At 55.6% G+C, this 113,537-nt stretch carries 112 protein-coding genes, 1 tRNA gene and 1 pseudogene (2 of these 114 only partly in view); 60 read left to right on the forward strand and 54 right to left on the reverse strand.

Annotation, left to right across the window (positions count from 1 at the left end; all coding sequences use genetic code 11):
• Nucleotides 1–638, forward strand: partial view of a flagellar hook-length control protein FliK gene (locus L1065_RS08050; protein ID WP_237094947.1) — the 3' portion only. Its footprint begins 931 nt before the window's first position; only the last 638 of its 1,569 coding nucleotides appear in the window; its start codon lies beyond the left edge, outside the window; its stop codon occupies nt 636–638.
• A gap of 10 nt (nt 639–648) precedes the next feature.
• Complete coding sequence (locus tag L1065_RS08055; RefSeq protein ID WP_237094948.1) at nt 649–1,401, forward strand: flagellar hook capping FlgD N-terminal domain-containing protein; 753 nt, start codon at nt 649–651, stop codon at nt 1,399–1,401.
• Here L1065_RS08055 and ubiB read toward each other — a convergent pair.
• Both ubiB and ubiE read right to left on the reverse strand, forming a co-directional pair.
• Nucleotides 1,305–2,843: a 2-polyprenylphenol 6-hydroxylase gene (gene ubiB / locus L1065_RS08060; protein ID WP_237094949.1), complete on the reverse strand. Its 1,539-nt coding sequence runs from the start codon at nt 2,841–2,843 to the stop codon at nt 1,305–1,307. The two genes, L1065_RS08055 and ubiB, sit on opposite strands and share 97 nt — an antisense overlap.
• A gap of 3 nt (nt 2,844–2,846) precedes the next feature.
• Nucleotides 2,847–3,599 (reverse strand): bifunctional demethylmenaquinone methyltransferase/2-methoxy-6-polyprenyl-1,4-benzoquinol methylase UbiE, encoded by a 753-nt coding sequence (gene ubiE, locus L1065_RS08065; protein ID WP_237094950.1) that lies wholly within the window; start codon nt 3,597–3,599, stop codon nt 2,847–2,849.
• A 91-nt stretch (nt 3,600–3,690) separates the two neighbouring features.
• Here ubiE and mutM point away from each other — a divergent pair, with 91 nt between their 5' ends.
• The 10 genes and pseudogenes from mutM (at nt 3,691) to L1065_RS08115 (ending at nt 15,402) form a co-directional block, all read left to right on the forward strand.
• Complete coding sequence (mutM, locus tag L1065_RS08070; protein ID WP_237094951.1) at nt 3,691–4,542, forward strand: bifunctional DNA-formamidopyrimidine glycosylase/DNA-(apurinic or apyrimidinic site) lyase; 852 nt, start codon at nt 3,691–3,693, stop codon at nt 4,540–4,542.
• Nucleotides 4,543–4,609: 67 nt separating this feature from the next.
• Nucleotides 4,610–5,386 carry an enoyl-CoA hydratase-related protein gene (locus L1065_RS08075; protein WP_237094952.1) on the forward strand — a complete coding sequence of 259 codons (777 nt, stop codon included), beginning with the start codon at nt 4,610–4,612 and terminating at the stop codon, nt 5,384–5,386.
• Nucleotides 5,387–5,550: 164 nt separating this feature from the next.
• Nucleotides 5,551–5,814 (forward strand): 30S ribosomal protein S20, encoded by a 264-nt coding sequence (gene rpsT / locus L1065_RS08080; RefSeq protein WP_237094953.1) that lies wholly within the window; start codon nt 5,551–5,553, stop codon nt 5,812–5,814.
• A 515-nt stretch (nt 5,815–6,329) separates the two neighbouring features.
• Nucleotides 6,330–7,700 (forward strand): chromosomal replication initiator protein DnaA, encoded by a 1,371-nt coding sequence (dnaA, locus tag L1065_RS08085; RefSeq protein WP_237094954.1) that lies wholly within the window; start codon nt 6,330–6,332, stop codon nt 7,698–7,700.
• Between the two features lie 102 nt (nt 7,701–7,802).
• Entirely contained in the window at nt 7,803–8,921 is a 1,119-nt protein-coding gene (dnaN, locus tag L1065_RS08090; protein WP_237094955.1) for a DNA polymerase III subunit beta, read from the forward strand.
• The gene (recF, locus tag L1065_RS08095; protein WP_237094956.1) at nt 8,918–10,009 is read left to right on the forward strand and encodes a DNA replication/repair protein RecF; all 1,092 of its coding nucleotides are present in this window, start codon (nt 8,918–8,920) and stop codon (nt 10,007–10,009) included. Before dnaN ends, recF begins: the two co-directional genes overlap by 4 nt.
• 64 nt (nt 10,010–10,073) lie before the next feature.
• Nucleotides 10,074–10,490: pseudogene (locus L1065_RS08100) on the forward strand (VOC family protein).
• Nucleotides 10,487–11,107 carry a LysE family transporter gene (locus L1065_RS08105; RefSeq protein WP_237094957.1) on the forward strand — a complete coding sequence of 207 codons (621 nt, stop codon included), beginning with the start codon at nt 10,487–10,489 and terminating at the stop codon, nt 11,105–11,107. The pseudogene L1065_RS08100 and the gene L1065_RS08105 overlap by 4 nt, the downstream one beginning before the upstream one ends.
• Nucleotides 11,108–11,184: 77 nt before the next feature.
• Nucleotides 11,185–13,599, forward strand: a complete 2,415-nt coding sequence (gene gyrB, locus L1065_RS08110) for a DNA topoisomerase (ATP-hydrolyzing) subunit B (RefSeq protein ID WP_237094958.1) — start codon at nt 11,185–11,187, stop codon at nt 13,597–13,599.
• 60 nt (nt 13,600–13,659) lie between these two features.
• On the forward strand, nt 13,660–15,402 hold the full coding sequence (locus L1065_RS08115; protein ID WP_237094959.1) for an SARP family transcriptional regulator: 1,743 nt from the start codon (nt 13,660–13,662) through the stop codon (nt 15,400–15,402).
• On the opposite strand, the gene L1065_RS08120 is transcribed toward L1065_RS08115, so the two are convergent.
• Nucleotides 15,389–16,303, reverse strand: a complete 915-nt coding sequence (locus L1065_RS08120; RefSeq protein ID WP_237094960.1) for a rhodanese-related sulfurtransferase — start codon at nt 16,301–16,303, stop codon at nt 15,389–15,391. The genes L1065_RS08115 and L1065_RS08120 overlap by 14 nt on opposite strands.
• A 103-nt stretch (nt 16,304–16,406) precedes the next feature.
• On the opposite strand from L1065_RS08120, the gene pncA reads away from it, so the two are divergent.
• Complete coding sequence (gene pncA, locus L1065_RS08125) at nt 16,407–17,012, forward strand: bifunctional nicotinamidase/pyrazinamidase (RefSeq protein WP_237094961.1); 606 nt, start codon at nt 16,407–16,409, stop codon at nt 17,010–17,012.
• A complete protein-coding gene (gene pncB / locus L1065_RS08130) occupies nt 17,005–18,297 on the forward strand; it encodes a nicotinate phosphoribosyltransferase (protein ID WP_237094962.1) in 1,293 nt (430 codons plus the stop codon). Before pncA ends, pncB begins: the two co-directional genes overlap by 8 nt.
• Here the strand turns inward: pncB and L1065_RS08135 are convergent.
• From L1065_RS08135 to L1065_RS08150, 4 genes are read right to left on the reverse strand one after another with little or no spacing between them, the layout of a single operon-like run.
• Nucleotides 18,294–19,175 carry a phosphotransferase enzyme family protein gene (locus L1065_RS08135; protein WP_237094963.1) on the reverse strand — a complete coding sequence of 294 codons (882 nt, stop codon included), beginning with the start codon at nt 19,173–19,175 and terminating at the stop codon, nt 18,294–18,296. The genes pncB and L1065_RS08135 overlap by 4 nt on opposite strands.
• Entirely contained in the window at nt 19,163–20,410 is a 1,248-nt protein-coding gene (locus L1065_RS08140) for an aspartate aminotransferase family protein (RefSeq protein WP_237094964.1), read from the reverse strand. Before L1065_RS08140 ends, L1065_RS08135 begins: the two co-directional genes overlap by 13 nt.
• Nucleotides 20,407–20,826, reverse strand: coding sequence for an alternative ribosome rescue aminoacyl-tRNA hydrolase ArfB (gene arfB, locus L1065_RS08145; RefSeq protein ID WP_237094965.1), 420 nt, complete (start codon nt 20,824–20,826; stop codon nt 20,407–20,409). The genes L1065_RS08140 and arfB overlap by 4 nt, the downstream gene beginning before the upstream one ends.
• Before the next feature lie 57 nt (nt 20,827–20,883).
• Nucleotides 20,884–21,198, reverse strand: a complete 315-nt coding sequence (locus L1065_RS08150) for a hypothetical protein (protein WP_237094966.1) — start codon at nt 21,196–21,198, stop codon at nt 20,884–20,886.
• Nucleotides 21,199–21,307: 109 nt separating this feature from the next.
• Between L1065_RS08150 and L1065_RS08155 the strand changes: the two genes are divergently transcribed.
• Nucleotides 21,308–21,664, forward strand: a complete 357-nt coding sequence (locus tag L1065_RS08155; protein ID WP_237094967.1) for a RidA family protein — start codon at nt 21,308–21,310, stop codon at nt 21,662–21,664.
• Nucleotides 21,665–21,893: 229 nt separating this feature from the next.
• Here the strand turns inward: L1065_RS08155 and L1065_RS08160 are convergent, their stop codons facing one another.
• The 4 genes from L1065_RS08160 to L1065_RS08175 all read right to left on the reverse strand — a co-directional run bounded on the left by L1065_RS08160 (nt 21,894) and on the right by L1065_RS08175 (nt 25,537).
• Entirely contained in the window at nt 21,894–22,529 is a 636-nt protein-coding gene (locus L1065_RS08160; protein WP_237094968.1) for a queuosine precursor transporter, read from the reverse strand.
• Nucleotides 22,530–22,666: 137 nt separating this feature from the next.
• Complete coding sequence (gene mepA / locus L1065_RS08165) at nt 22,667–23,584, reverse strand: penicillin-insensitive murein endopeptidase (protein ID WP_237094969.1); 918 nt, start codon at nt 23,582–23,584, stop codon at nt 22,667–22,669.
• The gene (locus L1065_RS08170; protein WP_237094970.1) at nt 23,569–24,948 is read right to left on the reverse strand and encodes an MFS transporter; all 1,380 of its coding nucleotides are present in this window, start codon (nt 24,946–24,948) and stop codon (nt 23,569–23,571) included. Before L1065_RS08170 ends, mepA begins: the two co-directional genes overlap by 16 nt.
• A gap of 70 nt (nt 24,949–25,018) precedes the next feature.
• Nucleotides 25,019–25,537, reverse strand: a complete 519-nt coding sequence (locus tag L1065_RS08175) for an acyl-CoA thioesterase (RefSeq protein ID WP_370641153.1) — start codon at nt 25,535–25,537, stop codon at nt 25,019–25,021.
• A 146-nt stretch (nt 25,538–25,683) separates the two neighbouring features.
• On the opposite strand from L1065_RS08175, the gene L1065_RS08180 reads away from it, so the two are divergent.
• Genes L1065_RS08180 through L1065_RS08190 form a run of 3 tightly spaced genes read left to right on the forward strand, consistent with a single transcriptional unit; the run spans nt 25,684 to nt 27,990 of the window.
• Complete coding sequence (locus L1065_RS08180; RefSeq protein WP_237094972.1) at nt 25,684–25,971, forward strand: YggT family protein; 288 nt, start codon at nt 25,684–25,686, stop codon at nt 25,969–25,971.
• Nucleotides 25,968–26,888 carry a bifunctional enoyl-CoA hydratase/phosphate acetyltransferase gene (locus L1065_RS08185; RefSeq protein WP_237094973.1) on the forward strand — a complete coding sequence of 307 codons (921 nt, stop codon included), beginning with the start codon at nt 25,968–25,970 and terminating at the stop codon, nt 26,886–26,888. The genes L1065_RS08180 and L1065_RS08185 overlap by 4 nt, the downstream gene beginning before the upstream one ends.
• Nucleotides 26,863–27,990 carry an acetate/propionate family kinase gene (locus tag L1065_RS08190; protein WP_237094974.1) on the forward strand — a complete coding sequence of 376 codons (1,128 nt, stop codon included), beginning with the start codon at nt 26,863–26,865 and terminating at the stop codon, nt 27,988–27,990. The genes L1065_RS08185 and L1065_RS08190 overlap by 26 nt, the downstream gene beginning before the upstream one ends.
• Here the strand turns inward: L1065_RS08190 and L1065_RS08195 are convergent.
• The 4 genes from L1065_RS08195 to L1065_RS08210 form a co-directional block, all read right to left on the reverse strand.
• Entirely contained in the window at nt 27,987–28,751 is a 765-nt protein-coding gene (locus L1065_RS08195) for an FkbM family methyltransferase (protein ID WP_237094975.1), read from the reverse strand. The genes L1065_RS08190 and L1065_RS08195 overlap by 4 nt on opposite strands.
• A complete protein-coding gene (locus tag L1065_RS08200; protein WP_255766338.1) occupies nt 28,752–29,150 on the reverse strand; it encodes a DUF6165 family protein in 399 nt (132 codons plus the stop codon). It lies immediately after the preceding gene.
• Nucleotides 29,151–29,153: 3 nt separating this feature from the next.
• Complete coding sequence (locus L1065_RS08205) at nt 29,154–30,518, reverse strand: tetratricopeptide repeat protein (protein WP_237094977.1); 1,365 nt, start codon at nt 30,516–30,518, stop codon at nt 29,154–29,156.
• A gap of 439 nt (nt 30,519–30,957) precedes the next feature.
• The gene (locus tag L1065_RS08210) at nt 30,958–32,835 is read right to left on the reverse strand and encodes a nucleoside-diphosphate sugar epimerase/dehydratase (protein ID WP_237094978.1); all 1,878 of its coding nucleotides are present in this window, start codon (nt 32,833–32,835) and stop codon (nt 30,958–30,960) included.
• 260 nt (nt 32,836–33,095) lie between these two features.
• Here L1065_RS08210 and recQ point away from each other — a divergent pair, with 260 nt between their 5' ends.
• On the forward strand, nt 33,096–35,132 hold the full coding sequence (gene recQ / locus L1065_RS08215; protein WP_237094979.1) for a DNA helicase RecQ: 2,037 nt from the start codon (nt 33,096–33,098) through the stop codon (nt 35,130–35,132).
• A gap of 64 nt (nt 35,133–35,196) precedes the next feature.
• Nucleotides 35,197–35,970 carry a peroxide stress protein YaaA gene (gene yaaA / locus L1065_RS08220; RefSeq protein WP_237094980.1) on the forward strand — a complete coding sequence of 258 codons (774 nt, stop codon included), beginning with the start codon at nt 35,197–35,199 and terminating at the stop codon, nt 35,968–35,970.
• Between the two features lie 3 nt (nt 35,971–35,973).
• Here the strand turns inward: yaaA and L1065_RS08225 are convergent, their stop codons facing one another.
• Nucleotides 35,974–38,133, reverse strand: a complete 2,160-nt coding sequence (locus tag L1065_RS08225; RefSeq protein ID WP_237094981.1) for an ATP-binding protein — start codon at nt 38,131–38,133, stop codon at nt 35,974–35,976.
• A gap of 75 nt (nt 38,134–38,208) precedes the next feature.
• Nucleotides 38,209–39,387, reverse strand: a complete 1,179-nt coding sequence (locus tag L1065_RS08230; protein WP_237094982.1) for an acetyl-CoA C-acyltransferase family protein — start codon at nt 39,385–39,387, stop codon at nt 38,209–38,211.
• Between the two features lie 88 nt (nt 39,388–39,475).
• Between L1065_RS08230 and L1065_RS08235 the strand changes: the two genes are divergently transcribed.
• Nucleotides 39,476–39,685, forward strand: coding sequence for a hypothetical protein (locus tag L1065_RS08235; protein ID WP_237094983.1), 210 nt, complete (start codon nt 39,476–39,478; stop codon nt 39,683–39,685).
• A gap of 15 nt (nt 39,686–39,700) precedes the next feature.
• On the opposite strand, the gene serA is transcribed toward L1065_RS08235, so the two are convergent.
• From serA to L1065_RS08250, 3 genes are all read right to left on the reverse strand, one after another.
• On the reverse strand, nt 39,701–41,299 hold the full coding sequence (gene serA, locus L1065_RS08240) for a phosphoglycerate dehydrogenase (RefSeq protein WP_237094984.1): 1,599 nt from the start codon (nt 41,297–41,299) through the stop codon (nt 39,701–39,703).
• A 120-nt stretch (nt 41,300–41,419) separates the two neighbouring features.
• The gene (locus tag L1065_RS08245) at nt 41,420–42,559 is read right to left on the reverse strand and encodes a phosphoserine transaminase (protein WP_237094985.1); all 1,140 of its coding nucleotides are present in this window, start codon (nt 42,557–42,559) and stop codon (nt 41,420–41,422) included.
• Between the two features lie 150 nt (nt 42,560–42,709).
• Nucleotides 42,710–42,967 carry a DUF6525 family protein gene (locus L1065_RS08250; protein ID WP_237094986.1) on the reverse strand — a complete coding sequence of 86 codons (258 nt, stop codon included), beginning with the start codon at nt 42,965–42,967 and terminating at the stop codon, nt 42,710–42,712.
• Nucleotides 42,968–43,089: 122 nt separating this feature from the next.
• Here L1065_RS08250 and serB point away from each other — a divergent pair, with 122 nt between their 5' ends.
• The 8 genes from serB to L1065_RS08290 all read left to right on the forward strand — a co-directional run bounded on the left by serB (nt 43,090) and on the right by L1065_RS08290 (nt 50,641).
• Complete coding sequence (gene serB, locus L1065_RS08255; RefSeq protein ID WP_237094987.1) at nt 43,090–43,950, forward strand: phosphoserine phosphatase SerB; 861 nt, start codon at nt 43,090–43,092, stop codon at nt 43,948–43,950.
• On the forward strand, nt 43,943–44,701 hold the full coding sequence (locus tag L1065_RS08260; protein ID WP_237094988.1) for a TSUP family transporter: 759 nt from the start codon (nt 43,943–43,945) through the stop codon (nt 44,699–44,701). Before serB ends, L1065_RS08260 begins: the two co-directional genes overlap by 8 nt.
• A gap of 11 nt (nt 44,702–44,712) precedes the next feature.
• Nucleotides 44,713–46,215, forward strand: a complete 1,503-nt coding sequence (gpmI, locus tag L1065_RS08265) for a 2,3-bisphosphoglycerate-independent phosphoglycerate mutase (protein ID WP_237094989.1) — start codon at nt 44,713–44,715, stop codon at nt 46,213–46,215.
• Nucleotides 46,216–46,218: 3 nt separating this feature from the next.
• A complete protein-coding gene (locus tag L1065_RS08270) occupies nt 46,219–47,331 on the forward strand; it encodes a peptidoglycan DD-metalloendopeptidase family protein (protein ID WP_237094990.1) in 1,113 nt (370 codons plus the stop codon).
• A gap of 37 nt (nt 47,332–47,368) precedes the next feature.
• Nucleotides 47,369–48,700, forward strand: a complete 1,332-nt coding sequence (locus tag L1065_RS08275) for a S41 family peptidase (RefSeq protein ID WP_237094991.1) — start codon at nt 47,369–47,371, stop codon at nt 48,698–48,700.
• Nucleotides 48,701–48,778: 78 nt separating this feature from the next.
• Nucleotides 48,779–49,261, forward strand: a complete 483-nt coding sequence (locus tag L1065_RS08280) for an RNA pyrophosphohydrolase (protein WP_237095188.1) — start codon at nt 48,779–48,781, stop codon at nt 49,259–49,261.
• Nucleotides 49,258–49,749 (forward strand): hypothetical protein, encoded by a 492-nt coding sequence (locus L1065_RS08285; protein ID WP_237094992.1) that lies wholly within the window; start codon nt 49,258–49,260, stop codon nt 49,747–49,749. Before L1065_RS08280 ends, L1065_RS08285 begins: the two co-directional genes overlap by 4 nt.
• Before the next feature lie 40 nt (nt 49,750–49,789).
• Entirely contained in the window at nt 49,790–50,641 is an 852-nt protein-coding gene (locus tag L1065_RS08290; protein WP_237094993.1) for a bifunctional 2-polyprenyl-6-hydroxyphenol methylase/3-demethylubiquinol 3-O-methyltransferase UbiG, read from the forward strand.
• Here L1065_RS08290 and L1065_RS08295 read toward each other — a convergent pair.
• The 3 genes from L1065_RS08295 to dapE form a co-directional block, all read right to left on the reverse strand.
• Entirely contained in the window at nt 50,638–52,017 is a 1,380-nt protein-coding gene (locus tag L1065_RS08295) for a lytic murein transglycosylase (protein WP_370641154.1), read from the reverse strand. The two genes, L1065_RS08290 and L1065_RS08295, sit on opposite strands and share 4 nt — an antisense overlap.
• Before the next feature lie 92 nt (nt 52,018–52,109).
• A complete protein-coding gene (gene rnr / locus L1065_RS08300; RefSeq protein WP_237094994.1) occupies nt 52,110–54,377 on the reverse strand; it encodes a ribonuclease R in 2,268 nt (755 codons plus the stop codon).
• Nucleotides 54,374–55,519 carry a succinyl-diaminopimelate desuccinylase gene (dapE, locus tag L1065_RS08305; RefSeq protein ID WP_237094995.1) on the reverse strand — a complete coding sequence of 382 codons (1,146 nt, stop codon included), beginning with the start codon at nt 55,517–55,519 and terminating at the stop codon, nt 54,374–54,376. The genes rnr and dapE overlap by 4 nt, the downstream gene beginning before the upstream one ends.
• A gap of 255 nt (nt 55,520–55,774) precedes the next feature.
• On the opposite strand from dapE, the gene L1065_RS08310 reads away from it, so the two are divergent.
• Complete coding sequence (locus L1065_RS08310; protein WP_237094996.1) at nt 55,775–57,373, forward strand: Hint domain-containing protein; 1,599 nt, start codon at nt 55,775–55,777, stop codon at nt 57,371–57,373.
• 3 nt (nt 57,374–57,376) lie between these two features.
• Nucleotides 57,377–58,456, forward strand: coding sequence for a transporter substrate-binding domain-containing protein (locus L1065_RS08315; RefSeq protein ID WP_237094997.1), 1,080 nt, complete (start codon nt 57,377–57,379; stop codon nt 58,454–58,456).
• Here the strand turns inward: L1065_RS08315 and L1065_RS08320 are convergent.
• Both L1065_RS08320 and dapD read right to left on the reverse strand, forming a co-directional pair.
• A complete protein-coding gene (locus L1065_RS08320; protein ID WP_237094998.1) occupies nt 58,453–58,794 on the reverse strand; it encodes a hypothetical protein in 342 nt (113 codons plus the stop codon). The two genes, L1065_RS08315 and L1065_RS08320, sit on opposite strands and share 4 nt — an antisense overlap.
• On the reverse strand, nt 58,787–59,614 hold the full coding sequence (gene dapD / locus L1065_RS08325; protein ID WP_237094999.1) for a 2,3,4,5-tetrahydropyridine-2,6-dicarboxylate N-succinyltransferase: 828 nt from the start codon (nt 59,612–59,614) through the stop codon (nt 58,787–58,789). Before dapD ends, L1065_RS08320 begins: the two co-directional genes overlap by 8 nt.
• Nucleotides 59,615–59,709: 95 nt before the next feature.
• On the opposite strand from dapD, the gene L1065_RS08330 reads away from it, so the two are divergent.
• On the forward strand, nt 59,710–60,546 hold the full coding sequence (locus L1065_RS08330; protein ID WP_237095000.1) for a TIGR00730 family Rossman fold protein: 837 nt from the start codon (nt 59,710–59,712) through the stop codon (nt 60,544–60,546).
• 2 nt (nt 60,547–60,548) lie between these two features.
• On the opposite strand, the gene L1065_RS08335 is transcribed toward L1065_RS08330, so the two are convergent.
• Complete coding sequence (locus L1065_RS08335) at nt 60,549–60,755, reverse strand: hypothetical protein (RefSeq protein WP_237095001.1); 207 nt, start codon at nt 60,753–60,755, stop codon at nt 60,549–60,551.
• Between the two features lie 238 nt (nt 60,756–60,993).
• Between L1065_RS08335 and L1065_RS08340 the strand changes: the two genes are divergently transcribed.
• The 3 genes from L1065_RS08340 to L1065_RS08350 all read left to right on the forward strand — a co-directional run bounded on the left by L1065_RS08340 (nt 60,994) and on the right by L1065_RS08350 (nt 64,077).
• Complete coding sequence (locus tag L1065_RS08340; RefSeq protein ID WP_237095002.1) at nt 60,994–63,102, forward strand: YjbH domain-containing protein; 2,109 nt, start codon at nt 60,994–60,996, stop codon at nt 63,100–63,102.
• Nucleotides 63,103–63,104: 2 nt separating this feature from the next.
• Nucleotides 63,105–63,773: a YjbF family lipoprotein gene (locus L1065_RS08345; RefSeq protein WP_237095003.1), complete on the forward strand. Its 669-nt coding sequence runs from the start codon at nt 63,105–63,107 to the stop codon at nt 63,771–63,773.
• 73 nt (nt 63,774–63,846) lie between these two features.
• Nucleotides 63,847–64,077, forward strand: a complete 231-nt coding sequence (locus L1065_RS08350) for a hypothetical protein (protein WP_237095004.1) — start codon at nt 63,847–63,849, stop codon at nt 64,075–64,077.
• A 47-nt stretch (nt 64,078–64,124) separates the two neighbouring features.
• Here the strand turns inward: L1065_RS08350 and L1065_RS08355 are convergent, their stop codons facing one another.
• Nucleotides 64,125–65,144, reverse strand: a complete 1,020-nt coding sequence (locus tag L1065_RS08355; protein ID WP_237095005.1) for a LacI family DNA-binding transcriptional regulator — start codon at nt 65,142–65,144, stop codon at nt 64,125–64,127.
• 102 nt (nt 65,145–65,246) lie between these two features.
• Between L1065_RS08355 and L1065_RS08360 the strand changes: the two genes are divergently transcribed.
• Nucleotides 65,247–65,323 (forward strand) — tRNA-Arg (locus L1065_RS08360).
• 22 nt (nt 65,324–65,345) lie between these two features.
• Here L1065_RS08360 and L1065_RS08365 read toward each other — a convergent pair.
• Both L1065_RS08365 and L1065_RS08370 read right to left on the reverse strand, forming a co-directional pair.
• Nucleotides 65,346–66,050: a hypothetical protein gene (locus L1065_RS08365; RefSeq protein ID WP_237095006.1), complete on the reverse strand. Its 705-nt coding sequence runs from the start codon at nt 66,048–66,050 to the stop codon at nt 65,346–65,348.
• Nucleotides 66,022–66,300: a hypothetical protein gene (locus L1065_RS08370; RefSeq protein WP_237095007.1), complete on the reverse strand. Its 279-nt coding sequence runs from the start codon at nt 66,298–66,300 to the stop codon at nt 66,022–66,024. Before L1065_RS08370 ends, L1065_RS08365 begins: the two co-directional genes overlap by 29 nt.
• A 158-nt stretch (nt 66,301–66,458) precedes the next feature.
• Here L1065_RS08370 and L1065_RS08375 point away from each other — a divergent pair, with 158 nt between their 5' ends.
• The 4 genes from L1065_RS08375 to L1065_RS08390 all read left to right on the forward strand — a co-directional run bounded on the left by L1065_RS08375 (nt 66,459) and on the right by L1065_RS08390 (nt 69,916).
• Nucleotides 66,459–66,872 carry a hypothetical protein gene (locus L1065_RS08375; RefSeq protein ID WP_237095008.1) on the forward strand — a complete coding sequence of 138 codons (414 nt, stop codon included), beginning with the start codon at nt 66,459–66,461 and terminating at the stop codon, nt 66,870–66,872.
• Nucleotides 66,873–66,967: 95 nt separating this feature from the next.
• Nucleotides 66,968–67,579: a ribonuclease HII gene (locus L1065_RS08380; protein ID WP_237095009.1), complete on the forward strand. Its 612-nt coding sequence runs from the start codon at nt 66,968–66,970 to the stop codon at nt 67,577–67,579.
• Between the two features lie 111 nt (nt 67,580–67,690).
• The gene (locus tag L1065_RS08385; protein WP_237095010.1) at nt 67,691–68,797 is read left to right on the forward strand and encodes a site-specific DNA-methyltransferase; all 1,107 of its coding nucleotides are present in this window, start codon (nt 67,691–67,693) and stop codon (nt 68,795–68,797) included.
• A gap of 153 nt (nt 68,798–68,950) precedes the next feature.
• Nucleotides 68,951–69,916 carry an acyltransferase gene (locus L1065_RS08390; protein WP_237095011.1) on the forward strand — a complete coding sequence of 322 codons (966 nt, stop codon included), beginning with the start codon at nt 68,951–68,953 and terminating at the stop codon, nt 69,914–69,916.
• On the opposite strand, the gene L1065_RS08395 is transcribed toward L1065_RS08390, so the two are convergent.
• Both L1065_RS08395 and mutY read right to left on the reverse strand, forming a co-directional pair.
• Nucleotides 69,913–71,061: an alkane 1-monooxygenase gene (locus L1065_RS08395; protein WP_370641155.1), complete on the reverse strand. Its 1,149-nt coding sequence runs from the start codon at nt 71,059–71,061 to the stop codon at nt 69,913–69,915. The genes L1065_RS08390 and L1065_RS08395 overlap by 4 nt on opposite strands.
• Before the next feature lie 40 nt (nt 71,062–71,101).
• Nucleotides 71,102–72,151: an A/G-specific adenine glycosylase gene (mutY, locus tag L1065_RS08400; RefSeq protein WP_237095012.1), complete on the reverse strand. Its 1,050-nt coding sequence runs from the start codon at nt 72,149–72,151 to the stop codon at nt 71,102–71,104.
• Between the two features lie 94 nt (nt 72,152–72,245).
• On the opposite strand from mutY, the gene L1065_RS08405 reads away from it, so the two are divergent.
• Entirely contained in the window at nt 72,246–72,749 is a 504-nt protein-coding gene (locus tag L1065_RS08405; protein ID WP_237095013.1) for a DUF721 domain-containing protein, read from the forward strand.
• A gap of 13 nt (nt 72,750–72,762) precedes the next feature.
• On the forward strand, nt 72,763–73,416 hold the full coding sequence (locus L1065_RS08410; protein ID WP_237095014.1) for a DsbA family protein: 654 nt from the start codon (nt 72,763–72,765) through the stop codon (nt 73,414–73,416).
• Here L1065_RS08410 and lpxK read toward each other — a convergent pair.
• From lpxK to L1065_RS08440, 6 genes are all read right to left on the reverse strand, one after another.
• Nucleotides 73,413–74,402 (reverse strand): tetraacyldisaccharide 4'-kinase, encoded by a 990-nt coding sequence (gene lpxK, locus L1065_RS08415; protein ID WP_237095015.1) that lies wholly within the window; start codon nt 74,400–74,402, stop codon nt 73,413–73,415. The two genes, L1065_RS08410 and lpxK, sit on opposite strands and share 4 nt — an antisense overlap.
• A complete protein-coding gene (locus L1065_RS08420; RefSeq protein WP_237095016.1) occupies nt 74,402–75,583 on the reverse strand; it encodes a glycosyltransferase N-terminal domain-containing protein in 1,182 nt (393 codons plus the stop codon). Before L1065_RS08420 ends, lpxK begins: the two co-directional genes overlap by 1 nt.
• 6 nt (nt 75,584–75,589) lie before the next feature.
• The gene (locus L1065_RS08425; RefSeq protein WP_237095017.1) at nt 75,590–75,832 is read right to left on the reverse strand and encodes a DUF4170 domain-containing protein; all 243 of its coding nucleotides are present in this window, start codon (nt 75,830–75,832) and stop codon (nt 75,590–75,592) included.
• A gap of 71 nt (nt 75,833–75,903) precedes the next feature.
• A complete protein-coding gene (locus L1065_RS08430) occupies nt 75,904–76,677 on the reverse strand; it encodes a 3'(2'),5'-bisphosphate nucleotidase CysQ (protein ID WP_237095018.1) in 774 nt (257 codons plus the stop codon).
• A complete protein-coding gene (locus L1065_RS08435; protein WP_237095019.1) occupies nt 76,664–78,007 on the reverse strand; it encodes a TldD/PmbA family protein in 1,344 nt (447 codons plus the stop codon). The genes L1065_RS08430 and L1065_RS08435 overlap by 14 nt, the downstream gene beginning before the upstream one ends.
• Before the next feature lie 61 nt (nt 78,008–78,068).
• Complete coding sequence (locus tag L1065_RS08440; RefSeq protein ID WP_237095020.1) at nt 78,069–79,490, reverse strand: DUF2125 domain-containing protein; 1,422 nt, start codon at nt 79,488–79,490, stop codon at nt 78,069–78,071.
• A 92-nt stretch (nt 79,491–79,582) separates the two neighbouring features.
• Here L1065_RS08440 and L1065_RS08445 point away from each other — a divergent pair, with 92 nt between their 5' ends.
• Both L1065_RS08445 and L1065_RS08450 read left to right on the forward strand, forming a co-directional pair.
• Nucleotides 79,583–80,332, forward strand: coding sequence for an SDR family oxidoreductase (locus L1065_RS08445; RefSeq protein WP_237095021.1), 750 nt, complete (start codon nt 79,583–79,585; stop codon nt 80,330–80,332).
• The gene (locus tag L1065_RS08450; RefSeq protein WP_237095022.1) at nt 80,329–80,934 is read left to right on the forward strand and encodes an enoyl-CoA hydratase/isomerase family protein; all 606 of its coding nucleotides are present in this window, start codon (nt 80,329–80,331) and stop codon (nt 80,932–80,934) included. The genes L1065_RS08445 and L1065_RS08450 overlap by 4 nt, the downstream gene beginning before the upstream one ends.
• 10 nt (nt 80,935–80,944) lie before the next feature.
• Here the strand turns inward: L1065_RS08450 and L1065_RS08455 are convergent, their stop codons facing one another.
• Nucleotides 80,945–81,241, reverse strand: a complete 297-nt coding sequence (locus L1065_RS08455) for an HNH endonuclease (RefSeq protein ID WP_237095023.1) — start codon at nt 81,239–81,241, stop codon at nt 80,945–80,947.
• A 69-nt stretch (nt 81,242–81,310) separates the two neighbouring features.
• On the opposite strand from L1065_RS08455, the gene L1065_RS08460 reads away from it, so the two are divergent.
• Together L1065_RS08460 and L1065_RS08465 are read left to right on the forward strand one after the other, a co-directional pair.
• A complete protein-coding gene (locus L1065_RS08460) occupies nt 81,311–82,642 on the forward strand; it encodes a mechanosensitive ion channel family protein (protein WP_237095024.1) in 1,332 nt (443 codons plus the stop codon).
• Nucleotides 82,639–83,808, forward strand: coding sequence for a TIGR03862 family flavoprotein (locus L1065_RS08465; protein WP_237095025.1), 1,170 nt, complete (start codon nt 82,639–82,641; stop codon nt 83,806–83,808). The genes L1065_RS08460 and L1065_RS08465 overlap by 4 nt, the downstream gene beginning before the upstream one ends.
• Here L1065_RS08465 and L1065_RS08470 read toward each other — a convergent pair.
• The 5 genes from L1065_RS08470 to L1065_RS08490 all read right to left on the reverse strand — a co-directional run bounded on the left by L1065_RS08470 (nt 83,777) and on the right by L1065_RS08490 (nt 88,925).
• Nucleotides 83,777–84,379, reverse strand: a complete 603-nt coding sequence (locus tag L1065_RS08470) for a glutathione S-transferase family protein (protein WP_237095026.1) — start codon at nt 84,377–84,379, stop codon at nt 83,777–83,779. The genes L1065_RS08465 and L1065_RS08470 overlap by 32 nt on opposite strands.
• 2 nt (nt 84,380–84,381) lie before the next feature.
• Nucleotides 84,382–85,377 carry a DNA polymerase III subunit delta gene (holA, locus tag L1065_RS08475; protein ID WP_237095027.1) on the reverse strand — a complete coding sequence of 332 codons (996 nt, stop codon included), beginning with the start codon at nt 85,375–85,377 and terminating at the stop codon, nt 84,382–84,384.
• Nucleotides 85,374–85,844, reverse strand: a complete 471-nt coding sequence (gene lptE / locus L1065_RS08480) for an LPS assembly lipoprotein LptE (RefSeq protein ID WP_237095028.1) — start codon at nt 85,842–85,844, stop codon at nt 85,374–85,376. Before lptE ends, holA begins: the two co-directional genes overlap by 4 nt.
• Nucleotides 85,831–88,374: a leucine--tRNA ligase gene (leuS, locus tag L1065_RS08485; RefSeq protein WP_237095029.1), complete on the reverse strand. Its 2,544-nt coding sequence runs from the start codon at nt 88,372–88,374 to the stop codon at nt 85,831–85,833. The genes lptE and leuS overlap by 14 nt, the downstream gene beginning before the upstream one ends.
• Before the next feature lie 77 nt (nt 88,375–88,451).
• Nucleotides 88,452–88,925: a DUF3576 domain-containing protein gene (locus L1065_RS08490; protein WP_237095030.1), complete on the reverse strand. Its 474-nt coding sequence runs from the start codon at nt 88,923–88,925 to the stop codon at nt 88,452–88,454.
• Nucleotides 88,926–89,230: 305 nt separating this feature from the next.
• Here L1065_RS08490 and L1065_RS08495 point away from each other — a divergent pair, with 305 nt between their 5' ends.
• The 3 genes from L1065_RS08495 to L1065_RS08505 all read left to right on the forward strand — a co-directional run bounded on the left by L1065_RS08495 (nt 89,231) and on the right by L1065_RS08505 (nt 92,443).
• The gene (locus L1065_RS08495; protein WP_237095031.1) at nt 89,231–90,208 is read left to right on the forward strand and encodes a porin; all 978 of its coding nucleotides are present in this window, start codon (nt 89,231–89,233) and stop codon (nt 90,206–90,208) included.
• A 116-nt stretch (nt 90,209–90,324) separates the two neighbouring features.
• Nucleotides 90,325–91,803 carry a sulfotransferase gene (locus L1065_RS15770; RefSeq protein WP_237095032.1) on the forward strand — a complete coding sequence of 493 codons (1,479 nt, stop codon included), beginning with the start codon at nt 90,325–90,327 and terminating at the stop codon, nt 91,801–91,803.
• Entirely contained in the window at nt 91,790–92,443 is a 654-nt protein-coding gene (locus L1065_RS08505; protein WP_237095033.1) for a YggS family pyridoxal phosphate-dependent enzyme, read from the forward strand. Before L1065_RS15770 ends, L1065_RS08505 begins: the two co-directional genes overlap by 14 nt.
• On the opposite strand, the gene L1065_RS08510 is transcribed toward L1065_RS08505, so the two are convergent.
• Together L1065_RS08510 and ribA are read right to left on the reverse strand one after the other, a co-directional pair.
• The gene (locus tag L1065_RS08510; protein ID WP_237095034.1) at nt 92,440–92,943 is read right to left on the reverse strand and encodes a L,D-transpeptidase; all 504 of its coding nucleotides are present in this window, start codon (nt 92,941–92,943) and stop codon (nt 92,440–92,442) included. The two genes, L1065_RS08505 and L1065_RS08510, sit on opposite strands and share 4 nt — an antisense overlap.
• Nucleotides 92,943–94,016 (reverse strand): GTP cyclohydrolase II, encoded by a 1,074-nt coding sequence (ribA, locus tag L1065_RS08515; RefSeq protein ID WP_237095035.1) that lies wholly within the window; start codon nt 94,014–94,016, stop codon nt 92,943–92,945. Before ribA ends, L1065_RS08510 begins: the two co-directional genes overlap by 1 nt.
• A gap of 152 nt (nt 94,017–94,168) precedes the next feature.
• Here ribA and L1065_RS08520 point away from each other — a divergent pair, with 152 nt between their 5' ends.
• On the forward strand, nt 94,169–94,855 hold the full coding sequence (locus L1065_RS08520) for a response regulator transcription factor (RefSeq protein WP_237095036.1): 687 nt from the start codon (nt 94,169–94,171) through the stop codon (nt 94,853–94,855).
• A gap of 386 nt (nt 94,856–95,241) precedes the next feature.
• Nucleotides 95,242–95,376: a hypothetical protein gene (locus L1065_RS15835; protein ID WP_255766360.1), complete on the forward strand. Its 135-nt coding sequence runs from the start codon at nt 95,242–95,244 to the stop codon at nt 95,374–95,376.
• Here L1065_RS15835 and L1065_RS08525 read toward each other — a convergent pair.
• The 3 genes from L1065_RS08525 to L1065_RS08535 all read right to left on the reverse strand — a co-directional run bounded on the left by L1065_RS08525 (nt 95,373) and on the right by L1065_RS08535 (nt 98,387).
• Complete coding sequence (locus L1065_RS08525; protein ID WP_370641161.1) at nt 95,373–96,134, reverse strand: ATP-binding cassette domain-containing protein; 762 nt, start codon at nt 96,132–96,134, stop codon at nt 95,373–95,375. The two genes, L1065_RS15835 and L1065_RS08525, sit on opposite strands and share 4 nt — an antisense overlap.
• Nucleotides 96,135–96,163: 29 nt before the next feature.
• Nucleotides 96,164–97,249 (reverse strand): ABC transporter permease, encoded by a 1,086-nt coding sequence (locus tag L1065_RS08530; protein WP_237095038.1) that lies wholly within the window; start codon nt 97,247–97,249, stop codon nt 96,164–96,166.
• Nucleotides 97,250–97,367: 118 nt separating this feature from the next.
• The gene (locus L1065_RS08535) at nt 97,368–98,387 is read right to left on the reverse strand and encodes a sugar ABC transporter substrate-binding protein (RefSeq protein WP_237095039.1); all 1,020 of its coding nucleotides are present in this window, start codon (nt 98,385–98,387) and stop codon (nt 97,368–97,370) included.
• A 174-nt stretch (nt 98,388–98,561) separates the two neighbouring features.
• Here L1065_RS08535 and L1065_RS08540 point away from each other — a divergent pair, with 174 nt between their 5' ends.
• A complete protein-coding gene (locus L1065_RS08540) occupies nt 98,562–99,758 on the forward strand; it encodes an ROK family transcriptional regulator (RefSeq protein WP_237095040.1) in 1,197 nt (398 codons plus the stop codon).
• An 8-nt stretch (nt 99,759–99,766) separates the two neighbouring features.
• On the opposite strand, the gene tcuA is transcribed toward L1065_RS08540, so the two are convergent.
• Nucleotides 99,767–101,233: an FAD-dependent tricarballylate dehydrogenase TcuA gene (tcuA, locus tag L1065_RS08545; protein ID WP_237095041.1), complete on the reverse strand. Its 1,467-nt coding sequence runs from the start codon at nt 101,231–101,233 to the stop codon at nt 99,767–99,769.
• A 65-nt stretch (nt 101,234–101,298) separates the two neighbouring features.
• On the opposite strand from tcuA, the gene L1065_RS08550 reads away from it, so the two are divergent.
• Together L1065_RS08550 and L1065_RS08555 are read left to right on the forward strand one after the other, a co-directional pair.
• Nucleotides 101,299–101,946: a GntR family transcriptional regulator gene (locus tag L1065_RS08550; protein WP_237095042.1), complete on the forward strand. Its 648-nt coding sequence runs from the start codon at nt 101,299–101,301 to the stop codon at nt 101,944–101,946.
• Entirely contained in the window at nt 101,943–102,971 is a 1,029-nt protein-coding gene (locus L1065_RS08555) for an AbrB family transcriptional regulator (RefSeq protein ID WP_237095043.1), read from the forward strand. Before L1065_RS08550 ends, L1065_RS08555 begins: the two co-directional genes overlap by 4 nt.
• On the opposite strand, the gene L1065_RS08560 is transcribed toward L1065_RS08555, so the two are convergent.
• The 4 genes from L1065_RS08560 to L1065_RS08575 all read right to left on the reverse strand — a co-directional run bounded on the left by L1065_RS08560 (nt 102,949) and on the right by L1065_RS08575 (nt 108,195).
• Entirely contained in the window at nt 102,949–103,917 is a 969-nt protein-coding gene (locus tag L1065_RS08560; protein WP_237095044.1) for a D-2-hydroxyacid dehydrogenase family protein, read from the reverse strand. The two genes, L1065_RS08555 and L1065_RS08560, sit on opposite strands and share 23 nt — an antisense overlap.
• Entirely contained in the window at nt 103,914–105,005 is a 1,092-nt protein-coding gene (locus L1065_RS08565; RefSeq protein ID WP_237095045.1) for a 4-oxalomesaconate tautomerase, read from the reverse strand. The genes L1065_RS08560 and L1065_RS08565 overlap by 4 nt, the downstream gene beginning before the upstream one ends.
• On the reverse strand, nt 105,002–107,029 hold the full coding sequence (locus L1065_RS08570; RefSeq protein WP_237095046.1) for a tripartite tricarboxylate transporter permease: 2,028 nt from the start codon (nt 107,027–107,029) through the stop codon (nt 105,002–105,004). The genes L1065_RS08565 and L1065_RS08570 overlap by 4 nt, the downstream gene beginning before the upstream one ends.
• 74 nt (nt 107,030–107,103) lie before the next feature.
• Entirely contained in the window at nt 107,104–108,195 is a 1,092-nt protein-coding gene (locus tag L1065_RS08575; RefSeq protein ID WP_237095047.1) for a tricarboxylate transporter, read from the reverse strand.
• Between the two features lie 136 nt (nt 108,196–108,331).
• Here L1065_RS08575 and L1065_RS08580 point away from each other — a divergent pair, with 136 nt between their 5' ends.
• The 6 genes from L1065_RS08580 to L1065_RS08605 all read left to right on the forward strand — a co-directional run bounded on the left by L1065_RS08580 (nt 108,332) and on the right by L1065_RS08605 (nt 113,096).
• A complete protein-coding gene (locus L1065_RS08580; protein WP_237095048.1) occupies nt 108,332–109,000 on the forward strand; it encodes a response regulator in 669 nt (222 codons plus the stop codon).
• Nucleotides 108,997–110,355: a sensor histidine kinase gene (locus tag L1065_RS08585; RefSeq protein ID WP_237095049.1), complete on the forward strand. Its 1,359-nt coding sequence runs from the start codon at nt 108,997–108,999 to the stop codon at nt 110,353–110,355. The genes L1065_RS08580 and L1065_RS08585 overlap by 4 nt, the downstream gene beginning before the upstream one ends.
• 129 nt (nt 110,356–110,484) lie before the next feature.
• Complete coding sequence (locus tag L1065_RS08590; protein WP_237095050.1) at nt 110,485–111,273, forward strand: exodeoxyribonuclease III; 789 nt, start codon at nt 110,485–110,487, stop codon at nt 111,271–111,273.
• Nucleotides 111,274–111,328: 55 nt separating this feature from the next.
• Nucleotides 111,329–112,240 (forward strand): thioredoxin, encoded by a 912-nt coding sequence (trxA, locus tag L1065_RS08595; RefSeq protein WP_237095051.1) that lies wholly within the window; start codon nt 111,329–111,331, stop codon nt 112,238–112,240.
• A 26-nt stretch (nt 112,241–112,266) separates the two neighbouring features.
• Nucleotides 112,267–112,905 (forward strand): LON peptidase substrate-binding domain-containing protein, encoded by a 639-nt coding sequence (locus tag L1065_RS08600; RefSeq protein ID WP_237095052.1) that lies wholly within the window; start codon nt 112,267–112,269, stop codon nt 112,903–112,905.
• Nucleotides 112,902–113,096 (forward strand): Trm112 family protein, encoded by a 195-nt coding sequence (locus L1065_RS08605; RefSeq protein ID WP_237095053.1) that lies wholly within the window; start codon nt 112,902–112,904, stop codon nt 113,094–113,096. The genes L1065_RS08600 and L1065_RS08605 overlap by 4 nt, the downstream gene beginning before the upstream one ends.
• Here the strand turns inward: L1065_RS08605 and L1065_RS08610 are convergent.
• Nucleotides 113,093–113,537, reverse strand: the 3' end of a protein-coding gene (locus tag L1065_RS08610; protein ID WP_237095054.1) for an FAD-dependent oxidoreductase. It continues 815 nt past the right edge of the window; only the last 445 of its 1,260 coding nucleotides appear in the window; its start codon lies off the right edge, out of view; it ends in the stop codon at nt 113,093–113,095. The two genes, L1065_RS08605 and L1065_RS08610, sit on opposite strands and share 4 nt — an antisense overlap.

The raw sequence follows: 113,537 nt of genomic DNA on the forward strand, positions 1-113,537 counted from the left end.
ATCCAGATAGCGTTCCCCTGCGAAAATCGGATGGCGGGGCGGCTGTCGCGTTGCAGCCCCCGACCGTTCCCAAAATGACCGCGCCAAACAAGAATGCCATGCCATTTGACGTTCCACAGCCCATTCATTCCCAAACGCCAATCGAATTTCCGCAGACCGATGTGGATCATTTACCGCTTGCCGCTGAAAGATCGGTCCTGATGACAGCTGCGCCAGTGGCTTTGGATGCGCCCGTCACAACGATGCCCGCCAACGCGCCCCGTCAGGTCGCACAGCAGCTGGCCGAAGCGTTCAATCTCAACGCAACGGGCATGACTGAACTGACGCTAAATCCAGAAGAGCTTGGCCGCGTGCGCATCACCTTTTCAGGTGGCGATGCGGGGATGGTCGTGATGCTGCAATCGGAGCGTCCGGAAACCCAAGACATGCTGCGCCGTAACGTCGACCTTTTGATGCAGGAGTTCGAAAACGCAGGCTATGAAACGCTGAATTTCGCATTTGGCCAAAACGGCGCAAACAATGGCGAGCAAGAGCAGGCGTCGTCCCAAGATGTATCAGATGAGCCTGTTTTGGACGGCCCGCCTGAAAAACAGATGCCACGCACAACTGCCCAATCTGGAATCGACATTCGTCTTTAGGAGATTTGATATGACAGTCACCCCCGTTCAAACGATCACCCCGCAATATGGCTCTGGAACCACCAATCAGGGTGTCATCAACTCCGACTTTGATATGTTTTTGAAAATGCTCACCACGCAGGTTGAAAACCAAGATCCGCTCGACCCGGTAAAGTCAGAGGACTATGCCGCACAGCTGGCGCAATTTTCCGCGGTTGAGCAGCAGACCAAAACCAATGACTTGCTTGAAGGGCTGAACGGCCAATTTGCCTTGCTTGGCATGGGGCAACTGGCGGGATGGGTCGGTATGGAAGCGCGGGTTGCCGCGCCTGTTGAATTTGACGGCACGCCCATCACCATTGCGCCCAATCCGGTAGCCATTGCGGACAAAGCGTTTCTGATTGTACGGGATGAAGAGGGCACAGAGGTTGACCGCCGTGAAATCCCCGTCTCGGCCGACCCTTTCAATTGGGACGGCATGTCCAGCGATGGGGATAGCCTGCCAAACGGGGTCTACGCCTTTAGCATTGAAAGCCAGAACAACGGCGAAGTTCTGGATACAATCCCTGCCGAAGTTTATGTGCCAATCACCGAGGCCCGCAGCCAAGGGGGCAGCACCTATCTTGTGATCAAAGGCGGCGCCTTAATTGATAGCGCTGCAATCACTGCCATTCGGGAGCCTGTGGATTACAGCAGCGCAGAAATCCAGAATATCGCTGACGCAGATCCTGCCCCAACGAATGTCCAAAGCAGGACAGATTTAAATGTCCACGGCGTCTGGTGATCTTGTTCTGCGCCCCGATTGGCCTGCGCGATCAAAAGGCTTTCTGTCATCTGCGGAAGGCGAGGACCAAAGCGTGCTAAAACGCGGGCTGTTTTCAGCAGGTCTTTGGCAAGCGCTTTGGGGCCGATGCTTTCCTTGATGTAGTCTTCCACGACAGGCTGCGCGACTTCCCAAATGTTAATCTTGGGGTTCAGGGTGCGGGCCACCCCTTCGACCACGACCATTGTGCGTTGCAGCAAAATCAATTCGGTTCGCGTTTCCATGCCAAAGCGTTCAGTCACTTCGAACAGGTAGCTTAACAAACGACCCATCGAGATACGCGACGCATCCATGCCAAAAATCGGTTCGCCCACCGCACGCAGGGCACGCGCGAATTCGTCAATATCGCGATCGGCGGGCACGTATCCTGCTTCGAAGTGCACCTCCGCGACGCGGCGATAGTCCTTGCGGATAAACCCGAATAAAATTTCGGCATAGACACGGCGCGTATACTCATCAATGCGCCCCATGATCCCGAAATCATAGGCCACAATTTCGCCCTTGGCGTTAATCTTGAGATTGCCTTGGTGCATATCTGCGTGAAAATAACCGTCTCGCAAAGCATGTTGCAAAAACAACTCAAGCACACGTTCGCCCAAAGCAACACGGTCGTGACCTGCGGCATCAATCGCCGTGACATCGCCTGCAGGGATGCCATCAACCCACTCAAGCGTCATCACGCGTTTGGCCGACAGCTCCCAATTCACTGCGGGGACGGTGAAGCCTTTGTCCTCTTTCGTGGTATTTGCGAATTCGCCAGCCGCACTGCTTTCAAGGCGGAAATCCAGCTCGCCGTTCACAACGCCTTCGAAATGTTCAATCACATCCAAGGGCCGCAAGCGGCGCGAATTGGGCGAGAAAATCTCGACCATGTTGGCGGCAAAGTAAAAGGCATCAATATCCTTGCCAAACCGCTTTTCGATGCCCGGGCGCAGCACTTTCACAGCAACCTCCTGGCCCGTCTCGGCCAGCCGCGCCTTATGCACTTGCGCGATCGATGCCGCCGCAACCGGTTCCGAGAATTCAGAGAATACCGTCTCGATCGGGCGCTCGAGTTCTTCCTCGACCATCGTTTTCGCTTCTTGAATGGAAAACGGGGGCAGTTTGTCTTGCAGCACGCGCAGTTGGATCGCCAATTCGTCGCCAACCACATCGGGACGCGTAGAAAGAACCTGACCGAATTTGATGTAGGCAGGCCCCAAGGCAACAAGCGCGCGCACCGCTGATGGCATCGAAGGATCGCCTTTCAGGCCAAGCCATTTGAACGGCCAGCCCAACACCCGCGCAACAATGCGCAGGGGCACAGGCGCATCAAAGGCGTCCAAAACCACTTTCATCCCGCCCGTGCGTTCCAAAGTGGCACCCATACGGATCAGGCGAATAATGTTATGAGGTCCACGCATATCCTAGATTTTCCAGCCAGAGTGCATCGCCGCGATACCCATTGTCATGTTTCGGTAACTTGCGTTTTCAAAACCAGCCTGCCGCACCATTCCCAAAAAGGTCTCCTGATCGGGGAATTGGCGTATGGACTCAACAAGGTACTGATAGCTCTCGCTGTCATTGGCAATCAATTTGCCCATGCGCGGGATGACGTTGAATGAATAAAGATCATACGCCTTTTGCATCAGGTCATTCGGTATCTGGCTAAACTCCAGCACCAAAAGGCGCCCGCCGGGTTTGAGAACGCGGTAGGCTTCGTTCAACGCCTCTTGCGGGCGGGTTACATTCCGTATGCCAAAGCTGATCGTGTAGACATCAAAAGTGTTGTCCGCAAAGGGCAGGGCCATGGCATCGCCAACAATCCAATCCAGCTGATCCGCCATGTTGTCGGCCTCGGCGCGTTTGCGGCCCTCGACCAGCATGCTTTCGGTGATGTCCAAGACGGTTGCATGCCCATATCCAGCACGACCCAGAAACTTGAAACTGATATCGCCTGTGCCGCCCGCAACATCCAACAGTTTTTGGCCAGCACGCGGGGCAAGCCAATCCATCATCGCTTCTTTCCAGATGCGGTGGATGCCGACGCTCATCACGTCGTTCATCACATCGTATTTGCTTGCGACCGACGTAAAGACACCCTGAACCTTCCCTGCCTTTTCGGCTTCAGGCACGGTATCAAATCCGAAATGGGTGGTTTTTTGGGTCTCGTTCGCCATGAGGTCTTGCTTTCTTTGGATCGGCCACTCTTCTTATAGGCTGCGCGGCGGTGGTGACAACGCCTGCGACCCATCACAGAGGTGAGGCACAATGCCCGAATTGCCAGAGGTAGAGACGGTTCGCCGCGGTTTAGTTCCCGCAATGGAAGGCCAGGTGATCGCAAGAGCGCAGATCAACCGCCCCGACCTGCGCTGGAAGCTGCCCGAAAACATGGGCGCGCGGCTGACGGGTAAGCGCGTGACAGCTTTGCGGCGGCGGTCGAAATACATCCTTGCCGATCTGGACAGCGGCGAAAGCCTCATCATCCATCTGGGCATGTCAGGCCGTATGCTGATCAGCGGTCAAAAGGTGGGAGAGTTTCATCACCCGCACCCGACCCCCGAAAAACACGATCACATCGTTCTGGATATGGATGGTGGTGCCCGCGTCACCTTTAATGATGCGCGACGCTTCGGGCACATGGATCTGGGGCGGACAGATGATTTGGAAAACCATTGGCTGATCCGTACCATCGGGCCTGAACCTTTTGGCAATGCGTTTAGCGAATCTTACCTGATTGAAGCGATCAAGAATCGCCAATCGCCCATCAAAACAGTCCTTCTTGATCAAAAAATAGTCGCTGGCCTGGGCAATATTTACGTGTGCGAGGTGTTACACCGTGCGGGAATTTCGCCCAAACGCAAGGCCGCCAACCTGTCGTCCAAGCGCATCGCCAGCCTTGTTCCGATCATCCGTGATGTGCTGTCCGAGGCGATTGAAGCGGGCGGGTCATCACTGCGCGATTACCGCCAAGCCGATGGAGAACTTGGATATTTTCAGCATACCTTCCGTGCATACGGCCAAGAGGGTAACCCCTGCGTCACCCCTGAATGTGGCGGAACCATCGGGCGCATCGTGCAATCTGGCCGCTCCACTTTCTTCTGTGGTCAATGCCAAAGATAGCTTGATTGCTGTGAAATCTGTGGCTAGCCCTTAGCGCCTAACGCAAACAAACAAGCGAGCCTTCCACATGGCCTACGAGACGATCATCGTCGAAATCGAAGATCACATCGCCCTGATCAAATTGAACAGGCCCGATGCCTTGAACGCGCTGAACAGCCAGTTGTTGTCCGAATTGGCCAGTGCCGTGCGCGACGCTGACAAAAATGACAAGGTCCGTTGCATCGTGCTGACTGGATCCGAGAAGGCCTTTGCGGCGGGCGCAGACATTAGCGAGATGGCTGAAAAGTCGTTTGTTGAAATGTATACGCAAAATTTCTTTGCCGATGAGGCCGACCAATTCCTGCGCGTCCGCAAGCCTGTGATCGCGGCCGTGGCGGGCTATTGCCTAGGTGGTGGATGTGAGTTGGCGATGATGTGCGATTTCATCATTGCGGCAGATACCGCCAAATTCGGCCAGCCCGAAATCAATCTGGGCGTTGTTGCAGGGATCGGTGGAACACAGCGTTTGACCCGTTTGGTCGGACGGTCCAAATCGATGGATATGCATCTCACAGGACGGTTCATGGACGCCGAAGAAGCGCTATCATCGTCGCTCGTCAGCCGCGTGGTGCCTGCCAAAAAACTGATGGACGAGGCGATGGGCGCGGCCGCAAAGATCGCTGAGAAAAGCCAACTTGCCGCAATGGCCGTCAAAGAAGCTGTAAATGCAGCCGACGAGATGAATTTGTCGTCAGGCGTTGCGATGGAACGGCGCTTGTTCCAATCGCTTTTTGCCACCGAAGATCAGTCCGAAGGCATGGCCGCTTTTCTGGAGAAACGCGAGCCACAGTTCCGCGACAAGTAGATCCAAAAGAATCGCTTCCCTTTTGGGCAAGGCTTGCCTAAAAGGCGCGTCAGACATGCGCGTGATGCCCGCTTATTGGCAAGAGGACCGACGAGTAAATCGGTTAGACCCTTTGGGTGTCACGTTTACAATTTAATAAGACACCCGAAGTAAGGACCTCATTCATGGCAAACTCACCACAGGCTAAAAAACGCGCCCGTCAGAACGAACGCCGTCTGGCTGTTAACAAAGCCCGTCGTTCGCGTATCCGCACCCAACTGCGCAAAGTCGAAGAAGCGATTGCTTCGGGCGACAAGGAAGCCGCGACAGCAGCACTGCGTGTTGCACAGCCAGAACTCATGCGCGGCGTGACCAAAGGTGTGTATCATAAAAACACAGCATCGCGGAAAATCTCGCGTTTGAATGCACGGGTCAAAGCAATCGGCTAATTTTGCGCCGCTTATGATCTCGATCAAAAAGCCGTCCAAATGGGGCGGCTTTTTTCGTTTTGCGTTGATGCCAAAGCATAATTTCTGCCGCGACATTTCCCCCCAAAATCAGGCTCATAGATTCTTTTCAAGAATCCGACTGTCAAGCCACTAAGATATGTTGAACGGCCAGGTCTTTGGGGGCAATTTACTCAAGCGATTCATGTCTGGGGGGACAGCGGAGACGAATAAAACGCAGCCAGAAGTCCTTTGAAAAAAGGGTTTCGATCGATACTTCGCAATGAGGAGTACTTCGATCTGGTTGTTGAACACGTCTTGTGAAGCGGATGTCTATATCCGTAGGTGCAGCCACTGCGCCACACGTTCCGCTCTTCGATTTACGCAATGCCTGAGCGCGAAATCATTCGATTTCGCGAGCAGCGCAACTGTGTCTTTCGGTCCCCAATCCTAATGTGATTTCGCCGGTGTTTGGGGGCAGGCACTGTAATTGCATGGTTAAGTTGAAAGGTGGGACAATGACGAACGACACATGGTGCAAAGTGCAGGGGCAACTGGTGAAAGCCATTGGCCAAAACAATTTCAAGACGTGGATCGAACCGCTTGAATTTGTCTCCTGCGATTCAGGCATTGTGGTCTTTAATGTCCCGACAAACTTCATGGGCAACTATGTGTCGCAAAATTTTGCGGACGACATCTTGCACTACATAAACGCCGAAGGTGTGCCGGCAGCGCGTCTTGATTTCAAACTTGTGGCTGCATCGGCCATCAAGTCGGTGGCCAATACGTCCCAAGCGCCAGCCCCGTCGACAACACCAAAACCCGTCGTCGACGTGTCCGACGACATCATGATGGAATCGCCGCTTCAAAAAGATTTTACCTTCGATAATTTTGTCGTCGGCAAACCAAATGAACTTGCCCATGCCGCCGCGCGGCGCGTGGCCGAGGGTGGCCATGTCACCTTTAATCCGCTGTTTCTCTATGGTGGGGTTGGCTTGGGCAAAACCCACCTGATGCACGCCATCGCCCATGAGTTGAAAGACAAACGGCCCGATCTGAAGGTGCTCTATCTGTCGGCGGATAAATTTATGTATCGCTTTATTCAGGCGATCCGCGGCCGCAAAACGATGGATTTCAAATCGACCTTCCGCAATGTCGACATTTTGATGATTGACGATGTGCAATTCATTGCGGGCAAGGAAAGCACGCAAGAAGAGTTCTTTCACACGTTCAACGCCCTGATTGGCGCGAACAAGCAAATCATTATTTCGGGCGATCGCGCCCCAGGTGAGATCAAGGATATGGAAGAACGCATCCGCTCGCGTTTGCAATCTGGCCTGATCGTTGATTTGCACCCAACCAACTTCGAATTGCGACTTGGGATTTTGCAGACCAAAGCAGAGTTGCACGCCGACACCTATCCCGGGATCGAGATGCAGGACGGTATCTTGGAATTCCTTGCGCACCGTATTTCCAAAAACGTGCGTGTTCTGGAAGGTGCGCTGACCCGCCTGTTTGCCTTTGCGCATCTTGTCGGACGCGAGATCACGATGGATCTGGCACAAGACTGTCTGTCCGATATTCTGCGCGAAAGCGACCGCAAGGTCAGCATTGATGAAATCCAGCGCCTTGTGTGCGAACACTTCAACATTCGCCATTCTGATCTGATCGGCCCGCGCCGCATGCGCAGCCTTGCCCGCCCGCGCCAGATTGCGATGTATCTGGCCAAGGAAATGACCAGCCGATCCCTGCCAGAGATCGGTCGTAAATTTGGGGGGCGCGACCACACAACCGTCATGCACGGCGTCAAGACGATCAAAGACTTGGCGCAAACGGACAGTGGTATATCCGAAGACCTCGAATTGCTGCGCCGCACCCTCGAAGCTTAAGCCTGAAACGCGCGAATTTGTCTTGCCCGCGCCCCTATATGGGGTAGTCTGTCCATCCCAAAGGGAATACACCTTGGGCAACGGACGGTGAGGGATACCAAGATGAAACTCAGCATTGAACGGGCAGCTTTGCTCAAAGCAGTCAGCCAAGCGCAATCGGTTGTCGAGCGTCGCAATACGATCCCGATCCTTGCCAATGTGCTGATCGAAGCCGAAGGCAACAGCGTATCTTTCCGCGCCACCGATCTGGACATCGAAGTTGTCGATAAAACCAATGCGATGGTGGAGCGCGCAGGCGCAACCACCGTATCAGCCGTGACCTTGCACGAGATCGTTCGCAAGCTGCCCGATGGGGCGATGGTCACTTTGACGGACGATGCTGCGTCTGGGCGTCTGACCGTGGAAGCAGGCCGGTCGAATTTCAATTTGGCCACACTGCCCAAAGAAGATTTTCCTGTGATGGCGACATCAGAATACCAGTCGAATTTTTCGGCGCCGTCACCTGTGTTGCGCCGTCTCTTTGACAAGTCCAAATTCGCCATCAGCACCGAAGAAACCCGTTACTATCTCAACGGTGTCTATATGCATGTCTCCGACAGTGACGGCGGCAAGGTGCTGCGCTGTGTGGCCACCGATGGTCACCGTCTTGCGCGTATTGATGCGGATTTGCCCGAGGGCGCGGCTGATCTGCCAGGTGTGATTGTCCCGCGCAAAACCGTGAATGAGCTTCGCAAGTTGCTTGATGATGACGAGGTGCAAATCGCAGTCTCCGTTTCGGAAACCAAAGTCCGCTTTGCCACGCCAGACATCACGCTGACATCCAAAGTCATTGATGGCACCTTCCCCGACTACACCCGCGTGATCCCCCAAGGGAACACGCGCAAGATGGAGGTGGATGCCGCTGATTTTGCCAAGGCGGTAGACCGCGTTGCAACGGTATCGTCCGAACGCAGCCGCGCAGTGAAGCTGCAGCTTGATGAAGACCGTCTTGTCTTGTCAGTGAACGCACCTGACAGCGGTGCCGCCGAAGAAGAATTGGCTGTGGCCTATGGCGATGAGCGTTTGGAAATTGGCTTTAACGCAAAATATCTGTTGGAAATTGCCAGCCAGGTGGACCGCGAAAATGCAGTGTTCCTGTTTAACTCTGCCGGCGATCCCACGTTGATGCGTGAAGGCAACGATCAGTCGGCAGTCTATGTCGTCATGCCGATGCGCGTGTGAGTGGGCTACACCTCACAAACCTGACCCTGTCTCACTTCCGCTCGCACAAGCGTGCGGTGATTGATTGCGACCATCGACCCATCGCAATTCATGGGCCCAATGGGGCAGGCAAGACGAACCTCATCGAAGCGGTAAGCCTTTTTTCACCCGGGCGCGGGCTGCGCCGTGCAAGTGCCGAGGCGATGACCCGCAGGCCCGAAGCGGTGGGTTGGAAAATCACAGGGCTTTTGCAATCGCTGCACCAAACCCATGAGATTGAAACCTGGTCCAAAGAGCATACGGCGCGACAAGTTAAAATTGATGGCAAAGCAGCCAGCCAAGTTGCGCTCGGACGTATTGCGCGGGTTCTGTGGCTGATCCCATCGATGGATCGCCTATGGATCGAAGGGGCCGATGGCCGCCGCCGGTTTCTTGACCGTATGACCCTTTCGTTCGAGCCGTCCCATGCCGACGCGGTGTTGGCATATGAAAAGGCCATGCGCGAACGTAACAGACTTCTCAAGGATATGGTGCGCGATGCGCATTGGTATGCGGTGCTTGAACGCCAAATGGCGGAAAACGGCATGGCAATCATCCGCAATCGCGCGGCAACGGTCGCCGAACTTGCGGCCGCGCAGCACGCGTCGCAAACGGCTTTTCCCACCGCAACGCTTTCGATGATTGATGCCGACGATATCTCGTTTCAGACGCAAGAGGATTTGTTAACCGCTTTGCAGGAAAGCCGGCCCAATGACCTGCGGGCAGGACGCACATTGATAGGTCCGCATAGATCAGACCTTGCCGCTGTTTACGCGGCCAAAGACGTGCCTGCCAAAGACTGTTCTACGGGCGAACAGAAGGCGCTTTTGATTTCGCTCATCCTTGCCAATGCGCGTGCCTTGATCGCTGATTTCGGCGCGCCGCCGATATTGCTGCTGGATGAGGTTGCTGCCCATCTGGACGCCGAACGCCGCGCCGCCCTTTATGACGAGATTTCGGCCCTTGGTGCGCAGGCATGGATGACAGGCACCGAACCGCAGCTTTTTGACAGTCTTGGTGACCGCGCGATTTACCTGCATGTTGGCGACGAAGGCGTTCAAAGTGTCTGACGCATTGCCATACCGTGAGCAGACGCATTGCCATACCCTAATTTGACCTGTTTTGAGGCCTCTTATGACACCCAATCGCATCACACTCATTTCACTTGGCGTCACCGATCTGGCACGGTCACGGGCATTCTACGAAGCCCTTGGATGGCAGTTGGAAGAGGCGACAGATGACGTTGCATTCTACGATCTCGGGGGCTCAAAATTTGGCCTTTATCACTTGCACAAACTTGCCGAAGATTTGGGGAAACCGGTTGATGATTTGGGCCGCGGCGCAATGAATCTATGCCAGAATTATCCTTCAGAAAATGAGGTTGATCAGGCCTTTCAAGCCGCGATTGATGCTGGTGCGACTGCGGTCAAAAGCCCCGAAAAGATCTTTTGGGGTGGATACTCGGGCACATAGTCGGACCCCGATGGCCACATCTGGGAAATTACCTTTAACCCGTTCTGGCCATTGGATAAAAATGGAAAAATAGCGTGACGATATCTGCCTATGAGGCGTTGCTTTACGCAGGCGCTATCGCTGTTTTGTTTCTCACGCCTGGTCCTGTTTGGGTGGCGCTGATTGCGCGTGCTTTGTCGGGTGGTTTCAATTCTGCATGGCCGCTCGCATTTGGGGTTGCGATTGGCGATGTCCTTTGGCCAATCATAGCTGTTTTGGGGGTTAGCTATCTGGTCGCGCAGTTTGAGGATGCGATGCTGATCATGCGCTACGTTGCTTGCGTGATCTTTCTGTTTATGGGGTTCGTGCTGATCAAAAACGCCGACAAAACGCTTGGATCCGATAGCCGCCTGACCCGCCCCGGGATGCTTGCTGGTTTTCTTGCTGGCTTGGCCGTCATCATCGGCAATCCCAAAGCCATATTGTTCTACATGGGCGTCCTCCCCGGCTTTTTTGACCTGACCCAAATCACCATTTGGGATGTCATTTTGATCTGCGCGATTTCCTTTGTGATCCCTTTTTTGGGCAACCTTTGTCTTGGGGTGTTTGTAGGGCGGATTCGCGTGTTTTTGAGCTCCAAGGCGGGCGTGCGAAGGCTTAATATTTCAAGCGGCTGTTTGTTGATCCTTGTCGGCTTGGTCATTCCATTCACCTAACGCAAAATATGGGGCAATCGCGTGACAAGGGGCGCTAAACCTCGTATAAATCGGTGAAAATAAGAGGTCCCGAACAGATGTCAGACACACCCGATACGCCCGAGGAATATGGCGCGGATTCTATCAAGGTTCTCAAAGGCTTAGAGGCTGTCCGCAAGCGGCCTGGCATGTACATCGGGGATACCGATGACGGCTCTGGTTTGCATCATATGGTCTATGAGGTTGTGGACAACGGTATCGACGAGGCATTGGCCGGTCATGCGGACTATGTGAACGTCACGATCCATGCGGATTCCTCGATTTCCGTCAAAGACAACGGGCGCGGTATTCCCGTTGGTATGCACGAGGAAGAAGGCGTCTCGGCCGCTGAAGTCATCATGACCCAACTGCACGCAGGCGGTAAATTTGACAGCAATTCCTACAAGGTTTCGGGTGGTCTGCACGGTGTTGGTGTTTCGGTTGTCAACGCGCTGTCAGATTGGTTGGAATTACGTGTTTGGCGCGACGGATCAGAACACATCGCGCGGTTTGAACGCGGCGATACGGTCAAACATCTTGAACGCCTTGGCCCGTCTGATGAGACAGGCACAGAAGTCCGCTTTCTGGCGTCCACAGATACGTTCAGCAACCTTGAATACAGCTTTGAAACACTCGAAAAACGCCTTCGGGAACTGGCCTTTCTGAACAGTGGTGTCCGCATCATTTTGAAAGATGAACGCCCCGCCGAGACGCTGGAAACAACCCTGTTTTACGAGGGCGGTGTGAACGAGTTTGTCAAATACCTCGACCGTTCGAAATCGTCGGTCATGCCTGAGCCGATTTATGTCAAAGGCGAAAAAGACGATATCGGGGTTGAGGTCGCGATGTGGTGGAACGACAGCTATCACGAGAATGTCCTGCCATTTACAAACAACATTCCGCAACGTGACGGCGGCACCCATATGGCGGGTTTTCGTGCGGCACTGACCCGCACGATCAATAACTATGCCCAGTCCAGCGGCATTGCGAAAAAGGAAAAGGTGAATTTCACAGGCGATGATGCACGCGAAGGGTTGACCTGTGTGCTGTCGGTGAAAGTTCCCGACCCTAAGTTTTCCAGCCAGACCAAAGATAAACTTGTCAGCTCAGAAGTGCGCCCTGCCGTGGAAAGCCTTGTAGGTGAAAAGCTGTCCGAATGGTTTGAAGAAAACCCCAATGAAGCCAAGATCGTGGTCGGCAAGATCATTGAGGCGGCTTTGGCACGTGAGGCAGCACGCAAAGCACGCGAACTTACCCGACGCAAAACAGCGATGGATGTGAACTTCCTTGCGGGCAAGTTGAAGGATTGTTCAGAGAAAGACCCTTCGAAAACCGAAGTCTTTCTGGTGGAGGGTGATTCAGCTGGTGGATCGGCTCAGACGGGGCGTGACCGTCAAACCCAAGCCATTTTGCCACTGAAAGGTAAAATTCTGAATGTTGAGCGCGCGCGGTTCGACCGCATGCTTGGAAGTCAGGAGATTGGCAATCTGGTTATGGCGCTTGGCACCGGGATTGGCCGGGACGAGTTTAACATCGACAAGCTGCGCTACCACAAGATCGTTATTATGACGGACGCCGATGTGGATGGTGCGCATATTCGGACGCTGCTGCTGACGTTCTTCTTCCGCCAGATGCCGGAATTGATCGAAAAAGGATATCTCTATATCGCGCAGCCGCCTCTTTACAAAGTCGCGCGTGGCAAGTCCGAAGTTTACCTTAAAGACCAAGCTGCGATGGATGACTATTTGATTGAACAGGGTGTCGAAGGTGCTGTCCTGCGGCTTGAAACGGGTGAAGAAATCGTGGGTCAAGACCTGCGCCGTGTCGTCGAAGAAGCCCGTCAGATGAAGCGCGTTCTGGATGCCTTCCCCACGCATTACCCACGTCATATTCTGGAGCAGGCCGCCATCGCTGGCGCCTTTGTTCCGGGTGTTCTGGACGCGGATTTGCAAGGCACCGCTGATCTGGTTGCCACCCGTCTTGATCTGATTGCGTTGGAATACGAGCGCGGTTGGAAAGGTCGCCCGACCCAAGACAAGGGTATGCGCCTGACCCGCATTTTGCGCGGTGTAGAAGAAGCGCGTACGTTGGATGGACCCATGCTGCGCAGTGGCGAAGCGCGTAAAACTGGTAGCTTCACAGAAAGCCTGCAAGAGACTTACGCACGTCCCGCAACCTTGCACCGTAAAGATCGCCAGCAACCCATCTTTGGGCCGCTTGATCTTTTGGCAGCTATTTTGGAAGAGGGTGAAAAGGGGCTTTCGCTGCAACGCTACAAAGGCCTGGGTGAGATGAACCCTGATCAGCTTTGGGAAACGACGCTGGACCCCGATGCGCGCACCTTGCTTCAGGTGAAAATCGAGGATTTAGCCGAAGCCGATGATATGTTCACAAAGCTGATGGGCGATGTTGTCGAACCGCGGCGCGAATTTATTCAAACCAATGCGCTGAGTGTGGAAAATCTCGACTTCTAACACCTGACAAGTCTTTGGCATTCGGCGATCACCGCGTTATCATTGCCCATGACTGCGGGTTTGAAAAATACGCTTCCGGGTGATCCGCCTCTGATCAAGCTGTTCCTGTTCGGGCCAGTGACTGTGATTGGGGAAGATGGTCAGGACCTGACGCCTAAGTCAAAAAAGGCGCGTGCGATCCTTGCCATGCTTGCACTTGCACCCCGCGGGGTACGCTCGCGTGTTTGGCTACGACATCAGCTTTGGAGCATCAAAAACGAGGATCAGGCCGCAAACAGCTTGCGTCAGTCGTTGTCTGAAATTCGCCGCGCTTTGGGGCCCGTCGAAAAACGGTGCATGCAGGCCGATAAAAATACAGTCGCATTGAACCTGTCGATTATTGATGTCGATTACATGCGTGCTCGAAAAGCAGATGGGGATCTTGATCGGAGCGTTTACGCGCCCGAGCAACTTTTGGAAGATCTGGATATCGCAGATGCAGAGTTTGAAGCCTGGCTGCGCAATGAACGTGATGTTTGGGCCGCGCGCCTGAACACGACATCTCTCAGCCTTCGGCTACAGCCAAGGGTCGCCGACAAAGACACGTCTTTGGTTGCCAAGCCTGCGACCTATGGTGTGGGCGAACAGACCAAAATTGCTATTTTACCGTCTATGTTGATGGGTGAAACACGTTTTACCGAACGGCTTATGCCACAGGCCCACGGGTATCTGCGCAAGGGTCTTGATGATATTGGTGACTTTCGCTGCATCGAACCCCAGGGCACCCAGACTGACCACTGGTCACACACGCCCAAGGACTGGATTGCCGTGCTGCCAGTCGATGTTCCTGTCGCGTTTCAGTTTCGCGGTTTCCAAACCACTGACCAGATCCACATGGCGTTGCAAATGCAACATATCCCTTCAGGGCGCATGATTTGGTCACTTCAAGCCGAGCCTGTGTCTATCGCATCTTCGTATCAAGAGCGGGCGGTTCATGGCCTCATTTCGGCAGGTCTTGATGCGACGCAGTCCCACCTTTTGACTGAACTTCCCCAGTTACGGGACGCAAATATTTGCACCAACGCGCTGGCCACGATGATGCGTTTGTCCGCGCCTGATATTGATAAGGCCGAGACGATCCTGACCGATGGTTTAGCCACCAAGCCTACGGCCCAGATCCATTCGCTCATGGCCTTTTTGCTGACCTTCCGCATCGGGCAAAGGTTTCAATTTGAGGATGCCGCGTTGATTGATCGTGCGCAGGACCACACAAGTCAGGCCCTTAAAACCAGTGCTGAAAATGCGCTGGTCCAAACCCTTACGGCCCATGTGCATAGCTATCTTTTCGGGGAATATGATTTTGCCGCGGGCTTGTTTGAAAAGGCGCTGCGCCGAAACCCGACGCAGGTTCTTGCATGGGATCTTTATTCCATGCTGCACGCCTACGCTGGCCAACCAAGCAAAGCCCTGGCGATGGCAAATTGGGCGTGTCACCTTGGGGCGCAAAGTCCGAACCGGTATTATTTTGAAACAACACGCGCGATTACGGCGTGTTTTTCAGGCCAGCACGAAACTGCGTTGAAGGCTGGTGAATTCGCCCTTACCGAACGGCCAGAGTTTAACTCAATCCTCAGAGTTCTTGTGTCGAGTTCAGCTCATCTTGGACGCATCGAATTGGCGCATTCCTACTTACAAAGGCTGCGTCAGGTTGAACCGGACTTCACCATCGAGGCGCTGCGCGAGGCGGGGTATCCGGGTCTCGAAACAGATGGCGGAAAGCACTTCGTTGAAGGATTGTTGAAGGCGGGCGTTAAACCGTCTTAGTCGCGCCGATGTGCGCTTCCCCACGTTCTTTCGCCAAGTTGATCTGTTTTTGCCGCTCGCGGAAACGCGCTTTGTCTGCATCAGATGTGTGATCGATACACTGATGACAGGATACGCCCGTTTCAAATTCCTTGCGGTTCAGGTCTTGGGGTTCAAGTGGCTTACGGCAGGCATGGCACAACGTGTGCGGCCCAACTTCCAGCCCATGTTCAACTGATACACGGTTGTCGAAAACAAAGCATGCCCCGTCCCAAGTGCTCTCCTCTTTCGGCACGTCTTCTAGATATTTCAGGATACCGCCTTTGAGGTGATAAACATCCTCTACCCCCTGACCGATCAGGAAATTTGTGGACTTTTCGCAGCGAATGCCACCTGTGCAAAACATGGCGATCTTTTTATTGTGAAAGCGATCCTTGTTATTTTCCCACCACTCAGGAAATTCCCCAAAGGTCGTTGTTTCGGGGTCTATCGCGCCGCGAAACGTGCCAATGGCAACCTCATAATCATTTCGTGTATCAATGACCGCAACGTCATCGGACAAGATCAGATCGTTCCAGTCTTTTGGGTCCACATAGTGTCCAACGCGCGCCTTGGGGTCGACATCAGGCTGGCCCATTGTGACGATTTCTTTTTTCAGGCGCACTTTCATTCGGCCAAAAGGTGGTTCGGACGATTGGCTTTCTTTCCATTCAAGATCAGCACATCCTGGCAGGCATTTCAGGTGGTCCAGCAATGTATCGATGCCTGCGCGTGATCCTGCAACTGTCCCGTTTATGCCTTCGGCCGCCAACAAAAGGGTGCCAGTAATCCCGTGGTCCGCGCACAGCTTTTGCAAGGGCTCACGCAAAGCGGCGTGATCGGGAAAGCGGGTGAAGTGATAAAGAGCGGCAATTGTATACATGGCCGCGGATTTAAGCGCCTATCGGATGCCACGCAAGCGCAGCATTGACGCGGGCCACGGTGGGCCTTACGCAAATGCGAAGTTTTCAAGGAAGGGCCACCCCATGTTTCCCGCTTCTCACGCATTGCTTGTGATTGATGTGCAAAATGATTTTTGTCCCGGCGGTGCGTTGGCGGTGCCGGACGGCGATCAAATCATCGGAGGAATTAACGCTCTGATGGATGAATTTCCAAGTGTAATCCTGACGCAAGACTGGCATCCTGCGGGCCACTCTTCTTTTGCAAGCACCCACGACGCCACACCCATGAGCGTAACCGAGATGCCCTATGGCCCACAGGTTCTATGGCCCGACCACTGTATCCAAGGCACCCACGGGGCTGCTTTCCACCCTGACCTGAAAACGGATCGTGCCGATCTGATCATTCGCAAAGGGTATAACCCGCAGATTGATAGCTATTCTGCCTTTTTCGAAAATGACAAAGCCACCCCCACAGGTCTTGAAGGCTATCTGCGCACACGCGGTATTACGGACCTGACTTTGGTCGGGCTCGCCACTGATTTCTGTGTGAACTACTCGGCAATGGATGCCGCACGACTTGGCTTTGCTGTCACGGTGCTTACCGACCTCAGCCGCGCGATTGATTTCGATGGCTCGCTCGCGGTGGCCCTTGGTGACATGAAAAACGCAGGAGTACAGATCGATGGTTGATATCGCGACCCGCGTCTGGAACCACAAATGGAAAATTGATCCCATTGTCCGTTCCTTGATTGATACGGATTTTTACAAACTTCTGATGTGCCAATCAGTGTTTCGCAACAAGCCCGACACACAGGTGACATTCAGCTTGATCAACAGATCCACGCATGTCCCGCTTGCCGACTTGATTGATGAAGGCGAGCTTCGTGAACAGCTTGATCACATCCGTGGCCTGTCGCTCAGTCGCGGTGAAAGCACTTGGATGCGAGGCAACACATTTTACGGCAAGCGCCAGATGTTTCGCCCCGACTTTATGGATTGGTTCGAAAACCTGCGTCTGCCTGCGTATCATCTCGAACGTGTCGGGGACCAATACGAGCTGACGTTCGAAGGATCCTGGCCCGAGGTCATGCTTTGGGAAATACCCGCCCTGTCCGTTTTGATGGAGCTGCGCGGCCGCGCTGTTCTGGGCGATATGGGACGGTTCGAGCTACAGGTGCTGTATGCGCGTGCTATGACAAAGCTCTGGGGTAAGATTGAAAAACTGCGCACCGTTCCCGACTTGCGGATTGCCGACTTCGGCACACGCCGCCGCCATTCGTTTTTGTGGCAAGATTGGTGTGTGCAGGCGATGACCGAAGGATTGGGCAGTAGTTTTGCTGGCACATCCAACTGCCTGATTGCCAAAAACCGCGATCTTGAGGCGATTGGCACCAATGCCCATGAATTGCCCATGGTCTATTCCGCCCTGGCCGAGACGGACGAGGCGCTGGCCCAAGCGCCCTATCAGGTTCTATCCGACTGGCATGATGAGCACGAAGGCAATTTGCGCATCATCCTGCCCGATACATATGGAACACAGGGTTTTCTAGATGGCGCACCAGATTGGCTTGCAGGGTGGACAGGTATTCGTGTCGACAGCGGCGATCCCGCGACAGCGGCCGAGATTGCGATCAAATGGTGGAAAGACCGCGGTGAGGACCCTACCCAAAAGCTGATCATCTTCAGTGATGGATTAAACGAGAACAAGATTGTTGAACTCGCGGCCCAGTTTGCTGGCAGGTGCCGTATCTCATTCGGGTGGGGCACATTGCTGACCAACGATTTCAAAGGTCTGACCGAAGGGGACCGCCTTGCGCCGTTTTCGCTTGTTTGCAAGGCCGTCAGTGCAAACGGCAGGCCAACGGTGAAACTGTCAGATAACCCCCGCAAAGCGATGGGGCCCGCCGACGAGATTGCGCGCTATAAACGGGTGTTCAAACTCGGCGCGCAAGACGACATGGACGTTGAGGTTTAAAGCACCCGCCGCGCCATGTTTACCGCGCGATTTGCGTAAAATGCCAATCGCGGGTCATCCTTGGGAACGCGGCTGATAACCCAACCGCAAGACGCCAGCGCCCGCATCAGCACAAAGATCATCACCTCTTCTTCGCTTACAGGGGTGCGTTTGGCGTAGCCCTCACGAAGCGCCGCGCATAAATCCGTGCGGTCCGAATACTGGATGAGGGCCGTGCCCAAGTCATACAACCGATAGCCATAGCCCGCGTCGTCAAAATCGATAAGTCGAAGCTGATTGCCATCGACAAGCACGTTTTCACCCAGAACATCTGCATGGATCAATCCACGGTCTGACCATTTGTCTTGTGCAAGATACTGTCCCAAAAAGGCGCGGGCATTTTGTAACAGCTTTCGATCGCCCTCCGATAAAGCCGTATTTTCCCAATAACATCCCCAATGGGGAGTATCGCAGGTAAAAGCAGCGGCATCCCATGCGGGGCGGTCCATCTGGGGCAGGTTCAGGGCATCGGTTTTCGCATGCAGATCGGCAAGCAGGCTGCCAAGCGCAAAAAAATGGTCAGGTGTTGGCGCAACGTCGGCCAAGGCCGTGCCATCCATCCAGGTGACCATGGAAGCCAAGCGGCCATCAGCGTATTGCTCAACCAAATGGCCCGCCCGGCTGCGCAATGGGCGCGGACAGGGAAATCCCTGCTCTGCCAAGCCTTCGGTCCACAGTAACTCTGCCTCAATCGCCGCGCGTGATTGATAGCCTACACGGTGCAACCGCAGGGCCGCACGACCGTTTGATAAGGTAACGTCATAGACGCAGTTCTCACGCTCGACGATCAAGCGTGGCGGTGTGACGACATGCCCCCAAAGCGTGGCTAACCGTTCCATGGCGTGTCCTTCAAAACCTGCTCAAGCAAGTCAATGGCCTGATCTGCATGCTGTCTTTCAAACGGCATGGGGGGCCGCATTTTCAAGGTGTTCATGTGGCGACCAATGCGGTTCATCAACACGCCACCTTGCACCATCTTCTCAACCACAGCTGCACAATAGTCTGTCGCTGGTGTGCCATCATCGTGCTGAAATTCAATCCCGAAGAATAGCCCATAGCCACGTGCCTCAACTGCGCCTGCATGCGTGATGCCCTGCAGTCTCTCAAGCGCATGTGCCCCGACCTTGGCGGCGTTTTCCTGCAGTTCTTCGTCTTGGATAACGCGCAGTGTTTCCAGCGCGGCAGCAGCAGCAACAGGGTTGCCCCCGAAGGTATTGAAATATCCAAAGGCTTCGCGAAAAGCGGCCATGACATCGGGCCGCGCAATGGTGCCTGCAACGGGATAACCGTTTGCCATCGGTTTTCCGACCGTGACCACATCAGGTGCGATTCCAAGCCACTCGTGACCCCAGAAATGTGATCCGATCCGTCCAAAGCCTGGCTGAACCTCGTCGCATAAAATCAAACCGCCCGCCGCTTTGATTGCCTTGGCTGCGGGATCAAAAAACCCTTTCGACACTTGTGGAAACCCTTCGTTGGCAAAGATGGGACAAAGCATCATGCCACCAAAGCCGTGGCCGCGATCTTCAAGTGTTTGTATCGCGTGGCTGACGTGGGTGCCAAAAGCCTCGGGTGTTGTGTCAGACAACGGCGCAGGGACCAAAACGACATGGTCAGGATAGCCCCCAATCGGCGGGCGGCGGGTGCTAAGGTGTGACGTTGCAAGTGTGTTGCCATGATAGGTGTTATCGGTCGCAATGATCCCTATTTTTCCCGTAACGGCCTGCGCCATTCTAAGTGCGATATCATTCGCCTCTGAACCAGTGCAAACCATGATCATCTGGCTGAGGTCATGGTTCAGGGTGGCTGTAAGTGCTTCAATATATTCAAGAATGCCGTCATGAAGATAGCGGGTGTGGGTGTTCAGGGTCGCGCTTTGTTCGGCAATCGCCGCGACAACGCGAGGGTGGCAATGGCCCACATGAGCAACATTGTTGTAGCAATCCAGATACCGTTTGCCGCTGGCATCCCAAAGGTGGACGCCTTGGCCCCGCACCAGATGAACGGGGCGGTCATAAAACGTGGGGACATGTGGCCCCATCAATCGGGTGCGGCGCTCAAGAAGGTCTGTCATTCGTCGTCCCTTACCCGCCCACGCATTGCCTTGATCTGTCCGCGGTTTGCCTTGGCCGCTAGCCGCCGCTTCTGGCTGCCCAACGTGGGCCGTGTTGCGACCCGCCTTTTGGGTTTTTCCAATGCTTTCAATATCATTTCCTTGAGACGGTCCCGTGCGATTTCGCGGTTGCGTGCTTGGCTGCGAGTTTCTTCCGCCCGAATGATCAGCGCCCCGTCCAATGTCCATTTGCGCCCCGCAATTCGTTTAAGCCGTGCTTTAACGGGTGCTGGCAAATGAGGAGAGCGTTCCGCTTCAAACCGAAGTTCGACAGCGGTGGACACCTTGTTCACGTTCTGACCGCCCGGACCAGACGATCGGGTGAAACTTTCGGTCAATTCCCAATCGGCCAATTCGATGTTTTGGGTGATTTTCAACGTATCTCATCCCGTATGGCAGAGCGTCTGCTAGACGTATGGCATAGCGCCAGACAGTTAGTCCAAATCACAAGGCAACGCGTGCCCATCGCTGGCCGAAACCAATACGCCGTTTTCGTATACGGCATGAATGTATTTCGCCTCAATCACCTCGTCATACACAACGGATTGGCAAATCTGATCCGCGTTGATGGTTGAACGGACTTGTGTAACCGATGGACCTACAATCGCACTAACCTGGTCAGGCGTCATACCAACGGCCAATCGGTTGGCAAGACTGTCCTGAGTGCCTTGAATTGCGCTGCTTGTCGGGGCGGTCTGCATGCAAGCCGATACGCTGAGGACTGCAAAAGGCAAAACGAGGTATTTCATATCAGGCACTCCTGTTTGGGTTACGCCATCCAAGATAACCACAGTTTGCCATTGAAGTGAAACGACAGCTGGTTAGCGTGTGGGAAAATCTCACAAAAGGAACGCGCCCATGCCAATCGAACGTCATCACCCCTCAGAACGCGCAAGCAAGATCGTCATTCACAACGGTACCGTTTATTTGTCTGGTCAGGTGCCCAATGATGTATCTGCAAGTATTCAGGACCAGACACGGGACACGTTGGCTAAGGTGGATGCCCTTTTGCAAGAGGCGGGCAGCAGCCGTGATCACATGCTCCAAGTCACGATCTTTTTGCGAGATATGAAGGACTTTGCCGCGATGAACGAGGTTTGGAACGACTGGGTAGCTGACGTGGGCAAGCCTGTTCGGGCCTGTGTGAATGCAGAAATGGCCCGGCGCGAGATCCTGATCGAAGTCTGCGTTGTCGCTGCGTTGAAAGACAGTTGAACAAAAAAGGCCGCCCCAAGGTTGGGCGGCCTTTTCGAGATCGTGGAGGTGGGGTCGGTTAGGTTACCGGTGGTTCCCACTTCGGGCGGCGCATCGCCGCAAGGTCTGCCCTACAGGCTGGCCCCCCGAATTGTCCCGACACCTCGCTCCAATGTTTCTCTGATCACTGGATCACCTCCTTTGCTTATCTGTTTCAACTATCTGAATCTAAGCACAGGTTTTCCAAAACTCAAAATGTTTTTGTCATTCTGTCGTTATCGAGTTTTGAAACAAGCACGCGAAACGGCACAAGGGCGATCAAGGCAAGCGACATTTTCACCATCCAATCGGCGGTCGCAAGCGACACCCATAGTGGTGCTTGGGGCCCCATGCCAAGAAGCGGAAGCATCTCTGCGGCCCAGGACACGTCGTTTTCAGGCTCAAGAAAGCTGAGGGTTCCTGAAAAGGCGACTGTAAAAAAGATAGCCGTATCAACCGAGCTGCCGATAAGTGTGGAGGTCAGTGGCGCACTCCACCACTTGCCATTGCGAAGGCGGTCAAAGATCGCAACGTCCAGCAACTGCGCGGTGAGGAAGGCAAGACCAGAGCCGATCGCAATACGGAATGTGACCAGCGGTCCAAATTCGCCCATGATCATCGTTCCGATCAGTGAACAGAAAATCCCGACGATAAAGCCTACAAAAACCACTTGGCGCGCGGCGCGGGCACCGTAAAGGCGGTTCATCAAGTCGGTGACAAGAAACGCTATTGGATAGGTAAATGCGCCCCATGTCAGCCAACTGCCCAAAAGAAATTGAACAAGGATATTTGAGGCGACCACGATTGTGGCCATGGCCAGAATGCCTGGCAGATGTGAGCGTTTCATGTGTTTTTCCCGTTTTACAAGGTGGCGGAGACTCGGCTCACTGGCGAAGTGAACAGCTCGGTCCTAAGCGCCCTGCGACATTTTGGCAAGGCATTTCTGGGATCAATCATGACGCGTCGCAGATTTTGCGGATGGGTTTAGCCGCCCCGCAGCACTGTTGTGCATTGCGCCGGTAGGTCGGTCAGCGTCAATTCACGGCGCTTGCGCGGGGGTGGCGCGTTGGGATCCGGGGGTGGCGGGTTCAGGATATTGTTCACCCAGTCTTGCGCATCTGCACAGCCGTCGCCGCGCGGCGGCGCGTCTTGGCTGATGCAGTTGGGGCTACCTTTGGGGCATTCTAGCCGGACGTGGAAATGATAGTGATGGCCCCACCAAGGCCTAATTTTGCGCAGATAGCTGCGATCGCCTTTTTCGGCGTTGCACATTGCAACCTTTGCGCCCGGAAACACAAAGATACGCGCTGTGCGCGGGTCTTTGGCCGCAGCCCTAAGAATGTTCATATGCTGCTGTGTCCACTTGGAATTGGTGAACGCACCTGCGTTGCGGCGCATGGAGATCGACGAGATATTCTCGCGCTCGTTTTCCGTTAGGTTCAGGCGTTTGGGCGGCAGCATCCAGATGTCTACACCCAGTCCCGTTTGGTGGCTGCGGTGGCCTGTCAGCATTGGCCCCCCGCGCGGTTGTGCCATGTCACCGACATAGAGGCCCTGCCATCCATCTTGGGTTGCCGCAAAGCGCGACAGTTTTTTCACGAAGTCGATGGTTTCGGGATGCGCCCAGTTGCGACCGCGCGATAGTCGCATCGCTTGCCATGTTGGACCTGTTTGCGCCAGCTGCTCGGCCCCTGCTAGGCAACCTTTGGCATACCCGCCGATGGCTTGGCTGGCGCCTTGGGTGGGCGTGCGTGCGGCACCGAATTGCACCTTGGCCAATGTGTTGCGTTCTTGCGCCGTCAGCGTCGGGGCCTTGATCATTTCACCTGAAATATCACGGTCAGCCTGGCCGCATGTAGCCAGCGCAAACGTCAGAACCAAAAAGCCTAGGATGCGTTCCATGTATTGCGATCTCCGTCTTTGTTGACCCACCGTAACAAGATCAAACCGATAATAAACAAGAAAATGACAGGCGATATTCCAAGACGGGGTGAGGACGTCAGATAGGTCGTCACGCCAATCAGTGCAGGCGCCAAAAATGCGGTGGCCTTTCCCGAGAGAGCAAAAAGCCCAAAGGCTTCGGTGGGGCGACCGCGTGTGGTGTGGCGCACCATCATCGAGCGGGAGGCCGCATAAAGCGCGCCACCTGCGCCGCCGATACATGCCCCGCAAATATACATCACTATGTCGGGCACAGCACTGCCTTCGGGAAGGGGGATCCCCAAAATGAAATCGCGTGTCATTCCGACAATCACGATACACACACCTATCAACACCCATATGCAGAACGTGATCACTGGTTTGGGACCAAGCCGCTTGTCGAACACCCCACCGACGTAGGTTGCCACTGATGCTGTGATTGCGCCGACGATCCCAAAGACGCCGATCATCGTGATCGACCAGTTCAGAACCAGTGTCGCGTAAACCCCTCCAAACCCGTAAAGCGCATTCAGCGCATCGCGGTAAAACATGGAAGAGCCGAGATAGGCCGCAAGACTGGGGCGCTTCAAAACACCTTTGAGAGAGGTTTTCAGATCGCCTAAGGCAATGGAAAAGGTGGTTGTCTTTTGCAGGGCTTTGTCTTCGCGGACCCACAAAAAGAAGGGAATCATGAAGATAACAAACCAGATGGCCGAGAACGGTCCAACAAACCTGGTGCCCTCCCGTGCTTCTGGATCAAGACCGAAAAGAGGCGACAGCCCGATCAGGGTTTTGCCCGTTTCGTTTTCTGCGAAAAGAAGCAACATGATAAACAGCGATACAACACCGCCCGCATACCCCAATGCAGCGCCAGCACCGCTGATTTTGCCCACCTCGTCTTCGGGTCCAAGGCTTGGCAACATCGCATTGGTGAAAATCAGCGCGTATTCAGCGGCGACAAACCCAATGCAAAACATTGCGAGGGCAAAGTAAATCTGGCTGCCGTCTGGTACCATCACCCAGATCATTGAAACGGCGACCACATAGATTGCCGAGAATAAAAACATCCAAGGCATCCGGCGACCAGAACTGTCTGCATATGCGCCAAGGATAGGGCCGGTGATCGCAATCATCAGGCCAGCAGCGGTTTGGCCAAACGACCACAGCGATTGCGCTTGTGCATCGGCAAGGTCCTCGGTCAGTCCCGTGCCCATGAAATATTCGGTCGCGACGGCTGCAAAATACGGCCCAAAGATAAACGTAAGGGCAAGGGTGTAAAAAGGTTGCGTGGCCCAATCAAACGCCATCCAGCCCCAAACCCGTTTTTTCAAAGATACATCCGCCACCACACGCCCCTTCGGTTTTGCCAGATTAGGAAGGGTTCATGTGGGTTTTGCAAGGGGTGAGTGTGTTTGCTTAGATACTTGCGTCGGAAAATTGCGGCGGCCAGGGACGGGTCGCATCGGCATCAATCCAGTTTTGCACCCATTGCGGCGTTGGCGGAGAGACTGTTTCATGACCCATCGCCGACAAGACATCTTTGGGTGGGACAATCCCTTTTTTGCCTGTGATGGCCGAACGATAGAGCGCATGGTTAGCGATTTCACCACTGCGCTTAATCATCGCTTGTTGCAGGTAGATGAATTTATCATCCCAACAGATGGCATGCCCTTTGGTGGTAAATGGTTCAAACGGGCGGATCCGGCGGCGGTAGCGCACGGACACCCCTGCCATCGTCAGGCCCCATCTACGTTCTTTCAATATCTTGAGAAGCCCAACGCGTTTGGCCAGAACAGTGCGATTGAGATCAAGAAGCGTGAGAACGCGACCGTTGTTCATTTCCATGAACAAATCAATATCCCAAGGCCAGCACCTGTGGTGGCTGACATGTTGAGCCAACAAAGGCAGATCGGGCGCGCCACGATGCAGCGCCATTTCAACACAGAGACGAGCGATTGGATACATAGGCCCAAAGTAGACAGCCTTACGTTAACGTCAACTATAACCTTGCGGAAAGCAGTTGCCGCCGCCCAACGGTGTGCTTACCTGTTGGAAAAGCAAAACGAAAAGGTTCGTGCACCATGCAATCGCTCTATCAAATTCTGATGCTCATTCTGGATGTGGTCTGGTTCATCATGATCGCCCATATCATCATGTCGTGGCTGCTCAGCTTTCAGGTGCTGAACATGCACCAACCTATCGTTGCGCAAATCTGGACAGGGCTGAACCGCCTGTTAGAGCCGATTTACACGCCGATCCGTCGTATCTTGCCAGATACCGGACCGCTTGATCTGGCGCCTTTGGTGGCCTTTATCGGTCTGATCGCGCTGCGCATTATTCTGCAAAACAACGCGGCTTTGTTCTTTTGACACGTCATCTGCGGTATGAGGCGCTTCTGGAACGTGCGGCGCCCCTTGATCCCATTGCGACAGCCATTGTCGCGCCCGAGGAAGCCAACGCGCTCGGCGGTGCGATCCGTGGTGCTGAAGAAGGTCTGATCGTCCCGGTATTGGTTGGTGACGCATTGCTGATACAGGCGACGGCGCGCGAAATTGGCAAGGATATTTCAGGGTTCGAAATTATCGACGTCAAAAGCCATTCAGATGCCGCAGCACGCGCTGTCCAGTTGGTGCACGAACGGCGCGTGAAGGCTCTGATGAAGGGGTATATCCATACAAACATGCTGCTCAAGCACGTCGTGAAATCCGATGGGGGTTTGCGCACAGGCCGCCGTTTGAGCCATGTGTTTGTGATGGACACCCCAGGGTTTGATCGGCTGATTATGGTGACCGATGCAGCGATCAACATCGCACCGGATCTGAAAACCAAAGCCGATATCGTGCAGAACGCGATTGATCTTGGTCATTCTCTTGGGTTGCCTCATCCGAAGGTCGCTGTTGTCTCTGCGATTGCAACTATCAACCCCGAGATCAACGCCACCGTTGAGGCTGCTGCGCTGGCAAAGATGGCCGACCGGGGTCAGATCAAAGGCGGACTGGTTGATGGGCCTTTCGCGATGGACAATGCGGTCAGCCCAAAAGCGGCTGCGATCAAGAAAATCGTATCGCCCGTTGCAGGTTTGGCGGATATTCTGATGATGCCCGAAATTCAAACGGGCAACATGGTTCTCAAGACACTGACGTTCATGGCGGGCGCGCAAGCGGGCGGGCTTGTTGTGGGTGCAAAGGTGCCGATTATGCTGACCAGCCGTGCTGATGACCAAGACGCGCGTGTTGCCAGCTGCGTCTTGGCGGCGTTGCATGCCCACCACGGCAGCGCAGGCTAATCCGATGGCCAAGGCAATCCTAACCCTGAATGCCGGCTCGTCTTCCGTGAAATTCGGTGTCTTTGATGCCGCTCAAGAACCCCAAGAGCTTGCTTCAGGTCAGGTTGAAAACCTTGGTGCAAACGCGCAATTGCTGTTCGACGGGCAAACCTTTTCGCTTGGCACCACCGATCATGTAGCTGCGGTTTCAGCAATATTAGACACTGTTTCACCTGTTTTAGGGGAGCGTCAGGTTGGTGGTGTCGGGCACCGTATTGTCCATGGTGGTATAGATTTCGACAAACCGACCGAATTGACGTGGCCCGTGATGGATGCCTTGGGGGAATTGATCCCTTTGGCCCCGCTTCACCAACCGCATAACCTTGCCGCGGCACGCGCCGCGATTGAGGCCTTTCCAAAAGCCATTCAAATCGGATGCTTTGACACCTCGTTTCACCGCGACCACTCTTGGGTCAACGATACCTTTGCGATCCCGCGCAAATACTATGACCAAGGCGTTAGGCGGTATGGGTTTCACGGGCTGAGTTACAGTTTCATCGCCAGCGAAATTGCCCGTAGCTACCCCGACCTTCATGATGGGCGCGTCGTTGTTTGCCACCTTGGCAATGGGGCCTCTATGTGTGCAATGCGCGCGGGTCGGTCGGTTGCATCCAGCATGGGGTTTTCCGCCCTCGACGGGCTGCCTATGGGCACGCGCAGCGGTTACATCGATCCTGGCGTTTTGCTCTATCTGATGGAGCATGACGGACTGGACGCCGCAGCACTGACCAACCTGCTTTATAAAGAAAGCGGTATGAAAGGCCTGTCGGGCCTCACGCATGACATGCGTGACCTGCTGGCAAGTCATGCCCCTCAAGCAAAGCAAGCCGTGGACTATTATGTGCACCGCATTCAGCTAGAGATCGGGGCGATGGCCGCGGCGCTAAAGGGGCTTGATGCGATCGTCTTTTGCGGCGGCGTTGGCGAAAACGCTCCGATTATTCGGGACCGTATCGCCCAAGGCATGGCTTGGATGGGGGTCGGTGATGATATCCCTGTTTTGGTTATCGAAACCGACGAAGAGCGGGTCATCGCACGGGCCGTTACCCGCGCGATAAGCTAGCGCCGCTTGGCAAAGATATCATCGGGCCCTGCAAATTCGATCAGATCATAGCCGTTGTCGCGCATGATTTGCGGGATGTCTGACGCGCCGGTGTTGTTTTCGATGCTCCAGACCTGCACATCATGGTCGCCAAACGGAAAGTCCTGCAAACAGGCCAGTTCACCCCCTTCGATATCAAGAGAAATCACATCAGGGTGCATCAGGTCGTGATCGCGCAATATCGTGGAGAGGCGGCGGGTCTCGACCGTTATGGTCGCCTCTTTGTGGCGCTTGTCTTGGCGCACTTGAGACAGCAAATCAGGGTCGTAACTGTCTACAAGCCCGCTCATCTGCGTGTAACCTTCCTGCACTTCAAGGAAAGTGGCTGCGCCGTCTTGGTCGCTTACGGCGTAAGGCAGACAGGGGCAGCGGCGGACGGATTGCGCTTTTTCAAGGTTAGAGGGAACAGGCTCTACCAAAAGCCCCGTCCATTTGCGGAAGGCCTCGAAAAACACAGAATTGGACCCTGTTACACCGTCAAAGCCACCCACATCGATGAACGTTCCGCCTGTTTTGCCTTGGAAATACCGATCGATAATTGCATCCTGTCCCGCTTGACTGGCGTAGTGATAATTGGGGTTCAGCATGCGGCGAAGCTCATGCAAGCGGCGGTTTAGCGGCGCACGGCTGCGGTCCTTGCGGTCTGCAAGGGCCTGACGGATGTCCGCCTCAAGGCGACGCAACTCGCTTTGGGCCTGATCGAGACGGTCAGAGAGCGTCATTCAGCCAGCCCCGTGTTCTTCGTAGGATTTTTCCTCGACTAAGGCGGATCCCAAAAACAGGTTGATGTCTTTTTTGACGGCGGCACGTTTGTCGTTGGTGACGTATACAGCGCGCGCAAGCTCAATGAACTTTGGACCAAAATTACCATCGCGCTCACAGATGCGGATATCATCTTCAATATCCCAAAGCGCTTCGTTGATCGCCTGTAGGGATGCGACAAGAGTGTCTAACTCAGCCGAAGTCGGTAACTTTTCCGATACCACATCTTCAAGCATCGCCAATTCACGCCGCACGTTTGCCAGCTTTGCAGCATCGGACATTCGGGTATTTTTAATCCGCAGGATTGTTATTTTGTCCAACAACTCGCCAGGCGAAACAGGGATGAGGATATCATGCATAGGCTAGCCTTTCTTGGCGGCAACAAGGGGGGCGAGGTCACGGGTGACCACGTCAAAAACACTGTCCCAATCGCGGGGCTTGGGCTGGCGGATCAAACGCATGCACGGATACCAAGGCGTGCGATCCCCATCGGGACCATAGAGCCAAAAACCATCCCAATGCAGCAGGTTCCAAACAGGCAGGTCCAATGAACCAGCGATATGCGCAATGGCCGTATCCATTGTGATAACAAGGTCCATTTCAGCCATCACAGCAGCGCTGTCTGCAAAGTCATGATCCGTCGACCCAAGATCAATCGCGAACGCCGCTGTGCCATCGGTGCGGAAATCATCCAGAAACGGTCCTTTGTACAGCGAAAAGCACTGCACCCCGTCAATCGCGGCAAGTCGCAGAATCTCACGATGATCAAACTTGCGGAAATCGTTGCCTTTGTAGGTTGCAGAGCCTGACCAAACGACGGCAATTTTGAAGGCGTCTTGGTGATTTTTCGTTGCGATTTTAGCGCGTGTCACAGCATGATCTGGCAAGGTCAGCTTTGTGGGGGCAGGAATGTCGGCCCCTGCTTCAAAGGCAAACATCGGCACGTCCATCATGCTGGTCCATACGTCAAATGCCGGTAAATCCGACAAATCACTTATGATCTGATCGACGCCGTGCGCCTGTGACACAAGGCTGGCGATTGGTGGTTTGGCGTGCAGGATCACCTTTGCGCCAAGGGATTGCAGCCAAGGCATGAAGCGCGTGAATAAGATGCAATCACCAAAGCCTTGTTCGCTGAAAACAAGGATGGTTTTTCCAGTTAAATCATCTCCGTTCCAGCGTGGCTTGGGCACTTTTGGCGCGCGGATATCCGACTGCTCCCACCGTGCTTGATAAAGGCGAAACCCGCGAGCGTAGTTGCCCGCCGTCAATTCGGTGAAGGCCAATTGCATCCGCAGTTCTGCATCATCGGGGTATTGCGTGATCGCGGTTTCAAGTCGTGCGCGGGCCTCATCCAACTTTCCATCAATGCGCAAGGCGCGCCCAATCAGCGCGATCTGTTCGGGACTGTCTGGCTGTATGGCAAGCAGGGCTTCACGTAGCGCAATCGCTTCCTCATTGCACCCGATATCACTCAGCACATTGGCGAAATTGTTGTTCATTACACCATCGTCTTTGGCCAGAGCATAGGCGCGACGTTGGGCAAGCACAGCGGCATCATAAAGCTTGGATTTGCGCAGCAGGATGCCATAGTTCGTCCATGCGCCTGCGTCCTGTGGGTTTAGCGCCAGATACTTGATGTAAAGCGGTCGTGCGGCATCAAGATCACCATCGACATGCAATTTATCGGCCTGCTGTTTGAGTGATACAGGTCGTTTGTCCATCATTTGACTTAAATGCTCCGCATTATTCTCACCGCGTTTGATGGTGGGTTAGCCCAAGATTAGGGTATTTTTATGATCCTCGTTTTCATGTTTCTTGAGTGTCGCGCATCAATTTGGGTTTGGGCAAGTGTCGTTTTTTTAGCGGGCGCACTATGCTATCCGCTGCGCGCAATTTCTGTGCAAAGCGATCCAGTGTGGTTGGGTGTCTTTCCCGCATTTGCGCACGCGGCGTTTTTCACCTTCGCCCTTGCGACATTGGGCCGGATGAACAGACGCCACGCAGCCTTGTTTGTGGGGGTCGCATCAAGTGCCTTTGAATTCATGCAGCATGCTGCAATTTGGAATAGCTTACCGTTGCCGTCCGTGATGATGGACTATGCGGCACACGGAACTTTCGACAGTTTAGATGTTGCCGTAACTTGGATTGGTGTGCTTGTTGGCCTCAGATGGCTTCGTCACGGCTTTGTTGGTGATAACCATCGACGTAGTCGCGCACCAGATCGCGGACATCGGATGCGTCGTTGTTTTCCAAAGCCTTGCGCAGACGTTTGAGCATCGCAGCAATCTGAATTTCCGGAAGGTACGTTTCTTGCGCACGAAGGATTTTCGGGTGTGGCGTCCCGACCAGACTTTTGTCGTCGATCAGAAGTTCTTCATACAGTTTTTCGCCAGGACGAAGACCCGTAATCTGAATTTCAATGCCGCCATCATCCGGTTCCACACTGACTTTCTGGGCTGACATTTCGATCATCCGTTTGGCAATGTCCAAGATTTTCATAGGCTTGCCCATATCCAGAACAAAGACGTCACTGCCTTTTGCGAACGCGCCAGCCAGCAGCACCAAACGGGCCGCTTCGGGGATCGTCATAAAGAAACGCGTCACTTCGGCATGGGTCACAGTGACTGGCCCTCCCATCGCGATCTGGCGTTGAAACAATGGCAGGACCGAGCCAGATGACCCCAACACATTCCCGAAGCGCACCATCGTAAATCGCGTTGTGGGATAGCGCGTCTGCAGGTCTTGGATAACCAATTCGGCCAGACGTTTTGTGGCGCCCATAATATTGGTTGGGCGCACGGCTTTGTCGGTCGAGATAAGAATGAACCGCTCAAGCCCCTCTTTTGCAGCCGCTTCCGCTACAGTCAAAGTGCCCAGAACGTTGTTTCGACTCCCCTCTAGCACGTTATCTTCAACAAGAGGAACGTGCTTGTAAGCCGCCGCATGCAGGACAATTTCAACGTTCTCTTCTTGCATCACCGACCGAACACGCTGCGCGTTCGTCACCGAGCCCAAGCGGGCAACGATCTCGAAATCCTGCCCCGATGTAAGGGCTGAAATCTCACGTTCAATCGAATAGAGAGCAAATTCACTATGATCGAACAAAACGATTTTGGCACAATCGCAATCCAGCAATTGCCGCGCCAGTTCCGAGCCAATAGAGCCGCCCGCTCCTGTGACCATCACTGTCCGATTGGAATAGGTTTGCCCAATTTCGGGAATTTGCAGGTCAACCTTATCACGGCCAAGCAACTGGTCTGGCGTGACGGTTTTCGAGATCATATCGGTGGACTTGCGATCAAGAATGTCGGCGATCGAAGGCAACACCCGCACATCGACATTCAAATCTTCAAGCGAAGAGATCAGTCGTTGTCGTTTGGATTCTGAAATATCGGGCTGTGCGATCACAACCTGACGGATACGTCCACTGGATACCAGGTTTGGCAAGGCAGACGCCCCTTTGACAGGGATACCCGCAATCATCAGACCGTGAAGCGACTTTGCATTATCGATGAAGACAACAGGCGTGCGGTCTTCGTTCTGCGACAGAACACTGGCAAGTTGGATGCCCGCGGGCCCCGCGCCATAGATTGCGACAGGCGTATGATCGGACGCGTTGGTACGCAGGTAACGCAGCAGGACCAGCATCATTAACCGGATGCTGACCGCTGAAACAAAAAATAGCGCGCCAAAGATAACCGGCACCGAGCGCGGAGTGCCTAGTTGGAGACTGTAAGACACAATTACCGCGTAAATCGCCAGCGTAATTGAGGCCAGACCGATGCGGGATGCGGCATGGCCCTCGAAAGTCCCAAGCTTTATTCGGTGCACCCCAAAAGCAATCAATGTTATGGCACCTGTAACCGTTACGATCGCAAAAAGTGCCAACGCATCGCGCATCGCTTCAGGTGGCGTCAGGGTGCCGTAACGAAGCAAAAAGGCCGCCAAAAGGCAGGCGGGGATGAGCAGGCCATCGATGGCCAGAAAAATCCGCCGCTTGGTTGGTCGCGATAGCGATGTGATGATAGAATAGAAACTCATACAAAATATGCGTTATTCGCCCGTGTTTCGAACTGAAAACGTGTGCCCCTTGGTGTCGCAGCTGTTGCTGTCTTACAATTTCAGTTCGCAGAATCCAAGCAAGGCGACGGGGCAATGCGAATATATGCCTATTTTTTCAGCAACTGCGGCTTGAAGGGCGCAGCGTAGCCGAGGCTTCGTTGTCGCTGATGTGCTTGTCCGCAGTTTCGATGCGTGGCACATCAGCAGATATACAAAAGCAAAATCGCCAGAGCAGACAAATGTCAGACCCTAAATCCATTTTGCGTGAGGTTTTTGGCTTCGATGAATTTCGCGCGGGCCAAGAAGATATCGTTGATGCGGTGATTGCGGGTGAAAACGCCTTGGCGATCATGCCGACAGGCGGCGGCAAGTCGCTTTGTTTCCAGTTACCAGCCCTGTGCCGTGATGGGGTCACCGTTGTCATCTCGCCCCTGATTGCCTTGATGCGGGATCAGGTGCGCGCTCTGCAAGAAGCAGGGGTCAGTGCGGGTGCGCTGACGTCAGGCAACACCGAGGAGGAGACGGATGCCATCTATCGCGCGCTTGATGAAGGGCATTTGAAGCTCCTTTATATGGCGCCAGAACGGCTGGCCTCATCGGGGGCGCAAAACATGTTGCAGCGTGCTGGCGTTGGATTGATTGCTGTTGATGAGGCGCATTGCGTGAGCCAGTGGGGGCATGATTTTCGGCCGGACTATTTGCGCATCGGTGCACTGCGCGAAAGGCTTGATGTGCCATTGGCTGCATTTACCGCCACCGCTGATATCGAAACGCGGCGGGAAATCATCGACAAGCTTTTTGGCGGAATGCCCCCAAGCCACTTTTTACACGGGTTTGATCGTCCAAATATTCATCTGGCGTTTGCCGCTAAAAATGGACCGCGCGCGCAGATCCTTCAGTTTGCGTCTGCACGCAAAGGGTTGAGCGGCATTGTTTACACGGGCACCCGTGCCAAGACCGAGACTTTGACGCAAGCGTTGCGCGAGGCAGGTCATCATGCCTGTTTCTATCACGGTGGTATGGAAAGCGAGAGCCGACGCGAAGTCGAGCGCAGGTTTCAGCAAGAAGACGGGTTGATCGTTGTTGCCACGGTTGCCTTTGGCATGGGGATCGACAAACCAGATATCCGTTGGGTTGCACACGCCGATTTGCCCAAATCCATTGAAAGCTATTACCAAGAAATCGGGCGCGCCGGGCGCGACGGGGCGCCTGCGGATACGTTAACGCTTTATGGTCCTGATGATATTCGCTTTCGGCGCACCCAGATTGACGAAGGATTGGCCCCGCCTGAGCGGCGTGCCGCTGATCATGGGCGGCTGAATGCCGTGTTGGGATTGGCCGAGGCGCTGACCTGCCGCCGTGTTCCATTGTTGGAATACTTTGGCGAGACAGAGGTGTCCTGCGGAAACTGCGATTTGTGCCAGACACCGCCAGAGGTTTTCGACGGCACGACGGCGGTGCGAATGGCGCTGTCAGCTATCTTGCGCACGGGTGAATGGTTTGGCGCGGGTCATTTGATTGATATTTTGCTTGGCAACCAGACAGACAAAATCATAGCCCGCGGTCATACAGACCTGCCCACCTTCGGTGTCGGCAAGGACTATGACAAACGCCAATGGCAGGTCATTTTCCGTCAGATGATGGGACATGATCTGATCCGCCCTGACCCCGAACGCCACGGTGCGCTGCGCATGACACATAAGGCGCGTCCTATTTTGCGTGATGAAGAAACGATCACGCTGCGCAAGGATACGATCCAGAAAACAAGAAACGGGCCTGCGGTAAAAACACTGGTCAGCGAAGAAGATGCCCCGCTGTTGTCTGCGCTCAAAGCGAAGCGGCGCTTTCTGGCGGAACAGGCAAATGTGCCAGCCTACATCGTGTTCAATGATCGCACCTTGGTCGAGATGGCAGAGAAGCGGCCCCAAACCCTTGATGACATGGCGGGCATTGGGGGGGTGGGTGCCAAAAAACTTGAACGCTACGGACGTGATTTTCTGGAGGTCATCGCCGGCGACGTGGCCCCAATGCATCCGTCGCGGCGCAAGCTGGCGGGGCGTAGTGAAGCGAGCCTTTATGACCAGCTTCTCAACGCCCAAACCGATTTGATGCGTGGCCCCGAAGGCATGGACAAACCGATGAGTTGTTCTGCAGGGCATCTGGCCAAACTTGCCACCATGAGGCCCAAGGATATCACTGCGATTGAGCGCGTGGTGGGTGCGCGCCATGCAGAACGCTTTGGTGCGGCCTTTTTGGACGTTATTCGAAACGCCTGATCTGTCTCTTGAGAACACAGGTCAGCCTGCTAAATCGTAAAGTGAATTTGAGAGAGGACAGGCTATGCTGGTTGTGGTTTCACCTGCGAAATCGTTGAATTGGGACGCGGGCGAAGGGGTGGAAACATCAGACCCGGTCTTTGCCAAAGACGCGCTAAGCCTTGCCAAAACAGCGCGCCAGCTGACCCTGGGCGAGCTTCGCAAATTGATGAGCATCAGTGAGGATTTGGCGCGTTTGAACCGCGACCGTTTCAAAGCCTATTCCGACGATCCAAGCGCAGAGGCGACACGCCCGGCCGCTTATGCTTTTGCAGGGGACACGTATCAGGGTCTTGAATTCAAAACCCTAGACGAAGACACCCAAGCCTATGCGCAAGATCACCTGCGGATCTTGTCGGGGCTTTATGGTGTTTTGCGCCCCTTGGATGCCATGCAGCCCTACCGTCTTGAGATGGGAAGCCGCCTGAAAACACGACGGGGCAAAAACCTCTATGATTACTGGGGCAGCGAAATATCCGAGGCTTTGAACGCGCAAGCGGCACAAACGGGAGCTGGCGTTTTGGTTAACTGCGCCAGTCAGGAATATTTTGGCGCTGTGGATCAAGCCGCTTTGAAGATGAAAACCGTCACGCCAACCTTCCTGGAAGACAAGGATGGCAAGCCAAAGATCGTGAGCTTTTTTGCCAAACGTGCGCGGGGGGCCATGGCGCGTTTTGTTGTTGAAAACCGGGTTTCTACGATGGATGCGCTTTTGCGGTTTGAGGCGGGCGGCTACAAATACGTGCCAGAGCTGAGTAAAGAACATGCCCCCGCTTTTGTGCGGCCTTATCCGAAATAAAAATCAGGCGACCGCCACGTCTTGGGTTAAAGGCAATGTGCCGTGTGGCTGCGCATCTTTGATCTGATCAAGGATGCTTTGTTTGCGAAGCGGCTTGGTCAAATAGTGATCGATCCCGGAGGCGAGGATGTCGCGGTCGTCGCCCTCCATCGCATGGGCGGTGAGTGCGCAAATGGGAACGCGATGTCCCAAAGGTGTTTCAAGTTCGCGAATGGCGCGCGCGGCTTCTTTCCCGTCCATTTCAGGCATAGAGATATCCATGAATATCAGGTCGGGTGCAAAGGTTTGGAAAAGCTCAACCGCGATGCGCCCGTTCTCGGCGAACTCAAGATCAACATCTAGATCACGCAGCATTTTAGAAAAAACCAAGCGATTGGTTTTGTTGTCTTCTGCGGCAAGAATTTTCATTTTGCGGTGCGCAATCTGATGATCTGTGTCAGGCTGTTCCACGCAATGAGTTTGGCTGGTGAAAAGATCGTAAAGGGCCGCACGGGCAAGCGGATGGATCAGGCATTTTTCAACGCCTTCATGGGGTGTAAACACCCGAGCGTCGCCGCTGTTGTGACTGGTGACAAAGACACGTGGGCGCGGCTGGTCCTCAGCAATTTCGGCAAGCCACCTGTCCAGATCTTCGGTTGTGCTGGCAATGAAAATCGCATGTGCCATCGGCAGGGTTGTCTGTGCGGCTTGCAGCGTTTCAAAGGCGGCCACATCCAGCCCCATGACTGCACATTGCTTTTGTAACAGGGCACGATCCGTTTGATTGCGGTCTACGATGACCACAGTTTGCGGCGCCACAGCGGGCAAGACGGGGTCAAACGCAGGTTCGGCAATCTGTGCAGGCAGATTGAACCCGAAGACCGATCCAACGCCCTCTTCTGATTCAACCCAAATCTGGCCACCCATCAATTCGACAAGTTGCTTGGTGATCGCCAGCCCCAGACCTGTCCCGTCGAATTTGCGGTTCCGCTCGTTTTCGACCTGATTAAACTCACCAAATATATGATCCACCATATCGGCAGGAATCCCGATACCAGTGTCTTCGATGCTGACATGAATGGTGGCTTCATCGCCGTCGGGGCTTTCAATCCCTGTGACGCGAATGATGACATGGCCTTGCTTGGTGAATTTGATGGCATTGCCTAAAAGGTTCGTAACAATTTGGCGAATGCGTCCCGGATCCGCGGTGATCTGGCTTGGCAAAAACAGGTCATAATCAATTGCGATCTCGAGAGATTTTTCGGTGGCTGCGGGCTGTAGCAGCATCACCACTTCGTGCAACGTGCGCTCCAGATCGAAAACTTCGGGGTGTAGGATCAATTTATCCGCTTCGATTTTGGAATAATCCAAGACATCATTGATGATTACCAAAAGCGCCTCGCCCGAGTTTTTGATGGTTTGGGCAAATAGGGTCTGTTCGTCGTCCAGTTTCGTATCAGTAAGCAGATCTGCCATGCCGACGATGCCATTCATCGGCGTGCGGATTTCGTGGGACATATTGGCGAGAAAGGCAGACTTTGCGCGGTTTGCGGCCTCTGCAAGCAGTTGCGCTTCTTTCATCTCTTCCTGGTGGCGGATCGTCTCTGTGATATCGATCGCCAGCGTGACAATGCCACCATCTGTGCCGCGCCGATCCAACATGCGTACATAATGATTGTTCCATAGCCGCACCACGACGGGGTCAATTTCGTTGGCGTCCCATCTGTTAATCATCATATCGCGCCATTGCGCGGCCGTCATCTCGCCCGGATTGATGATGCCTTCTTCGCACGCCAGTTGCAAAAGCCGGACATAAGATATGCCTGGTTGCACCTCCTCCAGATCATCGAAGGTGCGCGTATAGGCTGGATTGGCCAAAACAAGCCGCCCGTCTGGATCAAAAAGGGCAAATCCATCGCGGACCGTTTCGATGCTTTCCCACAAGCGGCGTTCGGCTTGGCCTGCCTTTTCCTCTGCCATCATCAGATCACTGCGCACGCGGGTTGTTTCGCCCTTGGCGGTCGCAACCTCTTTGCGTGTTTCGACGATTTCAGCCGATAGCGCATTGGCGTGCTGGCCCAACTTACGGTTGGCCGCCAGCAGTTCACCTTTTTTCTGTTCCAACAGGCTTTCGGCAGCGAGGCGCGCGCGGCGCTCCTCTGCAAGGCGTTGGTTCAGATCCATCCCGCGTCTCCACTTCGTCGTCTCAGCACACAGGGGTTAGACCAACGAGGTGAAGAATTGGTTTATGTGATCAGGCTAGCCGATCTTTTCAATCGCCAGCGCTATCCCCTGACCACCACCGATGCACATGGTGATCAGCGCATGTTTGCCCGCGATCCTATCAAGTTCATACATCGCCTTGACCGTGATGATCGCACCTGTGGCCCCCACAGGATGACCAAGCGCAATCGCACCGCCATTGGGGTTTACTTTCGCAGCGTCCATCCCCAGAGCGCGGCTGACTGCAATGGCCTGGGCCGCAAAGGCTTCGTTGCTTTCGATCACGTCAAAATCATCGATCCCGAGGCCTGTCTTTTCCAAGAGTTTTTCCACTGCGGGCACAGGACCTATCCCCATGACTTCGGGGCGCACGCCTGCATGGGCATAGCCGATGATCCTGAACTTGGGGCTAAGTCCCGCATCTTTGGCAGCCGTGGCTGTCGCCAAGATAATCGCAGCCGCCCCATCATTGATGCCAGAGGCGTTTCCGGCCGTAACAGAGCCTTCTTTCTCAAAAACAGGGCGCAGGCCCGACAGCGTTTCAAGCGTTGTTGCCTTGGGGTGTTCGTCGCTGGCAAAGGCCACCGTATCGCGTTTTACGCGCACATCGACAGGGACGATTTGATCGTCAAAATACCCTGCCTCAATCGCTTTGGCGGCACGGGTCTGACTCTCCAGCGCGAAAGCGTCCTGATCGGCGCGGCTGACGTCATGTTCGCGGCTCACGTTCTCTGCCGTGACACCCATATGGCCTGTGCCAAACGGACAATTCAACGCACCAAGCATCATGTCCAATGTGCGCACATCGCCCATCTTGGCGCCCCATCGTTGATCGGGAATGATAAACGGTGCGCGGCTCATGTTTTCGGCACCGCCTGCCACACCAAATCGCGCATCGCCAAGCATCAGTGATTGGACCACAGACACGATGGCCTGAACACCAGACCCACACAGACGGTTCACGTTCATCGCGGGCGTCGTGTCGGGAATGCCTGCATTGATCGCGGCGATGCGTGACAGATACATGTCTCTGGGTTCGGTATTGATCACATGGCCAAACGCAACATGGCCGATTTGATCAGGGGCGACACCTGCGCGTTGCATCGCAGCTTGGGTCACAGTGGCGCCCAATGCGGATGGGGGTGTGCCAGCAAGTGCGCCGCCAAATGTACCAATCGCTGTGCGTGCGCCGCCGAGGATGACAATATCGTCCATGTGATCTCTCCCGTTTTTTACTTTGTTGCAGGCTACCCTAAATCAACGTGCACAACAGCGAAACGTCAGGTCACAAGGAAGACGCCCGATGAAATACGGCCCCACCCGCAAAGAGCTTTGGTTTCGCTTGGCGTTTTCGATTTTCGGGCTGATTTTTATGGTTGTCGCAATCACGGCGCGGGGCGTCAGCGGGATTGCGTGGATCGAAGTGGTGGGAATTTCTTCGGTATTCTTTGGCGGCACCGCCATCTGGACAGCGTGTATGCTGCTCAAACAAGGGAAAAGCGGGGACCCTTAGGCCCCCGCGTTTCATTCAGCTTTCGACTTCAAACTCAAGCGGGCGGACCTGCTTGAACATACCGGTGGTGTCCAGTGCGCCCAGAACATCCGCAGGGATTGGGGTGTCGACATAAAGTAGGGCAATCGCCTCGCCACCTGCTTCGTTGCGTCCAAGGGTAAAGTTAGCGATGTTCACGCCGTTTTTGCCCATCGTGTTGCCCAAAAGACCGATGATGCCAGGAACATCTTCGTTTGTTGTATACAGCATGTGGCGGCCGATCTCGGCGTCGATGTTGATGCCTTTGATCTGGATAAAGCGCGGTTTGCCGTCGCTGAACACGGTGCCGGCAATGCTGCGTTCGCGCTTGTCGGTGACGACTGTAACTTTGATATAGCCGTCAAACGCACCTGTCTTGTCTTGGTTCGTGGTGCTGATCTGGATGCCTTTATCCTTGGCGATCACAGGCGCAGATACCACGTTCACATCAGGATTGGCCTTTTTCATAATGCCAGCGATGACCGCGCAGTTCAGCGCCTCAAGGTTCATATCCGAGACGACGCCGTCGTAGAGGATGTTGATGGCTTTGATGGGTTCGTCTGTCATTTGGCCGGTGAAATTGCCCAAGTGACCTGCAAGTTTGACCCATGGGCCCATCACTTTGGCTTCTTCAGCGGTGATGCTTGGTGTGTTCAAAGCGTTTTCAACAGCGCCTGTCAGAAGGTAGTTGGCCATCTGGTCTGCGACCTGAAGGGCAACATTTTCCTGGGCTTCCGTTGTGGCCGCGCCAAGGTGCGGAGTGACCACGACATTGGGAAGGTTAAAGAGCGGCGATTCCGTGGCCGGTTCAACGGCAAACACGTCAAACGCAGCGCCTGCGACGTGGCCTGATTTCAGGGCCTCGGCCAGTGCGTCTTCGTCGACCAGACCGCCGCGCGCGCAGTTCACAATGCGCACACCTTTTTTCATCATCGCAATTTTTTCAGCGGTGATCATGTTGGCGGTTTGCTCTGTTTTCGGGACGTGAAGCGTGATGAAATCGGCTTGCTTGAACAGGTCATCCAGCTCAACTTTTGTGACGCCCATCTTTTCGGCTTTGGCATCCGACAAGAAGGGATCATAGGCTAACACCTTCATTTTCAAGCCTTTTGCGCGGTCACAGACGATGCCACCAATGTTACCTGCGCCGATGACACCAAGGGTTTTACCTGTCAGCTCAACGCCCATGAACTTGGACTTTTCCCATTTGCCTGCATGGGTCGATGCACTGGCTTCGGGGATCTGACGGGCCACGGCGAACATCATCGCGATGGCGTGTTCAGCGGTGGTTGTCATGTTGCCGAAGGGCGTGTTCATCACGATGATGCCCTTTTTGGAGGCAGCGTCTTTGTCGATGTTATCGGTGCCGATACCTGCGCGGCCAATGACCTTGAGATTGTCGGCGGCTTCGATGATTTTTGCGGTCGCTTTGGAGGCCGAACGGATGGCCAGACCATCGTATTCGGGGATCGCTGCAAGCAGCGCATCCTTGTCTTTTCCAAGGTCTGGTTTGAAGTCCACCTCGATGCCGCGGTCACGGAAAATCTGCACGGCGGCTTCGGAAAGTTTGTCTGAGATGAGAACTTTGGGGGCCATGATTTTGGTCCTTTTTTCGGTGTCATCCGACGTATGGCCTAGCGTATGCTACGCGTATGGCAATGCGTCAGACGTTTGGGTTAATTTCTGTTAACGATTGGGGGCCTGAAGCAGGTTGCTTCAGGCGTTGATTTCGGCATCAAAGGCGTGGGCCAGCCACGGCAACATCGCTTCGATGTCCGCCGTTTCAATCGTGCCACCACACCAGATGCGCAGACCTGCAGGCGCGTCACGATAGGCGCCGACGTCCAAAGCCACACCTTCGGCTTCCAGACGTTTGGCAACGGCTTTGGCAAATGCTGCGCCATCGGTGATGCGGTCGTCGGTGAACTTCAGGCAAACGGACGTGACCGAGCGCGTGGCAGGATCAACGGCCAGATTTTTGATCCAGTCGTTGGCATCGCAGAAATCCCAGATCGCTTGGGCGTTCGCTTCGGCGCGTTTTTTTAAACCGTCGAGACCCCCAATCGATTTCGCCCAGTCCAAGGCGAACAGATAGTCTTCGACGCAGAGCATCGAGGGCGTGTTGATTGTGGCACCCGAGAAGATACCATCAATCAGCTTGCCGCCTTTGGTCAGGCGGAAGATTTTTGGCAGGGGCCACGCTGGTGTGTAGCTTTCCAGACGCTCAACCGCGCGGGGTGACAGGATCAGGATACCGTGGGCTGCTTCGCCGCCCAGAACCTTCTGCCAGCTGAATGTTGTGACATCCAGTTTGTCCCAAGGCAGGTCCATCGCAAAGGCGGCAGAGGTCGCGTCGCACAGGGTCAGGCCAGCACGATCGGCGGGGATCGCATCGCCGTTTGGCATTGCCACACCCGAGGTCGTGCCGTTCCATGTAAAGCACACGTCGTTGTCGTAGTTCAGCGCCGCCATATCGACGATTTCGCCGTAGTCGGCGGTGTGAACCGTGTGTTCGATTTTCAGCTGTTTGACGGCGTCAGTGACCCAACCCGCGCCAAAGGATTCCCAAGCGACCATTTCTGCGGGGCGTTGGCCAAGCATCGACCACATCGCCATTTCATAGGCGCCTGTATCAGAAGCCGGCACGATGCCGATTTTATAATCCGCAGGCACGCCGAGGATGTCGCGTGTGGTCTCAATCGCCAGTTTCAATTTGTCTTTGCCCACGGCGGCACGGTGAGAGCGACCAAGCGGCGCGTCGGCTAGTTTGTCCAGTGACCATGTGGGGGGTTTTGCGCAAGGGCCCGAGGAAAAACGGGGATTGCGCGGCTTTGCAGCCGGTGGTGTCGTCGTCATATCTGCTATCCTTCCAGATAAATGCCCTTCGTTGGGGAAGGGTGTCCCACGGGTGCGTTTATGGAGAAGTGCTGAGTCCCACAAGGCAGAAAATGACGCGGCCGCGACCATGTGCAGAATTTTGCGACACTTTTGAGGTGTATTGGAAACTTAAGGGCGGGCGTTGCTTACTCGGTCGCGGGCCAGCGATTTATGTTCGAGGGCTGACAGATGCGCGATGGTTTCTTCAACCGAGAGACCTTGTTTGCGCGATTTTTCCCAGATGCGCTTGCAGGACTGTGGGGACCATGGAAGCGCGGCTGTCGCAAGCCATAGGCGGAGCGGCGTTGGGAGCGCATCGTAATTGGCCATAGGATCGGCCCGACGGCGTCGTCTGCGCAGAGTTGTGCTGCCAAGATTGCGGGGCATGAGAGACCTTTATCTTTTTTGCGATGTTATATCATAACAATTTTGAGCTTCAAGTCGATAGCGTCGCAGGGGGTTGCCTGCAGTACCGTGGTGGTGTGAAAGCATAGCAAAGGAGATTTGCCATGTATGTTGTGACCCTGATTGCCCGACCTCTGGACCCTGCTTTGGTTGAGGCGCTGCGCAATGCGTGGGGTGGGACGGAAGTGACATGGCTGTCTGTCGACGAGGCGGCCGAGTTTGGCGTGCCTGGCGTGCCAGACAACCAGTGGGACGTATGGGCCGATTTGCAGACGCAAAAGGTTGATATGGTCGTGCAGCCCACCAAGGGGCGGCGCAAGAAGATGCTGTTGGCCGATATGGACAGCACGATGATCCGGCAAGAATGCATTGATGAGTTGGCCGATGAAGCGGGTGTGGGTGCTTATGTGGCGGACATCACCGCGCGGGCGATGAACGGTGAGTTGGATTTTGAAGCGGCGTTGATCGAGCGTGTTGGACTGCTTAAAGGGTTGCCTGTGCGGGTCATTGGCAAGGTGCTGGAGACGCGGATCACCAAGATGTATGGCGCGGTTGAGTTGCTGACGACGATGAAAGCGCATGGCGCGCATGCGGCTTTGGTTTCTGGCGGCTTTACGGCGTTCACCCAACGCATCGCGGCGGATCTGGGGTTTGATGAGCATCGCGCGAATACGTTGCTGGAAGATGGCGATGTGCTGAGCGGGCAGGTGGCGATGCCGATCCTGGGACGCGAGGCAAAGGTGCAGGCGTTGGAAGAGATTACAGCGCGTCTTGCGATTGCCGAAAGCGATGTGATTGCCGTGGGCGACGGCGCAAATGATCTGGGCATGTTGAAACGCGCGGGCATGGGCGTGGCGCTGCATGCCAAACCTGCGGTGGCGGCGCAGGTGGACATCCGTATCAACCACGGCGATCTGACAAGCCTGCTGTTTGTGCAGGGCTATTCGCGAGACGATTTTGTTTGAGGTCACGGTTGATCTGCTGGCGGTTTTGCTGGCGGTCGCTTTTGTGGCGGGGTTGGTAGACAGCATCGCGGGGGGTGGTGGTTTGATCACATTGCCGACGCTGCTGTTGGTGGGGGCCAGCCCGATTGAGGCGCTATCAACCAACAAGCTGCAAGGCACGTTCGGCGCGGCCACGGCGGCGGTCAGCTATGCGCGGGGCGGTCATGTGGATTTGCGCAGCCAGTGGCTGTGGGCATTCATCGCGTTTGGCGCGGCTTTGGCGGGGGCATTGATGGCGACGGTTTTGCCTGTAGAGACCTTCAGGGTCATGCTGCCGATTGTCCTGATCTCGGTCGCGCTGTTTTTTGCCTTTAAGCCGAACCTGACGGATGTGGATACGGTGGCCAAGGTTGCCCCTGCCGTCTTTGGCTTCACCTTCGTGCCAGCGGTCGGGGCCTATGACGGGCTTCTGGGGCCAGGGGCGGGATCGTTTTACATGATCGCCTTTGTGATGTTTGCAGGCTTTGGCGTTTTGCGGGCCACGGCGCATACCAAACTGCTTAATTTTGCCAGCAATGTCGGTGGTTTGGTGATGTTTGCACTGGTGGCCGAGGTCTGGTGGGCCACGGGATTGGCGATGGGCGCCGCGCAGATTGCGGGGGCGCGCATGGGCAGCGCAATGGCAATGAAACAAGGTGCGCGATTGATCAAACCGCTGGTCGTTGTTACGTCATTGGCACTGGCTGCACGATTGATGTGGGATTGGTTTTGAAGGGACGCGATATGAAACCTGTTGTTTTATGTATTCTGGACGGATGGGGCCTGAGGGCCGAGACCGACCACAACGCCCCTGCACTGGCTAAAACGCCGAACTTTGATCGCATTATGCAAGGCCCCCACGCGCAGCTTTTGACCCACGGCAATGATGCGGGGCTGCCATCGGGGCAGATGGGCAATTCTGAGGTGGGGCATACAAACATTGGCGCGGGCCGCGTGGTTGCGATGGACTTGGGCCAGATTGATCTGGCGATCGAGGATGGCTCTTTCTTCGAAAACGGCCCGTTGAACGCATTTATTTCCAAGCTGAAAGAGACGGGCAAAGCCGCACATCTTATGGGGGTTGTCAGTGACGGCGGCGTGCATGGCCACCTTGGGCATATGGCGGCCGCCGCTGAGGCGATTGTAAAGGCAGGTGTGCCCTGTTTTATCCATGCAATCACGGATGGGCGCGATGTTGCGCCATCGTCTGCGGCTGGTTTTATCGAGACACTTGCGCAGCTTTTGCCCAAACAGGCGGTCTTTGCCACGCTGACAGGGCGCTACTATGCGATGGACCGCGACAACCGTTGGGAACGCGTCAGCACCGCGTTTGAAGCGATGATCCACGCCAAAGGCCCGGTTGCGGATACACCGCTGGACGCGATCAAAACGTCTTATGCGGACGGTGTCACAGATGAATTTATCCCTGCCACTGTGATGGCGGGCTTCCAAGGTGTGCAGGACGGGGATGGTATATTCTGCCTGAACTTCCGCGCAGACCGCGCACGCGAAATTATGGCAGCGATTGCAGAGCCTGATTTTGATGGTTTCGCCACGGGGCCGCGTCCATCTCTTGGGGCTGTTCTTGGGATGGTCAGCTATTCGGATACCCATGACACCTATATGGATGTGGCATTCCCCAAACAGAAAATCGTCAATACACTTGGCGCATGGGTTGCCAAACACGGGCTGCGGCAGTTTCGGTTGGCCGAGACCGAGAAATACCCGCATGTGACGTTTTTCCTGAATGGCGGCCAAGAGGTGCCGGAAGAGGGCGAGGACCGCTATATGGCGCCATCGCCCAAAGTGGCGACCTATGATTTGCAGCCAGAGATGTCGGCCGACGAGGTGACGGATGCCTTTGTCGATGCGATTGGCGCGGGGTATGATCTGATTGTCACCAACTATGCCAACCCTGATATGGTGGGGCATACGGGTGATCTGCAGGCGGCAATCAAGGCATGCGAAGCCGTAGACCAAGGGCTTGGTCGCGTGCTGGAGGCGTTGGATAAAGCAGGCGGTGCGATGATCGTGACCGCCGATCATGGCAACTGCGAGGTGATGTGGGATGCGGCCACCAATGGGCCGCATACGGCACATACGTTGAACCCCGTGCCTGTTGCGTTGGTGGGTGCCGATGGGCCGCTGCGCGATGGGCGCTTGGCCGACCTTGCACCAACATTGCTGGCCTTGATGGGTCTTGAGCAACCCCCAGAGATGACAGGCCATAGCCTGATCAAAGGGTAGCAGGTGCTGGCGCGGTATAAACACGCAGTCTGTGCGGCGGCGCTCTGTTTGGTCTGTGCGGGCCCTGTTACGGGTGAAACCGCGCAAGAGGCGGCCTTTGCTGCGGCCCAACAGCTTTCTGATGCGACCGTTGCCTTGCAGCAGACCGAGGGCGCACGCGACCGCGTAAAGGCGCTGACCGAGGTGATCGACGCCTTCGAGGCAGGTTTGGCTGCGATGCGCAATGGGGTGCGCAGTGCGGCATTGCGCGAACAGGCGATCCGGCGGGATCTTGAGGCCCGCAACGAGGAATTGGCGGCACTTCTGGCGGTGATGCAAACGCTTGGTGCGGCGCAGGGTCCGCAGGTGCTGTTGCATCCGTCGGGGGCGTTGGGCACCGCGCGTGCGGGTATGATGGTGGGCGATATATCGCCTGCCTTGCAAGCGCAGGCGGCTGCATTGCGTGCGCAGCTTGATGAGTTGCGCGATCTGCGTGTGCTGCAAGAAGACGCGACAACGCGCATGCAGGCGGGGCTGGAAGGGGTGCAGGCCGCCCGCACAGCGCTGAGCCAAGCGATTTCACAACGCACAGATCGGCCACGCCGCTTTGTGGAAGATCCTGTGCGCATGGCGATTTTGCTGGATAGTGCGGAAACACTTGAAGCCTTCGCCTCTGGCCTGATTGAGGAAGGGGAGGAGTGGGCGCTGCCAGAGGGCGAGGCGCTGAAAGGCACGCTTTCGTTGCCTGTGCGCGGGGCGCTGCTGCGTGATTTCAACGATGCGGATGCGGCTGGCATTGTGCGTCCGGGATGGCTGATTGCGACAGAGCCGCGCGCAAAGGTGACGACGCCCACCGCGGCCACGGTGCGTTATCTGGGGCCGTTTTTGGACTACGGCAACGTGATTATTCTGGAACCTGCCGCAGATACCTTGCTGGTGTTGGCGGGGATGGGGCAGGTGTTTGGGTCGGTTGGTCAAATCTTGCAAGAAGGCGATGTCGTCGGTTTGATGGGCGGAACTGACGCGAATTTGAATGATCTGACGCAAGTCGGTGGCGTATCCCGATCAGAAACGCTTTATATAGAGATAAGACAGTTCGAAGAGCCCGTTGATCCGAACGACTGGTTTGCAAGATGACAAGGCCCCACCACGTTGGGGACAGGAGAGGTAGAGAATGAAGAAATTGATGATGGCCGCCGCGGTTGGCACCCTGTCGAGCGTGATTTTGACGACACAGGTGGCAGGCCCGCTTTTGGCGCAAGAGAATAACCGCAACACCAATGTGTATCAGCAGCTTGATCTGTTTGGAGACATCTTCGAGCGGATCCGCAGCCAATATGTTGAAGAGGTCGATGAAGGCGAATTGATTGAAGCTGCGATCAACGGGATGTTGACCTCGCTTGATCCGCACTCAAGCTATCTACCACCTGAGGATGCCCAAGCGATGCAGGTGCAGACCCGTGGGGAATTTGGCGGTTTGGGCATTGAGGTGACCCAAGAGGAAGGCTTTGTTAAAGTTGTGGCGCCGATGGATGGCACCCCTGCCGAGCAAGCAGGCGTTCTGGCGGGTGACTTTATCACCCATGTGGACGGCGAAAGCCTTCTGGGTCTGACGCTTGACGAAGCTGTAGATCTGATGCGCGGGCCTTTGGGTTCGGAAATCATTGTGACCATTGTGCGCGAAGATGCCGAAGAACCGTTTGATGTGTCGATCATTCGCGACACCATCAAACTGACAGCCGTGCGCGCCCGCACCGAAGGCGAGACCGTTGTCTTGCGTGTGAGCACCTTCAACGATCAGACCTATCCGAACCTCAAAGACGGGCTGGACGAACAGATCGAAGAAGCAGGTGGATTGGACAACATCAACGGTGTTGTGCTGGATTTGCGCAACAACCCTGGCGGTCTTTTGACGCAATCCATCCGCGTGTCGGATGCGTTTTTGGAGGAAGGCGAGATCGTTTCGACCCGTGGGCGCAACCCTGCGGACGGAGATCGTTTCAATGCAACACCCGGCGATTTGATTGATGGCAAGCCTTTGGTTGTGTTGATCAACGGGGGGTCGGCCTCTGCGTCTGAAATCGTTGCAGGTGCCCTGCAGGACCATCGCCGCGCGATTGTGATCGGGACCAAAAGCTTTGGTAAAGGATCGGTCCAAACCGTGATGCGGATGCGTGGGGACGGGGCGGTGCGCCTGACGACTGCGCGGTATTACACACCATCGGGCCGTTCGATTCAGGCGCTTGGCGTATCGCCCGACATCATTGTGGAACAGCCGCGCCCTGCGCCGCCCACCGAGGAGGACGAGGAAGAGCGCGCACCCCGCACAGAAGCTGACCTGCGCGGAAGTCTGAACAACGACAGTCTGACCGAAGATGAAATCCAACAGATCGAAGATGACCGCGCCCGCGCCGAAGCGGCGGCTGATCTGCGTGAAGAGGATTACCAACTGGCCTACGCCATTGATATCCTCAAAGGGTTGAATGCGCTTGGCCCGCAGGATTGATCCTTGATCATTGAATAACGTAAAGGGCGGTGACTGCATGTGCAGCGCCGCCCTTTTGCATTGGAGAGCCCAGATATGCTGACCGCTGAACAGATCGCCAAATTGCCCTATCGTCCCAACGTGGGTGTGATGTTGGTAAACCGTGACAACAAGGTTTTCATGGCGCAGCGTTTGGACCGCGATTATGACGCGTGGCAAATGCCCCAAGGCGGTATCGACAAAGGCGAAAACCCCCGTGCAGCGGCTTTACGGGAGTTAGAGGAAGAGACGGGGGTCACGCCTGATCTGGTCGAAATCATCGCCGAAACAGAGGGCTGGATTCCCTATGAACTGCCCCATGATCTGATCCCCAAGTTGTGGAAGGGCAAATTCCGCGGCCAAGAACAAAAATGGTATCTGATGCGATTTTTGGGGGACGACGATCACGTTAATATCGAAACCGAAGAGCCGGAGTTTTCGCGTTGGACGTGGATGCCCGTTGATAAAGTGCAGGACGCAATCGTGCCGTTCAAGGCAGACGCCTACGCAGAGGTGCTGCGTCAGTTGGGGCCGCACTTATGATCCGCGCGGTCGCGTTTCTGTGTGCGCTTGTGGTTAGCGAGCCTGCGTTTGCCTTGAGTTGCCTGCGCCCGGATGTCGCCCGCAGTTATCAGGCGGCGGCGTCCTCTGCCGATCAATATGTGATTTTGCTTGGAACCTTTGCGATGGACCGCAAGGCGTTGCAGCCCAAACAGTTGCGCGACCCCAATAAGGCAAAATCAGTCACTGTTTCGGCGCAATTCAGTGGAAAATTCCTGAGCCGTGAAGGTTTTGTAAAGGACTGGGCTGGATCTGTGCAGGTGACGTCCGAGTGTTTTGGCTCTTGGTGCGCGGGCGCACCTGCCGCAGGGCAAATGCTGGCATTTGTTGAAAAGACAGATGATGGGTATGCGCTAAAACTCAGCCCATGCGGGGGCTTTGCCTTCGCCAACCCGTCGCCCGCCATGCTTGATGTGGTAAAAAGCTGTCACAGTGGCGGGCCATGTGTCCCCGACATTGCTTTGCGTTAGACGGCTTTCTAATTTCAAGCAGCTCGGATAAAGCAGAGGCATGACAAAGAACAAACTTGATACCCGATCCATCGGCCTCGATGTTGGCGTAAAGCTGATGCAGTGGCTGACGGGAACGGAAAACCTGCATTACGGTCTGTGGACGGGCATTGACGTGAACGCAGGCAATGTGGGACGGGCGCAAACCGCCTATACGGATAAGTTGTTTGAACGGTTGCCCAAAGGCAAGCTGCGCATTCTGGACATTGGTGGTGGCGCTGGCGTCACGGCTGGCAAATTGTTGGCGCTTGGTCATTCGGTTGAGATCGTCGTGCCGTCAGAGGTTTTGGCCGAACGGTGCCGTGCCAATGCAGTTGGGGCCACGGTTTATGTGATGGGCTTTGAGGATTTTCAAAGCGACCACACATTTGATCTGTGCCTGTTTTCAGAGAGTTTTCAGTATATCGACATGGGCGTCAGCCTGCCGAAATGCGTCTCTATGCTTGGGCAAAACGGTCAAATCCTGATTGCGGATTGTTTCCGGTCGGACGCGTTTGTGCATGAGGATCTGAACCCCAAAGTGGGGGGCGGACACCCTCTTTCGGATTTTGACCAGATCATCGAAAAACTGGGTCTGACCGAAGAGGGGCGCGAGGATATCACCGAGGCCGTCGCGCCATCAGTCGATATCGAGCAGGAGTTGTTCAACGTGTTGGGCTTTGGCCTGACCCGCATTGGTGCGGAGCTTCAGGCCAAAAAGCCCCGCGCGCGGTGGATTTTGGACAAGGTCATCGGTTTGGTCATGAACGAGCGCAAGCGTAAACGGCTGGATTTGCGGTTGAATGGCAACCTGCGCACCGCGGAGGTTTTTTGCCATAACAACCGCTACATCATCACGGTTTTGAAGCCCTAACGCAGCTTGGACAGCACGGCCAACGAAGGATAGCCATCGGGTATCAACCCGACGCTGCGCTGATAGGCCCGCACGGCGTTGATCGTGTTGGGGCCGATTTTGCCATCAATGCCTTGGGTGCTGAAACCCGCCGCTGTCAAACGCTGCTGAAGTTCTTTGCGTTCGCTGAATTTCAAGGCGCGGTCGCTACGGGGCCAGTTCGCTTGAATTTTCGGTTTACCCTTCAGGCGGTCTGACAGATGCCCGACCCCGATCACATAGGCGTCAGCGGCGTTATAGCGTTCGATCACGCTGAAGTTTTTGAAGATCATAAACGCCGCACCCTGCGCACCCGCGGGCAAGAGAATTGAGGCGTTGCCAAAGTCACGCACAGGTTCGCCATTCATATCGCGCACGCCAAGGCGCGCCCAATCGGATGGCATTTTTTTGATTTTACGGCTGGCTTGGGTGTAATCGAACCCACGGGGCAGTTTGACCTCAACACCCCACGGTTGTCCCTTCACCCATCCAAACCGATTGAGGTAGGCCGCCGTAGAGGCCAGCGCATCGGTAGGATCGTCCGACCAGATGTCGCGCTTGCCATCGCCCGTGAAATCCACTGCATAATCCAAATAGGACGTTGGCATAAACTGGGTGTGGCCCATCGCACCCGCCCAAGAGCCTTTCATACCACGTGCGCTGACATCGCCATTTTCAAGGATTTTCAAAGCTGCGATCAGCTGTTCTTCGAAAAAGGCGCCACGCCGCCCGTCGAAGGCGAGTGTTGCCAAGGCCTCGATGGTATCCGTGTTTCCTTTGAAGCTGCCATAGGCGCTTTCCAGCCCCCAAACGGCGGCGACGACTTCTTTGTCTACGCCGTATCGCGCTTCGATTGCGTTAAGACTGCGGGCGTGTTTGCTGACAGCGTCCTTGCCATTTTTGACACGGCTGGCCGAAGCAGCGCTGTCCAGATACTCCCAGATTGTTTTGGTGAATTCTGATTGGTTGCGGTCCAGCTTGATGATCTGGGCGTCATAGGTCACACCATCAAATGCGCGGTCCAATGTGCGCTGCGAAATTCCTTTGCGTGCCGTGTCGCGTTTGAACGCTGCAATCCAGTTTTGAAAGCGCACGTTTGAGGCCGAAAGATCCGCTTGGGTCATGGCTGGAACCTCCTGTTGAACCTGGGCCACACGTGTCGGACGCATTTGCGGACGCAAGGACGCGCCATTGAGCAACTGTAGGGGGCTGGTCGTGCCCCGCGTTACAAGCGTTTGCGTTGGGGGTGTCTGGCTGGCACGGCCTTCGGGACGCAGCGATGTGGTGGGCGCATTGGCCCACACCGATGACGCCGTAAGACAGCCAAGGCTGACAAGGATTGTTAATGTTCTACGCATTTACCTGCTCGCATCGCGTTGTTTTTTCCAGTCTATACGTGATTGTTCGTGATTGCGAAACAAACGAATAGGTGAAAAAGCGCAAAAGCGCGTCAGGGTCTGCGGCTGCGCGTGACTTTGCGCTTTGCCTTCGCCGCTTTCTTGGCGGCATTGCGTGCTTTGGATTTAGGCGGTTTGCCGCGTCTTTGCCCGCCTTTGGAGGGGCCGCGCGCAATGCTTTGGCCTTCGACCGACAGCAACTCAAGCTCGATCCCACCGGTCATGGCGACTGCTTCGGCCAGACGCACTGTGACACGCTGGCCAAGGCCAAAGACGCGGCCACTGTCGCTGCCCATCAGCGTTTGGCTGTCGGCGTCATAGTTAAAGTATTCGCGGCCAATACTGCGCACAGGCACAAGGCCATCGGCGCCTGTTTCATCCAGTTTGATGAAGAGACCAAAGCGCGCCACGCCACTGATGCGCCCCGTGAATTCATTGCCCACACGTTCGCTCATGTAAGCGGCAAGATAGCGGTCGGTCGTGTCACGCTCTGCCAGCATGGAACGGCGTTCGGTGGTGCTGATTTGTTCGGCGGTCTCTTTGAGATTTTCGATATCCCAAGGGGATAACCCGTCGCGGCCCCACCCATGGGCGGTGATAAGCGCGCGGTGCACAATCAGGTCCGAATAGCGCCGAATTGGCGACGTAAAATGCGCGTAGTTGCGCAGGGCCAGCCCGAAGTGACCAAAGTTTTCGGGGAAGTAGTAGGCCTGCTGCATGGACCGCAGCGTCGAGATGTTGATCAGCTCGGCAAATTCACCGCCTGCCGCATCGTTGAGCAATTTGTTGAGGTGACGGGTTTGCAAGACCTGCCCTTTAGCCATGTTAAAACCGCTGGCTTGGGCAGTCTCTCGCAGAGCCTCCAGTTTTTCGGGCTTGGGTTCTTCATGCACGCGGAAAAGTAATGGTTCCTTGCGGGCGATCAATTCTTCGGCGGCGGCGACATTGGCCAGCACCATGCATTCCTCGATCAGCTTATGTGCCTCCAGACGGTCTTTGAAGTTGACGGATTGCACCGTGCCGTCCTCGGCCAACTCAATGCGGCGTTCAGGCAGGTCCAGATCAAGGGGGCCGCGCCGTTTGCGCGCCTGTACCAATGCGTCATAGACCGCATAGAGCGGTTTGATAACGTCATCAAGAAACGGCGCTGTGCGATCGGTGATATGGCCATCCATCGCAGCTTGGACTTCTTCGTAGTGCAGGCTGGCGTGTGATTTCATTAACGCGCGGTGGAAGGTATGACGGATCTTTTCGCCACTGGCATCCAGCACCATTTCAACCGCGATACAGGCGCGCGGCACGCCTTCATGCAAGCTGCATAGATCGCCAGACAAGCGGTCGGGAAGCATAGGAACAACCCGGTCAGGGAAGTAGGTTGAGTTGCCGCGTTTGCGTGCCTCGCGGTCCAGTTCAGAGTTGGGTGTGACGTAGTGGGCGACATCCGCAATGGCCACCCACAGGATGTAGCCGCCCTGATTTTTCGGATCGGGATCGGCCATGGCAAAACAGGCGTCGTCGTGATCGCGGGCATCTGACGGGTCGATGGTGATAAGTGGCAGGTCGCGCAGATCAGTGCGTTTTCCAAGGGGGGCGGGTTTGTGGGCATCGGCCTCGGCCAGCACATCGGCGGGAAAGTCATCGGGGATGCCGTGTTGGTGGATGGCGATGAGCGATACGGCTTTGGGTGCTGTGGGATCGCCAAGGCGTGTGGTGATCCGCGCGCGCGGCAAACCCATGCGCGCCTTGGGGCCAGCGGCTTCGCCTTCCACCAATTCGCCGTCTTTGGCGCCACCTGTTGCATCAGACGCGACAGACCATTCGCGATCTTGCTTTTTGTCGATGGGCATGATGCGCCCGCCTTCGGCCGTTTTTTTGAAGATGCCAACAACTTTTGCGGCGGCTTGTCCGATGCGGCGGATCAGTTTGGCTTCGTATTGGTGATCGTCGTCGATCACTTCGGTCAGGCGCGCAAGGATGCGGTCGCCCTCGCCAAGGGCAGGGTCAGCGGCGCGGGTGTTCAGCAGCACACGTGGCTCAACTCCTTCGCCCTGCCATTCGAGCGGTTGGGCATAAAGATCGCCATCCGCATTTGGCGCCAGAACCTTGAGGATCGAAACAGGAGGCAGTTTTTCGGGATCGGCGTAGGTGCGTTTGCGCTTTTGCAAATGACCATCTGCCTCAAGTTGCTTGAGCAGTTTTTTCAGGTCGATGCGGGCTGCACCTTTGATGCCGAAGGCGCGTGCGATATCGCGCTTGTTGGTTTTGGTCGGGTTGTCTTTGATCCAAACCAAAACTTCGTCGCGCGTGGGAAGGCGGCTCATGCGAAATAGTCCCGCAGGATGCGGCTGTAGATGTTTTTAAGCTGGTGGATATGGGCCACTTCGACGTGTTCATCGACCTGGTGCATGGATTTTCCAACAAGGCCGAATTCGACGACAGGGCAGTGATTTTTGACAAACCTTGCATCAGATGTGCCACCTGATGTGGACATTTCGGGCACCCGATTTGTCTCGGCCTGCACGGCTGAACTGACGAGGGCCGACAGATCACCAGGCGGTGTGATGAAACTCTCGCCGCTGATTTTGATCTCTGTGTCGATCTGGACACCAAACTCTTCAGCTGCCTTCGCCGCTTCTTGGCGGAGCCAATCGCTGACGTCTGCGCCTGTGTGCAGATCATTAAAGCGAATGTTAACGGTGGCTTTGGTTTGCGCGGGGATGACGTTTGTGGCGGGGTTGCCTGTATCCAGTGTGACCACAGCAATGGTGGAGGCATCGAAGTGGTCGCTGCCTTGGTCAAGCTGGTGGCTGGCGATGCGGTCAATCATGCGGGCCAGGGCGGGAATGGGGTTGTTTGCGCGATGTGGATAAGCTGCGTGGCCTTGCTTGCCGGTCACGGTAAACCACGCGGTGAGAGATCCGCGCCGCCCGATCTTCATCATGTCACCCATTTCGTTGGGGCAGGTGGGCTCTCCGACCAAGCAGACAGACAGCTGTTCGCCTTCGGTGTCCATCCAGTCCAGCAAAGCGATGGTGCCGTCCACAGCGTCGCCTTCTTCATCGCCAGTGATGGCCAAGACGACCGATCCGTCGGGGGGTGTTTCGCGGACAAAATCAATCGCCGCCGCCGCAAAAGCTGCAACGCCCGATTTCATATCGGTTGTCCCGCGCCCATACATCACGCCATCAACGATTTCGGCACCAAACGGATCATGCGTCCAGTCATCAATGTTTCCAATGGGGACGACATCTGTGTGGCCGTTGAAGCCGAATGTGCGGCTGTGGCCTTTGGCGCCCCAACGCGCATACAGGTTGGCCACCTTGCCACGATCCACGCGCCAGCAAGTGAAGCCTGCATCCTCAAGCAAGGCCTGCAACAGGACCAGCGCACCACCTTCCGTAGGGGTAACTGATGCGCAGCGCACAAGATCAGCGGTCAGTTTTGCAGGGTCGATAGGTGTCATTGCGGCATACCTTGTGGTTTGGCCCTTCCTTGCTACCGTTGGTTGGGTGCGGATGCAAATGGGCAACAATACGTTCAAAGTGGGTTAACACAGCGCCCTTTCTGCGGTAACTTATTGTTAATAAACAAACCCGAGGCAGGGTAGAGCAGGATAAAGACCGCAAAGCGGCGTATCCGATACATCAAAAAGAGAACCGTTTTGGCAAAAACGGGTCTGGCTGGTGTCTGCATGTCTCGAAGTGTGAGGGCAGTGCAGATGACCGAGTTGAACATCAATGACAACGCAACCGCGACCCAGATGGCCGAGGCGATCTTTGGCGACGGTGTGCAAGTTGTAAACGCATCAACCAACGGGGCGTCCAACCCGAACTATACGGGCGATAACGACAGTAGCGGTATTTATACAGGTGGTGACGCGATTGCGCCGGGTGTCACGCCCGGGGATACGGGTGTCATTCTGTCGACGGGCGATCTTGATTTCTTCACACGCCCCAGTGCGACCAACACAAACCAATCGGGCAGCACAAGCAGCAGCAGCAGCGGCCCGAACAATAACGCGGATTTCAACGCGTTGGCTGGCACCAATACATTTGATGCCGCCTTCTTGGATGTCGATTTTATTCCGACAGGCGATACCATGACGATCCAGTTCGTCTTTGCATCCGAGGAATTCCCCGAATACTCGAATACTGAGTTTAACGACGTTGTCGGTGTGTGGGTAAACGGCTCTGTCGTGCCGCTTGCGGTGAATGGTGCGACTGCGTCAGCTGCGGTTGGGGATGTGAACCAAGTCGACAACTCAAACCTGTATAATGACAACACCCAAGACCAGTTCAACACAGAAATGGATGGCTTTACTGTCACCCTGAGCCTTACAATGGCGGTAAACCCTGGTGTGGTGAATTCCATCCGGATCGGTATCGCGGATACATCTGACAACAACTACGACTCGGCCCTTTTGATTGCGGGCGATAGTATCCAGACCGTTCTCATCGCTGAGGATGACACCGAAAGCATTTATCCAGACGGCACCCGTATCCTTGATGTGCTGGCAAACGACAGCAGCGCTTCCAATTCGGTTTTGACGATCACACATATCAATGGTCAGGCCGTGACTGCGGGGCAGTCTGTTACGCTGCCATCGGGCGACGTGATCACACTGAATGCAGATGGCACATTCACCATTGATGCCGATAATGATGCCGATGATTTCAACTTCACCTACACCATCGAAGACGACAACGGGATTACGGATGTTGGCCTTGTTAATGTCGATAAGATCCCGTGTTTCACCAGTGGCACAATGATCGAAACGGACCGTGGGCCGCGGTTGGTTGAATCACTCTTGCCTGATGATTTGGTGTTAACCAAAGACAACGGTTTGCAGCCATTGCGCTGGATCGGGCGTCGCATGGTGCCAGCTGCAGGAAATTTTGCGCCGATTGAAATTGCCGCCAACACATTTGGAAGCCACGCAAAGTTATTGGTCTCGCCGCAGCACCGTGTGTTGATCCGCGACAGTCTGGCGGATTTGCTGTTTGGTGAACCAGAGGTTCTGGTGGCTGCGAAAGACCTTGTGAATGATAAAAAAGTGCGCCGCAAAGAGGGTGGCCAAGTGGAGTACATTCACCTTCTTTTTGACGCGCATGAGGTTGTGTTCTCGGATGGGCTTGCAACAGAAAGCTTTCTGCCCGGCAAGCAGACATCGGCGATGTTCGAAGCCGACATCATCAAGGAAATCTGCACGATTTTCCCTGAATTAGACCCTGAAACAGGTGATGGCTACAGTGATGCGGCGCGCCGCATGCTGAAGTCCTACGAGGGTCAATTGCTGGCCCAACATCTGGCGGCGTAGCCTATGCGAGCTATTGTCCAGCGGACCATTGCGCTGATCGTTTTTCTATCGGGTCTCGCGGCGTCGACAGGATCCCTGAGTGCGCAAGACGCACCGATAACCGTTGCAACTGTTGAGCGGGCGCCGTTTTCCTTCATGGACGATGGCGAAAACGTCGGGTTTAGCATTGATCTGATTTCGCAGATTGCCGAACAGCTTGATCGTCCCATCGAAATCATCCGTTTCGATAGCTTTGGCGCGATGTTGGATGCGGTAACAGACGGTCAGGCCGACCTTGCGGCGGCGAATATTTCGGTCACATCTGCACGGGAGGAAATTCTTGATTTTTCCCGCCCGATATTTGCCAGTGGCCTACAGATCATGGCACAGCGCGATACGAGCGGCACAAGTGTCTTTCGGGTCTTGTTCTCGGCCGAGGTCCTGCTGGCGATTATAGCTGCGTTTGCCCTTTTGCTATGCGGTGGCATGTTGATGTGGCGGCTGGAACGTAACGCGCAACCCTATTTTGAGCTGTCTGCCAAAGATGCGCCGTTTCCTGCGTTTTGGTGGGCCTTGAACCTTGTCGTCAACGGCGGGTTTGAGGAACGTGTTCCGCGGACGGTCTGGGGCCGCGTGCTTGGGACATTTCTTGTGATTTCGTCGTTGTTTATCGTTTCTGTTTTCGTGGCAAAGATCACTTCGGTCCTTACGGTCAATGCGATCAATTCCAACATCAGTGGACCAGCGGACTTATATGATTACCGCGTTGCTACGGTTGAAGGATCGACCGCTTCGACCTTCATGGATCAACGTGATATCAGATTTGACGGATATGAAGGTCTGGACAGTTTGCTTGCCGCTTTTGAATCTGGTGCGGCAGAGGTTGTGGTGTTCGATGCACCTGTGCTTCAGTATTACGCCAATACCCAAGGAAGAGATTTTGCTGAGATGGTTGGAAGCGTCTTTTTGCGAGAGAATTACGGCTTTGCATTGCAATCCGACAGTCCGCTGGCAGAGCCGATCAACCGCGCCCTTTTACGTTTGCGTGAAAACGGCGCGTATGACGATTTGAACCGCAAGTGGTTTGGGACTGCCGCGCGTTAGGCTTTGTCGTAAAAGGGTGTCATCTGAACAACGATGACCGAGTTTTCATCCAAAGCCTGTTGCATCAAGGCGCGTTCGTCTTCGCTGATGTCGTGCCCTTCAGAAAGACGCTCTTCCAAAGTGCCATAACCGGACACGTCCAACGGGGCCATGTCGGCTTGCTTGAGGATCGCAACGGCTTCGCGCACGGCTTCGGCTTCGTCCACGCCAGAGGAATACAACATGATCGCAGCACCCGTTGCGCCCTTGGGCAGACCGTCACCGTCTTTGCGCCCCACTTCGACCAGCAATGTGTAGACGAAATGGGGTTTCTTGGGTTTTTTGACCTTATCAGTCACGCAGCAGCTCGTTGATGCCAGTTTTCGAGCGTGTTTTTGCGTCGACCCGTTTTACGATTACAGCGCAATAGAGGTTGATGTCGTTCTTGGAGGGCATCGAGCCTGCGACGACCACCGAATAAGGGGGCACTTCGCCATACATGACTTCGCCTGTTTCGCGATCCACGATCTTTGTGGATTGGCCGATAAACACGCCCATGCCCAGAACTGACCCTTCGCGCACGATGCACCCTTCGACCACCTCGGAACGCGCACCGATAAAGCAGTTGTCTTCGATAATGGTGGGGCCTGCTTGCATAGGCTCCAACACGCCGCCGATGCCAACGCCACCCGACAGGTGCACGTTTTTGCCGATCTGCGCGCAGCTACCCACAGTTGCCCATCCATCAACCATCGAGCCTTCGTCAACATAAGCGCCAAGGTTTACAAAAGACGGCATCAACACAACACCGGGCGCGATATAGGCCGAGCGGCGCACGATTGAACCCGGCACCGCGCGAAAGCCCGCGTCGCGCCATTGGTTGTCGCCCCAGTTTTCCCATTTCGACGGCACTTTGTCCCACCAGCTGCCATTGCCGTTGGAGCCTTCGATCATCGCCATGTCGTTCAGACGAAAGGACAGGAGCACAGCCTTTTTGGCCCATTGGTTTACATGCCAGTCACCGTTTTCACGGCGTTCGGCCACGCGTAACTTGCCACTGTCCAGCGCGTTAAGGGTATCTTCGATCGCCTCGCGCGTTTCACCTGTGGTGGACGGGGTAATTGTATCGCGGGCATCCCATGCAGCTTCGATGGCGGTTTCAAGGTGTGCGTTCGACATGGGGCTCTCCAATTCATGGTTGGCAACAGATTGTCGCAGCCTATAGACCGTAGACATAGAAGGCGCAATCACATGACAAGTGCAGGGGAAGTTCAATGAAAGACGACCGCCATCATCCGTTCCGCGACAGCGGTCAGGACCGTGTCACGGCACGCGAGGTGCCAGATACGCCGCAAACCCGCTCGCCTGCCTATGCTTTGGCCTTTGCTGATGAAGACTTTATGTGCCGGCCCGAGCTACGGCCTGTTCGCTTGCAGCTTGAGTTGCTCAAGCCAGAAATGATGCTGGACGAACAAGAAATTGAAAGCACCGTGGTTATGTTTGGCGGGGCGCGTATCCCCGAGCCTGCCAAAAAAAGCGAGGCGCGGACAAAGACCCTTGCTGAATTAACCAAGTATTATGACGAAGCGCGCGAGTTTGCGCGACTGATGACATTACAGGGGAACCCCAATGAGAATGTCATTGCCACAGGCGGTGGCCCGGGTGTGATGGAGGCGGGCAACCGCGGCGCTTTGGATGCAGGTGGCAAAAGCATCGGCCTGAACATCGTGCTGCCACATGAACAAGCGCCCAATGAATATGTGACCCCCGAGCTTTGCTTTAACTTTCACTACTTTGCGATCCGCAAGATGCATTTCTTAATGCGTGCCTCTGCAATCACAGTATTCCCGGGGGGATTTGGCACCTTGGACGAGATGTTTGAGGCGCTTACCCTAATCCAGACCGGGCGGATGGCGCGTGTGCCTTTCCTTTTGTTTGGTCGGGCGTTCTGGAACAGCATCATAAACTGGGATGCGCTGTCCGAAGCGGGCACCATTTCAGCGGATGATCTGGACCTTTTTGTATTTGTCGAGACAGCCCAAGACGCCGTTGACGCGATCAACGGGTGGGAAGGCGCGGGCGAAAAGCGCGGGGTGATCCCGGGGCGCTGAGATCACTCAGCGGCCGCGGGGATCGTGCAAACCTCAATGCCGTGTGGCAGGGTCGTAACTACATGACCGTGGGCCGTATCGCGCAGGGCATATCCATAGCCTGCCAAACGGTGCTTCCATTCACGCGGGCTGAGCGAATGACGGCGTTCTTGAAGAACAAGGTTGGCAACTTGGGCGGTGATCGAAGGATCATTGGAGAAATGTGTCATTTGTATCGTTTCCTGTTTCTGAACGCATTGTTTCGAGATCACGATGCGCGGCTGAAAAGGCAGAAAAAGAGCGGTGCAAAGGTCTTTTCGCGGCAAAGTGTTCCGAAATTTGCCGCAATCTGAATTGGTGTCAGCGAAAGTGTTGCGGTCGTTCCTCGATTCACACGTCAGCAACGGGCAGGGGTTTTTCCACGGCTCAAAAAAGACTACACGACCCTGAGCCAACGAGGAGTGGGACATGACGAAGCGAGTAGCACATGGTGTGGCGGTTGCGGCCCTTTGCGCATCCAATCCTTTGTTGGCGCAGTCAATCGAGCCCACGACAGGTATGCTTGGTACGCCCGGTATTATCGACATGCCAACTGCTTATGCCGCGCCTGACGGCCGGTTTTCGACCAGCATCAGTACTTACGATGGCGGTGGTCAGACGTCTCTTGTGTTTCAGATTGCGCCGCGCCTGACAGGCGCGTTTCGCTACAGCACCATTGACCAAGTCAGCGGGCCAGGGAGTCCGCGGACTTGGGACCGCAGCTTTGACCTGCAATATCAAATTCTGACGGAAACAGACCGTCGCCCTGCGGTTGCCATCGGCATGCGGGACTTCATCGGGACAGGTTTGTTCTCAAGTGAGTATGTGGTTGCTACGAAAACCTTTGGCGACAGGTTGACCTTAACGGGTGGAATGGGGTGGGGGCGTCTTGGGTCCAAGCACGGTTTTACCAACCCGCTCGGTGTGTTTGATGATGGTTTTGAAACGCGCCCTGATCTGGATTTTGGCGAAGGTGGCGATTTTGATTCAAGCCTTTGGTTTCGCGGAGATGCGGCTATCTTTGGTGGCGTTACCTATCAGTTCAATGATGATCTGACGCTTAAGGCCGAATTCTCGACGGATGGCTATACAAGCCAAGTGAACAACGGCGTTTTTGACCGCGATAGTTCGCTCAACTTCGGGGCCGTTTACACGGGTTACGAAAATCTCGAACTGGGTGCCTACTACCTTTATGGCTCGACCATCGGTGTGTCGGCGACGTTCCATTTTGATCCGAAAGACAGGCCAGCGGCTGGTGGGCTAGATCGCGGTGCGCTTCCGATTGTGCCGCGTCCTGCAGGCGCTCAGGCGCTTGGATGGGATATTGATCAAAGCAAATCAATCATACGCCAGCAAATCACGACTGTTCTTGAGGCCGATGGGTTTGAGTTGGTGGGCATGCAGCTTGAGCGGAACGCAGTCCGCGTGCGTGTGCGCAACACCAGGTACCGTGCCACATCGCAAGCCGTAGGTCGGATCGCGCGTGGCTTGACGGCGACACTGCCGGCATCGGTCGAAACCTTTGTGATCGAGCCTATGAATGGCAACGTTGCAAGCACGGCTGTCACGCTGAAACGCTCGGATCTTGAGCGCTTTGACAACGCGCCCGACGGCGCTTGGGAGGTGTATGCGCGCACCAAGATTGAACCAGCAGGGCCAAAAGCAGGGCTTGAACGCGCAGATAACCAATACCCCAAGCTCAGCTTCGGTGTCCTTCCCTATACCGAACTCACTCTTTTCGATCCTGACCGTCCTTTGCGGATTGGTGCGGGCATTGAAGCATCTGGCACATTGCGCCTTGCCGAAGGGCTTTCACTTCAGGGCGCGGTGCGCAAACGACTGGTTGGTGGTTTTGATGATGCGGTGCGCGATGCGTCCGACAGCCCATTGCCCCCCGTCAGATCAGATGGCTTTAGATATCTGCGCGAAGGGGACCCATCGCTTGATTATTTAACGGTGGAATATTTGTTCCGACCGTCAGACGACCTCTATGGGCGTGTGACTGCGGGCTACCTAGAGGCGATGTATGGTGGCGTATCAGCCGAGTTGTTGTGGAAGCCCGTCAACAGCCGTCTCGGACTTGGCGCTGAGGTCAATTACGTCAAACAGCGCGATTTTGATAAGCAATTCGGCTTCCAGGCCTATGACGTCGTGACAGGCCATGTTTCAGCCTACTACGAATTTGGCGAGGAGTATCACGCGCAGCTTGACGTGGGCCGCTACCTTGCGGGCGATGTGGGCGGGACCCTGACCCTGACGCGTGAATTCGATAGCGGATGGCGCATTGGTGCCTTCGCAACCCTCACCGACGTTTCCTCCGCAGACTTTGGCGAAGGCTCCTTTGACAAAGGACTGATCGTGGAAGCGCCTGTTGATTGGATATTGGGCCAGCCAAACAGGCGGACTGTCGGGGGCGAAATCCGCCCCATTCAGCGTGACGGCGGTGCGCGGCTGAGTGTTCCCAACCGACTATACCGGCAAGTCAAAGACACACATCGTCCCGACCTAGAGGCGCGATGGGGAAGGTTTTGGAAATGATTATGGTACAATCAATTTTGAAAGCGGCTTCACTTGCAGCGATCCTGATGGTTCTGTCGGGATGTGGAAACCAGCCCGGAACGGAAACAGCAAATCAGGTTTGGAGCGGTGTCTCGGACCTGTGGTCTAAGGACGATCAACCCGATCCACGTGCCCGTCTAACGCGCGATGCGTTAGACCAAGCCGAGATTCGGCTAATCTATATCGAAATCCCCGAATTTCCTTCTCAAGCGACTTTGCAGGAAGTGGCGCGCAATCGCGCAAACAGCACTTGGCTTTCGGTCGACGGTGTAACTGTGACTTTTCAGCAAGGCTTTTTGGTTGCGACCCGAGGTTATGGAGAGGACTTGATGGCGGCCGATCTGGATGCCGTAAGGTCAGCCGTTATGCGGGGGAGCGGCCAAAATATATTGCGCGTGCACGACTACCTAGATGGCGGGGACGATATCGAAAGACGAAGTTTTATTTGCAATATCAGAACTTTGGGTCGTTCGTCCGTCACGATTTTGCAAGAGGTTGTCCCGGTGCGTCAGGTATCTGAAACATGCCAAAACCCTGATATTCAGTTCCAGAACCGATATGATTTTGCATCGGATGGTCGGTTGGTTGCGTCAAAACAGTGGATCAGCCCGTCCGTTGGGTACATGGTGGCCGAAGAATTATCGCGCTAATCCAAAACGAACATTGAATGTGTGGAAGAATTGTGGCAATTTTAAGCACTAATTAGTAAATGGGAGCGCGAAAATGCGTATCAAACACTTCGTTGCCGCGACAGCTGCAGCACTTACATTCGCAGGCGCAGTCCAAGCTGGCTCGCTTGGTGGAGCCGAAGAAGAAACCGACGTCGTTGTAGCACCAGCTGGTGGTTCGGGCGTTGGTGCACTGCCACTGATCGTTGGCGGTTTGCTTTTGTGTGCAGTTGCTTGCGGCGGTTCGTCCAGCAGCTCGGCACCTGGCACACCAGAAGCCGAATAAGTCTTTTGACAATTGAATAGAGAAAGCGGGCCAATGGCCCGCTTTTTTTATGACCGCATCAGTGTGTCGCCAAGAGAGATAATTGGCTCAAGCTCGATTGTCTGTGGCGCATCGTTTTGGTCGTCCATGCAACGTGTTGCGATAATTTGCGCAGCCTTGCGACCAATATCTTTGCGACACGCGTCCATCGTCGTCAGTTTCTTGGGCAAACCCTGCAAAAGTTCAACACCATTGAAGCCTGCAAGCCCAATGTCTTCAGGCACTTTGACGCCTTTTTCAAGAAGATAGAGAAGCCCCCCCGCACCGATCATATCATTTGAATAGTACAGAAAATCGAGATCGGGCGAACGATGTAAAATATCAGCCGTCATCTCTCGGCCCTTGGCCAGAGCCGAACCGCCATCGTAAAATTCCTGATCGGCAATCTCGATGCCGTTCTTTGCCAGTGCCTCAGTAAAGCCTTCGAACCGCTTGCGTGCGCGGTGGTCCATCGGCATTTTTGTCCCAAGAAAACCAATACGTTTGTATCCTTGCGCCGCAATTTCTTGCGCCATCATGCGTCCTGCGCGTCGGTGTGAGATCCCCACCATACTATCAACGGCGGTTCCATCGACATCCATGATCTCAACAATAGGCACGCCGCTGGCTTTCAGCATCGTGCGGCAGGCATCCGAATGCTCAAGCCCTGCCATAATGATACCAGATGGTCGCCAGCTCAGCATTTCATACAGAACCTGTTCTTCTTTCCCGGGTTTGTAGTGGGTCAGTCCTACCACTGGTTGCAGTGGCGTTTCATCAAGCACTTCGGATATGCCCATCATCACTTCAGGGAAAACCATGTTGGACATTGACGGGATAATGACCGCGACCAGGTTCACCCGCTGAGAGGCCAGCGCACCTGCAATTTTGTTGGGGACATAGCCAAGCTCTTTGGCCGCGGTGAGCACCTTTTCACGGGTTGCGACCGATACATCCCCGCGCTCGCGAAGAACGCGGCTGACAGTCATTTCGCTCACGCCAGATGCTTCTGATACATCGCGCAAAGTAAGGGGTCGTTTGGTGGCCAAAGTCTTACACCTTCAACTTGAAATTTCCCTATTGTTAGCCGCTAACATTTAAGAAGTCCAAGGGTTGAATGCCGCAGTTCTTTGTTCAATTGTGTGAGCCACGGCCCCGTGGCTCAACTGGATAGAGCAGCCCCCTCCTAAGGGGCAGGTTGCAGGTTCGAATCCTGCCGGGGTCGCCAAATATAAGGGTACGGACGTTGATCAGACCATTTTGATCACATCGCTGTCGATCGAAAGCATATAGCCTTTGCGGGCGATATTTTTGACCAAAAGTTCGCTTACCATCTGGTTTCCCAACGCATCGCGCAGACGTTTGATACGGGTCGCACCCGCCGCTTCATCACAGTCGGCGGCGCGTCGGCCCGAGATAACGCCTTCAAGCTCGGACCCGTTTAAAATGTCGCCGTCCATACGTGCCTCGGCCAGAACGCTTAGCGTTTCAATCGCCGCAGGGGTCAGTTTGAATTCCATATTATTGAGATAGACCGTGTTCTCTTCGCGGCTGATGAGAAGACTGTTAACCTCCATCCCGGCACGTTCAATCTGTGCCATGCGCCTGTTCATCGTGACAAGCATGACCAGAAACACCAATGCGGCAACCAGCATGGCTGTCGCAAAAACCAGCAGTACAAAAATGACCATTCGGTAACTTGCGAGCGTTTCGGCAAAGGCGGTCCCTGATCCTGCTAGAATTTCCAATAGTTTGATCTCGGCATTGCTTGTCAGGTCATCATTTTCGACAAACAGCTGCGTGACCCTGGCATTAAAGGTGCCTGCATCTGGAAGGGTCAGGAAAAGGAAAACGGCTGCGACCAGAAGGATCGCCACAATTGCGCCAATCCCCAAGACAACGGCACGGCTGCCCAAAGCGCGTGCTTCAGTAACGGAGGAAGTGCTCACCTGCATTCTCCTTTTTGTCGTCCAGTTGAGCGTCATCAAAAACGGATACCACGTTAAGCAGTGTCCACCCTTGGGCGGCAAGGCGCGGGGCAAGGTCTTGGGATGCGACCTCTATGGTACAGGTCTGCGATGCGATTTGCGCGACGCCGTAATGCAGGCGTAGGGGGTCGTCCTGCTTGGCCTTGTAATCTGCAAAGCAGGCAGCTTGAAGCGGGCTGGCCGTGATCAGGCCGAGAAGGAGAGCGATGTGTTTCATAGCAGGCATTAAGGGGCAGACAGCTTTGACATTCAATAACCAAGCGCCTGTTAGGCGATATCACCGCGCTGTTATTGAGCGTCACGGCGCAGCGACGCCAATATCGGATCATCCAATGCGTGTCAGCTCGATGCGCAGATTGAAAAAGGACGTCGCAGATGAAAAACCTACTCACAACCAGTGCCCTGATCTTATCGATTGCTTTGGGAAGCGTGACCATCAGTGCCCAACCTGTCCGCGCCAATGAGGCGAGCGCAGGAGAGATCGCAACTGCGATCGGATTGCTTGCCCTTTTTGCATATGCCGCCAAAGAAGCGCGCGACGACACCAAGAAACATCGGGTTCAACCGCCCAAGAAACGGTTTAGCAAAGTGCTCCCCGCGAAGTGCCTTCAGATCGTGCAGCGTCGTAACTACAAGCAACGCGTCTATGGGGCCCGCTGTCTTCAAAACAACTACCGCCACGTGAACCGTTTGCCGCGGTTTTGTAAGACAGAGGTCAAACTGCGAGGTCAATGGCGGCCGGCGTTCAATGCGCAGTGTTTGCGCCGTGAAGGTTTCACGCGCGCTTAAAAGATAACGAGCAGTCCGCCCCGATAGGAGCGGGTGTCAGGCGGAAGCGTCGTTGGCCACTGGTCAGCGGCGCTTTCTTTTGGTTTAGGAGAGCTATGAAAACAGAACCCACATTTGATCTGGAGGCTGAAGCCTACGCACGGGGCTGCCTTCGCGTTGTCGGGGTGGATGAAGTGGGGCGTGGTCCGTTGGCTGGACCAGTGGTGGCCGCAGCCGTCTGGATTGATCCCGATCACATTCCGCAAGGCCTGAACGACAGCAAAAAACTCAGCGCAAAGCGACGGCAGGTGTTGAATGACCACCTCTTGGCCACAGCCGATGTCTCCATTGGCGAAGCGACAGTCGAAGAGATCGACGCGCTTAACATCCTGCGGGCCAGTCATTTGGCGATGGAACGTGCGGTAGCAGGCCTGCGTGTTCCGCCCGACTACGTGTTGATAGATGGCAACATGACGCTCAAGGGATTGATGGTGCCGTCACAGACCGTTGTGAAGGGTGATAGCATTTCGCAGTCGATCGCAGCGGCTTCAATTGTGGCCAAAATCAGGCGAGATTTTGTCATGTTGTCCTTGGCGCAACAGTACCCGGGATATGGATGGGAAAAGAACCAAGGATATCCTACAGCGCAGCATCGTGACGCGCTTCAAAATCTTGGGGTTACCCCACACCATAGACGTTCGTTCAAACCCGTCCACAATATGTTGTGACAACAAATTTTTCTAACTCATTGATTCAAAAAAGAAATTGACGGCGAATCGCCTCTGACTCATGATTGGGTCCAACAGATGAGCGCAACAATGCGCCACCAAGAGGCAGACATGACGAAGACAAAAACAAAGACCAGCGCGGCCGCGCTGCCCCTGAACACGATCCTTGATGGCGACTGCATCGAGCGGATGAACGCGCTTCCCGAGTGCAGTGTGGATCTGATCTTTGCAGATCCCCCTTATAACCTGCAGTTGAAGGGTGATTTGCACCGCCCCGACAATTCCAAAGTGGATGCGGTTGATAACGATTGGGATCAATTCGACAGCTTCAAGGTTTACGATAATTTCACCCATGCGTGGCTAAAGGCCGCGCGCCGCATCCTGAAACCCAATGGCGCGATCTGGGTGATTGGCAGCTATCACAATGTATTCCGCATGGGCGCTGAATTGCAGAACCAAGGGTTCTGGATCCTCAATGATGTGGTGTGGCGCAAATCGAACCCGATGCCGAACTTCCGTGGCAAGCGCCTGACAAATGCCCATGAAACGCTGATCTGGGCCAGCAAGGAAGAGGGCAGCAAATACACGTTTAACTACGAAGCCCTGAAGTCGCTGAATGAAGGCATTCAAATGCGCAGCGATTGGGTTTTGCCGATTTGCACAGGTCATGAACGTCTAAAAGACGAAAATGGCGATAAGGCCCATCCGACCCAAAAACCTGAAAGCCTGCTGCACCGCGTGTTGCTGGCCACCACGAACCCTGGCGATGTGGTCTTGGACCCCTTCTTTGGCACGGGCACCACGGGTGCGGTTGCCAAGATGTTGGGCCGCGAATTCATCGGGATTGAACGCGAAGAGGCGTATCGCAAGGTGGCTGAAAAGCGTATCGCCAAAATCCGCAAGTTCGACAAAGAAGCGCTGGTCGTCAGTCAATCCAAACGCGCAGAGCCACGCGTCCCCTTTGGTCAACTGGTTGAGCGTGGTATGCTGCGTCCCGGAGAAGTTCTGACGTCCCCACGCGGCGCGGTTGCCAAGGTGCGTGCCGATGGCACACTTGTGGCCAGTGACGTCAAAGGCTCCATTCATCAGGTCGGCGCGGCAATGGAAGGCGCACCAAGCTGCAATGGCTGGACCTATTGGCACTACAAAAAAGAGGGCAAGCAGATGTCCATCGATGTGCTGCGCCAACAGATCAGGGCCGAAATGAAAAACGCCTGATCCCGACGATTTATCAGAGATTTAACAGTTACCGCCGGTGCCCCTAGGTTTACTACGCCTTGGGCACATACCTCGCCCCTGCTGTCTCCCAAGACCGGCAGGGGCCTTTTTTTGTCATATGATCGCCATCTTGAGCCGATAGCCGTATCCCTGATGACATATGTTCCTCAATATGATGGCCTGCGCGCCTTCGCTGTGGCGCTTGTTATGGCCTACCACATGCCGTTTTTCGACGGGATGCCCGGCGGCTACATTGGCGTAGACGTGTTTTTTGTCCTGAGTGGGTATCTGACTTGCCGCCTTGCTTTGGCGCAAGATCGCCTTGACGTAATGGGGTATATGTCACGGCGCTTTGTGCGCGTGGCGCCCGCGCTCTATGCGATGATGGCAATCGTAATGGCTGCCAGCTTTGCTTTGTTCGGGCTGGATCTGTGGCAGGCCGCATTGCCGACGTTCTTTTTCCAAAGCAATTGGTGGAACATGATGGGCGCAGAGCTTCACGTATTCAGTCATGCGTGGTCACTGGCCATTGAGTTGAAGTTCTATGCGGTGATCGCGATCTTGGTTGTCCTTTTGGGTCAGCGTGTGCGCCACCTTCTGCTTACAATTTTTCTTTTACAAACCTGTGCGCGGTGGGGTGCAGAGTTTGCCGATTGGCATCCTAACTATGTGTATTCACGGTTTTGGTTGCACAGCACTGGTTTGTTCTTGGGGGCTTGGCTGGCGACATTTGACCTGACCCCAATCAAGATATCATCACGTGCCGTGCCTCTGTCTCTCATAGGACTGATCGGCCTTGCAGTCCTTGGGGTAAAATCAGGTGGGCAAATATTTAGCGGCTACATCCTTGCGGCCGAATTGTTTGCCGCTCTTCTTCTTATCGGCTTGCCTAAATGTATGTGGATGGGCCACCCTGTTTTGCGCAGTCTGGGGCGTCTGTCCTACGGGATATACCTTTGGCACTTGCCGGTTATTTTCTTCACCTTTGCGGCGATCAAATCACCTTGGGGCATTGCGGTTGTTGTTCCGGTGACGATCCTTATCGCAGCCCTATCGTATCGATTTATAGAACAACCTGCATTGCGGCTTAAGCTGTCGCGCCGTCCAGTGGTGGCTTAACGCGGAAGCGGATTGGTTGCGTTTTTATAAGGCGTCCAATCCTCGATTTCAGGGTAGTATGTTTTGCGCCACTCCCGCACACGCGGGTTCATGATGCGCCGCCACAACGGTGGCACCATCGCCGCCATTGTCATAATCGGATAGCCATAGGGCAATTGTGGCGCCTCATCCTCGGTATAATTTTGCAAAAGTGGAAAGCGACGGTCGGGCTTGTAATGATGGTCCGAATGGCGCTGCAGATTGATCAGCAACCAATTCGAGGCCTTGTGCGCTGCATTCCATGAGTGACGGGGCAACACATGTTCATATTTGCCATCGCCCAAATGCTTGCGGGTCAGGCCGTAGTGTTCGACGTAATTTACCAGCTCCAGCTGCCAAACGGCAATAAATGCTTGCCACACGAACAACCCCAATCCAGCCCAACCGCCGATCAAGATCGCCAGACACAGCATCGCGCCTTGCAACGCCCAATAGCGGAAAAACGGGTTGGACAGATCGTGCCAAGGTTTGTTCTTTCGTGCCAGCATCGCTTTTTCAGCTCGAAAAGCCGATGTCAGGGACTGATACAAAACCCGAGGGAAAAAGCGGTGGAACCCTTCATTATAGCGCGCTGTCACGGGGTCTTTGGGGGTGGCGACATAGCGGTGATGAACCAACAAATGCTCGCTTCGGAAATGCGAATAGAGAACCATCGACAAAGCAATATCGCCCAACCAGCGTTCGGATTTTGGCTTCTGGTGCAAAAGTTCGTGGCTATACGTAATCCCGATCGTGCCAGTGATCACGCCAATGCCGAAAAACAGCAGAATTTGTTCGACCGCCGTAAGGTGGCCAGAACCCGTCACATACCACATCACGCCAAACAGGGTGACAAATTGGATGGGCACCCATGCTTTGGTTAGGGTGGTATACCAAAACAAGTCGTCTTCGGAGGTCGCGACATCGGGGTTTTCTTCGTTCAGCCCCATAAAAGCGTCGATGATCGAAAAAAGGTACCACGTGGCGATCGGCAAGGCGATGACCCAAAGCCCCCCATAAACCGCCCCAAGCCATGCAAGCGGGATAAGCCCGAAAGAAAGCCAGAATGGCATGGCACTACTGACTTTTGCGACCTGAGCACTTGAGATCATTTTCAAATCCAACATTTTGGTTCCTGAATACGTTATAGCCCAGAACCAGTATCGCTCAATCGTTTCGCCACGTTCCTTGGCATAGATCAAATGCCTTGCGCATTACTGTTGGCAAATCAGCTGGTTGAAAGCGGTGCTTGGGGTGGAATGTCCCGCGATCAGGAACAATGTCACCAACGCATGCCACCATAATATCCAGCTTGAGGTGGAAATGCGTGAAGGTATGCAAAGCCTGTTCAGGATGTTTTTGCCAGTCAGCGTCAAACGGTGGCGCAGGTGTTGGCGCGTCGGACCAATCGGAGGTGGGCCATCCAAGCATACCGCCAAGCAAGCCCTTGTCAGGACGGGTCTCCAGCAAAAACGCGCCATCGCCGCGTCGCGCGATATACACAATGCCATGGCGGGTAGGTTTGGGCTTTTTCGGTGTCTTTTTAGGAAGCTCTGCTGCAGTGCCATTCATCTGCGCCTGACAAATATCGCGCCACGGGCAAATGCCGCACGCAGGGTTGCGCGGCGTGCAGATCGTGGCACCAAGATCCATCACGGCTTGGGCATAATCGCCCGGCCGGTCTTGCGGGGTCAGGGTTGCCGTATGGTCGTAAAGAACCGGCTTGGCAGCTGGCAACGGCGTGTGTTCATCATAGACCCGCGCCATCACCCTTTCGACATTTCCATCCATAACAGGCGCTGCCTCATCAAAGGCGATACTGGCAACTGCGGCGGCGGTATAAGGTCCGATGCCAGGTAACTTTAAAAGTGCATCATAGGTTTGCGGAAATCCCCCAAGCGCGACAACGGCGCGGGCACATTTCAACAAGTTTCGGGCCCGCGCATAATACCCAAGACCTGCCCACATCGCCATGACATCAGCATCTTCCGCCTCAGCCAGATGCTGCACTGTCGGCCAGCGTGATGTAAACCTGTTGAAATAGTCGGTCACAGCTGCAACGGTCGTTTGCTGCAACATGATTTCGGACATCCAGACGCGATAGGGATCGGGCCTGACACCTGCCTTCTTATCAGCGGGTGACACGCGCCACGGCATGTCACGGGCATGGCGGTCATACCATGTCAAGATCGCCTCTGTTTTTGCGGTGTCACGCAATGTTTATCCCTTCTTTTGCGGCGACGATCAGTTTTGGGCTGACCCTGTGACCTTGCTGCGATAAACTATGGGGAAGTGAAAGGATTGCAACGCAATGCAGCGCAGATATTCGACCACCAAAGGCTTCAAGCAAACAGGCGCCCTTGTGCAAGGGCGTATTCGTGCTGGAACCGAGGCGCGGGGTTTTGCGCAAACACGGCTTTTGACCCATTGGGAAGAGATTGTGGGCGATAGCGTTGCCAGCATTGCCTTGCCTGTAGATGTCCGCCACGGCCGCGGTCTTGGGGCGACGCTGACGCTGCTGACAACGGGTTCGAACGCACCTATCCTGCAAGCGCAGCTGCCGCAAATCCGTGACAAGGTGAATGCCTGCTATGGGTACAACGCCATTTCGAAAATCAGGGTAACACAAACGGCGCCCACTGGATTTGCAGATGGGCAGGTCCAGTTTCAACGACGTAAAAAGGCCCAGGGTGGTCCTGCGCCCGAGGTAGTCGCTGCGGCGGGAGAAGCCACAAAAGACGTGGCTGATGAAAGCCTGAGAAAAGCATTGCAAGCATTAGGCAGCAATGTTTTGCACAAGACAAACAAACGGTAGGAAAGCAGAAACGATGAACAAAGGTGTATTGGCAGCGCTCGCAGCTGTTGTAGCGATTGGCGCAGGTGTTGCTTGGTATCTTGGCAACTCCGATTCCACGGATGTTGCGATGACAGATGGAGATACCACTGCGGAAATGGTGGATGGCGTTACCGAAATGACGATTGGCGACGCAAACGCCCCCGTCGAAATCATTGAATATGCCAGCTACACCTGTCCGCATTGCGCGACCTTCCACCAAGGCGCGTTCAAGCAGATGAAAGCGGATTACATTGATACGGGGAAAGTGAAATTCACATACCGCGAGGTCTATTTTGACCGTCCGGGTCTCTGGGCTTCCATGGTAGCACGATGCGGTGGGCAAACCCGTTTCTTCGGCATCTCCGACATGATTTATGCGCAGCAAGGTGAATGGGCACGGCTGAATGATCCCGTGCAGATCGCCGATGCACTTCGCCAAATCGGGCGAACAGCGGGCATGAACGATGACGAGATCAACACCTGTTTGGAAGATGCAGATAAAGCGGAAAAACTGGTTGCTTGGTACGAAGCTAATGCCGCCCGCCATGACGTGACCTCAACACCATCATTTGTGATCGACGGGCGCAAATACTCGAACATGAGCTACGAAGAATTCCAGTCGATCATCGATGGGAAACTGAACTAAAGGCCGATCCTGTCCAGCGCGTCATCCAACGCGCTGGCATTGTCGATCTCAAGCCGGACAGGAAGGGCCAAAACCTTTGCTCGAAAGCTGTCAGGAAGGCGCACGGCGTCTTTTTCTGTGGTGACAAGTTGCGCAGGCAGCGCCTTGGCGTCCTGCTCAAGTCGAACCAAAAGCGCATCTGTAAGGGGTTGATGGTCATCTAGCGGCAGGGCCTTTCGGACATCCGCGCCAAGCCCCTTCAATGTGGCAAAAAACTTCTCTGGATGGCCGATGCCTGCAAATGCCAAAACAGGCAGGCCTGTCCATTGCATACCCGTCTGCAGTGGCACCAACTGACCCGTTAAATGCGGCAGCGCGATTTTGGCGTTCCAAGTTTGGGCAAAGTTGCGTTGTGCCTGCGATGGTCCGATCGACAGCAGAAGATCTGCGCGTTTAAGGCCCGTTTCGACCGCTTCGCGCAAAGGCCCCGATGGCATCACACGCCCATTCCCGAACCCTTTGACCGCATCAACCACGACCAAGGACAGATCCTTGGGTAGATCGGGGTTTTGAAAGCCATCATCCATCACGATGACGTCCACACCAAGCCGATCAATCACCTGCGCACCTTCGGCGCGATCCTTGGCAACAAACGTGCGGGTGAAGGCCGCCAACAATAGTGGCTCATCCCCAACTTCGGCGGCGGTGTGCTTTGCCGTTACTTCAAGCGGACCATCCAATGCGCCCCCATAGCCACGCGACAAACAGACCACCGAAAGCCCGCGTTCCTTGAGACGTTGAACCAGCGCAATGGTCGTGGGTGTTTTGCCTGTCCCACCCGCATTTATATTGCCCACACAAATGACCTTGGCAGTCGGTCTGAATTTCGCGGACTTGCGCAATCGCCGTGCCGTTGCGGCAGCGTAAATATGTGAGAAGGGGGACAAAAGCCGTGATTTTATGGATGGATGATCAGGCCGCGTGAACCAAAAGGACGGTGGTCGCATCAGGCGACCTCTCTTGCATCAAGTTGGTGGTTTGCCAGTTCGATCACCCGTTCCATCACAGGTGCCCCACGGGTCGAAATATCCCAAGCGGCATGGGCAAGACGTGCAGATGCATCAGGGGCCAGCGCTTGGGAAAGTGCTGCGGGAAGATCAACGCCACTGCGGACCATCTGTGTCGCATCCCCCGCCATGAGCGGTCCGTAATCTGCGCGCATCGCCCCAAGGTTTGGACCATGCAGGATGGCAGTTCCCAAAAGCGCTGCATCAAGAGGTGAAATAGTGACATCGCTGTTATCGAAGGTGCTGGCCATAACGGTGAGCGGACTTATCCGAAGCGTCAGCCCCAAATCGCCAGGACGGTCTGTGATGATCACCTGGGTTTGTGATGAAACCCGGTCGTTTTTCGAAAGCTGCGCTGTCTGCCAGCCTGCACCCCGAAACTGATGTGCTAAATCTTCAGCGCGGTCTGTTTTCTGGGGGTGGCATAACAGGGTCAGGCGGTGGCTAATGCGGCTTGCTGCGCGATGGGCTTGTTGTATGCCGTCAAACATCTCGCTCGTCATATCTACAGCCAGCCAGAGGGGGCGGTTTCCCACGACATCGCGCAGCTCTGACAGCCGGCTTTCATCACATGGAATTGCCATTGGACTGTTTGACAACATACCAGCTGCTTCCACCTTGTCGGCAGAAGTGCCAAGGCGAACAACCGCGTCTCGGGTTGCCTTATCGACGCAGAGAATTTTTTCGAATAAGCGCATCGTCGATTTGCGTAACCCCAGAGGCCATTTGGCTGGTCGTGTTTCAATTGTCGTGCGCGACAGGTTGATCAACGTCATGGGCATCCCGTCATCTGCCATCATATGCAGCAGCGCGGGTCGCAGCGGGCCGTCGGCCCACAGCACGGCATCAGGTTTCCAATGCTTCAGGAAGGCTTCGATTGCACTGGTGTTTTCCGGCGGCGGCATGACATCGCCATCTGCACTACAGACGACTGATGTGATGTCCCCGCGCTCTTCCAAAAGCCGCGCGCCGATTGTGCGAAACGCACTTCGGTGGCCGCCGCTCATATCAACACACATCAAAAGCGGACCGCTCGGCCGTGATGGCCAATGTGCATCGGCGTTGGTTTTTGGTGCGCCATGCAGTGCCAAATAGGCCGTCAACCCAAGCGGACGGACCACCAGCGTCTAGCCTAGCTCTTCTGTCGAAGAGGCCGCTGCTTCTTCGTCACGAAGACGGTGAAGATGCGCAATGAAATACCGCATATGCGCATTGTCCACGGTGCGCTGCGCCTCGCTTTTCCACGCATTGTAGGCGCTTTCATAGTCGGGAAAAATTCCGACAACATGAATGTCGTTCACATCTTTGAAGGCGTTTTTCGTGGGGTCGATAAGTTCGCCACCAAAGACCAGATGAAGGCGTTGTGCCATAGAACTCTCCGTTTCGGAAACTAGGGTTGGACCAAGCATAGGGGCTTGAACCGACAGGGTAAATGGGTCCTTTAGGCCAGAGCGCCAAGCAGCGTGTCATGCAGTTGGGGTTGCCCTGCGATCATCCCGGATAATTGCGGATGGGTGTTGTTAAACAGTGGCGCTTCGCCCAAACGTCCAGTGACCGTGCCGCCTGCTTCCTCGACCAGCAACGCGCCTGCCGCCACATCCCATTCCCAAGTGGGCCGCAGAGTGATCATCGCATCAAACCGGCCCTGCGCGACAAGAGCCAGGCGATAGGCCAGCGAGGACCGGAAATGCGGGATGACCGGAGGCGTGCCGTCTTTCCAGTGATGGTTTTCAAAGTTCGGTTTCGCGGCCAGAACTGTGCTTTCATCCACGGGTTTAGACGTTGCGACACGCATGCTGGTTTCATTTAGAAAAGCGCCGCCACCGCGTGATGCCGTATACATCTTGTCCATCATGGGCAGATAGACAACGGCCGCGATAGGCACTCCGTTTTCAACGATAGCAAGAGAATGGGACCAGGTGCGCGATCCTTCGATGAACGCACGTGTGCCGTCTATCGGATCGATCACAAAAATACGCGATGCGTCGTGGCGGTCGCTGACATCCTCGGTTTCTTCCGATAACCATCCATAGCCCGGGCGGGCCTGCGGCAACATGGTTTCCAACATGTCGTTCACGCGCAAATCGGCTTCGGTTACCGGCCCCGCGTTGTCTGCTTTGTCCCATACCTTTGGATCAGCGCGGAAAAACCCGCGCGCGATATCGCCTGCCTGATGCGCCGCTCGGACAAGCAGATCAAGGTCACTCTCCTGCAAGGGTGAGCCCCTCTACCAACAATGAAGGGATCACACGGCTGAGATGCGGGCGCCCGTCATTTGCAGGAACGATTGATCTGAGCATTTCACGCAAGTTGCCCGCGATGGTGCATTCATTGACCGCATAAGTGATTTCGCCGTTCTCAACCCAAAACCCGGATGCGCCACGGGAATAGTCGCCTGTGTTAGGGTTGATTGAAGAGCCAATCAGAGAGGTCACCAAAAGCCCTGTGCCCATCTGCGCAATCAGATCGGCACGCGTTTGATCCCCAGGTGTGAGAGTAATGTTTCCCAACCCTGGGGATGGCGGATACGAGGTGCCGCGCTGTGCGTTGGCCGTGCTGTCCATCCCCAACTGACGCCCCGTTGCAAGATCAAGCGTCCATCCTGTCAGCACGCCATCGTTGATGATGCTGCGCTTGGATGTGCGCAGCCCTTCGGCGTCAAAGGGGCGGGATCCCGAAATACGCGGGCGATGCGGGTCTTCGATCACCGACAAATGCGGGGGTAGCACAGTGTCATCCAGTGCATCACGCAACCAAGATGAACCGCGCGCAATCCCCGATCCGTTCACAGCGGCCAAAAGATGCCCGATCAACGAAGATGAAATCCGCTCGTCAAACAGAACAGGAAAGGCGCCTGTCTTGGGTTTGCGTGCGCCTGCGCGCTCTAATGTGCGTTCGGCGGCACGGTGTCCCACGTCCTCGGGACTGCGCAGATCGGCTTGGAAGATACGAACATCGCTGTCGTAATCGCGCTCCATCTCAAGACCCGACCCTGTGATCGCAACGCAACTGATTGCGCGATCTGTTCGGCGGTAGCCCCCTGCAAAGCCATTTGATGTGGCCAGATGAATTTCCCGCGCCGAATAGCCCGCGCTTGCGGCTTGGACTTGGCTAATCCCATCAATACTCAGGGCCGCTGCTTCTGTGCGGCGTGCATCCTCTTGCAGCTCTGCAGCGCTCGGTTCGTTGGTTGCATCAAACAATTCAAGCCCCTGCGCATCACGCACATCTGAAAGTTGATCTGCGGTGGCCAAACCAATGTGGGGGTCCTCGGGGGCCATTTTCGCCATAGCCACGGCGCGTTCAGCCATTTGTGTCAGCGTGTCGGGATTGGTGTCAGATGCTGCTACGCAGGCCTGGCGCTGCCCCACCATGACGCGCAGACCCAGATCAATACCTTCAGACCGTTCGGCCTGTTCCAGTTTTCCGTCGCGCACATCAATCGACACAGACGTGCCGTTCACTGCGAGGGTATCGGCGGAATCGGCCCCGGCTTTTTTGGCGGCATCCAACAGGGCTTGGCTCAGACTTGGAAGATCGTGCATATGCTCTCCTCGGCTATATCTAAGGGAGGTAGCCCCATCCCTATGGTGCTGCAAGTGGCCGCTAGCGAATGCGTTGACCATTTAGCAGAATTTGCCCGTCGCCCGTGAATGTAACCTGTGTTTCCAAGGTGCCATCGGCTTCATTCGGTTTGGCAAAAAACGCAATCATCATCTTGGCGCCCTGTCCCGTGTCGGATGGCAAAACATCTTGCGCAACCAAAGTGTCGATCAGCGCCATGACACCAGTGGCTTGCAAGGTGATGCTGCCTACGGGTTGTGGGCTTCCATAAAGGCTCGGGGCTTGTGCATCTGTAAAGCTCAGGTTGCCCTGTCCTTCGATTTGCGCACCAAAAAGCTCGATCAGCAGGCCATTGATATCAAGTGTCGAAAGCGCTTCAAGATCAAAGCCAACCTCGGTCGCTTTCGCAAGTTGCCCTGCAAGCGATAGTTGAATTTTACCGCCATCCGCATCCGTTGACTGGTTGGGATTGATCCGCGCTTGCAAAGACGGGCTTGGCACAATACCGGCAAGGCCCATGTCAAACCGAAACGGTCCCTCAGACTGAGCCGGCATTTCAACCACCATGTCGTAAGACGCAATTTTGCCCGCAATCGGCTGATCCCATAGGCCTGCAAGGTTGATATCTATGTCGCTCGCGTTTCCCTCGATTTTCCGAATGCCGTCTTGCACTTGGTCCACAAAAGCCATGTTTCGCATGCCGAACGCACCTGAAATAAGATCGCCTTCATCGGTGATTGCGTATGTCACCGCGCCGCGGTCTATTCCAAATTGCAGGCCAAACACTGCGGCCTCATCCATGCCAGTTGCATCATAGACCGACGTCATACCGTCGAATTCTGCTTCCAACCGCACTTCGGGGTCGGGCATCCTGACCGAATAGTTGCCATCCGCAACCGACACCTCAAGCCGCGTCGTAAGCTCTGTTTCTTGAGATAACAAACCAAGGCCGGCCAAGCTGTTAAACGCCCAAGTGGCATCCAACGGGATGCTCTGATCCATCGCGCTCAGCTCGTCCAAAGAGAGTTCGAGCGCGGATCCCGCAAAGTCGAGCCGCATCACTGATGGTTCGCCCGAGGCCGTAATCAGCAGATCGGATGTGGTGATCGTTCCGGAAATTTCCGTTTGTCCACCAATAAGCGGTGTTTCTGTGAACCTGACTTCGATCTCGTCACTTACGGAAAGCGAGACAGTCCCATCGCCATTTGACAGCATTTGAAGCGACGGAACTTCAAGAACAAGCTGCACATTATCATCGGGCTGATCCAGCGTAATTTGCAATTGCATCAGCTCAAAAAGATCATCCGATGGTGTGCTACCGTTGTAGCTTACGATGCCACCAATCTGCGCGATCGCGGCTTGGGTGCGGTCCCACACCTGAGAGGGTGAAATATCTGCCGCAGCAGTTTGCAGCCCCGTCGCCCAAAGAAAAAGGCTTAGACCTGATGCACTCATGAACCGCATGTTTTGCCCTTTCCTAGCGTATCTGCACTTCCCATGATGGGGTCTTTGCGATTGACTGCAAGCACCGAGTTCAGATCAGGGAGACGTCTGTTTTGCCACTAAAAGGAAAAACCGCAATTATCACGGGTGCAAGCCGCGGCATTGGGGCGCAGACTGCGCATGTCTTTGCAGCCGCGGGCGCCAATGTGGTCCTGTTGGCGCGAAGCGAAGGTGACATTTCGGCATTGGCGAGAGACATTGGCGACCAGGCCCGCGCAATCACATGTGACGTATCGCGGTATTCGGAATTTTCCGCAGCCATCGAGGAGACTCTTCAATCCTTTGGGGGCGTCGACATCCTGATCAATAACGCAGGGGTCATCGAACCAATTGGACCGCTTGATCAGATCGACCCTGATGCGTGGTCCAAGGTGATTGATGTAAACCTAAAGGGTGTTTTTAACGGTGTGCATGCGGTTTTGCCGCATATGAAAAGCGCAGGTGGCGGAAGCATCCTGACCATCAGCTCGGGGGCGGCGCACAATGCGATTGAAGGCTGGTCGCACTACTGTGCATCCAAAGCGGCCGTGAACATGCTTAACCGCTGCATCCATACCGAAAACGCAGGCCACGGCATTCGCGCCATTGGGTTGTCGCCAGGCACCGTGGCAACACAGATGCAGCGCGAGATCAAGGCAAGCGGCATCAACCCCGTCAGTCAGCTTGAATGGTCGGATCATATTCCGCCAGAGTGGCCAGCCAAATGCCTTGCGTGGATGTGCAGTGCGGATGCAGATCGCTTTTGCGGGCAAGAGATATCGTTGCGTGATGAAACTATTCGGCGAAAAGTTGGGTTGATATGATAGATCTTAGCAAAGACGACGGCCTGTGGACCGTTACAATCAACCGCCCCGACAAGGCCAACTCACTGACCAAAGACATGCTTACCGAACTGGCCGAGATTGCAGAGCAAGCGACCGAGGCTAAGGCGCTTATTCTTACCGGAACTGGCAAGGTCTTTAGTGCAGGCGCGGATTTGGACGAGGCGCGCGCTGGCCTGGCAACCGATCCTGTGTGGGAGCGTCTGTCTGGGGCAGTCGCAGCACTGCCCTGCATGACCATAGCCGCGCTCAACGGCACTTTGGCAGGTGGGGCATTCGGGATGGTGTTGGCCTGCGATATTCGTCTCAGCGTGCCGAACGCAAAGTTTTTTTATCCTGTGATGAAACTTGGATTTTTGCCGCAACCGTCTGATCCCGCACGCATGGCCCGGCTAATTGGGCCTGCACGGACAAAGCTGATCCTGATGGGCGGCCAAAAAATCGATGCGTCAGAGGCCCGTGATTTTGGGCTGGTTGATCGTCTTGTCGACGGCGCTGTGGCGGAAGCGGCACAGGGAATTTGCGTCGATACTTTGGCAGCGGATGCGCAGATCGCAAAGGGTATCAAAGCGCTTTGCCAATAGCAGTGCCGCCTTAGCGTTTGCGCTTGGGGCCGGGAATTTTTGAGCTGAAATCAGGCGGCCGCTTGGCAACCCACTTGGCGAATTTCGCAAGCCGCGGATGTGCGCGCAACGCGTCCGGTGTGTGGTAGTGGCGGGCTAATTCCGCTTCGGTCAGGGTTGCGTGAATTTCACGGTGGCAAATGTGATGCAGCAACACGACTGGTCCACCTTTGCCGCCTTTCAGCTTGGGGATCAGGTGATGCAGGCTTTGCGGCACACCTTCGGGGATAGGCCGCAGACATAACGGACAGATGGGCCACTCCTCCACAGATCGCTCCTTGAAACCTTTTCGACTTGCCTGCAAGAGAGTGGGGCAAGAGTTCTAAAGGGCAAGACGATGGACATTGAAACGCTCCCCCCCTTTGTTGGGCAGGTCTTGGGATATCTTGAGATAGGCAAAGATATGGCGCTTGAATGGGCGCTTAGCCCTGCGGCGTGGTCGCAGTTTGCGGTGCTTGTGGCCTCCTACCTTTTGGCAATGGCATTCACCAAATGGGCGCGGCCACGTCTAAACCGCTTGATTTCCCCTGCGGATGAAGCCGAAGGGTACATCCCCAACATCCGCCGCTTTGTTTTGGCCTTTACACCCCTGCTTTTGCCAATTGCCGCCTTCGCTTTTACAGCAGCGGGCGAACAGGCCATCCGGTCAATCTTTGCATCAGGCGAGGTGATTGCATTCGGAAAACGGATTTTTCTGTTTATCGCAGCGCGTATTTTTGTGCGCGATATTCTGAGGGATCCTTTCTTGCGCCTTTTGGGCAAATATATCCTGCTGCCCATGGCTGCGCTTTATGCGATTGGTTTGCTGGATACGGTGATCGGAGTGCTGGACGGCGCGGGGTTTTCAGCAGGTGCCCTTAGCATCTCGGCCCTCGATATTTTGCGGGCCATCGTCTTTGGATCGGTGCTGTTCTGGCTTGGCTCTTGGTCCAACAAGCAATCGTCCGACTACATCAAACAACAGGACATGCGCCCCTCGCTCCGCGAACTGAGCGCCAAAGCGGTCGAGTTTCTAATCTTCGGACTGGCCTTCATTTTATTGATGAGTCTTCTGGGTATTCCGCTGACCTCTCTGGCGGTTCTGACTGGTGCGATTGGTGTGGGTCTGGGGTTTGGTCTGCAAAAGATCGCGTCGAATTTTATTTCTGGCGTCATCTTGTTGCTTGAAGGACAGGCAACCGTCGGGGACTACGTGGAATTGGACGGGGGTGAGCAGGGGCAGATCGTCAAGATGACGGCGCGTGCGTGCATTTTGGAAACTTTTGATGGTCGCTGGATCGTCGTGCCGAACGAAGATTTCATTGTCACGCGGGTGATCAATTTCTCGGATAGTGGATCTGCCAATCGGTACGAGGCACCATTCTCGGTTACCTACGAAACAGATATCAATCTGGTGCCCGCCATTGTGGAGGCCGCCGTGTCCGCACATCCCAAAATCCTTGATGCACCCTATCCACCCGATTGCGAACTGCGTGGTTTTGGCGAAAGTGGCGTGGATTTTGCCTGCGAATTCTGGGTGAACGGTTTGGACGATGGTGACAACAAATTCACATCGGACGTGTTGTTCCTGATCTGGAACGCGCTGAAGGATAACGGTATCGAAATGCCATATCCGCGCCGTGTGATTGAATTCCGCGGAGAGACCCCGCCGGCTTTGTCCAAAACGTGAGCCGCGCATTGGTCATCGGGGGCGGGCCTGCGGGTCTGATGGCAGCAGATACGTTGTCCAAAGCGGGGGTAAGCGTCAGGGTTTGCGAAGCCAAACCCTCAGTCGCGCGCAAGTTTCTTATGGCGGGTAAATCGGGTTTGAACCTGACCAAGGATGTGGCGTTTGATGACCTGTTAGAAGGCTTCAACACAAGCGCGGCACGATTGCGTGCGCCCCTTCAAAAAATGGACGCGCAGCATGTGCAGCATTGGGCGCGTCATCTTGGTCAACCTGTATTCACAGGCTCGTCCAAACGGGTGTTTCCAAAAGTGATGAAGGCGTCGCCTTTGCTTCGTGCGTGGCTTGGCCAGATGGATATTGATCTGCGAACCGGGTGGCGTTGGCTCGGGTGGGATGGTGCTTTGGCGCGTTTTGCCACCCCTGACGGCGAAAGGCTGATTGAGGCCGATGTCACCATTCTGGCTTTGGGCGGGGCCAGTTGGGCGCGGCTTGGATCAGACGGCAGTTGGGCCAGTGCCCTTGCGGCGCAGAACGTTCCACTGGTGCCCTTTCAGCCCGTGAACATGGGGTTTGTCGTGGATTGGTCCGATCACATGCAGCGTCATTTCGGGACCCCCGTAAAGGGGGTTGCCTTGCACGTGGGCTCACAGACCGAACGTGCGGAATTTGTAATTTCGGCCCGCGGCATTGAAGGTGGCGGAATTTACTTGGTGTCCAAACCGATGCGCGATGGTGCGCCACTGACGCTTGATCTTTTGCCTGACCAGAGTGTCGAACACATCCGTCAAAAGCTGGCCCGACGTGGCAAAGCAAGCCTCACAAACCACCTGCGCAAATCGCTGCGTTTGCCCCCTGTCAAACAGGCCCTGTTGATGGAGTTTGGCCGCCCCTTGCCCGATGATCTGGCCCCGCTGATCAAAGCCTTGCCTATCAAACACAGTGGGCCGCGCTCGATGGATGAGGCCATTTCAACCAGCGGCGGCATCTCTTGGGACGGTGTAACAGACGATCTCATGCTCAAGGCGCGGGCAGGCGTCTTTTGCGCAGGCGAGATGTTAGACTGGGATGCCCCAACAGGCGGTTATCTTATTACGGGCTGCCTTGCGACAGGTCAGCATGCGGCCCAAGGGGCGCTTAGGTATTTGCAAGCGCGCGCACGCGCTTGAATGCATCGCGCGCCCGCAGGCGTTTTGCGTAGGCATCCACAGTTTGGTTTTCGACGGCCATCTTTGCGCTGATCGCCCAATTCAAGCAATGCACTGCAAGAATATCCGCGATCGTCATCCTTTCACCCATAAGAAACGGACCTTTGATCCGTTGTTCTAACCGTTCGATGCTTGTGGCAAATTCAGCGCGCAGGCTGTTTTTGACCTCTGGGACCCGCAACGTCTCGGGCAGAATAAAGCTGTGTTTCGCGGCCATCCAAAGAACGGCGTCCATCTCATCGAGTATAAAATTCATATGCGCATCCTGCTGCGCACGCTCCAGCGTGCCGGCAGGGTAGGTCAAATCGGCGTGTTTGTCGGCCAGATAGGTCATGATTGCGACACTGTCGGTCAAAAGGGTATCGTTCACCAAAAGCGCAGGAATTTTACCTGTGGGGTTTATGGCCTTGGCTTCGTCAGATCGCGCAGCTGCCGCAATCCATTCGTATTCAACACCCATTTCCTCACAGGCCCAGAGAACACGGAATGCGCGGCTGGTGACGGTGCCAACCACCTTGATTGTTTCACGCATCGTTATCGCCTTCCCAACATTGCCAACCGAATAAGCGCCCGCTCCATCAAAGCCATTTGTGGGGCTTGTGCGGCCGATCTAAGCTGCAAATCCGTATCCAGCAAAACCTCAAGCGCCTGCTCTAGCTTGGCTTTGCCCCACGCCTGTGACTGTCGCCGCAGGCGGTCGCCTTTGGGGCCTTTGATCCACAGGCTGTTGGGGTTCACAGCCGTGGCATGAAGCGTCCGAAAATGACGGGTTGCCCCGATGCACAGGCCCACCGGCTGCACACCTTGGCTCTGCAATTTGCGCAAAACGGGTCCAATCTGGTCGCTTCGCGCCTCCGCAACGATATGCAAAACATCATCCAACGCAGCTTCTGTCGAAGTTGGTGCGCAGGCGGTGATATCATCAAACGTGACGGGTGTGGTATCGCCGCGTTTGTAAAGCGTGAGCTTTTCAAGCGTCTGACGAAAATCACCGGGCTCGATTTCTTGTGCCAATCCCGTCAACTGCTCCATCGCGTCACGGTCCAGTGATGTCAGACCTGCGTCCTTCAAAGCCCGTTCAATCTCTTCCCGCGTGGGTGGGTTGTCATAAATCGCAGCGGCGTAGGCATTTTTATGTGCCTCAAACGCTTTGCGAATCTTTGATGTCGGTTTGAGGTTTCCAGCGGTCACAATCAGATGTGCGTCGCCCTCTGACCAGTCTTCAAGGGCTGCAAGAATGGCAGGCGCCGCTTGATCATTGGCGTCTTCCACAAAAGCCACGCGCGGGCCCGGGAAAAAACTGATGGCCTTTAGCGCATCCAAAAGCATCGCAGGGTCCTTGCGCAGTTCAGCGCCAGACATGCGCGTAAGCCGCATCTCTTCTTCGCCGTTTGGACCAATCAAGGCAGGTATAATCTGCTGACGTTTGATGGCGATGCGCATGGGGTCGAGGCCATAAATAAGCACCCCTGCCTTGCTTGTATCAGGCCTGCGGAAAAACCCGTCGGCATCGCGGGGCGACAGTTTCATGCCAGGCTGACCAAAAGGCGTGCGGTGATCTGATCGGCAAGGATGACCATCAACCGATCGATCGCATCGCGCTCAGCGGTTTCAGTCGCAACCGTTGTTCCCGTGGTGGAATAACTTGTGAAGTTGTCGACGCTTCCCTGACTGACGACCGCGTCTGTCGTCAAATCGCGTAAGGTGTAGTCGACTTTGCCAATCACATTAAACTGGGTTGTCACTTGGTCAGATGTGATTGCAATGCCATCTTCTGAAATCACCGTCGAAATACTCAGGGCATATCGCGGCGCGTTCGGTGTGCCGATCCGATCTTCGAGCGCATTGCGCAAAACGAAATCCGTGCGCGTCTTGGGATCGAAAAAGCGAACCGCGCCGCGAAAAGGCACTTCACTGTCCAGCACAGGCCGAAAGCCGCATCCCGCCACCAAAGCGAGTGCGCCTGTCAAAACAGCTCTGCGATCAAATAACGACATTCACAATCCGTCCCGGCACCACGATAAGTTTTTTGGGCGTGCCACCGTCCAAAGCCTTCACCACAGCTTTGTCTGCCAGAACCAGCTTTTCAACCTCTTCTTTCGGCATGTCTTTGGGAACCGATATTTCAGAACGCCGCTTGCCGTTGATCTGGATCGGCAAGGTCACTGTATCCTCAACCAACATCGCGTCATCTGCGACAGGCCAAGCGGCATGCAAAACCAGCCCTTCGCCACCAAGGGTCGCCCACATATCCTCGGCAAGATGCGGGGTCATTGGCGACATCAGTTGGGCCAATGTCTTGGCGGCCTCGCGTTTGGCTTGGGCGCCTGCCTTTGACTTGGCCAGTGCGTTCACAAACCCATAGATCTTTGCAATCGCCGCGTTAAAGCCAAAGCTTTCGACGCCCTGCGTCACCTCAAAGATCGCTTTGTGCATGTCGCGCAAAAGCCCTTGGTCTGCGTCGTTTTGTGGGGCTTCAGAGCTGGCAATCTCTTGGGTCAGGCGCCAAACGCGCCCCAAGAACTTCGATGTCGCTTCGGCACCTGATGCTGTCCATTCCACATCTCGTTCGGGTGGGCTGTCTGACAGAACAAACCAACGCGCGGTATCCGCGCCATAGGCCTCGACGATCGAGCGGGGATCAACCACGTTCTTCTTTGACTTCGACATTTTGGCCGAAGGAATAATCTCGACTTCCGTCCCATCGACCAGTTTGCCATCCGTGACGTCCTCGGGCAGGTGATAGACAGGGCGGCCCTTTGCGTCTTTGGTCTGGTAAATCTCGTGGGTCACCATGCCTTGTGTGAACAAAGCATCAAAAGGCTCGATGGCGCTCGCAGGCAAGTGGCCCGTGATGTGCATCGCGCGGGCAAAGAAGCGCGAATACAAAAGGTGCAAGATCGCATGCTCGATCCCGCCGATATATTGATCGACGTTCATCCAGTACGCGGCCTCGGCCAGATCCGTTGGTGTGTCCGCCTGCGGGCTTGTGAACCGGGCATAATACCAAGAGCTGTCGACGAAGGTGTCCATCGTGTCTGTTTCACGCTGCGCAGGCTTGCCACAAGACGGGCAGGTGCAGTCGCGCCACGTGGGATGGCGGTCCAATGGATTGCCGGGGATATCAAAACTGACATCATCAGGCAGCGTGATCGGCAAGTTCTCTTTCTTTTCGGGAACCACGCCACAATCAGCACAGTGCACCACAGGGATAGGGCAGCCCCAATACCGTTGACGGCTTAGCCCCCAGTCGCGCAAGCGATACTGCGTTTTGCCTTGGCCGACGCCCTGCGCTTCACAAAAAGCGATTGCGGCTTCAACGGCTTCATCGCCTGTTTGCACAGGCTCGCCCGCGAACCCTTTGGCATAAAACACCTTGTCCGATTTTGGCGGAACAAAGGCCTCTTGCAGATCGGGGGCGCTGTCTTCGGCTTCCAGATATACGGCCGTGATGGGCAAATCGTATTTCGTTGCAAAGTCAAAGTCGCGTTGATCATGCGCAGGGCAGCCGAAAATCGCGCCAGTGCCATAGTCCATCAGAATGAAGTTGGCCACATAAACGGGCAATTCCCAAGAGGTATCGAACGGATGGCGCACACGCAGGCCTGTATCAAAGCCCTTCTTGTCGGCCTTCTCTAGCGCCTCTTCCGTCGTGCCGCCCTTGCGACACTCTGCATTGAAAGCAGCCAAATCCGGGTTGTCGGCCTCAAGTTGTTTGGCCAGAGGATGATCAGGCGAAATGCCAACAAAGGATGCACCAAGCAAAGTGTCGGGCCGCGTTGTGTAAACCTCGACCCCGTCATGCCCATCCGGGCCGTTGATCAGCGAAAAGCTAAACTGAAGGCCGCGCGACTGGCCGATCCAGTTTTCCTGCATCAACCGCACCTTTGCAGGCCAATTGTCCAGACCTTCTAGCGCGTCGCGCAACTCACCTGCCATATCGCTGATCTTAAAGAACCACTGCGTCAGCTCGCGGCGTTCCACCTCTGCGCCAGAGCGCCAGCCCTTGCCGTCAATCACCTGCTCATTGGCCAGCACGGTCATGTCGACGGGGTCCCAATTCACCACCGCATTTTTGCGATACACCAGATCAGACGCCAGCATATCAAGGAAAAGTGCCTGTTGCTGGCCGTAATACTCGGGATCGCAGGTCGCAAATTCGCGGCTCCAGTCGATTGACAGCCCAAGCGGTTTCATCTGTTCGCGCATCTGCGCAATGTTGCCATAGGTCCAGTCTTTTGGGTGACCGCCCGAGGCCATCGCCGCATTTTCGGCGGGCATCCCGAAGGCATCCCACCCCATCGGGTGCAGCACATTGTGGCCGGTCGACATCTTATACCGCGCGATCACATCGCCCATGGTGTAGTTGCGCACATGCCCCATGTGCAGATTGCCAGAGGGGTAGGGAAACATCTCAAGCACGTAATACTTGGGCTTGCCGCCGTCACGGGTGGCCTTGAAGACATCCGCATCAGCCCATGCCTTTTGCCACTTTGCTTCAATCTCGGACGGGGTGTAGCGATCCATCGATGTGATCCTTTAGAAATACAAACGCCGGGCAGATAAGCGCCCGGCGTGGTGATACTGCCCGTTGGGCAAATTGGCTAGAGGCGACTGTCTGCGATCCGAAGCTGCCGCGCACGTGTCATGATCGCATCTTCAATGGCGCGCACCGTATCCACATCGGCGGGCCCACTTCGGGTTTGCAGTGAGACGTTGATGCTGCGCGCATCCAAGGCGGGGTCGCGAATGAAAATTGTGGCGCGATAGGCGCGGCTGCCACCCGGGGGGGTGCCAAAGCCCGTGACAATCAGGCCGGTAAACGGATCAGCACCCTGAATGGGCAGGAAGTTCAATACATCCAGCGACGCATTCCAAAGATACTTGTTGACCTCAACGGTCACATTCGGGTCGTCGTTATTCTGGAACAGGTCCCAAATCGTGCTTTCGCGCTCTTCAATAAACCCGTCAGGAATGGCATCTTCATCTGCCGCATTATTGGGATCACGAATGTCTGAAAACGTGCCACAGGCTGACAAAGCAAAGGCCACGCCTGCGAAAAGGCTATATTTCAACATATTTGCGCGCTGCATTATCTGCCTAGCCTCAAGTCATTGGGTCCTAGACATTATGTAACGGGGCGGCCCTTGCGCCACAAGCCAAATTGAAAAGGGCAGGCGTTGCCACATTTTGGCCATGTTTGCGGGGCGTGCGGGCCTTGATCGGGGGTGTTGTGGCAAAGATGCACCACGCTGTCGCTAGTTCGCCACGCACCCAAACGGCTTTCTTGCAATGATCGGGCTTACAAGCGACACAGCGGCATACATCAACACGGATTCCCCTGTGTTGAGGTGCACCTTTTTATAACGAGGGAAAAATCGAGATGAAAAAGATTCTCTTTGCAACAACAGCTCTGGTCGCCACTGCAGGCGTCGCAGCTGCTGAAGTTTCGGTAACTGGTTTTGCCGAAATGGGTCTGTTCGACGACGGCACAAACGACGTGCAGTTCTTCACAGACATCGACGCTACACTGACAATGACAGGCGAAACTGACGGCGGTTTGTCGTTCGGTGCAGCTCTGGACTTGGACGAAGCAGCTGGCGCAGCCACACAAAACAACGCTGACGATGGCGGCATCGCTATCTTCGTTTCGGGCGGCTTCGGTACAGTAACTCTGGGCGACACAGACGGCGCTCTGGACTGGGCCATGACCGAAACTTGGGTTGGTGGTTCGCTTGGTGACGAGCATACATCACACGACGGTGCAAACGGCAACGGTTACCACGACGGTCTGGGTGACAACGACGGCCAGATCCTGCGTTACGAATATTCATTCGACGCGTTCTCGGTTGCTGTTTCGGCCATGCAAATGGACGACAACGGTGGTGGCGTAGTTGGTACAACCAACGCATCGGCTAACCTTGACGAAGTCATCGGCCTTGGCGTGAAATACGCTCTGGACCTTGGCGGCACAACTGTTGATCTGGGCCTTGGCTACCAAACTGGTGGCGTAGCTGGCACAGGTACAAATTTTGACGCAATCGGCCTGTCGGCTGCTGCAACACTGGCAAACGGTGTTGGCGTAGTATTCAACTACTCGAACGTTGAAGATGATGCTAGCACAGTTGACGTAGACCACCTTGGTCTGGGCGTTTCCTACACAATGGACGCTCTGACAGTTGGTGTTAACTGGGGTGAATACGACGACAAAGTTTCGAACACTTCGGTTTCGGGCGTTGGTCTCGTAGCTAACTACGACCTCGGTGGCGGTGCAGTTGCACAGTTCGGTTACGCATCGAACGACACAGCTGCTACTGGCAACGAAGACAAGTGGTCGCTTGGTCTGGCTCTGAGCTTCTAAGCTTAAGTCACTACCGACTATTTACAGGGAAGAGCGTACCTTCGGGTGCGCTCTTTTCTTTTGGGCCGCGCTGCGCGATACCGATTGCAATATGGCAATCGCAAAGGGGCAGCGCCGTGGACAAAGACCTACAAATGAAATTGCAGCGTGCCTATGACAACGGAATGCGCGCCATTGCTGCCAAACAGGTTGATAAAGCCTACGCTATTTTCCAAGCCGTTTTGAAAGCAGCCCCCTCCCACGGCCCCACGCACCTGCAGATGGGAATGATCGAAAACGCGCGCAAAAACGGGCTGACTGCACTCAACCACTTTGCTGTGGCAGCAAAGCTGATGCCACGCGAGCCTGTGGTCTGGACAAAATACGGCGCGGCCCTGCTCAATGAAAACCGCGATGCAGAGGCGCTGAAGGCACTGGGCAAGGCCGAACGCCTCAACCCCAATTCCTATCCGACCATCAGTTGCTTGATCCAAGCCCACCAACGGTCTGGGGACTTCAAAAAGGCCAAGGTCTATTTGCGCAAGGCACTCAAGCAGCGGCCCCACGATGGCCGCCTTTACCGCCTCCTGTCAATGTCACACACGTTCAGCGAAGGGGATGAGCAACTCTCCAAAATGCTAAGCGTGAACCCTGATGCACTGGAAGACGACCTGTCGCGCGCACAACTTGAATTCGGTCTCGCCAAGGCATTCGAAGATATCGGTCAATACGCCAAATCCTTCGAATACCTCCAGAAGGCCAATGCCCGCGCCAAAACCGCATACCCCTATGATCCCCAAGCGCGCACCCGCTCGATCCAGTCCTATCAGGCAGCCCAGTCAGATGTGGACTATACAGTGCCCCTGCCCGATGCCGTTGAGGACGCCCCGATTTTCGTGACGGGGATGCCGCGGTCTGGCACGACCCTCATTGAACAAATCATCGCAGCCCATTCCAACGTCACCAGCCTGGGCGAGACAGGCTTTATGCGCACCCGCGTCCAGCGCCTGTTGCAAAATGGCAAAACCTTCCATCACCTCAATGATGTTTCGGACAAACTGCGCAAAGTGGTTGCCGAGGGCTATCTGTCCGACGTCGCCATCCGCGCGCCCAAAGCGCAGCGGACAGTTGATAAATCCATCGGCACCTATCTATGCCTTGGCGTTGTGAAACAGATCATGCCGAACGCCAAATTCATCATCGTGCGCCGCGATCCGCGCGATACACTTTTGTCGATCTATCGCAATTTCTTTGATCAAGGCACACATCGCTATGCCTATGATTTCGACACTTTGGCCCATGAATATGCCAGCTTTGTCGATATGGTAGAGTTCTGGAAAACCAAGATGCCAGAGGCGATTTATGAAGCGGATTACGACGCACTTGTCGCAGACCCAGAACCCCAATCGCGGGCCTTGATTGCCGCAGCGGGGCTGGACTGGGAGGACCGATGCCTCGATTTTCATAAGTCGAAAACCTCGGTCAAAACCCTCAGCTTGGCACAAGTCCGGCAGCCGATTTACAAATCATCGCAAAAAGCATGGCAACGCTACGGCGACGCTATAAATCCATTGCTAGACGCATTGGAAAAGAGAGGCATCCATGTCCCTGACTGAGATTGAAGCGCGTATAGACCAAGCCTGCATCGCCGCGGGACGCGACCGCGCGGATGTGCATTTGATTGCAGTGTCCAAAGTCCAGCCCAATGAACGCGTCCAAGCCGTGCTAAGCCAAGGCCACCGTCATTTCGGCGAAAACAAAGTGCAGGAAGCCGCGGGCAAATGGCCCGATTTTCGCGCAGCGTTCGAGGATGTGAAGGTCGATTTGATCGGCCCGTTGCAAACCAACAAGGCACGCCAAGCGATCGAGCTGTTCGACGCGATACATTCCGTTGACCGCCCAAAACTTGCCAAAACTCTTGCGCGGCTTGCCCAAGAAACGGGCGCCTGCCCCGATTTGTTCATCCAGGTCAACACGGGCGAAGAGCCGCAAAAGGCCGGTGTGATCCCGTCTGACGCCGATGCGTTCATCGCCGACTGCCGCGCGATGGACCTGCCGGTAAAGGGCCTCATGTGTCTGCCGCCTGCGCACGAAGAACCATCATTGCACTTTGCGCTCTTGGCCAAGATTGCCGAACGCAACGGCCTGGCAGGCCTGTCGATGGGAATGAGCGGTGATTTCGAAAGCGCCATCGCTCTTGGTGCAACCCACGTCCGTGTAGGGTCGGCTATCTTTGGCGAACGCGACTACGGCTAGGGCACCACAAGCCGTGTGCGATAGGTGATCCGCTGTGCAATCCACCACAGATGATCTGGCCGAAACGCCACGCACCCTTCGGTCGGATAGCCCTGTCTGCGCCATGCGTGAATAAAAATCGCAGACCCTGCTTTATATTCCGCGCGCGGCCAGTTCCAATCTGTAAGCACCACAAGATCATAAAGCGGATCCGCGCGGCGCAACCGTTCATGGCTATGCGGATAAGGCGCACGCACCATAAGATTGTAGTCTTCGTGATGCGGATCATCCGACCACAGATCACCCGGTTTTATCGGCACGGCCCAATCGGTTGGCTTGTCCATCCTGTCGGGGCGATACAGCATCCCTACAATGCCGTGAATGCCGCGCGGCGTTGCACCGTCCCCCTCGCGTTTGTTGTCTGTTACACCTGATTTGCCGATTGTGCAGGGGAAGTGGCGATTCCAAAATCGCACCCCTTTGGGCGTCAGAACAAGGTCTTCGGGCGTTGTGTGCCGCATCACAGAAGATGCCCCGATTTTGCGGCTTTGGTGCGCAAATACTCTACATTAAAGGGGTTTTCCCCGTGTTTGAGTGCCACGCGTTCGCTTACCTTGATCCCAGTTTCTTCCATGCGGGCGATTTTGGCAGGGTTGTTCGTTAACAGGCGGACATCCGAAATACCCAGTCGCTTGAGGATCGCCGAACCAATGCGGAAGTCCCGCTCGTCGTCTTCAAACCCAAGACGATGGTTTGCCTCTACCGTATCGAAACCTTCATCTTGCAGGCTGTAGGCCCGCATTTTATTGGCCAGCCCGATCCCGCGCCCTTCTTGGTTAAGGTAAAGCAGCACACCTGCGCCCTCAGCCCCCATTTGTGCCATTGCGCCGCGCAACTGTGGTCCACAATCGCACTTGAGCGAGCCTAGAAGATCCCCTGTAAAACAGGCCGAATGCAGCCGGGTGAGGACAGGTTTGCGTGGGTCAGGTGTGCCGATCTCAATGGCGTAGTGTTCTTCCGATCCGTCGTCAGGCCGAAACACATGAACACGCCCATTGGACGAAACCGCCATTGGAAGCGCGGCAGAGATCACATCCCTATAATGGGCAGATTTTGTAGCCTCTGGCATGGCCTCTGCGGGCAGCACTGTCAGACCACTGGTGTCATGATGATCAACAGGCGCCATGACCACCGCAGGCAGCAGCCGTGCAGATTTCACAAGCCGGATGGCCGCGCGGTGGGTGCTCACAGAACCACCACGTTGTGATTTGAAAGGGCCTTTCATCGGGTTTGCCAAATCGCTGGCGGGATCAGCGACCGCATGCACCCACCTCAGGCTACATTCCTTAGGCAACACCAGTCGCGCGATGTCACCATCATAGACCTGTGCTTTCAGTGTCTGTGCCCTTTTGTCGGTGACCACCAAAGATGCCTGCTCGGCAAAGCTGTATAGTGTCTTTAGGCGATCCGGGTCTATTGTCTCTGCCGCGAATACAAACCAAGCCTGCTCACCCACAACCACCACCGGCAGGCCGCTGCGGAGGTCGGCGCGGGAGCGGGTGACGAGGTCTTTTAGGGTGGGGTGGAAAGGCATGGGCGCTCTTTTGTTACAATCTACCCTGTTCATGTGCCTGAAACTGAAACATTTACAAGGGTTTTGACACGAGCCTGTGAGCGGTGTGTTACAAGTCTTGCCCAAACCTGCCAGACAACACAAGTGTGAGCAGAACGAAAGGGAGCCCATTCATGGCACAACTCAAGAAAATCCTGTTGGTTGATGACGACGAGGACCTGCGCGACGCGCTGTCTGAACAGTTAATCATGACCGAGGACTTCGACGTGTTCGAAGCGGGTGACGGCGTCGAGGCGATGAACCGAGCCAAAGACGAGCTTTATGACCTTGTGATCCTTGATGTGGGTCTGCCCGACACAGATGGTCGCGAGCTGTGCCGCCTGATGCGCAAGCAAGGCGTGAAATGCCCGATCCTGATGCTGACAGGCCACGACAGTGACGCTGACACCATTCTGGGGCTGGATGCCGGTGCGAACGATTATGTGACTAAGCCCTTCAAATTCCCTGTTCTTTTGGCCCGCATCCGCGCCCAACTACGCACACATGAGCAATCCGAGGACGCTGTATTTACGCTGGGGCCATATACGTTCAAGCCTGCGCAAAAGATGCTGATCACCGAGGACGAGCGCAAAATCCGCCTGACGGAAAAGGAAACGAATATCTTGAAGTTTCTGCACCGCGCACCCGAGGGTGTGGTGGCCCGCGATGTGCTTTTGCACGAAGTTTGGGGCTATAATGCGGGGGTCACGACCCACACGCTGGAGACCCATATTTACCGTCTGCGCCAGAAAATTGAGCCCGATACCAGCAACGCCCGCCTGCTGGTAACAGAAAGCGGCGGCTACCGTTTGAACGGTTGATCTAGGTCAAAGCGCACGCGGTATGGCATGGCATACAACCGTTGCAAGAGTTCCCTGGGTGCTTGGGTTAAAGCACCACCTCCCTGTTGGACTTAGCCCCGGCCATCGCGGTCGGGGTCTTTTTTTTGCACATTTCAGTGAGCTTTCTTAACCGAAATTAACCAGTCATCCCGTGTATGGCAGAGCGTCTGCTGAGCGTATGGCACAGCGTCAGACGTTCGGTGGTGTAACGGAATTTTAATCGCTTCGCACGGCTGGTTCATCAAATATTAAGGTTAATCTGGGGGCAGGGGAGACGGCAGAGCATTCACCCTATTCTGGCTGAGTGCGCAACTGCTGCGAATGTCGACGGGCAGGTCAAAGCGCGGATTGGTCGTGGTGCGCGCATGCGGTTTGAGACGTACGGCACGTGCAAAACACGCCGTGCCGCCATGCTGTTTGACAACGGGCCAGTGGTGCGCCTGCGCCAATATCTTTATTCAGACACTGGCGCAGCGCGACGCGGGTTTGATCAAAGTTAGACCGGCGCTTCCTTGGCGCCTGTCATAAACGCCACGGCATCCGACATGGTGTAGTCTTTGGGGTCAATCACACAGAGGCGTTTGCCAAGGCGGTGCACGTGAATGCGGTCTGCGACCTCGAACACATGTGGCATATTGTGACTGATCAGAATGATCGGAATCCCGCGTGAGCGGACATCGAGGATCAGTTCCAACACACGGCGGGATTCCTTGACCCCAAGGGCCGCTGTGGGTTCGTCCAAGATGATGACTTTGGAGCCGAAGGCGGCCGCACGGGCCACAGCCACACCCTGACGTTGCCCGCCCGAAAGCGTTTCGACCGCTTGGTTGATGTTCTGGATCGTCATCAATCCAAGCTCTGACAGTTTGTCCCGCGCGACCTGCTCCATCTTGGTGCGATCGAGTTGGCGCAGCCATTTTCCGCGAAAGCCCGGTTTGCGAATTTCGCGGCCCATGAACATGTTGTCGGCGATCGATAGCGCGGGCGACATGGCCAGCGTTTGGTAGACCGTTTCGATCCCTTCCTTGCGGGCATCAATGGGCGAGGTGAAGTGGACGGGCTTGCCTTCCAGAAACACTTCGCCTTCGTCGGGGACGACGGCCCCCGAGATGGCTTTGATCAAGGACGATTTACCCGCGCCGTTGTCGCCGATTACGGCGAGAATTTCACCTGGGTAGAGATCGAAATCGCAGTGGTCGAGGGCGGTGACCTTGCCATACCGCTTGACCAAACCACGGCCCTTGAGGATCGGGTCTATCGACCCGTTGGCGATATTTTCCATCAAAGTCATGCTGAGACCTTTCTGATCCATTGATCGACTGCGACGGCACCGATGATGAGTGCGCCGATAAGAAGGAATGTCCATTGCGCGTCGGCCCCTGCAAGGCGAAGGCCAAGGGTGAACACGCCAACAATAAGGGCGCCAAAGAGCGGCCCCATGATGGATCCGCGCCCACCAAAGAGCGAGATGCCGCCAATCACCACGGCTGTGATGCTTTCGATGTTCAGCAGTTGCCCCGATGTCGGGCTGACAGATCCGATGCGCCCGATCAGGGCCCAACCTGCGATGGCACAGATGAACCCTGTGACGGCATAGACAGAAATCAGCGTGAATTTGACGTTTACGCCAGACAGTTGTGCCGCATCGGGATCATCGCCCACGGCATAGATGTGGCGGCCCCACGCGGTATGTTTGAGCGCATAGGCGAGGAACGCAAAGATCAGAACCATCGCGATGACGCCATAGGTGAATGTCGCCCCCCCGCGGCCTGTTTCGTCGGCGCCCACCTTGAAGGTTGAGCCAAGAAATTGAAGAAGCGGTGCGTTTTCCTCGATCTCCTGACTGCGGATGGTTTCGTTTGCCGAATACAAGAAATTGGCGGCGAGAACGATTTGCCACATGCCAAGTGTGACGATGAAGGGCGGCAGTTTCATTACGGCCACAAGCCAGCCATTGATGGAGCCGATCAATGTACCGAACGCGAGCCCAATTGCGACTGCGATTTCCACAGGGACCCCATAACGGAAGGTAAACTGCCCCATGATAACGCTGGACAGAACGGCAATCGCGCCAACGCTGAGGTCGATGCCGGCGGTCAGGATCACGAGGCTTTGCGCGGCGGCCACGATGCCGACGATCTGCACCTGTTGCAGGATCAGCGTCAGCGCAAAGGGCGACAGGAACCGCGATCCCAAAAGGAGCGTGAATAGGACAATGGACACAAGGAGAACGAAAAGCGGGACAAGCGCAGGGTTCACATGGAGTGCATGTTGCAGCCTTGCAATGGCCCCTTTGCGTTCGGCGAATTCGGCGACGGTATCGGCCGTTGGTGGTTTGATGGCCGCTTCAAAATCATCTGAATTGCGTGACATTGTTCGATCCCCTCACACTGGAATTGATGTCGTGTAGAAGCATGTCCTACATCCTAAAAAGGGGCGGGTTTGTCCCGCCCCTTGCGTTGCATCTGCAGTCAGATGCCGCAGGTATGGATTAACCCCAACACAGGTCCTTGCCTTCGGCAACGGAAATGCTTTCGACACCTTCTGCAGGCTGGTCTGTGACCAGGGCAACGCCCGTGTCAAAGAAGTCCTTGCCCGGTGTGTTTTCAGGCAATGTGCCATCGGCTGCAAACGCTGCAATTGCTTCAATCCCGAGGGCGGCCATACGCAGTGGATACTGCTGCGATGTGGCACCGATCACACCATCGGCGATGTTTTGAACACCGGGACAGCCGCCATCGACAGAGACGATCAGAACATCATTTTCACGACCAATGGCGCGCAGGGCCTCATATGCGCCCGCAGCGGCAGGCTCATTAATGGTATAGACCACGTTGATTTCAGGATCGACAGCGAGGAGGTTTTCCATCGCGGTGCGCCCGCCTTCTTCGTTGCCAGCGGTCACGTCATTGCCAACAATCCGTGGATCGGTTTCGTCGCCCCATTTGTTGGGATCACCAAGATCAATGCCGAAGCCCTGCAAGAAGCCCTGATCGCGCAGAACGCCGACAGTTGGTTGGGATACGGCAAGGTCCAGCATTGCGATTTTTGCGTTCGCAGCGTCGTCACCAAGCTGTGCCGCGGCCCACTGACCGATCAATTCGCCCGCAAGGAAGTTGTCTGTGGCAAACGTCGCGTCTGCTGCGTCAACAGGATCAAGCGGCGTGTCCAGCGCGATCACCAGAAGGCCCGCGTCACGCGCCTGCTGCACAGCGCCAACAATCGACGATGTGTCAGATGCGGTCAGCAGAATACCGGATGCACCATCAAGAATGCATGTTTCAATCGCGGCCACTTGTGTTTCGTGATCACCGTCCACCTGACCTGCGAAAGAGCGCAGTGTGATACCCGCCTCGGCAGCCGCAGCTTCTGCGCCTTCACGCATCTTGACGAAGAACGGGTTGGTGTCGGTTTTTGTGATCAAACATGCCGAAACGGAATGGCCGTCAGCCATAGCAGAACCAGCAGACGTAATGGCGGCAAGCGCAGTGCCGATAAGCAACTTTTTCATGGTGTCCTCCCAGACAATTTATGTGTCAGAGCCTCCACTCTGACAATTCATGCGACCAGCGTTAGCGTGTCGCTTGACCTTAAGTGACCCGATTCCCAACCACCTGTCAATTAATTAGTTAAGTTTTTTTATTAATCTATTTACCTGCATTTGAGGGCTGTTATGGTGCAAGGCATGGAAGATGGACTCATCAGATCGATCAGCACAGGCCTGAGCCAGAAAGGGGTTCGGGATCATAATGAACGGCTGTTGCTGTCCTTGCTTCAGCGAAATGGTCCGATGCCGGGGAGTGATTTATCCAAGTTGGCAGAACTGTCCCCGCCAACGGTTTCGGCCATCCTGCGCCGCCTTGAAGGGGAGGGTATTCTTGAGCGTGGAGACCCGGTGCGCGGCAAGGTCGGCAAGCCGTCTATCCCGATGCGGTTGGCGTCGGACGGTGTGTTTTCTTTCGGTCTGAAGATCGGTCGCAGGTCTGCCGAGCTTGTGCTTATTGATCTGCATGGGGGGCTGCGCGAAGAACGGCACCTGACCTACACAGCCCCCTTTCCCCGCGATATTTTTGATTTTTTGGAAGATGGCGTGCGCAGTATCGTGGCAGGGATGCATCCCGAACATGCCGCGCGCATTTGTGGCCTTGGGATCGCCGCCCCCTTTGAAATGTGGAATTGGCCAGACCCGTCCAAGGACAGATCAGCCGCCTTCGCACCATGGGAAAGCATCGATCTGAAAGAAGAAGCACAATTACGCACGCAGCTTCCTGTCTTGCTTCTGAATGATGCAACGGCGGCCTGTCAGGCCGAACACACATATGGTCGGGGTAAAGAATTTCGGGACTACGCCTACTTCTTTATTGGCGCGTTCATTGGCGGCGGGATCGTATTGAACAATTCGGTCTTTGAAGGGCGGCAGGGAAATGCGGGCGCGCTCGGATCGCTGCGCAGCATCGGTCCCAACGGCGAAAGTATGCAGTTGGTCGATATGGCATCGATCCACCAGTTAGAGCTGCGTTTGCGAGAAGTCGATCTTGATCCGCAGCAGCTTTGGTCCGACCCTGACAGCTGGCACAACCTGTCACGCTATGTGGACCCATGGCTTGGCCAGACTGCACAGGAACTTGCCAAGGCCGCGTTGTCGACATGCTCGGTCATCGATTTTGAGGCGATCCTGATCGATGGGGCCTTTCCTGCCCGCGTCCGTGATGACCTTGTCAGCCGTGTGCGCCGCTATGTTGTGACCCAAGACACACGCGGCCTGTTCCTGCCCCGTATCGAGGGGGGCAGCATCGGCAGTAAGGCCCGCGCCATTGGTGCCGCAACACGCCCTATTGGCGCGCAATTTATGATGCAGGCAAGCGTTGGTCTGGCGTCGTAGCGGGCTGGCTAGGCGGCTGCGCCTTGGCCTGCGCAGCGCCCGAACACCGCGCCCGATGTGAGGCCCGACCCGCCCGGGTAGCCCTCAAAAAACACGCCGCCCACCATTTCGCCTGCGGCGAACAGCCCGCTGATGGCGGTGCCGCTCGTGTCCAGAACCTCGCAGTTTCGGGACACTTTCAGGCCGCCATATGTAAAGGTGATCCCGCCTGTGACGGGATAGGCCTTGAACGGTGGGGTATCAAATTTCTGCGCCCAGTTTGATTTGGGCAGTGGCAGGCCGGGTGTGTTTTTGCCATCTAGCGATGTTGGATCAAATGGCACGTCCTCGTTTACGGCTTGGTTGAATGCCTCAAGCGTGGCGCGGGCGGCGGCGGCATCAACGCCTTCCAGTTTGTCGCACAGCGAATCAAGCGTGTCGGCCTGAACATAATGGGCATCGTGGAAGCGGTATTCGGCATAAAGCAGGTCATCGACTTTTGCGTCAAAGATCTGCCATGCAAAGTGACCCGGTTGCTCCAGCACGGCTTTGCCGAATTGGGCGTATGTATAGTTGCGGAAATTTTCGCCTTCATCGACGAAACGTGCGCCATTGGCATTGAGCATGACGCCAAGGAAGTAGCAGATTTTGCGATAGTTCTTGCGCTCGCCCGCGGGCAGATCAAGGTTGGCGTAATCGGGCATATGCAGGTCCATTGGGGTGGCGTGGCAGCCATCGATGAGGCCGTAGTTTTGTGCCCCGACCTGCAGGGCCATGGCCAGCCCATCGCCTGTGTTCATCGGCGTGCCGCGCACCTTGGCCTTGTCCCAATGGCCGCCCATCCAGTCGCGGCGCCGCTCGGTGCTGGCCTCGAACCCACCGCAGGCAAGGATCACGGCATCGGCCATGATCTGCGTTTCGCCGACCGTGACACCGACCACATGGCCGTCGTGGGTGATCAGGCTGGTGACGGGGCTTTGATAACGGATTTCGCCGCCCAGACGTTTGAATGCGGCCAGTTCCATATCGAACAGGCCAACGCCTTCGTTTTCGGCGGCAAGCGTCAGGCCACCCCAAAAGACGTGGCGGCCATCCTTCTCGAAACTCTGGCGTGAGTAGATGGGTTCGAATTTCACGCCATGATGGCCAAGCCATTGCATGGCGGGCAGCGACTGTTCGATCAGATGCTCTTGTTCGGGTGACAATGGACGCCCGCCATTGAACATCAGCAGGTCATCGGCAAATTTCGCGGTTGTGTAGCCGCCGAAGTCGGTCTTGGCCAATCGCGGATCATCTGTGTCTTTCAGCAGGGGCATCAGATCATCGACGCCGTCATAGGCAAAGCGCATCGCGCCTGCGGTGTATTTTGTGTTGCCACCTGCCAGTGCCTCGTCTGCCTTTTCCAGCATCAAGACCCGAGCGCCTGCTTCCAATGCGGCGATGCCTGCGCACAGGGCGGCGTTGCCTGACCCGACGACGATGATCTGCTTTGACATATGCGATTCCTCTCTTTATCAAGCTGTGTATCCAAGCGGATACAATTTGAAAAGAGAGTTTATTCATGCAGGTTGATCCGACCGATTTGTCCCAAGGGGGCGTTGCCTTTGCCAAGTTGATGCAGGCGATCGAAACGGGGCTGTATCAACCCGGTGATCGGCTGCGTGAGGTTGAGATTGCCGAACGATTGTCACTTTCGCGCACGCCGATCCGCGAAGCCCTGCGCCGTCTAGAGGCTGAAAACATCGTGGAACATCGCCCGCGTGTCGGCGCGGTCATTCGCAAACTTGGTCAGGCCGAAGTGGTCGAGCTGTATGAAATGCGGCTGGTGTTGGAACGCACAGCGGCAGAAATGGCTGCCAAACATAGTGTAGAGGCAGAGATCGACGCGCTTGCAGCGTTGAACGAAGATATCAGCAAGACCCATGATGACGCCGCCCGCGCATCGGCCATCAATCAGAAATTCCATCAGGCTGTCTATCTGGCGGGGCGGAACCGGTTTTTGCTGGATGCCGCGCGTGCCATCAATAACGCGCTGCTGTTGTTGGGGCCGACCACCTTGGCCGATGCCGATAGGATCGCCACCGTTGTCCATCAACACAGTCAGATTATCGACGCCATCAGTGCAGGCGACATAGAGGGTGCGGGTGCTGCGGCAGAGGCACATTTGCAAACCTCGCTGCGCTATCGGCTCAGGGTCATGCGCGGATGAAGCGGATTGCCACAACCCATTTGATCGCAGGGCTTGGTGTGGCCGTGTTTCACGTAGCTGGCTTGCCGCTGCCGTGGTTGTTGGGACCGATCATCGCCTGTCTGATTGCCGCGTTGTTGGGTGCGCAGATGAAAAGTATTCCCGTTTTGAACAACGCGATGCGTTCGATCCTTGGTGTGGCCGTGGGCGCAACATTTACCACCGCCTTGGTGGTCAGCATGGCGGGCTATTGGACAACGCTGATGCTGGTGCCCTTCATGGTGTTTCTGATTGGCTTGATCGGCGTGCCGTATTTCCAGCGCCTTTGGGGGTTTGATTTCGCGACCAGTTACTATTCCGCGATGCCCGGCGGCTTGCAGGATATGCTTTTGTTTGGCGAAGAAGCGGGCGGCGACGTGCGCGCGCTGTCGTTGATCCATGCGACCCGCGTGATGGTGATTGTGGTGGCCTTGCCGTTTATCCTGAAAGGCTATTGGGGCGTTGATCTGAGTAATCCCCCCGGTGTGCCCGCCGCAACGCTGCCCCTTTCGCAGCTTGCCCTGATGGTGGTTGCGGGGCTGGCGGGGTGGCAAATTGCAAAAGCCGTCGGGCTTTTTGGCGCGTCTATTCTTGGGCCCATGATCCTTGCGGGTCTTTTGGCCTTGGCGGGACTGTTGCAGCATCGCCCACCTGCCGAGGCGATCTGGGCCGCGCAGTTTTTCATTGGCATGTCCGTGGGCACAAAATACGCAGGCGTCACAGCCGCAGAAGTGCGCCGCGATGTGACGGCGGCACTGGGATTTTGCCTGATCCTTCTGGTGCTGTCGGCGGGCTTTGTCGAGGTGATCCACCTGTTTGCGCTTGCCCCGCCGATGGAAACTTTGCTGGCCTTTGCGCCAGGTGGTCAGGCCGAAATGACGGTGCTTGCACTGATTGCGGGTGCCGATCTGGCTTTTGTCATCGCACACCATGTTTTGCGGATTGTGACCGTTATCGTGGGAGCGCCTGTTGCAGCACGGTTGTTCAGCCAGCACTCTCGGGATTGATAACATTGATCGGCGCGCCTGCATCATAGGCATTGATCTGGTCGAAAATATCACTGAACTGCAGATCAAATTCGTCCTCTGTCACATAGCCGATGTGGGGCGTTGGCAGCACGTTGGGGTGGGTTAGAAGGATGTTGCCCGTGTCGCGCATCGGTTCGCTATCAAAGACATCGACGGCTGCGTGTATGCGGCCTTTGGCGATTTCGGCTTCCAGAACGCCCGCGCCAATTAGGCCAGAGCGGGATGTGTTCACCAGCAGACTGCGCGGCGCCATCGCCGCCAGATCATCCGCGGTGATAATGCCCTGCGTTGCGGGTTTGAGACGGACATGCAGGCTGACAATATCGGAGGTTGCAAAAAATGCGGCGCGGCTGTTGGCCAGCGTGCGCCCATCGGCTTGCGCACGCACGCGCCCCTCGTCAGAGGCCCACCATTGCACATTCATCCCGATCGCTTCGGCGTAGTCCGCGACGGCCTGCGCGATCCGCCCGTAGCCGTAAAGCCCAAGCGTGCGTCCATGCAGCGTGCGTCCCACGCCCATCTGCCAATCGCCTGCGCGGATGCTGGCCACCTGCTGCGGGATCTGGCGATAACTGGCCAGCATAAGGGCCAGTGTCATTTCGGCTGCCGCATAGTTCGGGCCACCGCCTGACATGTTCGAACACAGCATAACGCCGTTTGCGCTGCAGGCATCAACGTCGATATGGGGGTAGACGCTGCGCTGGCTGATCAGTTTGAGGTTTGGCACGCGGCCAAGCAGCTCTGCTCCGATCTGGGTGCGTTCGCGAAACAAAACCAATGCTTGGGCGTCCTGAATGCGGGCGGCCAGCTTTGCGGGGTCAGGCTCATGATCGGTCCAGACGGTGACATCGTGGTCGTTCAGTTTTTCAAAACATGGCAAGCCGCGCAGGGTGTCGAACCAATCGTCGAGGATGTGAACCTTCATGTGGTGCTCCAAATTGATGCGGGGATCATCACTTCGCCCCGTGCAAGAAGCCGTGCCGTGCGCACCAATCCAGCAGAGCGCAGATCAATGCCATCGGCGGTCAGGTCATAGTCGACAAGCACATCAATCTGGCCCGACGCATGTTCCAACGTGACCTTTGCGGGCCGTTCATTGGAGCGGTGCGCCATACCCTGTGCCACGGTGCCCGGTGTGAGCACACAAGAGGCAAGGCATTGCGCGCCTGTCACGGCCATTGTCGGGTGGGTTTTCCACGGCATGAAATAGCGGGTTGCGATGGTCCCGCCATCCTTGGCAGGGGCCAAAAGCCCGAATTTCGGCGTGACAGAGGACGCTACATCCGCAATGCCCATCGCCTCGCCTGCTTGGATGCGCACGGCTTCCATTGCGGCGAAAAACTCTGTGTTGTTGTTCAGCTCGTCCGCGCTTTCATAGCCCGACAGGCCAAAGGCCGTGGCCTTTGCGATCACCATGGGCATGGCGACATCCATGCAGGTGACATCGACGCCAGCGAAGGTATCGATCAGATGACCAGTAGGCAAAAAGGCACCTGTCGCCCCACCGATCGTATCCATGAATTGCAACGCAACGGGCGCAGATGTGCCGGGCACACCGTCAATCGCGGCGCTGCCCTCGTATGCGACGGCGCCTGTTGGGGTTTGCACCGTTGCAATGACCCGCGCCCCCGTATTGACGGCGCGTATTTTGACGTCCGTTTGTCCGTGCGACGCGGGCATCAATCCCATTTCGAGTGCGGCAGGGCCAACGCCAGACAGGATGTTGCCGCAGGTCGGTTTGAAATCGACTGTTTGGTCTTCAACACTTACTTGGGCAAAAAAATAGTCGATATCGGCCCAGTCATCATCCGATTGGGACAGCATGGCGACTTTGGTCGTCACTGCATTGCCACCGCCGATCCCGTCGATGTTTAACGGATGACCCGAGCCGACCATAGCAATCAACACCTGCGCCAAAGTCTCGCGATCTTCTGGCAGATCAGCGCGGTTCAGATATGGGCCACGCGATGTGCCGCCACGCATGAACAGGAAGGGAATTGCGGTCTGGGTCATGTCAGTGGCCACGGCAGTTCGAAATAGCTTTGCAACAGCCCCGGCGGGAAATCGCGGTTCAGGGTCCACGCCATTGCACAGATGAAGGCGATACCAATGCCCGTGTAGACGGTTGCGTAAATCCAGCTTTTGCCCGCCCGCAGGCGGATGAACAGCAACAAAAAGCCTGCGAGTGCGAGGATGAAACCGACGATGGCAGAGGCGATCAGCAGACTTGCAAACCACCCCAAGGTGGCCCAAAGCCCATGCACGTTTTCGCCTGCGTCTTCGGCCTCTCGATCTGCAAAGATCGCCGAGGTTTCATCCGCACGCATCATCTGCACAAGTAAGAGCGCACAGCCGATCAGGGCGACGGTGGCCACAAACACAGGGAACACACGGTCCATGCGGGCAAAGTCCGGTATGATCGCCGCGTTCCAGTAGGCCAGTGCGATGTAGGCCGTGACCGCCAGCAAGAAGATGATGGGCGCACGTTTGCTGCCTGATGCGACGGCGCCTTCGGCCTGAATGTTCTTGGACTGGCGCAGGCCGATGACGACCGACAGCAGGGTGATAATGACCAGCACGATCACGATGGGGCTGAAGATATATTCGATGCCTTCTTCAAAGCCACGGCGGAACCGTGATGCGCCGATCTGGTAGGCTTGGTTGGTGTAGCGTTCAGCAGGGCCCGCCAGAACAAAGCCGATCAGAAAGGCAGGGCGCGACCAGTCAAAGCGCCGCATCAAGATACCCAGAAGGCCGATCCCGAACAGTGCGACCAAGTCCCAGATTTCCTGACGCGACTGGAACGCGGCAAAAGCAATAATCATAAAAAGGAACGGGGCCAGCAGGGCGAAACGGATTTCGGTCAGTTTCGCAATGCCGCCAGAGGCTGCGATGCAGATGATCGTGCCTGCAACATTCGCCAGCGCCAAAAGCCAGACAATGGCATAGGTGAAATCAAGGTTGTTTTTCAGCATCGATGGGCCGACCTCGATCGAGCCTGTTCCAAGCAAAGCCACTGCCGAAATGAAGATCGCCATAGAGCCCGAGCCGGGAATGCCGAACAACAGTGTTGGCACCAGCCCGCCACCTTCTTTGGCGTTGTTCGAGCTTTCTGGCCCGATCACGCCACGCACGTCACCAGATCCGAAGCCTGATTTGTCTTTGGAAGTTTGCACCGCGTGGCCGTAAGCGATCCAGTCCACGACGGATCCGCCAAGGCCCGGGATGACGCCCACAACCACACCAATCAGCGAGCAACGCACAGACAGCCATTTATTGGCCCACCAGTCTTTGACGCCCTCTGCCCAACCGCCACCCAAGGGCGCGCGATCGGAAATGGCCCTGTCACGACGCAACAGCGCTACGATTTCGGGGATGGCAAAGATGCCAAGACCCACGATGACCAGTTTCAGACCATCAACCAGATAAGGCATGTCGTAAGTGGACATGCGCAGCGCGCCCGAGCTGGCCCCTTCGCCAATCGTTCCCACAAGGATGCCAAGGCATGCAGCAACCAGGCCCTTAAGCGCAACGCGCCCTGCAAGAATACCCACCATCGACAGACCGAAGATGGTAATCATCAGCAGTTCGGGGGTTTGAAACAGCAAAACAATGGGGCGCGCGGCAAGGATGAAAACGGTCAGGAAGGCAGCGCCAACCAGACCACCAAAAAGCGATGAGGCGAAAGCGGCCGACAAAGCCCGCGCGGCCTGACCTTTCTTTGCCATTGGAAAGCCGTCCAGAACGGTGGCTTGGGACGCCGATGATCCCGGAATACCCATCAGGACGGACGCGAAGGTATCGGATGTGGGGACAACGGCCACCATGCCGACCATCAGGGCCAGTCCAGTGACAGGCTCCATGCCGAACATGAATGGCAACAAAAGCGACAGGCCCGCGATGCCGCCCAAACCGGGAAAGACCCCGATGCAAAGCCCCATGACCACGCCAAGAAGCAGATAGCCAATCACATGCGGTTGTAAGATCATTGCAAATGCGTCGTTCAACGCAGGCAATGCTGTTGCAAAGACCTCCATAACGGCCCCCGATTATATGCGCTGGAAAAGAAGAAACCCCACCCGCTGATACGCGGATGGGGTTGATTGGTGGGTTACTGAAGAACGACGCCGTAACGTTCGCTCAGCCAGTTGATCACGAAGTCTTTGGCTTCTTGTGGCACGTCTGTCGCGCTGGCCATTGCGGTTTTTGCCGCATCACCTGTCAGCTGTGGATAGACGCCCAGACGCGCTTTGCTGATTTCTGCGAAATCCTCGCGTTGCTGGATGGCTGCGAAGGCCTCGGTGAATGTGGCGACTGCCGCGTCAGGCGCACCTGCTGGCAAAAACACCATCTTTTGGGCAGGGAAACCTGCAACAAAGAACGCTTTCCACGCATCCCACTGCTCGCCCGAAGTTTCGCAGCCTTCGGTGGCGTCGCAGACTTCTTTGAAGGTTGGCATGTCAGGGAACGTCGGGTCACGCACGATGTTGCCTTCTGCATCCAGTGCCCCGAACGAGAACCAAGGTGCCGCTGTGCCCGCTTCGACCAGAGGGGTCACGCCCGACAGGAAGCTGGACGATGTCTGGTAATCGATGTTGGCTTCACCGCGTTCAAACATCAAGCGGCCATCACCGCGCCCTTCGATGCCGAATACGGGCTCAACCTGAAGGCCAAGCATTTCCCATGCCAGCAGCGGCACGAGGTCTAGACGGGTCGCCCCTTGGGAACCATAGATGAAGTCTTCGTCGCGCAGAGCAGATGCATCACCACCTTCGCCCAGTTGCGCCGACAATTCAGGTGGAAGATAGGCCACGCCGCCTGTGCCCGAAGCAAGAACCACGTTCCAATCGCTATATTCATAGCGCACGCGTGGATCGCTTAGCAGGTAGGGGAACTGGGTCGACCCCGACGAACCAAAGATGGTTGTGCCATCCTCGTATTCCATTTCCTGAAACGCGTTGGCCCCTTTGGTTGAGCCTGCGCCGGGGTTGAATGTGACAACAACCGTTGGGTTGCCGGGCAGCGCTTCGGACAGCAATGGCGCGTAGAAGTTGGCCCATTTGGCCGAACCGCCCGTTTCCGAGAACGGGATGATCCATTCCACAGTCTTGCCAGCCAGATCAATCGAATGGCCTTCGGCAGCGGCGTGTGTGGCCACCAAAGCGGATGTGAGCGCGAGCGCGCCCAGAGTTTTCTTGAGCATGTGTTTTCCTCCCAGAAGGACCAAATTGGCCCCTAAATACAGAATCAGAAGGCCTCCTCGCCTCCTTGATGCCGCGACCGTGCAGTGGCATCCTTGCGTGAACCTTGCATCGCCGATTTTAATTGAGGAGCAGCCTGTGCGGATCCTGCTTGTCGAAGACAACATCTCTGTCGCCAAAGGCATCCGCTATTATTTGCGGGATGCAGGCCATGCGGTGGATATGCTGCACAACGGAGCAGAGGCCGACATGGTGCTGCGCGACGAGGACGTGGATATAATCGTACTGGACATCAATCTGCCGGACATGGACGGGCTGACCATTCTACGCCACATGCGGACGCGCGATGATCAAAGGCCGGTTTTGCTGCTGACCGCCCAGGCCGAAACGGAAGACAAAATTACGGGCCTTGATGCGGGTGCAGATGATTATCTGAGCAAACCCTTCGAGATGGAAGAATTCGGCGCGCGCATCAGGGCTTTGTCGCGCCGCGTGATCGAAAAGCCCAAACAGGTGCGATCCGTTGGAAACCTGACGTTTGATCAGACGGCCCGCATGGTGATTGGCCCCGATGGGCCGCTTGATATTCCGCGTCGTGAGGTCGCTTTGTTTGAACGGCTTCTTCTGGCCAATGGCCGTATCGTGTCCAAACAGGCCCTTTTGGACAGCCTTTATGGCACGGGATCGGATGTCGATGAGCCTGTTGTGGAGGTGTATGTGTCACGACTGCGCAAAAGGCTGCGGCCCTTCGGTGTTGCGATCAACGTCAAGCGTGGCTTGGGCTACATGCTTCAGGGGGCGGTATGAGGCAGAGCCTTTCGCTGCGCGGGCGATTGACCCTGATTATTCTGCTGCCGCTGATCCTTGTGGCGGTATTGATTGGGACCTGGGCCTATGTTGATGCGCAAACCAATGCCGCGGAACGGTTTGATCGGTCTTTGCTTTCCACGGCGCTAGCTATTTCGCGCGATACGGCCGTGACAGGTGGCGATGCACTTAGCGAAGAAACACGCGATTTGCTGCGCGATACCTCTGGGGGTGCTGTGTTCTATCACGTCTACGCGCCTGACGGTGTGTTTGTGACGGGATATGCCACACCGCCGGTGCCGCCATCCGCGATCGAGCCTGACGCCACCCAAAGCTACTATGATGCGAATTATCAGCGTGATCCCGTCCGCGCATTACGATTTTCCCAAACCACGACAATTGACGGAATATCCGGCCCCTTCACCTTTACCGTGTGGCAAAAAACATCGGTGCGGGATGGTTTTGTGGCGTCGCGCACGGGCCCTGTTTTCCTGATCATCGCGGCGTTGATCGGCGCTTTGGCGGTGATTGTGTGGTTCGGGGTGGCCCGTGGTTTGGCCCCATTGACCGATCTGGAGGAGGCGATTGCGCGTCGGTCCCCGACGGATTTGTCCCCCATCAAGCGGCGTATTCCCCAAGAGGTCCGTGGAATTGTCGGGCGGTTTAACAAATTGTTGGATGATCTGTCGCGCACACTGGATGAAAAGAACGCGTTTATATCAGATGCCGCGCATCAGCTGCGCAATCCGATTGCGGGTGTGCTCAGCCTTGCGGAATCCGTTTCGAATGCCAAAACGCTGGACGATATGCGCGAAAGATCGGCTGATCTGCTTGATGCGGCACGCGACGCAGGCCAACTGGCGAATAATTTGCTGACACTGGAACGCGCGCAAGCAGGCCTGACAGCGCAAAACATGACGCAGTTTGATCCGATGCAGCGTCTGCAGGCGATAGCCGAGAAAAGCAGTGCAATGGCCCGCGAACGGGGGATCGCTTTTGTGTCCGACTTGGATGGTCGCACCACGCATTTGACGGGCGACCCGGTGATGTTTGAGCAGGCGATCCTTAATATTGTCACCAATGCGATGTTACATGGCGGCCCTGATGTGTCGCAAATCCGCCTTGGTGCCAGATACGCGGGGGATTCATTGGTTGTCAGCGTCAAGGACGATGGAAAAGGAATTGCCGAGTGTGATTTTGACCGCGCGTTAGGCCGCTTTAGCCAGATTGGACCGAGTGCAGGATCAGGGCTTGGCCTGCCCATCGCCGCCGCGGTGGCCAAAGGGTTCGGCGGCACACTTGGCCTTAGCAACGATGGCGGGGGGCTTGAGGTGACTCTAAGCTGCCCTTTGTAAATGGCGCAGTGGTTGCACGATCAGACAGGTGAAGGGTCTGCCTGAACGTTAAATCCACCTGCATCCACTGGCACCTAGGGGCATAGTGGTTTAGCACTTGCCTCCACACCCGCTGAAGGAGCCAACCCTATGCCGTTCACACTTGCCACTTGGAACATCAATTCGGTGCGTCTGCGCGAGGATATTGTGCTGAAGCTGCTGCGTGAAGAAGCGCCCGATGTGCTGTGTTTGCAGGAGTGTAAAAGCCCTGTCGAGAAAATCCCGACCGAAGGGTTTGCCGCACTTGGCTACACGCACATGGTGGCGCGGGGGCAGAAGGGGTATAACGGCGTGGCGATCCTGTCGAAACTGCCGATGGTAGAGGCGGGGGCCGAGGATTACGCAGGTCTTGGGCATGCGCGTCACATCGCAGGACGGCTTGAAAACGGTGTCACCATCCACAACCATTATGTGCCAGCGGGCGGGGATGTGGCGGACCGTGCGGTGAACGAAAAATTCGGGCAAAAGCTGGATTATCTGACCGATATGCGGGACGCCTTTGCGGCGGATAAACCTGGCAAAAGCATCCTTGTGGGCGATCTGAACATCGCCCCGCGCGAGGATGATGTTTGGGACCACAAGAAGCTGCTGAAGGTCGTGAGCCACACGCCAATCGAGGTAGAGCATTTTGGACAGGTGATGGACGCAGGCGATTGGCATGATGTGACCCGTGCCGATATTCCTGACGGGCGTCTGTATAGCTGGTGGTCCTATCGGGCCAAGGATTGGGACGCGGCGGACAAGGGCCGGAGGCTGGATCATATCTGGGCGACGGGCGATATTAAGGCAGCCGCGCATGGCAGCCGCGTGGTGCGCGATGCGCGCGGGTGGGAGAAACCATCCGACCATGCCCCCGTTTTTGCGACGTTTGATCTTTGACATATGGCGCGGCGCTGCACATATGTGAGGCAAGGCAATTTGAAGGACTTTTGAGATGTTAGAACTGGGTGGCGGTGGCGTTGCGGATGCCGATCTGATCAAGGACACGTCCGAGGCGACATTCATGCAAGACGTGATCGAGATGTCGCAAACGGTGCCGGTGATTGTGGATTTCTGGGCGCCGTGGTGTGGCCCGTGCAAGACGCTTGGCCCTGCCCTTGAAACTGCGGTCAAAAAGGCAAAGGGCGCGGTGAAGATGGTGAAGATCGACGTGGATCAGAACCAGCAGATTGCAGGGCAGTTGCGTATCCAGTCGATCCCGACGGTTTATGCGTTCTGGCAGGGCCAACCTGTTGATGGGTTTCAAGGCGCTGTGCCGCAGTCTGAATTGGATCAATTTGTGGTGCGTGTCGCCGAATTGGGCGGTGGTAAAGGCGATGGCGGCCTTGGCGATGCGGTGGAGGCGGCAGAAGAAATGCTGGCCGAAGGTGCTGCCGTGGATGCCGCGCAGACCTTTGCCGCTGTGCTTGGCGAGGACCCTAACAACGCGGCCGCCTACGGTGGGCTGATCCGCGCGCATCTGGCACTGGATGACGTGGAGCAGGCAGAGGCAATCCTGAATGGCGCGCCTGCTGAAATCAGCGATGCGCCCGAATTGGAAGCCGCACGCGCGCAATTAGAGCTGGCCAAGCAAGCCGCAAGCGCAGGGCCATTGGACGATCTGCGCCGCGCGGTTGAGGCAAACCCCGACGATCATCAAGCACGGTATGATCTTGCTACTGCGCTGCATGCGGCGGGCGATGTGGAAGGCGCCGTTGATGAATTGCTGGACCTGTTCCGTCGTGATCGCGACTGGAATGATGCCGCGGCCAAAACGCAGCTGTTCACGATTTTCGACGCACTTGAGGCGAAAGACCCGATCGCTTTGAACGGGCGTCGCAAATTGTCGTCGATGATATTTGTCTGATCCAGATCACGGGCTACTTGAGCGTTATGATCAAATCTGCTGACCTGCCCGACACGATCCCTGTTTTTCCGCTGCCCGGTGCGCTGTTGTTGCCACGTGCGCGATTGCCGCTGCATATTTTTGAGCCGCGGTATTTACAGATGATCGAGGATTGCATGAAGACCAGCACGCGGTTGATCGGGATGGTCCAACCCTACGAAGGGCGCGGCGACAACGGCTTGCACGCGATTGGCTGTGCCGGTCGCCTGACGGCGTTTTCCGAAACAGAGGATGGCCGCTATATGGTGACCCTTGCAGGGGCGTCACGGTTTCGGGTGCGCAATGAGGTAACAGGGTTTTCCCCCTATCGCCGCTGCGAGGTGTCATGGGACGGGTTTGATCGCGACCTGGGCCGCGAGGAGACTGACAAGGGCTTTGACAGGCCTGCGTTTTTGGATCTGCTTGCGCGGTTTTTTGAGGACCAGGATCTCAAAACCGATTGGGACAGTCTGAAGGAAGCCGATGAGGAACTGTTGATCAATTCACTGTCGATGCTGTGCCCGTTTGAGCCTGAGGATAAACAGGCTTTGCTGGAAGCCCCAACATTGCAAACGCGGCGCGAGACCCTTGTGACCCTGATCGAATTTGCGCTACGAGGGGGGCAGGCCGAGGAGATTCTGCAATGAGCCACCCTGACCATGCGAACGCGCCCCAATTTGACCCCAAGATGCTAGAGGCACTGGTCTGTCCGCGCACGCAGACGACCTTGGATTATGATGCTAAGGCGCAAGAGCTTATCTCTAAACGGGCGAAACTGGCCTTTCCGATCCGCGCAGGTATCCCGATCCTTTTGGTAGATGAAGCCCGCGCCCTTTAGACCTGTTGGCCTTTCATCAATTTAGGCAAATCACCTGTTAGCCCTGCGGCTTCCCGGATGAAGCTACGGCGAAGTGCTGGCACTTTGTTCACCATCCCCATACCGATATCGCGCAAGCCGCGCAAAAGCGGATTGTCGTTTGAAAAGAGCGCGTTGAACCCGTCAGTCGCCGCCGCAAGCGTGGCCGTATCAAACCTGCGCCATTGTTGATAGCGGCCCAAAACAAGCGGTGATCCAATATCTTCACCGCGGCGCTTGGCCTCGGCCAGCACTTCGACCAAAGCGGCAACATCGCGCAGCCCTGCATTCAGCCCCTGACCTGCGATGGGGTGCACGCCATGCGCCGCATCGCCCACAAGCGCCAGCCGCTCGCCCACAAAGGATTTTGCCAATGTCAGGTTCAGTGGATAGGACCACCGCGCGCCTGCCAGTTTGATATCG

This window comes from Nereida sp. MMG025 (assembly GCF_021654165.1).
GTDB lineage: Bacteria > Pseudomonadota > Alphaproteobacteria > Rhodobacterales > Rhodobacteraceae > Nereida.

Bases quoted from the DNA above. Each gene is read 5' to 3' on its own strand.
- L1065_RS08140 (WP_237094964.1), bottom strand. From the start codon at position 20,410: ATGACAGACCTTCTTGAGCGCCGCACCCGATTGATGGGGCCACATGTC.
- lptE (WP_237095028.1), bottom strand. From the start codon at position 85,844: ATGTCGTTATTTGATCGCAGAGCTGTTTTGACAGGCGCACTCGCTTTG.
- L1065_RS08510 (WP_237095034.1), bottom strand. From the start codon at position 92,943: ATGCGGCACACAACGCCCGAAGACCTTGTTCTGACGCCCAAAGGGGTG.
- L1065_RS08560 (WP_237095044.1), bottom strand. From the start codon at position 103,917: ATGAAGGTTCACATCCTCGACGATTGGTTCGACACCCTGCGCGGCTTG.
- L1065_RS08235 (WP_237094983.1), top strand. From the start codon at position 39,476: ATGAAATACGGCCCCACCCGCAAAGAGCTTTGGTTTCGCTTGGCGTTT.
- L1065_RS08180 (WP_237094972.1), top strand. From the start codon at position 25,684: ATGCAATCGCTCTATCAAATTCTGATGCTCATTCTGGATGTGGTCTGG.
- L1065_RS08295 (WP_370641154.1), bottom strand. From the start codon at position 52,017: ATGCGTAGAACATTAACAATCCTTGTCAGCCTTGGCTGTCTTACGGCG.
- yaaA (WP_237094980.1), top strand. From the start codon at position 35,197: ATGCTGGTTGTGGTTTCACCTGCGAAATCGTTGAATTGGGACGCGGGC.
- dapE (WP_237094995.1), bottom strand. From the start codon at position 55,519: ATGACACCTATCGACCCTGCAAAACTGACCGCTGATCTTGTGCGCTGC.
- rpsT (WP_237094953.1), top strand. From the start codon at position 5,551: ATGGCAAACTCACCACAGGCTAAAAAACGCGCCCGTCAGAACGAACGC.
- pncB (WP_237094962.1), top strand. From the start codon at position 17,005: ATGGTTGATATCGCGACCCGCGTCTGGAACCACAAATGGAAAATTGAT.
- rnr (WP_237094994.1), bottom strand. From the start codon at position 54,377: ATGAGCCGCCTTCCCACGCGCGACGAAGTTTTGGTTTGGATCAAAGAC.
- L1065_RS08530 (WP_237095038.1), bottom strand. From the start codon at position 97,249: ATGTCACGCAATTCAGATGATTTTGAAGCGGCCATCAAACCACCAACG.
- L1065_RS08590 (WP_237095050.1), top strand. From the start codon at position 110,485: ATGCCGTTCACACTTGCCACTTGGAACATCAATTCGGTGCGTCTGCGC.
- L1065_RS08600 (WP_237095052.1), top strand. From the start codon at position 112,267: ATGATCAAATCTGCTGACCTGCCCGACACGATCCCTGTTTTTCCGCTG.
- L1065_RS08285 (WP_237094992.1), top strand. From the start codon at position 49,258: ATGATCCGCGCGGTCGCGTTTCTGTGTGCGCTTGTGGTTAGCGAGCCT.
- L1065_RS08395 (WP_370641155.1), bottom strand. From the start codon at position 71,061: ATGTTGGATTTGAAAATGATCTCAAGTGCTCAGGTCGCAAAAGTCAGT.
- L1065_RS08365 (WP_237095006.1), bottom strand. From the start codon at position 66,050: ATGCAGGTGAGCACTTCCTCCGTTACTGAAGCACGCGCTTTGGGCAGC.
- ubiE (WP_237094950.1), bottom strand. From the start codon at position 3,599: ATGGCGAACGAGACCCAAAAAACCACCCATTTCGGATTTGATACCGTG.
- L1065_RS08245 (WP_237094985.1), bottom strand. From the start codon at position 42,559: ATGACGACGACACCACCGGCTGCAAAGCCGCGCAATCCCCGTTTTTCC.
- dnaN (WP_237094955.1), top strand. From the start codon at position 7,803: ATGAAACTCAGCATTGAACGGGCAGCTTTGCTCAAAGCAGTCAGCCAA.
- recQ (WP_237094979.1), top strand. From the start codon at position 33,096: ATGTCAGACCCTAAATCCATTTTGCGTGAGGTTTTTGGCTTCGATGAA.
- ubiB (WP_237094949.1), bottom strand. From the start codon at position 2,843: ATGCGTGGACCTCATAACATTATTCGCCTGATCCGTATGGGTGCCACT.
- gpmI (WP_237094989.1), top strand. From the start codon at position 44,713: ATGAAACCTGTTGTTTTATGTATTCTGGACGGATGGGGCCTGAGGGCC.
- leuS (WP_237095029.1), bottom strand. From the start codon at position 88,374: ATGGATCGCTACACCCCGTCCGAGATTGAAGCAAAGTGGCAAAAGGCA.
- L1065_RS08315 (WP_237094997.1), top strand. From the start codon at position 57,377: ATGCGAGCTATTGTCCAGCGGACCATTGCGCTGATCGTTTTTCTATCG.
- L1065_RS08160 (WP_237094968.1), bottom strand. From the start codon at position 22,529: ATGAAACGCTCACATCTGCCAGGCATTCTGGCCATGGCCACAATCGTG.
- mepA (WP_237094969.1), bottom strand. From the start codon at position 23,584: ATGGAACGCATCCTAGGCTTTTTGGTTCTGACGTTTGCGCTGGCTACA.
- L1065_RS08075 (WP_237094952.1), top strand. From the start codon at position 4,610: ATGGCCTACGAGACGATCATCGTCGAAATCGAAGATCACATCGCCCTG.
- L1065_RS08370 (WP_237095007.1), bottom strand. From the start codon at position 66,300: ATGAAACACATCGCTCTCCTTCTCGGCCTGATCACGGCCAGCCCGCTT.
- L1065_RS08210 (WP_237094978.1), bottom strand. From the start codon at position 32,835: ATGAGTTTCTATTCTATCATCACATCGCTATCGCGACCAACCAAGCGG.
- serA (WP_237094984.1), bottom strand. From the start codon at position 41,299: ATGGCCCCCAAAGTTCTCATCTCAGACAAACTTTCCGAAGCCGCCGTG.
- L1065_RS08390 (WP_237095011.1), top strand. From the start codon at position 68,951: ATGACATATGTTCCTCAATATGATGGCCTGCGCGCCTTCGCTGTGGCG.
- L1065_RS08200 (WP_255766338.1), bottom strand. From the start codon at position 29,150: ATGCATGATATCCTCATCCCTGTTTCGCCTGGCGAGTTGTTGGACAAA.
- L1065_RS08550 (WP_237095042.1), top strand. From the start codon at position 101,299: ATGCAGGTTGATCCGACCGATTTGTCCCAAGGGGGCGTTGCCTTTGCC.
- L1065_RS08150 (WP_237094966.1), bottom strand. From the start codon at position 21,198: ATGAAATACCTCGTTTTGCCTTTTGCAGTCCTCAGCGTATCGGCTTGC.
- L1065_RS08490 (WP_237095030.1), bottom strand. From the start codon at position 88,925: ATGTTGAAATATAGCCTTTTCGCAGGCGTGGCCTTTGCTTTGTCAGCC.
- L1065_RS08275 (WP_237094991.1), top strand. From the start codon at position 47,369: ATGAAGAAATTGATGATGGCCGCCGCGGTTGGCACCCTGTCGAGCGTG.
- L1065_RS08555 (WP_237095043.1), top strand. From the start codon at position 101,943: ATGAAGCGGATTGCCACAACCCATTTGATCGCAGGGCTTGGTGTGGCC.
- L1065_RS08350 (WP_237095004.1), top strand. From the start codon at position 63,847: ATGCGTATCAAACACTTCGTTGCCGCGACAGCTGCAGCACTTACATTC.
- L1065_RS15835 (WP_255766360.1), top strand. From the start codon at position 95,242: ATGCGGTTTGAGACGTACGGCACGTGCAAAACACGCCGTGCCGCCATG.
- serB (WP_237094987.1), top strand. From the start codon at position 43,090: ATGTATGTTGTGACCCTGATTGCCCGACCTCTGGACCCTGCTTTGGTT.
- L1065_RS08605 (WP_237095053.1), top strand. From the start codon at position 112,902: ATGAGCCACCCTGACCATGCGAACGCGCCCCAATTTGACCCCAAGATG.
- L1065_RS08055 (WP_237094948.1), top strand. From the start codon at position 649: ATGACAGTCACCCCCGTTCAAACGATCACCCCGCAATATGGCTCTGGA.
- L1065_RS08250 (WP_237094986.1), bottom strand. From the start codon at position 42,967: ATGCCCCGCAATCTTGGCAGCACAACTCTGCGCAGACGACGCCGTCGG.
- L1065_RS08175 (WP_370641153.1), bottom strand. From the start codon at position 25,537: ATGGCGCTGCATCGTGGCGCGCCCGATCTGCCTTTGTTGGCTCAACAT.
- L1065_RS08190 (WP_237094974.1), top strand. From the start codon at position 26,863: ATGCCCACCACGGCAGCGCAGGCTAATCCGATGGCCAAGGCAATCCTA.
- L1065_RS08310 (WP_237094996.1), top strand. From the start codon at position 55,775: ATGACCGAGTTGAACATCAATGACAACGCAACCGCGACCCAGATGGCC.
- L1065_RS08535 (WP_237095039.1), bottom strand. From the start codon at position 98,387: ATGAAAAAGTTGCTTATCGGCACTGCGCTTGCCGCCATTACGTCTGCT.
- lpxK (WP_237095015.1), bottom strand. From the start codon at position 74,402: ATGCGACCACCGTCCTTTTGGTTCACGCGGCCTGATCATCCATCCATA.
- L1065_RS08195 (WP_237094975.1), bottom strand. From the start codon at position 28,751: ATGACGCTCTCTGACCGTCTCGATCAGGCCCAAAGCGAGTTGCGTCGC.
- L1065_RS08230 (WP_237094982.1), bottom strand. From the start codon at position 39,387: ATGGACGATATTGTCATCCTCGGCGGCGCACGCACAGCGATTGGTACA.
- L1065_RS08575 (WP_237095047.1), bottom strand. From the start codon at position 108,195: ATGCTCAAGAAAACTCTGGGCGCGCTCGCGCTCACATCCGCTTTGGTG.
- tcuA (WP_237095041.1), bottom strand. From the start codon at position 101,233: ATGTCAAAGCAGATCATCGTCGTCGGGTCAGGCAACGCCGCCCTGTGC.
- L1065_RS08410 (WP_237095014.1), top strand. From the start codon at position 72,763: ATGAACAAAGGTGTATTGGCAGCGCTCGCAGCTGTTGTAGCGATTGGC.
- L1065_RS08505 (WP_237095033.1), top strand. From the start codon at position 91,790: ATGTCCCTGACTGAGATTGAAGCGCGTATAGACCAAGCCTGCATCGCC.
- dnaA (WP_237094954.1), top strand. From the start codon at position 6,330: ATGACGAACGACACATGGTGCAAAGTGCAGGGGCAACTGGTGAAAGCC.
- L1065_RS08470 (WP_237095026.1), bottom strand. From the start codon at position 84,379: ATGCGTGAAACAATCAAGGTGGTTGGCACCGTCACCAGCCGCGCATTC.
- L1065_RS08495 (WP_237095031.1), top strand. From the start codon at position 89,231: ATGAAAAAGATTCTCTTTGCAACAACAGCTCTGGTCGCCACTGCAGGC.
- L1065_RS08450 (WP_237095022.1), top strand. From the start codon at position 80,329: ATGATAGATCTTAGCAAAGACGACGGCCTGTGGACCGTTACAATCAAC.
- ribA (WP_237095035.1), bottom strand. From the start codon at position 94,016: ATGCCTTTCCACCCCACCCTAAAAGACCTCGTCACCCGCTCCCGCGCC.
- L1065_RS08405 (WP_237095013.1), top strand. From the start codon at position 72,246: ATGCAGCGCAGATATTCGACCACCAAAGGCTTCAAGCAAACAGGCGCC.
- pncA (WP_237094961.1), top strand. From the start codon at position 16,407: ATGTTTCCCGCTTCTCACGCATTGCTTGTGATTGATGTGCAAAATGAT.
- L1065_RS08345 (WP_237095003.1), top strand. From the start codon at position 63,105: ATGGTACAATCAATTTTGAAAGCGGCTTCACTTGCAGCGATCCTGATG.
- mutM (WP_237094951.1), top strand. From the start codon at position 3,691: ATGCCCGAATTGCCAGAGGTAGAGACGGTTCGCCGCGGTTTAGTTCCC.
- L1065_RS08135 (WP_237094963.1), bottom strand. From the start codon at position 19,175: ATGGAACGGTTAGCCACGCTTTGGGGGCATGTCGTCACACCGCCACGC.
- L1065_RS08225 (WP_237094981.1), bottom strand. From the start codon at position 38,133: ATGGATCTGAACCAACGCCTTGCAGAGGAGCGCCGCGCGCGCCTCGCT.
- L1065_RS08290 (WP_237094993.1), top strand. From the start codon at position 49,790: ATGACAAAGAACAAACTTGATACCCGATCCATCGGCCTCGATGTTGGC.
- L1065_RS08120 (WP_237094960.1), bottom strand. From the start codon at position 16,303: ATGTATACAATTGCCGCTCTTTATCACTTCACCCGCTTTCCCGATCAC.
- L1065_RS08540 (WP_237095040.1), top strand. From the start codon at position 98,562: ATGGAAGATGGACTCATCAGATCGATCAGCACAGGCCTGAGCCAGAAA.
- L1065_RS08380 (WP_237095009.1), top strand. From the start codon at position 66,968: ATGAAAACAGAACCCACATTTGATCTGGAGGCTGAAGCCTACGCACGG.
- L1065_RS08375 (WP_237095008.1), top strand. From the start codon at position 66,459: ATGAAAAACCTACTCACAACCAGTGCCCTGATCTTATCGATTGCTTTG.
- trxA (WP_237095051.1), top strand. From the start codon at position 111,329: ATGTTAGAACTGGGTGGCGGTGGCGTTGCGGATGCCGATCTGATCAAG.
- L1065_RS08425 (WP_237095017.1), bottom strand. From the start codon at position 75,832: ATGGCACAACGCCTTCATCTGGTCTTTGGTGGCGAACTTATCGACCCC.
- L1065_RS08340 (WP_237095002.1), top strand. From the start codon at position 60,994: ATGACGAAGCGAGTAGCACATGGTGTGGCGGTTGCGGCCCTTTGCGCA.
- L1065_RS08440 (WP_237095020.1), bottom strand. From the start codon at position 79,490: ATGCGGTTCATGAGTGCATCAGGTCTAAGCCTTTTTCTTTGGGCGACG.
- L1065_RS08570 (WP_237095046.1), bottom strand. From the start codon at position 107,029: ATGGAGGTCTTTGCAACAGCATTGCCTGCGTTGAACGACGCATTTGCA.
- L1065_RS08335 (WP_237095001.1), bottom strand. From the start codon at position 60,755: ATGACACATTTCTCCAATGATCCTTCGATCACCGCCCAAGTTGCCAAC.
- dapD (WP_237094999.1), bottom strand. From the start codon at position 59,614: ATGTCGAACGCACACCTTGAAACCGCCATCGAAGCTGCATGGGATGCC.
- L1065_RS08205 (WP_237094977.1), bottom strand. From the start codon at position 30,518: ATGATGGACAAACGACCTGTATCACTCAAACAGCAGGCCGATAAATTG.
- gyrB (WP_237094958.1), top strand. From the start codon at position 11,185: ATGTCAGACACACCCGATACGCCCGAGGAATATGGCGCGGATTCTATC.
- holA (WP_237095027.1), bottom strand. From the start codon at position 85,377: ATGAAACTGTCGCCCCGCGATGCCGACGGGTTTTTCCGCAGGCCTGAT.
- L1065_RS08155 (WP_237094967.1), top strand. From the start codon at position 21,308: ATGCCAATCGAACGTCATCACCCCTCAGAACGCGCAAGCAAGATCGTC.
- L1065_RS08330 (WP_237095000.1), top strand. From the start codon at position 59,710: ATGAAAGACGACCGCCATCATCCGTTCCGCGACAGCGGTCAGGACCGT.
- L1065_RS08520 (WP_237095036.1), top strand. From the start codon at position 94,169: ATGGCACAACTCAAGAAAATCCTGTTGGTTGATGACGACGAGGACCTG.
- L1065_RS08435 (WP_237095019.1), bottom strand. From the start codon at position 78,007: ATGCACGATCTTCCAAGTCTGAGCCAAGCCCTGTTGGATGCCGCCAAA.
- L1065_RS08585 (WP_237095049.1), top strand. From the start codon at position 108,997: ATGAGGCAGAGCCTTTCGCTGCGCGGGCGATTGACCCTGATTATTCTG.
- L1065_RS08460 (WP_237095024.1), top strand. From the start codon at position 81,311: ATGGACATTGAAACGCTCCCCCCCTTTGTTGGGCAGGTCTTGGGATAT.
- L1065_RS08565 (WP_237095045.1), bottom strand. From the start codon at position 105,005: ATGACCCAGACCGCAATTCCCTTCCTGTTCATGCGTGGCGGCACATCG.
- L1065_RS08385 (WP_237095010.1), top strand. From the start codon at position 67,691: ATGACGAAGACAAAAACAAAGACCAGCGCGGCCGCGCTGCCCCTGAAC.